Source organism: Neomoorella sulfitireducens (assembly GCF_024733845.1).
Classification (GTDB): Bacteria; Bacillota; DSM-521; order Neomoorellales; family Neomoorellaceae; genus Neomoorella; species Neomoorella sulfitireducens.
The window spans coordinates 230687-346029 of record NZ_JANRHG010000001.1; the positions used below are offsets into that span (position 1 = coordinate 230687).

The 115343-nt window shown below is 52.7% G+C and carries 104 protein-coding genes (2 of these 104 running past the window's edge); 21 read left to right on the forward strand and 83 right to left on the reverse strand.

The window, feature by feature from the left end:
• Positions 1-641, forward strand: partial view of a LytR/AlgR family response regulator transcription factor gene (locus tag NWF31_RS01090; RefSeq protein WP_258358652.1) — the 3' portion only. 121 nt of this gene lie to the left of the window's left edge; the window shows 641 of its 762 coding nt (coding positions 122-762); its start codon lies off the left edge, out of view; its stop codon occupies positions 639-641.
• A gap of 55 nt (positions 642-696) precedes the next feature.
• Here NWF31_RS01090 and NWF31_RS01095 read toward each other — a convergent pair whose 3' ends face one another.
• The 3 genes from NWF31_RS01095 to NWF31_RS01105 form a co-directional block, all read right to left on the reverse strand.
• Positions 697-1272, reverse strand: coding sequence for a CorA family divalent cation transporter (locus NWF31_RS01095; RefSeq protein WP_258358653.1), 576 nt, complete (start codon positions 1270-1272; stop codon positions 697-699).
• 121 nt (positions 1273-1393) lie between these two features.
• Positions 1394-2467 (reverse strand): ACR3 family arsenite efflux transporter, encoded by a 1074-nt coding sequence (arsB, locus tag NWF31_RS01100; RefSeq protein WP_258358654.1) that lies wholly within the window; start codon positions 2465-2467, stop codon positions 1394-1396.
• A gap of 100 nt (positions 2468-2567) precedes the next feature.
• The gene (locus tag NWF31_RS01105; RefSeq protein ID WP_258358655.1) at positions 2568-2957 is read right to left on the reverse strand and encodes an ArsR/SmtB family transcription factor; all 390 of its coding nucleotides are present in this window, start codon (positions 2955-2957) and stop codon (positions 2568-2570) included.
• Between the two features lie 258 nt (positions 2958-3215).
• Between NWF31_RS01105 and NWF31_RS01110 the strand changes: the two genes are divergently transcribed.
• The gene (locus NWF31_RS01110) at positions 3216-3410 is read left to right on the forward strand and encodes a hypothetical protein (RefSeq protein ID WP_258358656.1); all 195 of its coding nucleotides are present in this window, start codon (positions 3216-3218) and stop codon (positions 3408-3410) included.
• Here NWF31_RS01110 and NWF31_RS01115 read toward each other — a convergent pair.
• On the reverse strand, positions 3407-3814 hold the full coding sequence (locus NWF31_RS01115; RefSeq protein WP_258358657.1) for a PadR family transcriptional regulator: 408 nt from the start codon (positions 3812-3814) through the stop codon (positions 3407-3409). The genes NWF31_RS01110 and NWF31_RS01115 overlap by 4 nt on opposite strands.
• 154 nt (positions 3815-3968) lie before the next feature.
• On the opposite strand from NWF31_RS01115, the gene NWF31_RS01120 reads away from it, so the two are divergent.
• On the forward strand, positions 3969-4451 hold the full coding sequence (locus NWF31_RS01120; protein ID WP_258358658.1) for a permease: 483 nt from the start codon (positions 3969-3971) through the stop codon (positions 4449-4451).
• Positions 4448-4990, forward strand: a complete 543-nt coding sequence (locus NWF31_RS01125; RefSeq protein ID WP_258358659.1) for a permease — start codon at positions 4448-4450, stop codon at positions 4988-4990. The genes NWF31_RS01120 and NWF31_RS01125 overlap by 4 nt, the downstream gene beginning before the upstream one ends.
• Positions 4991-5028: 38 nt before the next feature.
• Here the strand turns inward: NWF31_RS01125 and NWF31_RS01130 are convergent, their stop codons facing one another.
• The 3 genes from NWF31_RS01130 to NWF31_RS01140 all read right to left on the reverse strand — a co-directional run bounded on the left by NWF31_RS01130 (position 5029) and on the right by NWF31_RS01140 (position 5869).
• The gene (locus tag NWF31_RS01130) at positions 5029-5154 is read right to left on the reverse strand and encodes a hypothetical protein (protein ID WP_258358660.1); all 126 of its coding nucleotides are present in this window, start codon (positions 5152-5154) and stop codon (positions 5029-5031) included.
• 82 nt (positions 5155-5236) lie between these two features.
• Entirely contained in the window at positions 5237-5656 is a 420-nt protein-coding gene (gene arsC / locus NWF31_RS01135) for an arsenate reductase (thioredoxin) (RefSeq protein ID WP_258358661.1), read from the reverse strand.
• Positions 5657-5740: 84 nt separating this feature from the next.
• Entirely contained in the window at positions 5741-5869 is a 129-nt protein-coding gene (locus tag NWF31_RS01140) for a hypothetical protein (RefSeq protein WP_258358662.1), read from the reverse strand.
• 196 nt (positions 5870-6065) lie between these two features.
• On the opposite strand from NWF31_RS01140, the gene NWF31_RS01145 reads away from it, so the two are divergent.
• On the forward strand, positions 6066-6428 hold the full coding sequence (locus NWF31_RS01145) for a PadR family transcriptional regulator (RefSeq protein WP_258358663.1): 363 nt from the start codon (positions 6066-6068) through the stop codon (positions 6426-6428).
• 90 nt (positions 6429-6518) lie between these two features.
• The gene (locus NWF31_RS01150) at positions 6519-7265 is read left to right on the forward strand and encodes a DUF2703 domain-containing protein (RefSeq protein ID WP_258358664.1); all 747 of its coding nucleotides are present in this window, start codon (positions 6519-6521) and stop codon (positions 7263-7265) included.
• A gap of 74 nt (positions 7266-7339) precedes the next feature.
• On the opposite strand, the gene NWF31_RS01155 is transcribed toward NWF31_RS01150, so the two are convergent.
• From NWF31_RS01155 to NWF31_RS01255, 21 genes are all read right to left on the reverse strand, one after another.
• On the reverse strand, positions 7340-7711 hold the full coding sequence (locus NWF31_RS01155; protein WP_258358665.1) for a putative zinc-binding protein: 372 nt from the start codon (positions 7709-7711) through the stop codon (positions 7340-7342).
• A 20-nt stretch (positions 7712-7731) separates the two neighbouring features.
• A complete protein-coding gene (locus NWF31_RS01160) occupies positions 7732-7977 on the reverse strand; it encodes a thioredoxin family protein (protein WP_258358666.1) in 246 nt (81 codons plus the stop codon).
• Between the two features lie 39 nt (positions 7978-8016).
• Complete coding sequence (locus tag NWF31_RS01165; protein WP_422880231.1) at positions 8017-9195, reverse strand: permease; 1179 nt, start codon at positions 9193-9195, stop codon at positions 8017-8019.
• Between the two features lie 359 nt (positions 9196-9554).
• On the reverse strand, positions 9555-11651 hold the full coding sequence (locus NWF31_RS01170; protein ID WP_258358668.1) for a heavy metal translocating P-type ATPase: 2097 nt from the start codon (positions 11649-11651) through the stop codon (positions 9555-9557).
• An 11-nt stretch (positions 11652-11662) separates the two neighbouring features.
• Entirely contained in the window at positions 11663-12010 is a 348-nt protein-coding gene (locus NWF31_RS01175) for an ArsR/SmtB family transcription factor (protein ID WP_277998703.1), read from the reverse strand.
• A gap of 69 nt (positions 12011-12079) precedes the next feature.
• A complete protein-coding gene (locus NWF31_RS01180) occupies positions 12080-12403 on the reverse strand; it encodes an ArsR/SmtB family transcription factor (protein WP_258358669.1) in 324 nt (107 codons plus the stop codon).
• 247 nt (positions 12404-12650) lie between these two features.
• A complete protein-coding gene (locus NWF31_RS01185; RefSeq protein WP_258358670.1) occupies positions 12651-13847 on the reverse strand; it encodes a DUF401 family protein in 1197 nt (398 codons plus the stop codon).
• Between the two features lie 192 nt (positions 13848-14039).
• Positions 14040-14240 carry a DUF6485 family protein gene (locus NWF31_RS01190; RefSeq protein ID WP_258358671.1) on the reverse strand — a complete coding sequence of 67 codons (201 nt, stop codon included), beginning with the start codon at positions 14238-14240 and terminating at the stop codon, positions 14040-14042.
• Between the two features lie 12 nt (positions 14241-14252).
• Positions 14253-14738, reverse strand: coding sequence for a flavin reductase family protein (locus NWF31_RS01195; RefSeq protein ID WP_258358672.1), 486 nt, complete (start codon positions 14736-14738; stop codon positions 14253-14255).
• Positions 14739-14785: 47 nt separating this feature from the next.
• Positions 14786-15535, reverse strand: a complete 750-nt coding sequence (locus NWF31_RS01200) for a pseudouridine synthase (protein ID WP_258358673.1) — start codon at positions 15533-15535, stop codon at positions 14786-14788.
• Positions 15536-15725: 190 nt separating this feature from the next.
• Positions 15726-17030: a stalk domain-containing protein gene (locus NWF31_RS01205; RefSeq protein ID WP_258358674.1), complete on the reverse strand. Its 1305-nt coding sequence runs from the start codon at positions 17028-17030 to the stop codon at positions 15726-15728.
• 58 nt (positions 17031-17088) lie between these two features.
• Positions 17089-18249: a tRNA pseudouridine(13) synthase TruD gene (gene truD / locus NWF31_RS01210; protein ID WP_258358675.1), complete on the reverse strand. Its 1161-nt coding sequence runs from the start codon at positions 18247-18249 to the stop codon at positions 17089-17091.
• Between the two features lie 354 nt (positions 18250-18603).
• Positions 18604-19542: a HAMP domain-containing protein gene (locus NWF31_RS01215; RefSeq protein WP_258358676.1), complete on the reverse strand. Its 939-nt coding sequence runs from the start codon at positions 19540-19542 to the stop codon at positions 18604-18606.
• Between the two features lie 446 nt (positions 19543-19988).
• Positions 19989-20969, reverse strand: coding sequence for a phosphoglycerate dehydrogenase (locus tag NWF31_RS01220; protein WP_258358677.1), 981 nt, complete (start codon positions 20967-20969; stop codon positions 19989-19991).
• A 26-nt stretch (positions 20970-20995) separates the two neighbouring features.
• Complete coding sequence (locus NWF31_RS01225; RefSeq protein WP_258358678.1) at positions 20996-22537, reverse strand: gluconokinase; 1542 nt, start codon at positions 22535-22537, stop codon at positions 20996-20998.
• Positions 22534-23814: a nickel-dependent lactate racemase family protein gene (locus NWF31_RS01230; protein ID WP_258358679.1), complete on the reverse strand. Its 1281-nt coding sequence runs from the start codon at positions 23812-23814 to the stop codon at positions 22534-22536. Before NWF31_RS01230 ends, NWF31_RS01225 begins: the two co-directional genes overlap by 4 nt.
• A 31-nt stretch (positions 23815-23845) precedes the next feature.
• Positions 23846-24664: an SDR family oxidoreductase gene (locus tag NWF31_RS01235; RefSeq protein WP_258358680.1), complete on the reverse strand. Its 819-nt coding sequence runs from the start codon at positions 24662-24664 to the stop codon at positions 23846-23848.
• A gap of 101 nt (positions 24665-24765) precedes the next feature.
• Positions 24766-25524: an SDR family NAD(P)-dependent oxidoreductase gene (locus NWF31_RS01240; RefSeq protein WP_258358681.1), complete on the reverse strand. Its 759-nt coding sequence runs from the start codon at positions 25522-25524 to the stop codon at positions 24766-24768.
• A gap of 63 nt (positions 25525-25587) precedes the next feature.
• Positions 25588-26871 carry a TRAP transporter large permease gene (locus tag NWF31_RS01245; RefSeq protein WP_258358682.1) on the reverse strand — a complete coding sequence of 428 codons (1284 nt, stop codon included), beginning with the start codon at positions 26869-26871 and terminating at the stop codon, positions 25588-25590.
• A 62-nt stretch (positions 26872-26933) separates the two neighbouring features.
• On the reverse strand, positions 26934-27437 hold the full coding sequence (locus NWF31_RS01250; protein ID WP_258358683.1) for a TRAP transporter small permease: 504 nt from the start codon (positions 27435-27437) through the stop codon (positions 26934-26936).
• Positions 27438-27602: 165 nt separating this feature from the next.
• A complete protein-coding gene (locus NWF31_RS01255; RefSeq protein WP_258358684.1) occupies positions 27603-28640 on the reverse strand; it encodes a C4-dicarboxylate TRAP transporter substrate-binding protein in 1038 nt (345 codons plus the stop codon).
• A 682-nt stretch (positions 28641-29322) separates the two neighbouring features.
• On the opposite strand from NWF31_RS01255, the gene NWF31_RS01260 reads away from it, so the two are divergent.
• From NWF31_RS01260 to NWF31_RS01275, 4 genes are all read left to right on the forward strand, one after another.
• The gene (locus NWF31_RS01260; RefSeq protein ID WP_258358685.1) at positions 29323-30198 is read left to right on the forward strand and encodes a MurR/RpiR family transcriptional regulator; all 876 of its coding nucleotides are present in this window, start codon (positions 29323-29325) and stop codon (positions 30196-30198) included.
• A 184-nt stretch (positions 30199-30382) separates the two neighbouring features.
• Positions 30383-30736 (forward strand): cupin domain-containing protein, encoded by a 354-nt coding sequence (locus NWF31_RS01265; RefSeq protein WP_258358686.1) that lies wholly within the window; start codon positions 30383-30385, stop codon positions 30734-30736.
• Positions 30737-31073: 337 nt separating this feature from the next.
• Positions 31074-31700: a DUF47 domain-containing protein gene (locus NWF31_RS01270; protein ID WP_258358687.1), complete on the forward strand. Its 627-nt coding sequence runs from the start codon at positions 31074-31076 to the stop codon at positions 31698-31700.
• A complete protein-coding gene (locus NWF31_RS01275; RefSeq protein ID WP_258358688.1) occupies positions 31693-32679 on the forward strand; it encodes an inorganic phosphate transporter in 987 nt (328 codons plus the stop codon). The genes NWF31_RS01270 and NWF31_RS01275 overlap by 8 nt, the downstream gene beginning before the upstream one ends.
• A 1-nt stretch (position 32680) precedes the next feature.
• Here NWF31_RS01275 and NWF31_RS01280 read toward each other — a convergent pair whose 3' ends face one another.
• Genes NWF31_RS01280 through NWF31_RS01295 form a run of 4 tightly spaced genes read right to left on the reverse strand, consistent with a single transcriptional unit; the run spans position 32681 to position 43742 of the window.
• Positions 32681-36577, reverse strand: coding sequence for a helicase-related protein (locus NWF31_RS01280; protein ID WP_258358689.1), 3897 nt, complete (start codon positions 36575-36577; stop codon positions 32681-32683).
• Between the two features lie 36 nt (positions 36578-36613).
• Positions 36614-39859: a DUF1156 domain-containing protein gene (locus NWF31_RS01285; RefSeq protein WP_258358690.1), complete on the reverse strand. Its 3246-nt coding sequence runs from the start codon at positions 39857-39859 to the stop codon at positions 36614-36616.
• 11 nt (positions 39860-39870) lie between these two features.
• Positions 39871-40485, reverse strand: coding sequence for a DUF7680 family protein (locus NWF31_RS01290; protein WP_258358691.1), 615 nt, complete (start codon positions 40483-40485; stop codon positions 39871-39873).
• Positions 40486-40490: 5 nt separating this feature from the next.
• On the reverse strand, positions 40491-43742 hold the full coding sequence (locus NWF31_RS01295; RefSeq protein ID WP_258358692.1) for an ATP-binding protein: 3252 nt from the start codon (positions 43740-43742) through the stop codon (positions 40491-40493).
• A 769-nt stretch (positions 43743-44511) separates the two neighbouring features.
• On the opposite strand from NWF31_RS01295, the gene mads3 reads away from it, so the two are divergent.
• The 4 genes from mads3 (at position 44512) to hepT (ending at position 47394) form a co-directional block, all read left to right on the forward strand.
• Positions 44512-45765 carry a methylation-associated defense system AAA family ATPase MAD3 gene (gene mads3 / locus NWF31_RS01300; RefSeq protein ID WP_258358693.1) on the forward strand — a complete coding sequence of 418 codons (1254 nt, stop codon included), beginning with the start codon at positions 44512-44514 and terminating at the stop codon, positions 45763-45765.
• Complete coding sequence (gene mads4, locus NWF31_RS01305; RefSeq protein ID WP_258358694.1) at positions 45762-46394, forward strand: methylation-associated defense system protein MAD4; 633 nt, start codon at positions 45762-45764, stop codon at positions 46392-46394. Before mads3 ends, mads4 begins: the two co-directional genes overlap by 4 nt.
• Positions 46395-46525: 131 nt before the next feature.
• Positions 46526-46975, forward strand: a complete 450-nt coding sequence (mntA, locus tag NWF31_RS01310; RefSeq protein WP_258358695.1) for a type VII toxin-antitoxin system MntA family adenylyltransferase antitoxin — start codon at positions 46526-46528, stop codon at positions 46973-46975.
• Positions 46972-47394 (forward strand): type VII toxin-antitoxin system HepT family RNase toxin, encoded by a 423-nt coding sequence (gene hepT, locus NWF31_RS01315; RefSeq protein WP_258358696.1) that lies wholly within the window; start codon positions 46972-46974, stop codon positions 47392-47394. Before mntA ends, hepT begins: the two co-directional genes overlap by 4 nt.
• Positions 47395-47465: 71 nt before the next feature.
• Here the strand turns inward: hepT and glmS are convergent, their stop codons facing one another.
• A complete protein-coding gene (gene glmS / locus NWF31_RS01320; RefSeq protein ID WP_258358697.1) occupies positions 47466-49286 on the reverse strand; it encodes a glutamine--fructose-6-phosphate transaminase (isomerizing) in 1821 nt (606 codons plus the stop codon).
• Positions 49287-49417: 131 nt separating this feature from the next.
• Between glmS and NWF31_RS01325 the strand changes: the two genes are divergently transcribed.
• Positions 49418-49612 (forward strand): hypothetical protein, encoded by a 195-nt coding sequence (locus NWF31_RS01325; RefSeq protein ID WP_258358698.1) that lies wholly within the window; start codon positions 49418-49420, stop codon positions 49610-49612.
• Between the two features lie 237 nt (positions 49613-49849).
• Here the strand turns inward: NWF31_RS01325 and glmM are convergent, their stop codons facing one another.
• From glmM to cdaA, 3 genes are all read right to left on the reverse strand, one after another.
• Positions 49850-51184 carry a phosphoglucosamine mutase gene (gene glmM, locus NWF31_RS01330; protein WP_258358699.1) on the reverse strand — a complete coding sequence of 445 codons (1335 nt, stop codon included), beginning with the start codon at positions 51182-51184 and terminating at the stop codon, positions 49850-49852.
• Between the two features lie 89 nt (positions 51185-51273).
• Positions 51274-52203 (reverse strand): CdaR family protein, encoded by a 930-nt coding sequence (locus tag NWF31_RS01335; protein ID WP_258358700.1) that lies wholly within the window; start codon positions 52201-52203, stop codon positions 51274-51276.
• Positions 52204-52205: 2 nt separating this feature from the next.
• A complete protein-coding gene (gene cdaA / locus NWF31_RS01340) occupies positions 52206-53039 on the reverse strand; it encodes a diadenylate cyclase CdaA (protein WP_340674332.1) in 834 nt (277 codons plus the stop codon).
• 155 nt (positions 53040-53194) lie between these two features.
• Here cdaA and NWF31_RS01345 point away from each other — a divergent pair, with 155 nt between their 5' ends.
• Positions 53195-53932 carry a DUF881 domain-containing protein gene (locus NWF31_RS01345; RefSeq protein WP_258358701.1) on the forward strand — a complete coding sequence of 246 codons (738 nt, stop codon included), beginning with the start codon at positions 53195-53197 and terminating at the stop codon, positions 53930-53932.
• Positions 53929-54657 (forward strand): DUF881 domain-containing protein, encoded by a 729-nt coding sequence (locus NWF31_RS01350; RefSeq protein ID WP_258358702.1) that lies wholly within the window; start codon positions 53929-53931, stop codon positions 54655-54657. Before NWF31_RS01345 ends, NWF31_RS01350 begins: the two co-directional genes overlap by 4 nt.
• 13 nt (positions 54658-54670) lie before the next feature.
• Here the strand turns inward: NWF31_RS01350 and cimA are convergent, their stop codons facing one another.
• The 11 genes from cimA to NWF31_RS01405 form a co-directional block, all read right to left on the reverse strand.
• Positions 54671-56260 (reverse strand): citramalate synthase, encoded by a 1590-nt coding sequence (gene cimA, locus NWF31_RS01355; RefSeq protein WP_258358703.1) that lies wholly within the window; start codon positions 56258-56260, stop codon positions 54671-54673.
• A gap of 3 nt (positions 56261-56263) precedes the next feature.
• Positions 56264-57337: a 3-isopropylmalate dehydrogenase gene (leuB, locus tag NWF31_RS01360; protein ID WP_258358704.1), complete on the reverse strand. Its 1074-nt coding sequence runs from the start codon at positions 57335-57337 to the stop codon at positions 56264-56266.
• Positions 57330-57830, reverse strand: a complete 501-nt coding sequence (locus tag NWF31_RS01365; RefSeq protein WP_258358705.1) for a 3-isopropylmalate dehydratase small subunit — start codon at positions 57828-57830, stop codon at positions 57330-57332. The genes leuB and NWF31_RS01365 overlap by 8 nt, the downstream gene beginning before the upstream one ends.
• On the reverse strand, positions 57827-59092 hold the full coding sequence (gene leuC, locus NWF31_RS01370) for a 3-isopropylmalate dehydratase large subunit (protein ID WP_258358706.1): 1266 nt from the start codon (positions 59090-59092) through the stop codon (positions 57827-57829). The genes NWF31_RS01365 and leuC overlap by 4 nt, the downstream gene beginning before the upstream one ends.
• A 133-nt stretch (positions 59093-59225) precedes the next feature.
• Positions 59226-60773 carry a 2-isopropylmalate synthase gene (locus NWF31_RS01375; protein ID WP_258358707.1) on the reverse strand — a complete coding sequence of 516 codons (1548 nt, stop codon included), beginning with the start codon at positions 60771-60773 and terminating at the stop codon, positions 59226-59228.
• 24 nt (positions 60774-60797) lie between these two features.
• The gene (gene ilvB / locus NWF31_RS01380) at positions 60798-62480 is read right to left on the reverse strand and encodes a biosynthetic-type acetolactate synthase large subunit (protein ID WP_258358708.1); all 1683 of its coding nucleotides are present in this window, start codon (positions 62478-62480) and stop codon (positions 60798-60800) included.
• The gene (ilvN, locus tag NWF31_RS01385) at positions 62464-62982 is read right to left on the reverse strand and encodes an acetolactate synthase small subunit (RefSeq protein ID WP_258358709.1); all 519 of its coding nucleotides are present in this window, start codon (positions 62980-62982) and stop codon (positions 62464-62466) included. The genes ilvB (NWF31_RS01380) and ilvN overlap by 17 nt, the downstream gene beginning before the upstream one ends.
• Positions 62982-64676, reverse strand: a complete 1695-nt coding sequence (ilvB, locus tag NWF31_RS01390) for a biosynthetic-type acetolactate synthase large subunit (RefSeq protein WP_258358977.1) — start codon at positions 64674-64676, stop codon at positions 62982-62984. Before ilvB (NWF31_RS01390) ends, ilvN begins: the two co-directional genes overlap by 1 nt.
• Before the next feature lie 25 nt (positions 64677-64701).
• On the reverse strand, positions 64702-66360 hold the full coding sequence (gene ilvD / locus NWF31_RS01395; RefSeq protein ID WP_258358710.1) for a dihydroxy-acid dehydratase: 1659 nt from the start codon (positions 66358-66360) through the stop codon (positions 64702-64704).
• Between the two features lie 17 nt (positions 66361-66377).
• Positions 66378-67259, reverse strand: coding sequence for a branched-chain-amino-acid transaminase (gene ilvE, locus NWF31_RS01400; protein WP_258358711.1), 882 nt, complete (start codon positions 67257-67259; stop codon positions 66378-66380).
• Between the two features lie 203 nt (positions 67260-67462).
• Positions 67463-68959: an Nramp family divalent metal transporter gene (locus NWF31_RS01405; protein ID WP_258358712.1), complete on the reverse strand. Its 1497-nt coding sequence runs from the start codon at positions 68957-68959 to the stop codon at positions 67463-67465.
• Between the two features lie 439 nt (positions 68960-69398).
• Between NWF31_RS01405 and NWF31_RS01410 the strand changes: the two genes are divergently transcribed.
• Positions 69399-69554: a hypothetical protein gene (locus tag NWF31_RS01410; protein WP_258358713.1), complete on the forward strand. Its 156-nt coding sequence runs from the start codon at positions 69399-69401 to the stop codon at positions 69552-69554.
• Positions 69555-69640: 86 nt separating this feature from the next.
• Here the strand turns inward: NWF31_RS01410 and NWF31_RS01415 are convergent, their stop codons facing one another.
• From NWF31_RS01415 to NWF31_RS01560, 30 genes are all read right to left on the reverse strand, one after another.
• Entirely contained in the window at positions 69641-69859 is a 219-nt protein-coding gene (locus NWF31_RS01415; RefSeq protein WP_258358714.1) for an FmdB family zinc ribbon protein, read from the reverse strand.
• A gap of 24 nt (positions 69860-69883) precedes the next feature.
• Positions 69884-71038, reverse strand: coding sequence for an HD-GYP domain-containing protein (locus NWF31_RS01420; protein WP_258358715.1), 1155 nt, complete (start codon positions 71036-71038; stop codon positions 69884-69886).
• A 475-nt stretch (positions 71039-71513) separates the two neighbouring features.
• Complete coding sequence (locus tag NWF31_RS01425) at positions 71514-73187, reverse strand: L-lactate permease (RefSeq protein ID WP_258358716.1); 1674 nt, start codon at positions 73185-73187, stop codon at positions 71514-71516.
• A gap of 399 nt (positions 73188-73586) precedes the next feature.
• Complete coding sequence (locus tag NWF31_RS01430; protein ID WP_258358717.1) at positions 73587-75086, reverse strand: aminotransferase class I/II-fold pyridoxal phosphate-dependent enzyme; 1500 nt, start codon at positions 75084-75086, stop codon at positions 73587-73589.
• 257 nt (positions 75087-75343) lie between these two features.
• Positions 75344-76483: a fructose-1,6-bisphosphate aldolase/phosphatase gene (gene fbp, locus NWF31_RS01435; RefSeq protein ID WP_258358718.1), complete on the reverse strand. Its 1140-nt coding sequence runs from the start codon at positions 76481-76483 to the stop codon at positions 75344-75346.
• 169 nt (positions 76484-76652) lie between these two features.
• Positions 76653-78143: a tripartite tricarboxylate transporter permease gene (locus NWF31_RS01440; protein WP_258358719.1), complete on the reverse strand. Its 1491-nt coding sequence runs from the start codon at positions 78141-78143 to the stop codon at positions 76653-76655.
• 13 nt (positions 78144-78156) lie between these two features.
• Positions 78157-78624 (reverse strand): tripartite tricarboxylate transporter TctB family protein, encoded by a 468-nt coding sequence (locus NWF31_RS01445; protein WP_258358720.1) that lies wholly within the window; start codon positions 78622-78624, stop codon positions 78157-78159.
• Positions 78625-78724: 100 nt separating this feature from the next.
• Positions 78725-79753, reverse strand: coding sequence for a tripartite tricarboxylate transporter substrate binding protein (locus NWF31_RS01450; RefSeq protein ID WP_258358721.1), 1029 nt, complete (start codon positions 79751-79753; stop codon positions 78725-78727).
• An 89-nt stretch (positions 79754-79842) separates the two neighbouring features.
• Positions 79843-80919, reverse strand: coding sequence for a zinc-dependent alcohol dehydrogenase (locus NWF31_RS01455; RefSeq protein WP_258358722.1), 1077 nt, complete (start codon positions 80917-80919; stop codon positions 79843-79845).
• Between the two features lie 28 nt (positions 80920-80947).
• Positions 80948-82216, reverse strand: a complete 1269-nt coding sequence (locus NWF31_RS01460; RefSeq protein ID WP_258358723.1) for a Tm-1-like ATP-binding domain-containing protein — start codon at positions 82214-82216, stop codon at positions 80948-80950.
• Between the two features lie 21 nt (positions 82217-82237).
• A complete protein-coding gene (locus NWF31_RS01465; RefSeq protein WP_258358724.1) occupies positions 82238-83155 on the reverse strand; it encodes a sugar phosphate isomerase/epimerase family protein in 918 nt (305 codons plus the stop codon).
• Between the two features lie 82 nt (positions 83156-83237).
• Positions 83238-83831, reverse strand: coding sequence for a class II aldolase/adducin family protein (locus NWF31_RS01470; protein ID WP_258358725.1), 594 nt, complete (start codon positions 83829-83831; stop codon positions 83238-83240).
• 84 nt (positions 83832-83915) lie between these two features.
• Positions 83916-84767: a creatininase family protein gene (locus NWF31_RS01475; RefSeq protein ID WP_062280323.1), complete on the reverse strand. Its 852-nt coding sequence runs from the start codon at positions 84765-84767 to the stop codon at positions 83916-83918.
• A gap of 19 nt (positions 84768-84786) precedes the next feature.
• The gene (locus NWF31_RS01480) at positions 84787-85788 is read right to left on the reverse strand and encodes a LacI family DNA-binding transcriptional regulator (RefSeq protein ID WP_258358726.1); all 1002 of its coding nucleotides are present in this window, start codon (positions 85786-85788) and stop codon (positions 84787-84789) included.
• Between the two features lie 364 nt (positions 85789-86152).
• Positions 86153-86848 carry a FadR/GntR family transcriptional regulator gene (locus tag NWF31_RS01485; protein WP_258358727.1) on the reverse strand — a complete coding sequence of 232 codons (696 nt, stop codon included), beginning with the start codon at positions 86846-86848 and terminating at the stop codon, positions 86153-86155.
• A 247-nt stretch (positions 86849-87095) separates the two neighbouring features.
• Positions 87096-88238: a M20 family metallopeptidase gene (locus NWF31_RS01490; RefSeq protein ID WP_258358728.1), complete on the reverse strand. Its 1143-nt coding sequence runs from the start codon at positions 88236-88238 to the stop codon at positions 87096-87098.
• A gap of 266 nt (positions 88239-88504) precedes the next feature.
• Positions 88505-89731, reverse strand: a complete 1227-nt coding sequence (locus NWF31_RS01495; RefSeq protein WP_258358729.1) for an MFS transporter — start codon at positions 89729-89731, stop codon at positions 88505-88507.
• A gap of 454 nt (positions 89732-90185) precedes the next feature.
• Positions 90186-91187: a tripartite tricarboxylate transporter substrate binding protein gene (locus tag NWF31_RS01500; protein ID WP_258358730.1), complete on the reverse strand. Its 1002-nt coding sequence runs from the start codon at positions 91185-91187 to the stop codon at positions 90186-90188.
• 113 nt (positions 91188-91300) lie between these two features.
• Positions 91301-92347 (reverse strand): tripartite tricarboxylate transporter substrate binding protein, encoded by a 1047-nt coding sequence (locus NWF31_RS01505; RefSeq protein WP_258358731.1) that lies wholly within the window; start codon positions 92345-92347, stop codon positions 91301-91303.
• Between the two features lie 162 nt (positions 92348-92509).
• Positions 92510-94015: a tripartite tricarboxylate transporter permease gene (locus tag NWF31_RS01510; protein WP_258358732.1), complete on the reverse strand. Its 1506-nt coding sequence runs from the start codon at positions 94013-94015 to the stop codon at positions 92510-92512.
• A gap of 36 nt (positions 94016-94051) precedes the next feature.
• The gene (locus NWF31_RS01515) at positions 94052-94501 is read right to left on the reverse strand and encodes a tripartite tricarboxylate transporter TctB family protein (protein WP_258358733.1); all 450 of its coding nucleotides are present in this window, start codon (positions 94499-94501) and stop codon (positions 94052-94054) included.
• Positions 94502-94526: 25 nt separating this feature from the next.
• A complete protein-coding gene (locus tag NWF31_RS01520) occupies positions 94527-95720 on the reverse strand; it encodes a homocitrate synthase/isopropylmalate synthase family protein (protein ID WP_258358734.1) in 1194 nt (397 codons plus the stop codon).
• 112 nt (positions 95721-95832) lie between these two features.
• Positions 95833-97032, reverse strand: a complete 1200-nt coding sequence (locus NWF31_RS01525) for a M20 family metallopeptidase (protein WP_258358735.1) — start codon at positions 97030-97032, stop codon at positions 95833-95835.
• A gap of 125 nt (positions 97033-97157) precedes the next feature.
• Positions 97158-98054: a creatininase family protein gene (locus NWF31_RS01530; RefSeq protein ID WP_258358736.1), complete on the reverse strand. Its 897-nt coding sequence runs from the start codon at positions 98052-98054 to the stop codon at positions 97158-97160.
• Between the two features lie 185 nt (positions 98055-98239).
• Complete coding sequence (locus NWF31_RS01535; protein ID WP_258358737.1) at positions 98240-98908, reverse strand: GntR family transcriptional regulator; 669 nt, start codon at positions 98906-98908, stop codon at positions 98240-98242.
• A gap of 386 nt (positions 98909-99294) precedes the next feature.
• The gene (locus NWF31_RS01540) at positions 99295-100599 is read right to left on the reverse strand and encodes a pyrimidine-nucleoside phosphorylase (RefSeq protein ID WP_258358738.1); all 1305 of its coding nucleotides are present in this window, start codon (positions 100597-100599) and stop codon (positions 99295-99297) included.
• Between the two features lie 244 nt (positions 100600-100843).
• Positions 100844-101428, reverse strand: a complete 585-nt coding sequence (locus NWF31_RS01545) for an indolepyruvate oxidoreductase subunit beta (RefSeq protein WP_258358739.1) — start codon at positions 101426-101428, stop codon at positions 100844-100846.
• Complete coding sequence (locus NWF31_RS01550) at positions 101421-103280, reverse strand: thiamine pyrophosphate-dependent enzyme (protein ID WP_258358740.1); 1860 nt, start codon at positions 103278-103280, stop codon at positions 101421-101423. The genes NWF31_RS01545 and NWF31_RS01550 overlap by 8 nt, the downstream gene beginning before the upstream one ends.
• Positions 103281-103443: 163 nt before the next feature.
• Positions 103444-104742 carry a phenylacetate--CoA ligase family protein gene (locus NWF31_RS01555; RefSeq protein ID WP_258358741.1) on the reverse strand — a complete coding sequence of 433 codons (1299 nt, stop codon included), beginning with the start codon at positions 104740-104742 and terminating at the stop codon, positions 103444-103446.
• Positions 104720-106234 (reverse strand): sodium:solute symporter family transporter, encoded by a 1515-nt coding sequence (locus NWF31_RS01560; RefSeq protein ID WP_258358742.1) that lies wholly within the window; start codon positions 106232-106234, stop codon positions 104720-104722. Before NWF31_RS01560 ends, NWF31_RS01555 begins: the two co-directional genes overlap by 23 nt.
• A gap of 346 nt (positions 106235-106580) precedes the next feature.
• Here NWF31_RS01560 and NWF31_RS01565 point away from each other — a divergent pair, with 346 nt between their 5' ends.
• The 3 genes from NWF31_RS01565 to NWF31_RS01570 all read left to right on the forward strand — a co-directional run bounded on the left by NWF31_RS01565 (position 106581) and on the right by NWF31_RS01570 (position 108634).
• The gene (locus tag NWF31_RS01565) at positions 106581-107135 is read left to right on the forward strand and encodes a Uma2 family endonuclease (protein ID WP_258358743.1); all 555 of its coding nucleotides are present in this window, start codon (positions 106581-106583) and stop codon (positions 107133-107135) included.
• A gap of 621 nt (positions 107136-107756) precedes the next feature.
• Complete coding sequence (locus NWF31_RS14870) at positions 107757-108056, forward strand: DUF6922 domain-containing protein (RefSeq protein ID WP_422880225.1); 300 nt, start codon at positions 107757-107759, stop codon at positions 108054-108056.
• Positions 108005-108634 carry a nucleotidyl transferase AbiEii/AbiGii toxin family protein gene (locus NWF31_RS01570; protein WP_258358744.1) on the forward strand — a complete coding sequence of 210 codons (630 nt, stop codon included), beginning with the start codon at positions 108005-108007 and terminating at the stop codon, positions 108632-108634. Before NWF31_RS14870 ends, NWF31_RS01570 begins: the two co-directional genes overlap by 52 nt.
• A gap of 111 nt (positions 108635-108745) precedes the next feature.
• On the opposite strand, the gene clcA is transcribed toward NWF31_RS01570, so the two are convergent.
• The 6 genes from clcA to NWF31_RS01600 all read right to left on the reverse strand — a co-directional run.
• Positions 108746-110353 carry a H(+)/Cl(-) exchange transporter ClcA gene (gene clcA / locus NWF31_RS01575; RefSeq protein ID WP_258358745.1) on the reverse strand — a complete coding sequence of 536 codons (1608 nt, stop codon included), beginning with the start codon at positions 110351-110353 and terminating at the stop codon, positions 108746-108748.
• Between the two features lie 165 nt (positions 110354-110518).
• Positions 110519-110812, reverse strand: coding sequence for a hypothetical protein (locus tag NWF31_RS01580; RefSeq protein WP_258358746.1), 294 nt, complete (start codon positions 110810-110812; stop codon positions 110519-110521).
• 288 nt (positions 110813-111100) lie between these two features.
• The gene (gene argH, locus NWF31_RS01585; RefSeq protein WP_258358747.1) at positions 111101-112477 is read right to left on the reverse strand and encodes an argininosuccinate lyase; all 1377 of its coding nucleotides are present in this window, start codon (positions 112475-112477) and stop codon (positions 111101-111103) included.
• Position 112478: 1 nt separating this feature from the next.
• The gene (locus NWF31_RS01590) at positions 112479-113687 is read right to left on the reverse strand and encodes an argininosuccinate synthase (protein ID WP_277998705.1); all 1209 of its coding nucleotides are present in this window, start codon (positions 113685-113687) and stop codon (positions 112479-112481) included.
• A 384-nt stretch (positions 113688-114071) separates the two neighbouring features.
• On the reverse strand, positions 114072-115016 hold the full coding sequence (gene argF, locus NWF31_RS01595) for an ornithine carbamoyltransferase (RefSeq protein WP_277998706.1): 945 nt from the start codon (positions 115014-115016) through the stop codon (positions 114072-114074).
• 42 nt (positions 115017-115058) lie between these two features.
• Positions 115059-115343, reverse strand: partial view of an acetylornithine transaminase gene (locus NWF31_RS01600; RefSeq protein ID WP_258358748.1) — the 3' end only. 924 nt of this gene lie beyond the right edge of the window; 285 of the gene's 1209 nt are visible here — the last part of the coding sequence; its start codon lies beyond the right edge, outside the window; it ends in the stop codon at positions 115059-115061.

Here is a 115343-nt window from a genome sequence, read left to right on the forward strand (position 1 = left end):
TGAACCTCGTCAGCGCCCTTGATTACACGGTGCTTTTCCTGGACATCAATATGCCCGGGATGAACGGCCTGGAACTCTCCCGGGCTATTCAAAAGCGGCCCAACCCGCCCTTAATTATTTTTGTCACGGCTTATGAAGAGTACGCCCTGCAGGCCTTTGAAGTCAATGCCGTCGACTACCTGTTAAAACCCTTTGATGAAAAGCGCCTGCGCCAGGCCATTGAGAGGGTCCGCCGCCTGGTGGAACAGCGCCAGCTGCAGCCGTCCGCTCCCGCAGCGGGAGCGGACGGCAACGGCAAGGGGCGTCTCAACCGCCTGCCGGTGGAAAAAGACGGTAAGACCATTCTCCTGGACCAAAACGACCTTATTTATGCCTGCACCCAGGGGGACAATGTATATTTAAAAACAGTAAATGAACAGTACCTTACGCGTTTTACCCTCAAAGAACTGGAAAACCGCCTGGATCCCCGCGTTTTCTTCCGCTGCCACCGCTGCTATATCGTCAACCTGACCAGGGTGCGGGAAATCGTTCCCTTCTTTAACGGCACCTATACCCTGATAATGGCCGATAAGCAGCAGAGCGAAGTGCCCGTTAGCCGCAACCAGGCCCGCAAGCTAAAAAGCCTCCTGGGGATTAATTGAAATATTTTAGCCGGCCACCGGCCGGCATTTTTGTTAGTTGCAAAGCATTCTCATGCTAGAATCCATATTTTCCTGCTAATAATACGGTTATTATTATGGCCAGGGCGCTGATGATCACACCGGCCAGGGTGTTCCTATTGGCCCTATTGTTCTCATGTATCTCCTGATGTAGTGAATCCAGCCTTTCCTCAAATCTGCTATATACTTCCTTCGTTTCCTGGCGGTACTGGTTCAGCCTCCCTTCCAGGGCGTTGATGCTCTCTTTCGTTTCCTGGCGATACTGGTTCAGCTTCCCTTCCAGGGCGTTGATGCTCTCTTTCGTTTCCTGGCGGTACTGATTTAACTTCCCTTCCAGGTCTTTTAGGCCCTCTTTCATTTCCTGGCGCAATTGATCTATTCTCTGATCGAGGCCCGCAATTTTCCCCTCTAAACTATCTTTTATGCCGTCAATACGCTGGGATAAATTATCTATCCGCAAGGAGAGGTTGTCCGTACGCTGGGCCAAATGATAATAACCGAATTCCGCTATCTTAGGTTCCACGCCTTCCGAAGCCGCGGCAATCTCTTTCCTAGCGCCTTCTATTATTTCTTTTTCGGACATGGCCATCACTTCCCCTCTCCTTTCTGCCAATATTTTAACACTTCCCGGAGAGGCCAACAAGTAAAACTTACCTGTCTATCCCCCTACGATGTAATATCAAAAGGGAGGCTTGCGGCCTCCCTTTTCCCGTTCAATTTCCCGCCTTTCCTGCTTACTTCCTGCCAGGTACCGCTTCATAGTACCGTCGCTGGAAGCCCAGGGCCACGTTAACCAAGCCGATCATCACCGGAACTTCAATAAGGGGACCGATGACCGCGGCGAAGGCCTGGCCGGAATTGATGCCGAAAACGGCCACGGCCACGGCGATTGCCAGCTCAAAGTTATTGCTGGCGGCGGTAAAGGAAAGGGTTGTCGTCTGTTCATAATTGACCCCCAAGCGCATGCTGAGGAAAAATGAAATTAAAAACATGAGGACAAAGTAGCAAATCAGGGGAATGGCTACCCTGACCACATCCATGGGCAGGGAAACGATATACTGGCCTTTTAAAGAAAACATGACTACTATGGTAAACAACAGGGCGATTAGCGCCAGGGGGCTGATTTTAGGAACAAAGGTTTTCTCGTACCATTCTTTGCCCCGGGCCGGCATGAGGGTAAAGCGGGTGATAACACCGGCCAGGAAGGGGATACCCAGGTAGATTGCCACGCTGGTAGCCACCTCGCCGATGGATACATGGACTTTCATCCCCTGGAAGCCCAGCCACGCCGGCAACAGGGTGATGAAGATATAGGCGTAAATCGAATAAAAGATAACCTGGAAGATGGAGTTCAGGGCCACCAGGGCGGCGGCGTACTCGGCATCGCCCCGGGCCAAGCTGTTCCAGACGATGACCATGGCGATGCAGCGCGCCAGGCCGATTAGTATGAGTCCGGCCATGTATTCGGGGTAATTGTGTAAAAAGATAACGGCCAGTACAAACATCAAGATGGGACCGATAATCCAGTTCTGGATAAGGGAGAGGGCCATAACTTTGCCGTTGCGGAACACCTTGCCCAGTTCCTCGTATTTCACCTTGGCCAGGGGTGGGTACATCATGACGATCAGGCCGATGGCGATGGGGATTGATGTTGTTCCCACCGACATTTTATTCAGGGCATCCGCCACCCCGGGTACGATATAACCAAGGGCCACACCGAAGGCCATGGCCAGGAAGATCCACAGGGTCAAAAAGCGGTCCAGCAGGGATAACCTGGCCACGGGTTGATTGTTGTTTGCTGTTGCCATTACACCGAAATCCTCCCTCTTTTCCCGTCGCTATGCTGCCGGTTACCTGGTTACTTTAGTAAGTACTATAAAGGCATTGCATCATCCCATAAAACGCGTTTTAATTGTTGCCGTCTTTGCTACCCCTCTTACGGGGCGCCCTGCAGGCAACCTTGGGGTTTTCCATGAGATGCTGCAGCTTTTCATAGTAGGGAGCAAATTCTTCTTTTTCCGCCAGGGGTATATCCAGGTAGGCCAGCCATTCCCGGAGAAACGCGGCCAGTTTTTCTCTATTGAGGTGATAAAATACCCACTGGCTTACTTTTTCCTCCCAGACCAGGTCAGCTTCCTTTAACACCCGCAGGTGCTGGGAGATGGCCGGCTGGGTGATGCCCAGGATCTCTTCCAGCTCGCAGACACAAAGTTCCTCTTCGGCCAGCAAGGCAATAATTCGCAATCGCAAATGCTGGCCCAGGGCTTTAAAGGCCTTTTCCCAATCCTTCAAATTCACCCCCTTCACCTCCTTAAATAAGTGATTAATTATATAATATTAAGCTTCGCTTGGTTTGTCAATATTTTAGATTACGTCTTAAGTTTTACTTGTGGTACAAGGCGAAATAGCCGCACCGTCCAGGATGGAACCGGCCGGCGATACGCGCTAAATGGCGAAAATCCCCTTGACATGGGTATGGACCGGTAGTATTATGTGATTAGCTTATATATGTTTTTAACATATATAAGCTAATTATAAAAGGAGGGAAAAAGGAAAATGTGTGGATGCCATACTCATGCTTGGGGACAGTTAGGAAGAGGCTGCTGCCACGGCCATCACCACGGAGGCTTCCACCGCCGCTTTTTAACCACCGCAGAGAAAAAAGCCCGCCTGGAGGAGTATTTTAAAGAGCTGCAGGCCGAAGTGAAAGCCGTGGAGGAAAAGCTTAAGGAACTGGGAGAAGGGGCTTAATTCCCCTTCTCCATGTCTTTGTCCTGGCCAAAAATAGCTTCGTAACGGCGAAGAAAGGTGTCCAGGGCGGCTTTATTGCGCCGGATGGTCACCGCCCAGTCATGGAGGTAATCTATCCCTTCCGGGGTTATCTCATAGCTCCGCCGGGCCGGTCCCGGGCCGCCAGTCGACCAGTGGGACCGCACCAGGCCTTCTTCCTCCAGGCGGCGTAAATTGCGGTAGACCGCCCCGGCATCGGGAACGCCTTCCCATAATCCCAGGCGGTTCATGCTTTCCATCAGTTCGTAACCGTGGGTAGGTCTTTCATATAGCAATAATAATAAACAGGGCTGCAAAAAGCCCTCCATCCGGGCGCCGCGACAATCGCAGCGGCCATGATGGCCGCCAGGACCGGGACCACACATGGAACCACTTCCTATCTGTTATTTACATATGTATGTTGTTAACATAATTTAAAGATAAAACATTAATTCCCTGCTGTCAACATTAGGGGTGGCAAGCTAAAAGATCTTACTACTCAGCAAATACAAACGGCGGAAAGCAGAAAGGAGCATAGCTGTGTTTACCATCTTTCTATATCTCCTGGCCCTGGGCGGCCTGGTGATTTCTTTCGCCAAAGACCCCCAAAAAACCAGGGTGGCCTTAATGAAAGGCTGGAAGGCCTTTACCAACATCTTGCCCGATTTTGCCGTCGTCCTGGCCCTGATAGGGATCATGCTGACTTACCTGTCACCTCATACCATTGCCGCCCTGGTGGGCAAAAACAGCGGCTTCCCGGGGATGTTGGCCAGTTCCATAGTCGGTTCCGTAACCCTCATCCCGGGTTTCGTCGCCTTTCCCCTGGCCAAATCTTTACTCGACCGGGGTGCCGGGATCATGCAGATGGCCGTCTTTATTTCGACCCTGATGATGGTGGGTGTGGTCACCGCTCCCCTGGAAAACAGGTATTTCGGTAAAAAAGAAACTATCCTGCGTAATTCTTTAAGCTACATCTTTTCCTTTATCGTAGCCATAATTATCGGGATGGTGGTGGGAGCATGAACTTGCTTAACTTAATTAAGACCTACCGTTACTTTTTATTAATCATCCTCTTTGATCTGGTAATAACTATCTTCCACCCCGACACCGGCCTGACAATTTTTAAATACACCGCCGGTAACTTCGCCGAGATGCTCGCCATAATCCCACCGATTTTTCTCCTCCTGGGCCTCTTAGATGTCTGGGTGCCGCGGGAAACAATTATCCGCTACCTGGGTGAAGGCTCGGGCTTAAAGGGCATTGTCTTAAGTATAGTGCTGGGGGCGGCCGCCGCCGGGCCCCTCTACGGTGCCTTCCCGGTAGCCGCCGTCATGGCGAAGAAAGGCACCAAATACAGCAACATTATTATTTTCCTCTGTTCCTGGTCAACTTTAAAAATCCCCATGTTTTTGTTCGAAATGTCGGCATTAGGAGTAAAGTTCGCCCTTACCCGCTGGCTGGTCAACGTCCCCGGGATACTGGCCATAGCCTATATTATCGACCGTCTCATAGGCGCGGAAGATAAGGCGGAATTCTACCGGCGCCAGACGGCTAATCCATAGTTTATCCCAGCATTCCCTGCAGGGCGTTGAAGCGTTCACTATTTTCCGCTTCCGCCAGGGGCGGGCAATCGTCCGGGGCATTTTCGCCGCTGGAGCATGGCCTGCCAGACTTCCGGCGGTTTGGGAAAGGTGGTAGCAGCGTTGTCCAGGTAAATGGCCACCATTTACACCCCCTGCCAGTCCTTTTTTCGGTCTTAACTCTCTTTGCCACTTCCACGAGCGTAATGGCTAAACCCTCGTGAAGTGCTAATAATCTTCCAGGAGCTTAGCCACCCTTTCCCGGATCTCGTCCCGTACGACTCGGAAAACGGCCATGATTTCTTCCTCGTTCCCCTCGGCTTTGGCCGGGTCGCGAAGGGGCCAGTGCTCGCGCCGGATAGTCGGCGGGGTCACGGGACACTTGTCACGAGCATCGCCGCAGAGGGTGACAATCAGTTCAGCCTTGCTTAAGATTTCCGGATCGATGGTGTCGGAGGTTTGCCGGGAAATATCGATGCCAACTTCTGCCATAACCGCTACGGCGCGAGGATTCAAGCCGGCCGGCTCGATGCCGGCGCTATACACTTCCACTTTATCCCCGCCCAGGGCCCGGGCGAAACCCTCGGCCATCTGACTGCGGCAAGAATTGCCGGTACAGAGAAAGAGAATTACAGGCTTCTTTTGCACAAGAACACTCCTTTCCTAATTTACGTTCCTGATTTCCCGCCGCCGTATTATCTATTTTCGATCAATAACTTCCAATTTGTGCTTCTATCTTCCCGGTTGCATCAACATTCCCGCCAGGCAGGGGATCTTTTTGGGTATCTTGGGGGCAATTTTCTGTAATACAAATTCCAGTGCTTCCCCGGCGTCTTTGTCCAGGCAGATGCGTTGCAGCATTAGCTACTCTTCCTCATCAAAGGCTATAAGAACTTTACCCATGCTATACCACCCCCCTGCCCTTAATTCTCTTATTAAACACGTTTTTATAACAATATCCCTTCTGAAAAATATCTTGACATCAACAAATGGCATACATATAATAAAACAGCAGGCATTGCCCCTCTATGTATAGTGGATAAAGGTAGGGTGGATTATGGATTATACCGATCGCGAGTACTGGAACGGCATCATCAAGATGTGCCTGTCGAGGTTTTTTATCCTGCGGGTTCTCTACACCCAACCCATGCACGGCTACGAGATAGCCCGCACCGTAGCCCAGGTCACCGGGGGCTGCTGCACGCCCACTGAAGGTACAATTTACCCGGTACTCAGGGAGTTCGAGGAGGGCGGCTACGTAACTTCTTCCATTGAGATAGCCGGGGGCCGGGAGCGCAAGGTTTATACCCTTACTCCAAAAGGATTGAAAGCCTTCCGCGTTGCCGTCGATGCCTGGCGGGAGGTTACCAATTATATTTTACAGGCAATAAAAGTACAGGAAAGCAACGAGCAATCGTAACGATTTGGCTTCAAACATAATTAAGAGTTGCCATTCTGGCTGGGTTTGCCTTTAATATTATCTTTGCATCATAAGGAGGCTATATTATTTATGATGGAAAAGAAAGGGTTGCTGGCCAGGGTCTTTAGCCGGCAGGGAAGCTCTTGTTGCTCTATCCGCATTGAGGAGATCCTTGAAGGTGAAAACCAAACCTCTAACAACGGTTGCTGCTGCGGCGTTTCTTCGCCGGGCAGTCCGGAAAAAACTGCAGGGCAAGAGATAGGAACATCGGCCGATACCCGGGATACCCAGCGTACCCTCGACATCGAGTTTCTCTACCTGGACCTGGATGCCTGCACCAGGTGCCGGGGTACGGGACGTAACCTGGAAGAAGCCCTCAACGAAGTAGCCGGGGTTTTACAGGCGACCGGGATTAAGGTCAACCTGAAAAAGATCCACGTCCAGACGGAAGAACAGGCCCTGGCCCTGGAATTTGTCAGCTCACCTACGATCCGCATCAACGGGCGGGACATCCAGCTGGATGTGAGGGAAAGCCTTTGCGAATCCTGCGGCGACCTTTGCGGCGAGGATGTGGACTGCCGCGTCTGGGTATACCAGGGTAAGGAATATACCGAAGCTCCCAAAGGGATGATCATTGAGGCCATCCTGAAACATGTATATGGCGGCGGTATGGACACCCCGGCAGAAAGGGAAGCACCGAAGGAGCTGCCTGATAATTTAAAGCGTTTCTTTGCGGCCAAACGCAAAAAAGAAGAAAACGCAGCCGGCAGTACGGGTAAACAGACAGCAAAAGATAGTTGCTGCGGCATCTCCCCGTTATCTAAGTGCTGCGATTGAAACAGCAACAAACCGCCCGTTAAGCAATAACATGAGCACAGGGCCACGGGAAAATATAACCCGTGGCCCTGCCACTAAGACTCCAGGGATTCTTTTACCGCCCGGACCACCTGGTCCAGCTCATCGCTCGTCCAGACAAATTCATGCTTTTTCTGAACACCAAGCCTGGTCACCATAACATAGTCCGTTACCGGAAAACCGGCATGATCTACCGTAGCTTTCGCGCAGCCTATGGGACAGCCGTCTATGGCGACAATCCTTTTGGCCACCTTGGTAGACTCAACAATGCTCTGCACATGGCCGCCCAGCCCGGCCAGGCAAAACAACTTGCCCACGCCTTCTTGATCCAGCTTTACCGCCGCCTGGTTGGCCAGCTGGCCAACGTTAGAACCTCCAGCGCAGGGGAAAAGCATAATTTCCGCCGGTTCGCAGGTACATTTCGCCATTACAAGTTCCTCTCCCGTGACTACAGATTTATTTCCTCCTGGATCCACTTCTTGATCTCTTCTTTGTCGGGTACCCGGCCGAACACTTTAACCTTGTCGTTGACTACCAGGCCCGGCGTCATCATAACGCCATAATCGGTTATCTTGTTGAGGTCCGTCACCTTTTCCACATCAGCGGCCACGCCCATTTCCGCCAGGGCGTTCATCACGTTTTGTTCCAGCGCTTTGCACCGGGCGCAACCCGTACCTAAAACTTTGATTTCCATGACCGTCCATCTCCTTTTTTAATTTTTACTTTTAAAATTTTAACCCACCAGGGCGCCGAATAGCATCCCCGTTAGGGTGGCTGCAATAACTACCAGGGAAACGTAGGCCAAGGTTTTCTTGAACCCCAGCACGCTGTTGATAACTAGCATACTGGGCAGGCTCAAGGCCGGGCCCGCCAGCAGGAGGGCTAAAGCCGGTCCCTGGCCCATACCGGACCCGATAAGTCCCTGGACTATCGGTACTTCCGTCAGGGTGGCGAAGTACATAAAAGCGCCGATAATAGCAGCAGTAAAGTTGGCCAGGAGGCCGTTGCCCCCTACCACCATGGCGATATATCTGGCGGGGATAATGCCGGTATCGACGTTGGGCCTGCCCATGAGGAACCCGGCCGCCAGCACGCCGCCGAAAAGGAGGGGCAGGATTTTAATGCTGAAATCCCACGTCGAGTCCACCCAGGCCGACAGTTCTTCCCGCTTGAACCAGGCCTTCAAAATAACGGCCAGGGCTAAGAGAAGCGCGATAACCAGGTACCATTTGACGCTGTATACTGCGTACCAGAAGCCCGCCTGTTCCGCCGGTTTGCCCCAGGCGGCAAAGATAAGAATCAGGACCAGGACCAGGAAATAAAGAACCGTCTGCCCGAGGGTGCGAGAGGGTTCTTCTCCTTCCGGCAGGAGCAGCCCTTTGACCCGCTCCTGCTCTTCACCCCTGAAGAGCAGGGCCATGATCAGGCCGATTATCACTGAAAACAGGACGGCACCCAGGGCCCTGGCCAGGCCGATCTGCCACCCCAGCACCCGGGCCGAGAGGATAATGGCCAGGACGTTTATCGCCGGCCCGGAATACAGGAAGGCTATGGCCGGCCCCAGCCCGGCGCCGCGTTTATATATGCCCATGAACAAGGGTAAGACGGTACAGGAGCAGACGGCGAGGATTGCTCCCGATACGGCGCCCACGCCATAGGCCGTAACTTTGGGGCTTTCCGGTCCCAGGTACTTCATGACCGCCTGGGAGGAAAGGAAATTGCTCATGGCCCCGGCGATGAAAAGGGCTGGTACCAGGCAGAACAGCACATGTTGCCTGGCGTATTCCTGCAGCATGTAGAAGGCTTCCAGGATGGCGCCCTGCATCCGGGGATGCTGGAAGGGCAGGAAATAGGCGGCAACAAACACAGCAACAATCAGTAACAATTTGGCCTGCTTGCTCACAGGAAACATCTCCTTAATTGTTAGGCAAATATAGTTTAGCAAAATCCAATCCCATCTTAACCCGGCCGGAACCCATGTATCTAAAGGGATTACCCTCTTAGTTATACGTAAAGCGGAACGCTTTATTATTACATTAGAATTTTGCTATATATAAGTTTAGAGACAGCAGCCTGTTTTGTCAAGGGGAAAAACCCTTTACCTGAAACTTTATTTATAATCGGCCGGGAACAATCTATCGGCAGGAATTTTACTGTACGGGTAAAATAGAATAACCGGGGTGAGGTTTATGGTAGAACATTTTATTGACGCCCTGGGCGAAATGTGCCCGGTGCCCAATATCTATATGGTTCGGGACTTTTTTTCTGCAGTTAAACCCGCTTGACACCGGCCGCTACTCCGTTGCCATATCTTAAAGTCCTGGTAGCATTAAAAACAGCCAGCAGGGTAACACCCACGTCAGCAAAGACAGCCTCCCAGATAGTGGCTACACCAAAAGCCCCAAGGCCAAGAAAAAAAGCCTTGATACCCAGGGCCAGGGCTACATTTTGTTTCATGATCCGGGACGTATACCGGCTGATTTCCACCGCCCTTACCAGTTTGGCGGGGGCGTCATCCACCAGCACCACATTGGCAGCTTCGATGGCGGCATCGCTCCCCAGGCCGCCCATGGCCACCCCTATGTCGGCCCGGGTAATAACCGGGGCGTCATTGATGCCGTCGCCCACAAAGGCAAGTTTGCAGCGCCGGTCCGGCAAAGCTGCCTGCAGTTCTTCCACCTTGGCCACTTTGCCTTCCGGCAGGAGTTCGGCAAAGTAGGCGTCGATACCCAGTTCTCCCGCCACCCGCCGGGCTACCGCCTCATCATCACCGGTAAGCAACACTATTTTCTTTATACCCAGATTTTTAAGCCCGGCAATGGTTTCGCCGGCATCGGGCTTCAACTCGTCGGCGATGACCAGATAGCCGGCAAAGACGCCGTCAATGGCCACGTAAATAACGGTGCCTGCCACGCTGCATACATCGTGGGCGATACCTTCGCGGTACATTAAACGATCGTTACCGGCCAGGACCCTTTTCCCATCGACCATGGCGCTAATGCCTTGGCCGGGAATTTCCCGGTATGCACCGACCCTTTGGGGGTCAATATTCTGCCCGTAAGCCGCGCGGATGGACTGGGCAATGGGATGGTCGGAGTAAACCTCGGCGGCGGCAGCAACTGCCAGGAGTTCATCTTCCTGAAAACCATTGGATGGAACCACCTGCGTAACCCTGAATACCCCCCTGGTGAGGGTGCCCGTTTTATCGAAGGCCACGGTATGCAGGCCGGTCAGGGCATCTAGAAAATTGGCGCCCTTGACCAGGATACCCTGGCGCGATGCTGCGCCGATGCCGCCGAAGTATCCCAGGGGTATGGAAATTACCAGGGCGCAGGGACAGGAGATGACGAGTAAAACCAGGGCCCGGTAGACCCATGTTGGGAAGTCGGCCCCGGGAAGCACCATGGGGGGAATGACCGCCAGGGCCGCGGCTCCAAGGACCACTGCCGGGGTGTAGTAACGGGAAAAGGTGGTAATAAATTGCTCCGTCGGGGCTTTACGGGTCGCGGCGTTTTCTACCATATCCAGGATGCGGGCCACCGAGGATTCTCCGAAGGGCCGCGTCACTTTAACGGTCAGGAGACCCTGACCGTTAATCATACCTGCCTGGATTTTTTCACCCTTTTCCACCTTGCGGGGTACGGCTTCCCCCGTCAGGACCGAGGTATCGACGAAGGAAACGCCCTCCACCACCTCGCCGTCCAGGGGTACTTTCTCGCCCGGCTTAACAACAATTACTTGCCCAACCTCTACTTCCTCCGGCCGTACCTTTTTTGTTTCCCCCTCCAGTCTCAAGTTGGCATAGGCCGGCCGTATATCCAGCAGGGCGGCGATAGAACGGCGGGATTGATTGACAGCCCGCTCCTGGAAATACTCGCCCACAGCATACAAGAGCATCACCGCAGCCGCCTCGGGTAGCTGGTGGATGGCAATAGCGCCAATAGTGGCAATGGTCATCAGGAAGTTCTCGTCAAAAACCCGGCCCCGGATCAAATTACGCACGGCTGTCGCGAGCACCCGCCAGCCTGCCAGGAAGTAGGAGGTCAAAAGAAGCATATACCCGGCCCACAGGTAAGGAGGGCGAGAAAACTGCATGTTAATAATAAATCCTATTACCAGGAGAAGGCCTGCAACTAAAATAATATAAAACCGGGGTCCCTGCCCCTGGCCGGTAGTATCTACAATATTAACGCCGGGTTCGATCCGGGTGACGATCTCCCGGGCCACCGGCAGCAGTTCCGGAGGCAGATCTAAGCTCTGGTTGGTGAAGTTAACGGTAACCTGTTCTAAACCTTTTACTTTACGCAGTTCCTGCTCAATCCTGGCAGCACAACCGGCGCAGCTCAGTCCTTCCAGGGTATATCGCATATCTTAGCCTCCTATCTCCCCTCGGCAAAGTGGGCCTGGGCCTCACGAATCATGTTTAAGATGTGCTCATCATCCAGCGAATAATAGACCATCTTACCGTCCCGGCGATACTTGACCAGGCGCAATGCTTTCAGCAGGCGCAGGTGGTGGGAGACGGCAGGCAAACTCATGTCCAGAAGCGCCGCCAGATCACACACACAAAGTTCCTGGTGGGCCAGCAGGTAGAGAATTTTGGTCCGGGTTTCGTCCCCGAGGACCTTAAATATTTCCGACAGGCCGGCTACATCCAGCACCCTATCCTTCAGGTGCTCATGGCGACCGGAAGGGCAAAAGGTATCACAGAGGTCTCTATTAGGCAAGGAAACCACTCCAAACGATTAAGCAATTGTTTAATTGTAGTATATTTATCTACTCCTTCATTGTCAAGCTCAGGAATTCCGCCCCTGCAGTTCCGCCATGGTGGTGGCTATTTCGCGGGTCAAAATACCGCCCACCAGGTCCAGAACCTCGAAGATTTCCGGGTGCTTAACCCGGTAGAGAACCTTTAAACCTTCTTTGCGGGTAATGACAATGTCCTCCTTGCGGAGCACGGCCAGGTGCTGGGAGATATTGGGCTGCTCCAGCTCCAGATTTTCTATAAACTCGCAGACGCACTTTTCCCCCTGGCGCAGTTGTTCCAGGATCCTGACCCGGGTCGGGTGGGCCAGGGCTTTAAAAAATTCCGCCTTCAGGCTGTAAAGTCTCTCAGCCAATGAATGTCCTCCTTATATGCGAATTATTGCATATAATAGTTTAGACTTAAAAAGCGAGATTGTCAAGGATCCCGTACAGGAATCTGCTTTATACACCGGCGGCCGGCAGGAGTATACCTGTATTCCAGCTGGACACGGTTATGACCAGGACTCCTTCGCCCCGGTCTGCCGCTGCCTAGATAAACTACCGGGCCGCCTGCTAAAGGGTTACCTCTTCACAGCGGATAACGGTGCTTATATGGCCGGTTCAGAAGACCAGGTATACTGCCAAGGCTACCGCCAGGAGGGCTACTTCCGGTACAACCATCATCTTGAGCACCTTGCGCAGGTCGGCCTTGAAGAAGTCCACGGTGAGGGCCAGGCAGAGGTGCATGGGGGTTAACATGTTCCCGGTAAAGCCGGCAATAAAGACGAATACCGCCAGGGGCAGGCTCATCTGGCCGTCCACGGTACTCATTACAATGGGAAAGACAATCCCGATACAGGCAACCATCAGGCCGGTCATCATACCCACCAGGAAGCTGATCAGGCCGAAAAGCAAAAACTCGGGTACGGGAAGCATGGCGAGTATTGAAGGCAGGCCTTCCACTGCCCGGGTATCTACCAGTACTTCTTTAAAAAGCATTACCCCCCAAACCAGCAGCAGGGTCTTTACGGCCACGGCCTTTTTGCAAAGGTGCCAGAATTTTACTGGCGTATAGCGGTGCCGTACCAGCAGGTAAAGGAGCACTACCCCCACCGCCAGGCCCACCTCAACGTGGAATAACAGCACCAGGGCCACCACCACCAGCACCGGCAGGATGCTGAGGATAAATTCCCGGGCGGGAGCTTGCTCCCCGGCCAGTGCCTCTTCCCTTCCTTCATCTCCCGCCTCTATCTTTATTCGCCGGAGGGCCGGTATACCCAACAAGATTACCAGGAGGCCATAGGGAGCCAGGACGGCAATCAGGCGGGGCAAAGGGATGCCGCTGAGGCGTGAGGCCAGCAGGACCCCGGGGTAAAGGGGCAGGAAGTACTCCCAGATATGACGGTAGTAATAATTGATAAAACTCTTTTCTTCGGCGGCTATATTGGTACGCGATGCCGCCCGCCCCACCAGAGGAGCGGAAAAAAGCGCGCCCCCTGCCGAAGGCATGAGACCGATAAAGGCCGGCAGCAGGGCTATCACCAGTCGCCGGTTGCGGATAAGGCCTCGCAGCCCCCGGAGCATCCTATCCAGGTAACCCTGTTGTCCCAGGAGGTGTTCAAAGAGCATGATCAAGGCCAGTATGACTTCTAGTTCCAGGGTAGCGGGGCTTATGGTAGCCTGCCAGGCCATCTCCAGGAAAGCCAGGGGACCGGTATGGTAAAGGGCGGCCAGGAGGAGCGAACCTCCGAGCAACACCGGCAACAGGGACACCCGCCGCCCCAGGAATACCATCATTATCACGAATACCAGTAACAACTTGAGCCCTTCCAAAAAAGTTCCCTTCCCTGTATATTTTAAGTTAAAACTTATAATAACCGCGCCGCGACAATAAATCAAGGGTAATACTCCCTGCCCGAAAATTTTACCGGTTGGCAGCAAAACAAAAGACAGGGCCGGAGCCCCATCTTTATTTTAATCCCGGCGTCACCTTTATCCGGCTCTGTACGGCTAGGCACGGCTATTACAGGCTATAAAGCGGGCAATACTGCGGTCATAAGTTTTTTCTATTTCCGGCGGGAAAAGACAGCCGGGCAACTCACCGTATTGGCGGTGATAGATTATACATTCGCAGCATTTACCCTTACGGCTGCAGGGTTCATAGGTACAGGTGCATCTCTCCTTATTTCCCTGCAGGTTGCAATGTGCCATTTTCTCCCTCCCTTACAGGTTCCAGTGAGCGATTTTATGTTCAAAATAAAGAAGGGGTTTTTTATCGCTACCGACCCCGGCTGCTACCACCTGACCGGCAACAATAATATGATCACCGCACGGATAGCGGCCGGCAACCTTGCATTCCAGGTTGGCCAGGGCATCTTTAACCCGGGGAGTGGCTACCACTGCTGCCGGTTCGGTTACAATGCCGAGTTCTTTAATCTTATCTACATTACGCCCTGTACGGCTACCGCAAAAGGTGGCAATATGCTCCTGGTCGTCGGCCAGGATGGTCAGGACAAATTCACCGGTGGCATCCAGTAACTCCAGCACATAACGTTTGGGGTGCAGGGCCACCATCACCTGGGGTGGGTTGGATGATTCCTGGGTAAACCAGGCCACCGTGGTCAGGTCATGCTTATCCCCATGTTTTACACCCACCAGGCCGCAGGGGCAGGCAATTTTGCCCAGGGCACGGGAAATATCGCTGCTCACTATGTTCAACTCCTTTCTGAAGAAAAAAGTTTCCTTAAGTTGATATTTTAACCATCGCTTCCCGGCCGGTCAATTCCCTGCAGCGCGGCGACTTCTGCCTCCGTTAATTCCCGGTACTCCCCGGGTTTTAACCGCCCGTCCAGCAGCAGCGGCCCCATGGACATGCGCTTTAGATAGGTTACTTCCTTGCCTACGGCGGCAAACATGCGCTTTACCTGGTGATATTTCCCTTCATATATGGTAAGTTCAACTTCTGATTGCAGTCCGGAGCGCAGGATCTTCAAGTCGCCGGGCCTGGTCCGGTATCCGTCTTCCAGGATCACCCCCCGGCGAAAGGCTTCTACATCCTCTTCCGTAACCCTACCCCTTATAACCGCATAATAAGTTTTGGGCACATGTTTTTTGGGGGACAGGAGACGATGGGCAAGCCGGCCATCGTTGGTAAGGAGGAGCAATCCCTCGGTATCTTTGTCCAACCGCCCTACGGGAAAAGGATGGAGGGCCCGGTAACGGGACGGCAGCAGGTCAACTACAACTTCCGCGGATTTATCTTCCGTGGCGGACAGGACGCCCCGGGGTTTATTGAGCATTAAATAAATGTACGGCCTATACTCCAGGGTAGTACCGTCCACCTCGATTCGATCCCTGGCGGGCAGAACGTGTAAACCCGGTTCTTCAGCCGGCTCGCCGTTTACCTGAACTCTTTTTTCTTTGATCAGTTTTTTAATTTCTTTACGCGAACCATATCCCATACGCGCTAATATTTTATCCAGGCGCTGCCGTTGTCCTGCCGCCATATATACCACCGCCGTATATTAAACGCGAGTTATCCCTCTTACCTTTTTTACCATATCTCCTCCCTCATTGCAAACCCGCCGGGTCTGGCGCCAACCGGACCCCCGGCCTTAAAATGCATCAAACCCCGCAGTCGCTATCTCCAGCGGGGTCGAGGCATTTTTCAATAGGTATCCTATGGCAATAGACCTGTTATAATAACGCCTTCAGCCAGTAATCCTGGATAATACTCTGGCCGTAAGTCGTTCCCGGAACTGCCCAGCGGGCGTTCAGTTCCACCCACTTCTGGGCGGAGCCACGCTGGACCAGGTTGAACCGCGGGTCGTAGAGGGTTTTGCCCGGCGGCAGGGGGGCTTTGGTGGCATAGGCATAGAGGTGCTGGATATGGGCTTCCACACCTATTTCAGGGGAAGCAAAGGTGGCACCGTGAAGGCCGGGCTGCAGGCTTACCCCGGACGGGTCGGCTCCGTTAAGGGATTCCTGTCCCGTTAAAGGCTGGCCTGTTGCCCAGAGGCCACAGTAGTTGTTTTGCATAGGTTTTACACTGCCGGTGAACTGGAAGTATCCCGTTTCTTTGATTGCCTGGGCGAAGGCCAGGTCACCCCGGACGCCGTATTCCGCCCCGATCCTGATATATAGCTCGGCCAGGTCGGGAATAGGAATCATTTCCCGGCCATATTCCCGCCTCATTTTCTCGGCGATGCGCGGCGTCTCCTTCGCTAGCCAGGATTTAAGCTGGTCGGCCGTCGCTACCGCTTTACCCATGATGGTCACGTCGGCCATTTTAATTATAGAACCGTCCGGCAGTTTGATTTCATGATCATATTTTGACAGGAGTTCCCTGAACTTCTGGAACTCCTGCATCTGGGCGGTGCTGAAGGCCTCTTCGCCCATGGCCGGAAGTTCGGCAGAATTCACAACCCTGCCGTCCAGCAGGCGCAAGTTGGAACGAAAAGCGGCCAGATCCTCAAGTAATTTATAGGCAGGCGACTTTATTTCCACCACACGGGTCGAATCTACCCAATTTACCTCACAGCCCAGGGCCTCTCCCACTACCCGGAGGGGAATGACGGTACGCCCGGCTGCGGTTATACGGGGCTTGCCGTAAGAAATAGGAATATGCAATGCCGCCCCGTTAATCACAATTTCTATATCCGTAGTATTTCTAGCAGTACGCCCTGGTACCGCATATGAGGAATTGCCCTTTGTCGTGATTATGACCTGCCTGGTATCCTGCCGCCATTCCACCAGCGCACCCAGGTTTTCGGCAACAACTCGCAAAGGGACATAAGTCCTTCCCCCATCTATATAAGCGCCCTGATCCCCCGGAGGAATTTTTACTTCCTTATAATCAACATAAATTTTTACCGGGGTCGCTGCCCCGGCTACAGCAGGCGCAGTTATCATTCCCAGAAGCCCCAGGCAAAGAACGGCCTTTGCCATCTTTTTTAAAAGCATCGCTTCTACAACCCCTTCCAGGGGTTGTATATTCGACAAAAAACTATTAATTTCCTCCGCTTAGATAAAAAATCCAGATGGTAAATCTAAACAAATATCAGGGTGCCATCAACCTCTTGACCAGCATTGTCCCGTAACTTCCCCGCGGAAGTTTAAAAAAAAGAACCATTTTCTGCCTGCCGGGATACAGGTCATCGGGTTCTGCAGGCTGTAAACGGAAATCCCCGGGAAAAACCACGGCATTCCTGGGGGTGGATTTAAAGAAGGCCTGCCGTACCTTGCGCAGGTTGAAATAACTCCCTTTTATACCCCTTTCCTCCATAATAGCTGCAAAAAGCCGTTCCGTACGGTCATCGGGAAACTCCACCCGCCCGGCAGCCAGGGGTAATACCAGGGAACGCAGGTAGGCCAGCTCTTTCCTTTCCAGGCGCCGGTAAAAAAGATAAGGCCCCGCCGTACCGGGAACGGCCGTAAGCTCAAGGCCCAGGTCCTTAAGGACACATCTCAACAATTCGTTAAAAAGAAAACCCTGGTAAGCAGAAAAATAAAGGGAGAGCTCTTCGCGAGGTATCATCTGCAGGGCTTCGATGTAGGCCTTAGGTTTTTCGGCCAGCAGGGAGAATATTTTATTTTCCATAGTAGTTTTGGCACGTTCCAGGCAGGTCGTCCAGTCGCCCCAGTGCTCGCGGAAAAAGAGCTTGCGTTCCCGGGCTTCTTTTTTTTCTTCCGGGTAGATGCCGGTAAGGTAAACCTGCAGGCTGCCGTTGTAGTGCTTCTTCAGCAGCCTTTCGGCCATGAAGCCCATCTGGCGGTCCATGCTGCCGAAACGCTGGTCGTCATAGTAATTGGGGTACCCGAATCCCCGCACCTCGTCAACCCTGCGGGTAATGCGGGATGCTTCTGTTTTATCCAGGGAGCGAAGGGTGATGGCAAATTCGTTTCCTTCTAACAAATCAGGCCCCATGGGGCGATCCATATAACCCATGTGCCGTAAAGAATAGTTCTCTTCTTCGGTAGTTAAATCGGCGGCATGCTTTACCGTGACATACTGGAAGGTATGGGCGTGCCTGTCCTTTAGCCCGCCGTAAGCAAAAAGGCGGTAGGGAAGGTTATGGGCCTTTGCCAGCCTTATTAGAAGATCAATGGTGTTCCATCCCTTCTTTTCCAGGAGGTACAGCCGGTAAGGTCCCTTTTCCCGCACTGGGAGGCGGGCCATTTCCCGGACCACAAAGTCCCCGGGGATTACCTTCAGTTTCATCGCTTTGCTCCTTATGCCTGTTTATCGCCTTCTTAAAATATGTACCACAATCCCCGCTCCATTGCAAATATGCCGGACCTGAAGCCAAAACGGAATACCAGGGTAAAACCCTGACTTTTTTATACCCAAAATCAAAGATTTACCCTGAAAGGATTCAAGGATTCTCCTGATAGTCATTGCTAATAATATCTTTCACAATAATACTGCCTGATAATAAGTGTAATAAGGTAGAATTAATCTGCAATTTTAGGGGGGGTTGACAATGGCCGTTTTAAGTGCGCCTGCCAACGAGGTCCTGCGCATGCAAGAGGATCTCTACCTACAATTATATGGGTGGAAAAGAAGGGCAGCCCTTCAATCTGGCTGATCTTCAATTAAAACCACCTCTCCCGTCAAGCCCAGTCTCTCTATAACCTTGTCCAAGGCATCATTGAGCACCGTATCCAGATTAAGAGAATGACTTGCCGCCGATGTTATCTCCCAAATTGTGGTGAGTTCCTGGTTGCGCCTTAAAAGCTGGCGGTTAAATTCCTCTTTTTCGTTATATAAACTGGCCAGGTTCTCTGTCATAGTATTAAAAGCCATGCTGAGCCGGCCGATTTCATCCCTGGCCCAGACCCTGGCCTTCTGATTGAGGTCCCCGCGGGCCACCGCCCCGGCCACCTTGACCAGTTCCAGGATAGGTTTCGTTAAAACCCTGGTGAGGAAATAAGCGGCAGCAATACCCAGGAGCGATACCAGATAGGTGACCAGGAGCATCTTCCAGGTAGTGGAAGCAAGCGCTTTTTTCACGCTGTGCTCCGCCATTCCTACCCGCGCTATCCCGGCCCGCCCGTCAAATATAGGAACGGCGATGTCATGGATAAGTCCCTCATCCGTATCCAGGGTCTCGATCTTAAATTTTTCTCCACCGGAAACGGAGTTGGCTTCGAGAAGGTCACGGGGAAAGCCTTCGCCAAAGGTATGGGCCAAAAGATTACCGCCCGGGTCTACAATAAAGGCATAACGGGCATCCTCATTGTTCTTCAGCGTATCTATTAAAAGCTGGTGAAGTGCGTAAACATTGTTCGTAAGGACCAGATCCAGGCTGCGGGCCGCAATATCCCCGGCAATAGAAACGCCTCGCTTTTCCAGCTGTTCACCCAGGGCAGCCCTCAAGCTAAAGCGCATTTGTACAGTCAAACTAATTCCCAGGAGTATAACAAGCCCCAGCACTATACCCATTATTTTTACACGTACGCTGGTAGCATCCGAAACCGCCTGGAATAGTCTCCAAAACCTCTGGTTTCTCATCTGCCCGGCCTCATCTTTCTTATCATCTCCCGTACCGGATCATAAGCCCGGTCATCCGGGACAAAAAACCGGTCAAAAAGTAAATTCGCCAGTGCTCTTCTCCCCTCCTCATCTTCGTGCATGGTGAGAAAGACATTCCTCAGGCGCTCTTTCGTATTTTCATCAAGCCTATAAGAGATTCGACTTTAAAGATTATTATCCTTCCGGCGCAGCACGGCCAGGTACTGGGATACATCCGGGCGCTCAAAACTTCCCGGCTGTTCACAAAAAAAAAGAGGCCTTATAGCCCCTTTTATCGACTGTCCTTTAATCCCCCGTAAGCCAAAAGCTGACCAATTCCCGAACCACGAAATCCCCGGAGCTGAACAAAAAAGTTCCGGGTCCTATGATATCTAATAAACTCCAGTTCTCCTATTAATGTACTGCATGTTAAATAATTCCAGCGGTCAAACCTCATAATTCAGTTCAAAATCAGCTTTCTCGCCTTTTAGTACTTTTATAATGTTAATTGCCGCCGCCAGGCCCATCTTTAGATTAGCCTCCCGGGTATAAGCTCCTAAATGGGGGGTTACCACTACATTGTCCAATCCTAGTAAACAGCTATTGGTTGGGGGTTCCTCGGAAAAAACATCTAAAGCTGCTGCCTTAATCTGTCCGGTTTTCAGGGCGCGATACAGCGCTTCCTCATCTACCAGTTCCCCCCGGGCGGTATTTATTAATATTGCATCCTTTTTCATTATACCAAGCTTCTTTTCGTCAATCAGGTGATAGGTCTCCGGTGTTAAAGGAGCATGCAGGCTAACAAAATCAGACTCCTTTAATAGATCATCCAGGCTTGTGTAGGTTATGCCCAGCCGGCCGGCAGCCTCATTATTTGGACAGGGATCATAAGCAAGAAGACGCATATTAAAACCGCGTGCCCGGTGCGCCACAGCAAGGCCGATGCGCCCTGTGCCGATTATACCCAGGGTCTTCTCCCAAACTTCATTTCCTACAACCCTATCCCATCGCTTCTGCCTGGTAATCCTATCCGCACAGGGAATACCCCTGGCCGCAGCCAGAAGGAGCCCCCACACAAGGTCGGCTACAGATTGGGTATTACTACCAGGTGCATTAGTTACTACAACCCCCCGGCTTCTGGCGGCAGAAATATCAATATTATCCACGCCGACGCCGTGCTTGGCTATCACTTTGAGCTTCGGTGCGGCCTCTATGACCTTAGCGGTAACAGGGTCCACACCAACCAGCAGCGCTAGAATTGATGGGTGACTAGTCATTATCTCTCGCAGTTCATCCTCTGTCAGGGGCCTGCCTTTGTCGTTCCAGACAAGCTCCAATCCCTGCTCTTCTAAAAGGTTTTTCGGCTCCGGCGTATAACGTGAAAAAGAAAGAGCTGTGATAAATACTTTTCCTTTTAGAGGAGTCAATTACTCCTTTCACCTCGCTTTTAACCTTATCGCGTATGACGTCTCTGGAAATTGCTGATGAGACTAAAACTCTCCTGTAGGTTCCAATAAATTTGCTGGTACAGGCTAAAAAGCTCACTATAAATTTCATGGGCTTGCCTGTCGGGGGTAAATTCCTGCCGTATTTTTACCATCCTATCTACAGCCTCTATCCCGTCCACAAAACCTAACCCCCACATAGACAGTAATGCAGCACCGCAGGATGGCGCCTCAAGAACTGCCGGCAGTTTAACCGGATACCCGAATATGTCGCTCATAATCTGGCACCACAGGGGGGAGCGGGTAAATCCACCGGTAACTCTAATCTCCGCCGGTTCCCCCACCAGTTCGGTAATGGCCTGGAAAACGCTGTACATGCGGTAAATAACGCCTTCCATCAGGGCGCGAACTAGGTGGGCTTTGCCGTGATGTAAGCCGAGGCCGAAAATTACTCCCCGCGCCTCTGGATTCCAGTAAGGGCTCCTTTCTCCCGTGAGAAAAGGCAGGCAAAGCAAACCTTCCGCACCGGGTCTTACCTTTCCCGCCAATTCGTTGAGCAGGTCGTAGGCCTCAATTCCCTTTGCTTCAGCTTCCCTCATTTCCGTCTCCCCGAGATTATCCCGGAACCAGCGGTAGACAATGCCGCCGTTATTAATGGCGCCCCCTACCATCCAGTGCCGGTCGTCCATCAAATAACACCAGGTCCGCCCCCGGGGATCGGTAAGGGGTCTGTCCGCTATTACGCGGATGGCCCCGCTGGTCCCTACCATGGCCACCATCTGGCCCGGTGCCCTGGCACCGGAGCCCAGGTTGGAAAGTACCCCGTCGGCGGCACCGATGACCACCGGTAAACCGTCGGGAACACCCAATCGGTCCGCCTTCTCCCCGTCCAGCCTCCCGGCTATGGCAGTAACGGAAACGACCTCGCTTAATTTTTCCCGTCCGATACCGGCCAGCTCCAGGCACTGTTCATCCCACCGGAGGGTATGAATATTAAACAGGCCTGTTCCCGAGGCTAGAGAATTATCTATTAGGAACTGCCCGAACCACCGGTAAATAATATACTCTTTCAAAGAAATAAACCTGGCCGTACGGCGGAATATTTCAGGTCGTTCATCCTTAAACCACAAGATCTTCGCCAGGGGATACATGGGATGGACACGACAGCCTGTACGCCTGTATATTTCCATACCACCGTCGCCGCCGGCCAACACTTCGGCCTGGCGGACGCTGCGGTTATCGGCCCAGATGAGGGCGTTACTGAGGAGTTCCCCTCCCGTTCCAAGGGCGATGATGCTGTGAAACACCGAATCCAGGCCCATGCCGGCAATGCTGTTTTTATTAACGCCCGACTGCAATATACATCGCTGCACCACCCTGCAGGCAGCCTCAAAAACCTTCTCCGGGTCCTGCTCGGCCCAACCCGGTTGAGGTTGCAGCAAGGGGTATTCCTCCGCCGCCACACTGTGCAACTGCCCGTCCAGATCGAAAAGGGCGGCGCGACAGCCGGTAGTCCCTATATCCAGGCCAATAAAATAAGGACCTTTCACTGGATGTTACCTCCTGCCACAACCGGTAAAATTTCCCCGCCGTGTCTGAAACATATGACCTTTGCCCGGCGCCCCAGCAGACCATAGGCCATTTCTAAAGCCTCCCGCGGTGTCGGCGCCCATTTAAAGCCTATTTTCTGAGCCACTTCAGGCCCGATCCCCGGGGAAACCAGGATACATGAAGCCTTCTTTTGAATGACTTCGCCCACATGAACCAGGTGAGCGGCCACCGTCAGGTCGGTAAGTACACCCTGCTTCACCAGCCTTTCTACCTCGCGCAGCGGGCGGTAACCCACCTTTTCGATGGAGGGGTGCTGGGAAGCAACTCCTTCCGGGCATGGTGTCACCAGGATTATGACGCCGCCCTCCCTGACGGCCAGATCGGAGGCATAGATACCCTTGGCCGCCTGCCACATCTCCACATCAGCAGGGTAAGAATCCGTCAGGACTATATCGGCCGGTTCCGGTATCTCCACGCCGAAAACTTCAAGGGAAACCCGGCACCCGGCGCGGTGGGCGTGTACAAGGTCCCCGCAGAAGGCGCCTACAATCCTGCCCTGCCTGTCCTGGACGACGTTCAAAATGGCATCCAGACCGGCCTGCCTGGCTACCGTTTCGATTTCCTGTCGTACAGGGTTGTCCGGTTTACCCATTATCTCCCAGCCCTGGTACCGGGCGCTCAACCAGTGGGTCTGTTCCGTCGTCCGGCCGCCGCAAACGGCAGGCTGGATTATCTTGCCTCCGCCGCTGAAGCCGGCAACGCGATGGGGTACAATATGACCGATACCCAGGATGAAATCAGCCTGCAGCACTTCTTTGTTGAGCCAGATTTCCGTCCCGCCGGGGGTTTTCCCGGTAAACTCCAGGCTCGAAGCGTCGCGCCAGTTGTGGCTGATAACTCTAAACCTGCGCAACACATCTTCCCCTAACTTCTTTTCACACTCCGCCTGTGTCATGGGCCGGTGGGTGCCCAGGCCTATCAATATAGTTATACTATCCTCGGCGACCCCGGTCGTTTTTAATTCCTCAATGACCAGGGGCAGGATTTTGGCCACCGGAGTAAGGCGGGTATTGTCATCCACGATAATAAGTATCTTTTTCCTTCCCCGGGCCATTTCCGCAATCCGCCGGGTACCGATGGGATTGAGGAGCGCCCTGGCTATAATATCTTCTTCTCTTTCCTGCGTGGTAAACTCCCGGGGTTCAAACAGCCCGAGGAAATTATCTCCTTCGATATCAACTCCCGGTAGACCATCGTACAAGAATTCGACCCGCATCCTGCTTTTTCTCTCCCCATGCTTTAGTGCACTACACTCCTGAATAGGCCTGAAAACCTCCGTCGATGGGTATTACCGCCCCGTTAATGAAGGAAGCTGCCTCAGAACAAAGAAATAATACCGCCCCGCACAGGTCATCCGGCAGCCCGTATCTACCCATGGGTGTCATATTTAATACGCTTCGACCCCTTGGCGTAGATGCCCCCGTTTCGGCATCGATCAAAAGATACCTGTTCTGGTCGGTCAGTAAAAATCCCGGCGCAATGGCGTTGACTCTAATCTCCCTGGAGTATTCCTGGTTAAAATGAACGGCCAGCCACTGGGTAAAATTACTGACCGCCGCCTTGGCGGCACTGTAGGCTATGGTTTTCGTAAGGGGGGTATAGGCCGCCATGGAAGATATGTTTATCACAATGCCCTTTTTCTTTTCAACTATGACTTTACCGAAAACCTGGGTGGGCAATACAGTGCCGAGGAAATTGAGATTGAAAACTTTTTGTATATCCTCGGTGCTTAAATCAAAAAAGGACCGGTCGGGCCCGGTTGTGGCCCGGGGATGGTTCCCCCCCGCACCGTTAACAAGAATATCCACCGTAGCAAATTCCCGTAAGATTATCTCCCTGGCTTTCTCCAAAGATCCCTTGTCTAAAACATCGGCTTCCAGGCCTATGGCCGCCCCACCTGAAGCAACGATTTCGGCAGCTACCTTTTCCGCCCCGTCCTTCTTCAAGTCTAAAACCGCCACCCTGGCTCCTTGAGCTGCCAGCGCCTTTGCTATGCAGGAACACAAAATACCTGCCCCACCAGTTACCACTGCCACTCTATCCCTAATGTCAACCTTGATGTCCATACTACAACCTCCTGTGTTACGGCCCAGAAATATATCGGCAACGCGAAAAACAAAAACGGCGCCTTTTCGCGTTTTGACAACCTCTTTTTATCCGCCGCCTGCTATAAACTCGAACCACCATCAATACTGACAAGACTTCCGGTCATATACGCCGCTTCATCGCAGCAGGCAAACAATATAGCCCAGGCTATCTCTTCTTCTTTGCCCAGGCGTCCCATGGGCTGCCGGGAGATAAACTCAGCCCTCATAGCTTCAGGGTCAGGTGCCTTCCTAATCTTTTCCTCAATGGCGGGCGTATAGGTGGTCCCGGGGCAAACGGCATTCACCCGGATATTATCTCGTATATAATCGATGGCCATTGCTTTGGTGAGCCCCACCAGAGCCCCCTTGGAAGCGCTGTAGGCAGCCCTGTCCCTTACTCCTTTAAGGGCCGCCACCGAAGCTACGTTGACAATCGCACCGCCCCCGGCCTTTTTCATTTCCTGCACGGCATATTTGGCGACGAAGAAGGCTCCCTTGACGTTTACCCTGAAAGTTTTATCGAAATCTTCCTCGGTTGTGTTATCCACCGTGCCCGGCAGGACAATGCCGGCATTGTTGACCAGTATGTCGATCCTGCCAAAGGCTTTTACCGTTTCTTTGACCATTCTTTCGGCATCGGAAACTAAAGAGACGTCACCCCGGATAAAGATTCCTTCGGCGCCGGCTTCTTTAACCAGCTTTAACGTCTCTTCCCCGCCCGCGAGGGAAAGGTCGGCTATCGCCACCCTCGCTCCCTTGCGGGCGAAAAGCAACGCCGTTGCCCGTCCGATGCCCAATCCCGCTCCGGTTACTAGCACAGCTTTCCCGTCGAAACGCATGCTGATCCCTCCTAGATATTTGGTATCAAAATAATGTGCGACCGCCTTTTCACCGAAACCGTCCTATTTCCCGAATATCAAATCAGGCAACCACAGTACTGTTTGCGGCAACCAGATTATCAGGACATTCACGACAGCAATTGCCAGGATAAACAAAATGGCGTCCCTGATGAACTCCTCAACGGAAACATCGAGAATAGTACACACGGCATACATAGCCGAACCTACAGGCGGGGTAACATTACCAATAGTTATCGCCAGGACAAAGATAATGCCGAAATGCACCGGATCCAGGCCCAGCTTCAACGCCACCGGCAGGAAGATTGGCGTGAGCATAAGTATGAGCACCGCGCCATCGACAAACATCCCCGCCACCAGCAAAACGGCTATGATTACAAGCAAGATCACTGTGGGGCTACTGGATATCCCCAGCATAAAATTGGAAATAACCTCCGGCAACCTTTCCCAAACGATGCCGTAACTGAATATCGCGGACAGGGCGATCAGAAACATTACGCCGCCGGTGTCCACCACGCTGCCTTCCAGCGCCCTCTTGAAGTTTTGCCACGTCAGCTCCCTGTAGGCAAGCAGTCCAACTGCTATGGCATAAACGGCGGCAAAACTTCCCACCTCGGAAGGGGTGAATATGCCGAAACGCAAACATACCAGTAACATGACCGGGAAAAGAAGCGCCCAGATACCGCTTAAGCTAGCTTTAAAGATTTCCCCGGCCGAAGCCCGCTTTTCCCTTTCGGGCAGGTAGCCTCGTTTCTTGGCGAAGTAGGACACCGCCATCATAAGCGTCACTGTCATCATTAGGCCCGGTATTATCCCCGCGGCAAAAAGCCTGCCAATAGAGATGTTACCCACAGTGCCGTACAGTATCACCCCTATTCCCGGGGGGATCATGATAGTGATCAGAGAGGCATTGGCGATAATGGCGCTAATAAAACCTTTACCATAGCCCCTCTTAATCATTTCCGGGCCGAGCATGCGTGCCTGCATGGAGGCATCGGCTATACAGGAACCGGTTACCCCGCCGAGGAGCAGTTCCAGGACCACTACGACCTGGGCCAGACCGCCGCGCATGTGGCCGGTGAGAACCGAGGCGAGCTTGAGGAGCCTATCGGTTATACCCGTCTCGTTCATAAGATTGCCCGCCGCTATAAACATGGGAATGGCCAGAAGCGCGAAGTTCTGCGTTTGCGTTACTGTAAGTTGTACGGGAATGGTTAAAGGTAACTCCAGGTGTTGCGGAAAGAATAAGGCCCCCGCAATGCCTATGGCAAATGCTACCGGCATTCCCGTAAACAGTAAGGTCATAAAGGCAATAATCACCAGCAGCATCTCATCAAATCCTCCTAGTTAAATCCATAATCTTCTAATTAAAACAGGGGGTTATCTGCACTCTAGTACCCTGCCTCCTCCGACCGTTGCCGCAGGGCGTTTGCTCCTCCTGCCAGTTCACGCCTGATTTTTAGTACTGTAGTTATTAGCAGGAGGATAGCGCCTACGGGCAAGCTCAGTGTTACCCAGGTATAGCTAAAACCGGGAATGCCCTGGAAGGTCCTCGCCCTGGTGGTATAAGAAAGCCAGGAACCGAAAACGATTAGATAAGCCAGGAAGATGACTATAATGAAGTAATGAATCATCCTTATATACCACTTGGCTTTTTCTGGGAGCCACTTAATAAACGCGTCCACGATTATCAGCTTATCGTTTCGCCAGGCAATATCAGCACTAAAGAAACAACACCACGCGAACAGGAACGTCGCCATATCTACTGCCCAGTTGATGGGATGTCCCAGGGTCCTCATGAACCCGGCAACGCATACTAAAACTACCATCACGAACAGGGTTACCTGAGCGATTACCCCTTCAATCCGGCAGATAAATTCATAAGCTTTCTTCATGACCGGATCTACCACCTATTATGTTTTTTTATTGAAAGTAAAACACCAACCACCGGGGCGATAAGCTATTCCCCTCAAACCGGGGAGAGAACACTTTAACTTACTCCGGCCTCCTCCCGTTCACGGAATGAGGCCGGAGTAACCGCGGGGGGTATTCAGTTTACATTACTTTTTTCCCAGTTCGCCGTAAATCTTGTCTCTTACCTCAGTAAGCTTCAATGCCTCGTATGCCTTCTCGCCGGCTTTTTGGAAAGCTTCCATATCAACATCTTCTATTATAGTCAGGCCCTTTGCCTTTACCTGTTCCTTGGCCTCTTTTTCGTACTTCTCCATGATCTGTTTGGAGACTTCCATACCGGCTTTATCACATTCTTCTACCAGGACTTTCTGATACTCGGGAGGCAGGCTGTTGAAGAACTTCGAGCTTATCACTTCAAAATTAATGAGCATGATATGTTTGGTCTCGCTCATGTACTTGGCAACCTCATAGAGCTGCCCGCCGTTCACGTTCATGTAAACAAGCTCCGCCCCATCAATAACCTTCTGCTGAATACCGGGATACACCTCACCGAACGGAAGGGCTACAGGAGTTGCACCCAGGGCGCGGACCGACTCCTGCCATATAGGCGCACCGGGGGTCCTGATGCGCAGGCCCTTTAAATCCTCCGGGGTTTTGATGGGTTTATTCGTTAAAAAGTGCCTGTACCCCTGTACCCAGTTAAAGGACAGGACTTTCAAGCCGTATTCCTTGTCCAGTTTTTCCATCCAGGCCTTAACCGTGGGGAGTTCCTTGAGCTTCGCCACTTCATCAAGGCTTTGTACAAAATAAGGAGCGTTCATTACGGCTATTTCGGGCACGTAATTGCCCAGGCGCGCCGAGTCGGTATTTTGACCAACGTTGGCGCCCTGCCTAATCTGCTCGATAATATCCTCTTCAAGGCCGAGCTGGGAACTGTGATAGACCTCAATCTTGAGGCCACCGTTAGTTTTTTCCTCAACGTTTTTAGCCCATTTCAAAAAAGCTTCATGATACGGCTCCGAAGGACCCAGGACGTGGTTGAATTTTAATACATACTGTTTTTTCGCCTCTTCCTGTTTAGCCGTTCCCCCCTGACCCGATTGCGCCTTGGAGCAGCCTCCTGCCAGGAACAAGACCATTACCGCGACCAGCATCATGCCGGCTATCTTTTTCACGTCCCTCATAAGAAACCTCCTTACTTACCTAATACTATTTAATTTTTCAGTAAAACCATCAGATTCGGGCAATCCTCCCCGGTTTACCTCGCCGTTGACAGTTCACCTCTCACCTCCTTAATTTATTCCTGCCTTCAGGTTCATCGGTACCTGCCATCACCCCCTCTCGACTTCCTTTGGGGCTACGATAATCGCCCTCATCTTCAAAAAATAATTAACGCTGTTTTAAGCTGCAATATTTTATTGTGTCTGAGGAATTCATTAAAAAGAATAATGCAAACAGAGCCCAGATTTTAATTATACCTGTCCTTAAAACCTTGCTTGTTTATCTATTAGACGTGCCCTTAAAAATTCCTGCTCACTCATTAAAAAAATTTCATCTTTAATGTTTGGGTTCCGGAACTAATTTTATCCTGTTTTCCCCTGCATCCATGCGGCCGCATTACCAGTACACTTTTTAGATTACCGTCCCCGGACTGATTTAATTTACCATCCTGTTTGTCCTGCCCCGATCTTTAACAGCCTCCCACTTTCCCCAAAATAGCTTGTTTTTTTACTTGCACCGGTGTATAATTTTATTGGTTTACAATAATTAACTCCTGAATAAAAATTATTTTCATCTCGTAGAAGTGCAAACTAAAATTTATAACTATATATAAACGGAAAACTCTTCCGGGGGGGACTAAACGAAATGAACAATCCCGTTCTCTACGTTACTCCAGATTTTGAGGGAATCCTTGTAAAGCTCCGCAGTATCCAACCGTCCTTACGTTCGGCTGAAGCACGGGTGGCAGAATGGATTCTTGATAAGCCGCATGAAATTATACATTTATCTATTACTGAGTTAGCCGAAAAATGCAATGTCGCAGAAGCTACAATCGTGCGCCTGTGCAAAAAGCTCGGCTACAGCGGTTTTCAAGAAGTCAAGATATCACTGGCCCGCGACCTGGTTGAACCTATAAAAAGCATCCATGAAGAAGTTTTGCCCACCGATGATTTTCGAACTATGGCCACGAAGGTATTTCACAGCGCCATGCAAAGCTTATCCGACACCCTCAAGATTCTCGATTATACCGAATTGGAACGTGCCATTCGCACTATTGCCAAAGCCCGCAAAACCGATTTTTATGGAGTAGCCGGTTCAAGTTTTGTTGCCCTTGATGCCCACCATAAAATGTTTAAAAGCGGGTTGTTGAGCGCCTCTTATAATGATCCTCACATGCAGATTATTTCAGCCAGCTTTTTAACCAATCAGGATGTGGCCGTGGGGATTTCTCATTCCGGCAGCACCAAAGATACCATCGAGTCCTTAAAGGTCGCAAAAAAAGCCGGAGCTACTACCATTTGTATCACCAGTTTCATGAAATCACCTATTACTAAAGTCGCCGACATAAAACTTGTTGTCGCCGCCCGAGAAACAACATTCCGCAGCGAAGCCATGGCTGCCCGAATTGCCCAACTTTGCCTTATTGATCTTATAATTGTTGGCGTATCTATGCTAAGACAGCAAGAAAGCCTGGTAGCTATAGATAAAATGCGTCGCGGCATTGCCTTAAAGCGTTATTGAGGCATTCCTGCAATACTGTTTCTATAGGACCATTTCCTATAACCTCAGGGCTGAAATCTCCCTGATTTCAAGTACCTAGAAAGAAGGCAAACCCGGTCTTGCACACCAGCATTCTCTCAGATAAAATAAAGTAACAAAGCGGAATAAAATTAAAATTACTCTTGCAAAAGGGGGTCCATGTCCCGTGATAAGAAGGGCACAGGAAATAAGAGAGGAAACATTTACAGGCTTCAGGGGCGGCCAGGGAGAAGTCAAGATAGCCCATATCCTCGAAGCAAATAAAAATGAGTTCAACGATAAAGGACGGCTTTTTGCCCGCTTTACCCTTGCACCCGGGGCTTCAATCGGGTGGCACCAGCACAACGGCGATTTTGAAACTTATTACATACTCAGCGGCCAGGGCACAGTAAACGACAACGGAACGGAAACCACAGTCAAGGCCGGTGATATGGTTTTAACAAGAAACGGTGAATATCACTCGATAATTAATACCGGTGAAGAAGACCTGGTGTTTATAGCCTTGATTTTGTTTGCATGATTGCCAGCTGGCGTCCCGGCTCAACCGGCTCATGTCGGCGAAAAAGTCTTAGAGCAGGGCGTTTAAGAGCCGGCAGGTTACCCACCTTCGCCGGTTAGAGTGCATGATCGTAACCATAGCCAGCCTCGGGTTACGTACCTGGCACCGCAGGTAATTGCAGGTGGCAGGTGCTTTTGTTTTCTATTTAGTGAGGCATTCATGGGGTATTTAACACAAATTTAACAAAAAATATAAAGGAGAACTGTAAAAACAGGCGAATTAATAATTTTAGGTGCGTTTGTTTCTTCTATAAACAGGATATTTTGGCAGTAATAACAAATAAACTGGAGGATACCAGATGTTCGGGTTTAAATCAGCTGATGAGCAATTTTTTAAGCTTTTTGAAGAAGCAGCGGAAATTATTTACCAGGGTGCCATTCTACTTAAAAACATGATGGACAAATACGAATCCATTGAAAAACGCTTGGATGAACTGGTAGTCCTGGAGCAAAAGGGAGATAAGGTTACCGACACGATTATTGACAACCTGAACAAGACTTTTATCACTCCTTTTGATCGTGAAGATATTTATAGTATAGCCCGGGAGCTTAATGAAATTATGGATTCCGTGTGCAGCACCGTTGAAAAAATGGTTATTTACGAAGCAGGCAAGCCTGGCGATAAGTTCAAGGAAATGGTAAATGTTTTCGTCAGGGCAACGGAAAATGTGAAGTCGCTGGTATACTGTATACGCAAAATTAAGGATAACACCGGTGCCATTATGGAGCTTTACCACGAAATTGCGAAAGATGAGTCCCTGGGGGATAGGATTTATCGTCTTGGAGTAGCCGACTTGTTTAAAAAGGGCAATAACGCCATTGAGGTCATCAAGTGGAAAGAAGTATTCGAACAGCTGGAAACATCACTGGACAGGTGTGAAAAAGTTGCCAAACTAATCCGGGGAGTAGTTGTTAAATATGCTTGAACCATTAGTAATAGTGGTGATTATCCTTGCCCTGCTCTTTGATTTTATCAACGGTTTTCATGATACGGCCAATGCCATCGCCACCTCTGTTTCTACGCGGGTATTGTCACCGATCGTGGCTATTTTAATGGCAGCGGTACTGAATTTCTTCGGTGCCCTGGCTAATACCGAAGTTGCTCATACCATCGGCCAGGGTATTGTTAATCCCCAGTTTATTAACAATGAGACTATAATCGCCGGGCTGCTGGGGGCTATCATCTGGAACCTGTTTACCTGGTACTTAGGGCTTCCCAGCAGCTCATCTCATGCCCTTATCGGTGGTGTAGTCGGTTCGGTTATTGCCAGCAAAGGATTTGCCGTCCTGAATGTCAAGGGCCTGATTGAAAAAATATTCATCCCCCTTATCACATCGCCGGTCATCGGCTTTATCATCGCCTATATAGTAATGGAGTTTATTTTATTACTAGTCGGCAACATGGCCCCCAGGAAGGTCAACAAGTATTTTTCCTTTCTCCAGATTCTTTCGGCTGCTTTTATGGCTTTCAGCCACGGTTCCAATGACGCCCAGAAATCAATGGGCATTATTACCGCCGCGTTACTGGCTTCTGGAATCATTCCATATTTCCATGTGCCTTTCCCGGTAGTTATCGCCTGTGCCCTGGCTATGGCCCTCGGCACCTCCATGGGAGGATGGCGGATTATCAAGACAGTAGGCACGCGGATAATCAAGCTGGAACCCATCCATGGTTTCGCCACGGAATCTTCTGCGGCCATGGTTATTATCGGCGCTTCCCTCCTGGGAAAACCGGTAAGCACCACCCACGTGCTATCGGCCGCAATTATGGGCGTCGGCTCAACCAAACGCGTTTCCGCGGTGCGGTGGACGGTAGCGGTAAATATCGTAAAGGCCTGGTTGCTGACGGCGCCCGCATCCGCCCTGGTAGCTGCCATGGTGTTCATGTTGATTAATAGGATATAAGCTAACGTATTTTCCGCCGCCTGGCCTCGACTTCACGTTGGAGGCGGGACAGCATGTCAGCTACCCGCAACTCGCGCTTCATGCCGCTGGCCAGGCGGCTGGCGGCGTCTACGGCCGCCCGGATCAGGATACGCGGCGCAAGAAAGCTGGCCGTATCGCCCACGAGCGGCACCCGGCAGTCGAAAAGCAGGTCGCCGGCGACGGATCTCAAGGGTTCCGCCGGTACGACAATAGTTACCCTCTCACGCTTGACGCATTGAGATTCGATGTCGCGCAGGGCGGTCGAGAAAAGGACATCTTCCCTGTCATGACCGGCCTTGACTTCCAGCAGGTCCCGGATAACTAATAATGCAAGCATCTCCTGGGCCCGGGCGGCGCGGATGTTTTCCCCTTCAATCCGCCCCGCCGCCAAATAGTGTCCGAACTCTTCCCGGGCCATCTGCGTGAGCTTTTCCCGCAGCGGTTCTACCTCCTCAGTCCCCAGGGTTTCCCCTTCCGCGAGCTGCAGGTTTTCCACATCCCTCCATGACAGGACAAGACGGACCACGCGGCTGCCTCCTGCTTCCCGGCAGGCCGCCGCAAAGCCCACCACTTCAACACCATCCATCCCGGAAACGAGCACGGCCAGCCGCCTTACACACCGGGGAAGCTCGAAACTGTTCATGTGTTCTAAAACGCGCTCAAAAACGGGGTCGCCATACGAGGCAAAATGCAAACGCCTGCCATCTCCGGCCAACCCTTGCTCGTAAAGCTCCCGGGAAACGGTTAAGACTGCTCCTTCCGGCACGCCCTCAATTCCCGTCAGGGCCAGCACCGGCTTGCCATTTTCACTTTCGACGGTACACCCCCGACGGCGCAGGTACGACGAACCCTGCAGGGCCTCCCAGATGGCCGCCAGGTTTACCGGCACCGGCCGCCGGTCGGCCACCCTCTCCAGCCGCATGTAAATCTCATAAAGTTCCTGCGGGTTGATTTCCATGCTCTCCGTGCGCCGGCGCTGTTCCTTAAGCTTCTCGAGGACGCGCGCCTCCAGCTCCTTCTCGGTTAGCGTGCCCTCGGCCAGCTGGCGAAAATCATCCGGTTCCACCGGCAGCAGGGAAACCTGCTGGGTACCGACAATGAGATTGGCCTCAGCCAGGCGTGATAGCAGCCGCCCGTATACGATCTCCTCGGCGCTGCCTGTATAACAGAGATTAAGGACATAAACCTCCAGATGCTTCTGGCCGATACGGTCAATCCGCCCGATCCGCTGCTCGATTTTCATGGGGTTCCAACCCAGGTCAAAGTTAACGAGGAAGTCGGCGGTCTGCAGGTTCAGGCCTTCTGCCGCGGCGTCAGTACATACCAGGACGTCGATCTCGCCCTGCAGGAACAGCTCTTTCACCTTTTCGCGGTCTACGGCCACCATGCTGCCTGTATTCGGATCGTAATACTCGCCCCCGCGCCCGGAATAGGTACCGACGCGCATGCCGGGGTCGGCCTGGCGCAGGCGGGTAACGATGTCCACGAGGGTATCGTAAAAACGGGTAAAGATTACGGTCTGGCGAATACGGCCGGTGCGCCGGTCGCGGCGCTGTTCGAGCCTTTTCATAAGTTCCTGCATCTTCGAAGGAAGTTCGGTCAAATCGGCCAAAAGGTTGAGCATTACCTGCAGCCGTTCCCGCTCCCATTCCAGATCGGCCCTTTTGCGACCTTTAAGAAGCACCTCTGGTACTTCAAGGTCGTCTTCCTCTTCACTTTCATAGACCGTCTCTTCCGAAGCGACGGATTCAGCTTTGCCTGCTTCCATCTCGCTCTGGTGCCGCAGGGTAGCTTCAACCCTGGCCAGGCGGCGCTGGAGCGTCTGGCGCAGGGCGTAGAGGCTGGAAGCGAAGCGCAGCCGCAAAAAGCTCAACAGAAAGCTCAACATCTGCTGCGCCTGGCGGTCGCCGTGGGCCTTGATCTGCTCGTTCAATCCATTGCAGTATTTTTCCAGCTCATCATAAATACGCTGTTCCAGTGGCGTAAATTCGATCCGGGGCAAGGAGAGGATATGGCGCCGGGGAAGGTTTTGCTGCAGCCGGCCGCGGTCGCGGTAGATCTCCAGCAACGGCCGGGTGTGGCGGAGCATCACCCGGGAAAGGGGAGAGACGCTGAATAACAGGCGCAGCATCAACAGGCGGTCCCTGCCCCGGGGAACACGGCCGTACTCCAGCCAACGGTGCAAAGCTATCTGGATGCGCCCGTCAATGACGCTCTCCTCGATAAAACGCCAGAGCATGGGGTCCTGCCAGCGTACCGCCTTTACTGCCCGCCGCAGGAAGTCCCATTCCAGTTCTCCCGGTTCCCGGCCGTCCAGCAGGCGGCCCATGATATCATAATACTGCAGGGTCAGGGACGGGTCGTACTGGAAGGCGCCCACCCGATTGGTCAGGGCCAGGAGGTCGCATACTTCCACCGGATGGATCTGCATAGGAGTGGCCGTGGCCAGCCACAGGGCGCGTGCCCTGGGGCGCAGGTAATCCCTGGCAGCTTTATAGAGATTACCATAGTCCGGGTGTACCCCGCAGCCGGCCGCAGGATTATGCCGCCGCAGGGCATGGGCTTCATCCACCAGGGCGATGTCGAAGGGCGCCGCCAGGGCAAGGGCCTCTGCCCGCTCACGACGATAAAAGAGCCCCGTGGATATGATCACCAGGTCCGGTTCGTAAAGGGATCTTGCCGGCCGCGTTTCTTCCACCGGGAAGATATATTCGTGGGCGGTTTCCGGCGTGGTGCGCGCCAAGCCGAAGGAAAGCAGCATCTTCGCCGCCATCTGGCGGTGCCACTGCCGGGTAAGGCTCGCCGGCGCGGCAATGAGGATGCGTTTCACCAGGCCCGCCAGGTACAGGGAACGAAAGGCCAGCCCCGCCTCGATGGTCTTCCCCAGGCCAACCTCGTCACCCAAAATGTAGGAATAGGGCCAGGTTTCAACCAGCCGGCGCACCACGATGGCCTGGTGGGGCCACGGCTCTACAGGTGCGGTCTCCATGCCCACAAAGCGGCCGCCCGGCATCTTCGGCGCGTCGCGCAAGACGGCGAAGCGCAGCCGCTCCATGGCCGCAGGCGGTGGTACCGTTCCCGCCGCAGCCCTGGTACCGTCCACCTCTACCGGGAAGTCAATCCCTTCCGCGAAGCGGATCAAGCGGCGCCGCACGGCTTCCGGCAGGGTCAGCACCGGCAGGTGGGGGACATTACCTTGCCACAGGTTTTCAAAGGCCTCTACAGCTTCGTCGACCCGCCGGCGGTCCGTATCGCCCCACCAATCGCAGTGGACGTCAATATTTTCTGCGTTCAGGATCAGGGCCGTCTTTGATTCATTCAGCGTCCCGGTCCCGTACATCCGGTTGCCAAACTCGTCGTAAAGGACAAACCACTTTTCGTGGACATAGCCGTCGTCAACGGCATCCAGGGCCAGGGGTTCACCGGTTTCTTTATGCACGCGGAAGGCCACCCGCACCTCAAGATAGCCGTGGGCCACCATCCAGGCAAGCAGCATTACGCCGTTGCGCACCCCTTCCGGCCAGGAAGCCTCTCCCTCAAGCTCGCCGTTTAACCTTGCCGCCAGCCGCTCCCTGTCCCCGGCCAGGATGGCCCGCACGTCTTCGGGGTCCAGGTAGGCGCCGACAATGAGGCGCATTTTTCCCTGGTGGCCGACAAAAGCCGAAAACCCCATCGAGGCGGCGGCCAGGGACGACGATCGAAAATAACCGGCCACCCGGTCGTAGCGCACCGCCAGGCTCAGGGCGGGCACATAGAAATCGTGCAGCATGTCGAGGGGGCGGCCGTCAATAAGGGTAGAAGACGTCCGGTAGGACAGGAGCCAGGATCGGGACCGCAGGCCCTTACCTTGCGAAGGGTTTTCCATGAGCTCGGGCATCAGCTATCTCCCCACACTTACTGGTATCCGGATGTTCTACTGCAAGCCGAAGAGAATGGCCTCCGCTTCCCGGCGCAGCTTTTCGTCGGCCGCCTGCGCCGCCCAGACGGAAAGGAGATCGCGGAGCACCTGCTCCCGTCCCCCGGCATGCTGGGCCAGATAGGCGCGGGCGAGGGGCACATCGCCTTCCCGGTAAGCGAGGAGCAAACCGTGGAGAAGGTCCCACTCGGTCTGCGGGTTTTCAAGCCGCTTCCTGTCGCGCTCCTCCGGCCGGGCCAGGCGCAGCTTCGAGCCCCGGCGGATGAGGGGCGCGTGGTAGCCGCCGTCCCCGGCAGCGGCGCGCCCGGTACGGCCGCCGCGGCTTTCGTCGTTGATGCCGATCATGCGGCCGCTGACGGTATACCCGCCCGCCCTGGCCTCCAGGCTGATATTGAGGGAACGAGAGAGGTTCAGGGCCTCATCATAGGGAAATTCGGCCAGGCTGAATATGCCGTAGAGGGTGAGGGCCATGGCGGCTTCCGGGTTCAGGTCTTCCACCCGCAGGCGTCCCCCTGTCAAGCGAGTGATCTGGTACTGGGCAACGACGGCGCTGGCCTCGTTCATGGCGCGGGTGGGGCTGACCGGCTCGTCGCCGTCCAGCACCGGCCAGTGCTGGGAAAGCACATGCAGGGCGCGGCCGTAACCGGCCACCATCTCGTCCACCGGGTTGAGGTGAAGGGGGGCGAACTCTTCCAGGGCCCGGCGCACGGCCTCGCGCACCAGCCGGGCCACCCCGGTGCCGCCGAAGCCGCTCCAGGTGGCGGGTTTACCGTCCTTTACCTCCCGCTTGCGGCAGGTCAGGAAGATAGAGCTGGCCGCGGCAGCCATGCCTTTCTGATGGATGGACTCTGCCGCCTCCGACTCCACCGGCAGCGAAGACGTGATCGTCCAGCCGCTCTCTATTAACGAGCGTGTCAAAGCCTCCCAGGCCTCCTGGGTCTTGTGGGTGAACATAATCGTCATGATGCCGTCATCTTTGAGGACCCGGCGGCACTCGGCGAAGATCTCGCCCATCAGGCGCTCGTACTCCCTGGCCGCCCCGGCGGCCGACCCGTCCCGGGCGGGATTGGCCACGGCCTCGTCCGTCTTGTTGGTAAGCCGCCGCCGGAACAGCTCTGGGTACAAGTCGTGGAGGGTGCGTCGCTGCCAGACGTAGAAGTAGTCGGACAGCTCCGCGTACTGGACGTTGTTGTAGTAGGGGGGGTCGATGCAGATGAGGTCCACGGAAGCATCCGGCAGGTCCAGGCTGGCGGCCGTGCCGCAGCGGATGGTCACCGGCGGGGCGGCGCCGTTAAGGCGATCATGCAGCGGCGCCACCAGCTCGGCGATGCCGGCGTAGGCGTCCAAAACCTGGGCCAGGGCCCAGGCCGCTCCGGAATTGGGGCCGGTAAAGATCATTTCGCCGAATGTCCACTTTATTGAAAAGTCATGGCGCCCAAAGGTACCTTTTACTATACCACGGGTGTATTCCCAGCGTGTTTGCTTGCTGTTATAATCAAGCCCTTTATCGACCATAAATTGAAGGTACGTGACTACGGCGCGGCCGCGTTCCTGGCCGAGTTCCTTTAAGATTTCAGGTTTGAGGCGGTTGAGCTCCCCGACCAGGATGAGGTGCCCCAGGAGCTGGCGCGGGGTGAACATATCGCACCAGCGCGTCATGCCGTATATAACAGGACGCATGTCGTTGCCCGGAGGAAAACTTTCCGTAGGAATAAGCCCCTGCTGCTCCCACTCAGGCCAGCGTTCGGCGAGGCGCTTTTCGGCCTTGGCCAGGGCCGCCAGGTCCCGCTCGTTGGGCGGCCGGAAGAAGCGCACCTTCTCGGTCTTAATTTCCCCGGCCCTCTCGCCGCTGGCATAGCGCTGCGGCCTGCCGTATTTATCCAGCTTGGGCTGGTAGCGCACGGCCGCGACGCAGTAAAGGCGGTCCTGCCATTTGCCGTGGGGCGATTCTCCCCGCGCCTGGGCTTTAATCTCGTCGGCGGGAATGGCCTGGCGGCAGTGGACGCATAAGCCGACGCCGTCCTTCACCGTCGCGAAGTCCGGGTCCTCGCCGTTGGGCCCCCGGTTGCCCCTGACGCGGTAGATCTCAAAGCGGACCTTCCCGCCCCTTTTGCGGCCGTCGGGGACGATCCGCACGCCCCACTTATCGCCTTCCTTAGAGAGCCAGCAGGTGTTCAACAGCGGCGCCTCGCCGCCGCAGTGGGGACAGGTGACCTGGCGGCAATAAAGTAGTCCTATTTGATCCTGTTCATTCCCATCAAACTGGGAAACGACTTCCGGGCACTTACTGCAATGTCGCCTTAGATGCTCCAATTCTTCCCTGGGAAGCGGCGAAAAAGGCGTCACATCAGACATCTGCTGTTCGACGTGCGTAACCAAACGGTTGCCCCATTTCTCCAGGTCTTTGATCAAGTCAAACCCAAACCTTGCCGGGTAGTCAAGAGTAGCGTATAGTATTACAACAGCAACAGGGTTTAATTCGTTGGCAATAACTCTATGCCCGAGGCGCATGGCCTCAAACGGGATAGAACCACCTCCTGCCGTGGGATCAAGCACTGTCAACGGTTCATTCACTGGAGCTGGATGGTGCGCATAAGCTCGACCATATGCGTACAAATCTTCATCGTCCCATTTAATGACAGATCCTAAAATGCTCTTTACACGTTCCGACTTGGCAAACTCGATTCGCTCATTCACATGGGCCGGATCCGCAGCTACCCGCTGGACCGGGAGGTGATCGCCTTTTTCAGGCCAGGGCTGCGGCAGCGGCTGCGACTCCCGAACCCAACGTTCGATCACCGGATGGCTGCGAAGGCTCGGGTCGGCGTTGCAGAGCTTTTGAATAATCTCCCGGTTTTTAGCACGTCGTTCCTGCTCCTTTTCCATTGCCCGTATGATCGCTTCATCGACCGGCAGCCACTCGACCCCAGTCCTGTCGGTTTCCACGCGGCTTAAGATTTGCCCGGTAAGGATCCACGGCTCGCCGTTCACTATTGCCTGCACTTTCTCGATGCCGAGCTGGCGCAGGAACCAGTCCGGGTCCGTCCCGGCGGGCAGGAGGGAGGCGAGGATGGCGGCCCGGCTCGGCACAAGGGGCCGCCGCGCCCACCAGACGTGGAGAAAATAAAGAGGCGGGAGGGCGGAACTGGCGCCGCGTTCCCTCTGGGTCTCGGCGCCGACCTGGTGGCAGGGAAAACCTGCTTCGATGAGACGGACGTCAGTCCTGGCTTTACCGTTCTGCATTACCATCATCCCTACCTGCGCAGCTTCTCAAGAAGTTGCAGGATCGCCTTGTCGCCGGGCTGGCCGCCCAGCATGATGCGCATGCCGGCCAGCGCCCAGCGGTTAGCCGCCTCGCCGTACTGGGTTCCCCGCGTCAGCCAGTAGGCGGCTTCCTCGCGACTGAAACGCGCCACGCGCCAGGCCATGAGCTCGACGCGGTCCATTTCCTTTACCCTTTCCTGGAGTTTAAAAATAAGGGCCAGCTTTACGCCTGCTTCCTCATCCAAAGGGAGGTTACCCCGGAAGGAAATGCGGCCATTGCCAAGGAACCGCTGCAGCTCCAGGGGGATCCCGGCCGCGTCGCAGACGCCGCCGATAATGGTGCGGATTACGGGCAAACAGCGGCGCAGGGGCTGGCCGTACAGGCATCCCCGCTCTTTGAGGGCTGTTTTGCCCGCAGCCCCGCCGTTTTTCTGCCGGTCCTCCCCGGGGTTCAAGCGCTCCTTGACCACCAGTACGGGAATGGGTTTATCTTTAAATTCGGTTACCCGCAAGATCCAGGGGGCCTGCAGCAAAAGAGGCCGGATGCGATGCTGGAAATCCCGTTCCAGCTCCAGGGGATCGGTCGGCTTTTGCTTTTTCGTCATATTAATCACTCGCTACCTTTATCTGCCGAACTAACTTTCTTTAACTCTTTGATAAAGGGGCAATCGTCGTCAGGATTTTCGATTTCCAGGAAGGCCTCTGTACGTTCTCCTTTGGTGACAACACCCGCCAGCACCTCAAAAAGCTCCCCCAGGGCATTCACCGATCCCGGGGTGACATCGGTGAGCTCTATGCGCATGAGCCCCCCCTCCGGAAGCTTAAGATCCAATAACTCCAACATTTTAATAGTCGTCCTGGCGCCCCGGTTATAGATGCTGCCCAGCCGCCCCAGCAAGGGCAAAATTTTTTCCGTGCCTTCCCGGCCCTCCAGGGTAAGGGTTTGGCCGCTAGCTTTAAGCCACCCCCGTTCAGCCGCTTTTGCCGGCGTGATCAGCACATCACCATCCTGGGGGGTATAAAGGACGGCAGCGGGCCCCTGGATGAGTTCGGGCTTTTCTTGCTGGTCCGGCGTGCCGCGAAAGGCCAGCAGGCGGCCCTTCTTAACCAGGTTCACCACAGCCTCCTGGAAGTCTCGTTCCGGGATTTCCCCGTATTTTTCGGTCAGGTTTTCGGCAACTTCCTCTATCTTGACCGCCCCGCTGCCGCTTACCGTGTAGAAAACGTCATCACCCATCTTGTCAGGATCAGGCCGGCGGGCGGCTATCCAGCCGCGCTGGTTTGCCCCCTGGACGGTAATGAGACCATAGCCTTCGGCAGCCAGGTTGACCCCCATGGGTATGCCGTTCTCCTGGTGGTAAAATTCAGCCGGCTTCAGGCTGTCTGCCGCGCCCATGCGGTAAACGCACCATACGCCCTTCTGCACCCCGGCGCGGATAATTTGCTCGAAAACGGCCGCATTCTCCAGTACCGGCCAGTTGCGCACGCAGGCGAAGTTATCCCGCAGTTTGGCCAGGGTTATGGTATCACCGTGGTCAAAGAAGAGCTTGCTTAAATTTATAAGGTCCGCATGGGTGGTATTGCTGGCGGTGAGAATCTCGCCATCTTTGATTAAGATTTCGCGGATTTGCTCTATGAAAGGCAGGCCACCCTCGCCGCCAGCCGTCTTGAGGTCGCGGCGGATAATATGCCCTCCTGCTCCCGGGTAGTAGAAGCGGGTATAGATACCGGCAACGGTGGTGACCAAGCCCTGCTCCCGCTCACTGAAACGTTTTTGGAAATCTTCTTCCGCCAGCCGGCGGGGGTTGAGCCCGTAGCTCTGGGGCCTGTCGCTCAAGAGGCGCATGGCCAGGACCTGGCGGGCGATAGTTTCGATACGCTGGCGTGCTTCTTGTGCCTGGGCACCTCGATTTGCGAATAACTCTCCCTCATCACTCATTCCTTGAACAGTGACGGTTTCGGGAACCAGGAGAAAAATGAGGTTCTGCTGTAGCCGGGGTGTATTAACCCCCCTGGTAGTTACCATAGCCTCAACATCAATGGTTTCGGCACCAGGGGCGACGACCCCCAGCACGGGCCTGCCTTTGCCGTCGGGCAAATGTTCCGGCAGCGCGACGTCGTGTTCTATATGGAACAAGCCTGAACCGCCGGTGATGATCTTGCGCGCCGTAGCTTCAAGGAGCTCCTGGACCTGTCCTGCGGTGATGGTATTGCGGATCCTGGCAAGGATGTTGTTAATCGTCGGCTCGGGGCTGGCAAAATATTTCCCTTGCTCGTAGCGAAGGTAAAAGGCGCTTTCGTTTATCTCTTCTAAGGCCATGCGTACCTGGGGCGGCGTCAGGCCGGGAAAGGATACGGCGAACAGGGCCTCGGCCTCGGTGAGGCCGAAGATTTTGGAGTCCAGGCCCTCTTCGCGCCCCACCAGGCTGTGAAGAAAGACCGTCTTCCAGGTGTACTCGTAAAGGGGATGGCCCTCCGGGTGCGGGTTGCGCCGGTCGGCAAGCTCGGCATTGCTACGGCCGCCCTCGAGGGTACCCGTATCGACGCCGCCCACGTCCGCATTAAGGACGAAAAGCAGGTCGGAGCTACCGGTACGGCCGAGGATCTCATTGACCACCCTGTCCGAGCGCAGGTCAAGGTGACAGGCGTGGATCATGGGAACGGCCTGCTGTTTTTGCCACAGGCTGCGAACGGCCAGGGCCAATACCCGTAGAACGCCGCGCGTGCCCTGGAAGTTCTCGGCGCTGGCCAGCTTGTTATTCAGGAAATCTATCAAGGTAGGATGGAAGGGATAGTTGGCAGTCATCCGGCCCAAAAAATCATCGCTGGTAGCCTCCTGGGGAAGCATGGCAGCGTTGCGGCGGTACATGGCAATATATTCTTTCGCCATTTCCCTGGCAGCTTCGCTGTCTATGGATAAAAAAAGCCGCTTGGCCAGTACGGAAGCGATCTCGGCGGCATGCACCGGCGTAACCTGGACGGCGTCGCGGGCCACTACGCTGGCTACGCCCTTGACGGCTTTTTCGCCAATCCCCAGGGCATCATCTTCACTGACCTCTTCGCCGCGCACCTGGCTAACGAGCTTAGCTAAATGCTCCGTCTGGCGGGCAAAGGCATCGGTGGCGCTGGCCAGGGTAAGAATAACCGCGATGCCGGGATGATTGCGGGCATAGCCGTGCAGCCCCATTAGAAAGGCTGCAAGCTGGTTGGCCCCGTCGGGCCGGGCCGCTTCCAGGCGGGCCGCGTACTGGGCCAGCTCATCCAGCATGATAATGGCCTTCCGCCCTCCCAGCACCCTCGCAAAATACGTCTTGCCGGGTGCGGCATAGGAGCCGGTCTCTTCTTCCACCTGGCGGTAGAGCTCCTCGCCACCGATTTGATAGGCAATCTCTCCCCATAGGGTGTAGGGCACCAGGTCATTACCTTTCGGTTTATGTACCGGGATCTCGTCCCCGGCCACGCCGACGACGGCCAGTGAACCGGGCGCCGGGAGGAATTGCGGGTCGAGAAAATCTCGAACGACGTCGCGCAGCGCCGTACCTTTATAGGCAATGTGGGTGCAGGCGATCAGGGTATGGGTCTTACCGCCGCCAAAAGCCGTTTCCAGCCGGTGGATAGCCGGAACCGTCATGTCACCAGCGATACGGCCGAAAACTTCCGCCAGGGTCAGGCGCAAGCCCTGTGTCGGGTAGGTGGCCTCGCGGAAAAAAAGTTCCGCGTCGGTGTAAATATTATCTATGACGCCCCGGCCGCTGCGGTAATACTCGATGATGGGACTCAAAGACGCTGTAAAAACCTCGGGGTTAAATGTGCCGGCCAGGATCTCGGGACGCGGCCGGCATGTATCCAGTACCGATAGCAAAGCCAATACCCCCTGTCCGCATCTTCTAGAATCCGGCATGAAGCCACCCTTTTTCCGGCCATCACTGGCCACGCCGGGTACGGTTCTAAAAAAGCCCTGAATTATGGATATTACCATTACAACCAATTCTTATGACCAATTCGGCATAAAAACGCCAAATTCCTGCCGCGAAGACGTCAAGGTTAATTCGCGCCTGCAAAAAATTCCCTCGCGGGACAATTTACGCGCTTCATTCATTTAAAACCTGGCATCAGTTGCGATTGTAAGGGTGCCAGGGTAATCTGCCAATATATTGAAAACATGGTCTCTTTGGTGATATTATAACTACAAAACGACGGCCGTTGCTGCAAGAAAGATAAAAAAATTATATAGAGCGAGTTGGAATCCATGCGCTGTTCATAAGTTCTAGTTTGTAGGGATTTCGTTATAAGATTGGCTGAAAGAAAAAGCATTGTATGATATACTAAAGGCCAGGAGGGTATTTTCTGGAATAGAATTTCGGCAAATTGACTTTCGAGGAATTGCCGGCCTGATGCGACGAGGACACCTGTGGAGTACGAAGCTGCCGGCGTCAGGGAATATTGGCTCTTATGGCTATTAGGTTAGGAAAGGAAATTCTATCAGTTAATCTCTAAAAGGTCTTAAAGTGTTTCTTGTTTTTAGGCAGTGGTTATAATATTAACCACGGTAAAATTTATATGGAAGTTTATGGTTATTGCACCCAAAATTCCAGATAAATGTAAATTTATAACATTAGTGAGGGTACCTTATGATAACTTTGATTGAAGTATTAAATTTCCGCTGCTTGAGGTATATCAAGCAACCTCTCGGCCCTTTTCACGTTTTAATCGGCCCTAACGCCAGCGGGAAAACTACGTTCCTGGACGTAATCTCCTTTCTGGGCAGCCTTGTTTCGGAAGGCCTGGATGCGGCAGTGGGCGAAAGAACGAAAAATTTTCAAGACATGGTCTGGATGCGAAACAGGAATAGTCTCGAACTGGCCATCGAGGCCAGAATTCCTTCAGATCGACAGGCACAACTAGGCAAACAGCCATATGACTCCGTACGTTATGAAGTTAAGGTGGGGAATGAGCATGGCGAAACGGAAATACTTGCTGAAAAGGTTTTGTTAAAAAAGGCAACGCCAATTCCTTATAAAGAAAGGACTTTGTTTCCTGATTATATTGAGCCGCCGCAAACAATTCTAACACCTAAAGGAAAAAAATACGGCCGTACCGTTGTTAACAAAGTTTATGGGGGAAATGATAATTACTATTCTGAAGTCTACTCTGAACCCGGCAAGGGATGGTCGCCTGCATTTAAGCTGGGTACACGTAAATCAGCCCTGGGAAACCTGCCTGAGGATGAATCCAAGTTTCCTGTAGCGACCTGGTTAAAAGGCTTATTGACAGAAGGTGTGCAACAGTTTATCCTGAACAGTATGCTTTTGCGTAAAGCCAGTCCTCCCGGGCAGGTGCGTGGATTCAAACCGGATGGTTCCAACCTGCCCTGGGTGGTGACCAATCTGCGGGAGAAAGCACCTGAAAAGTTTAAAGACTGGATCGCCCACCTGCAGACGGCGCTCCCGGACCTGGAAGACATTCAGACCATAGTGAGGGAAGACGACAAACATTGCTACCTGGTGCTGGTTTATCGTGGCGGTTTAAACGTACCGTCATGGATGGCGTCGGATGGAACGCTGCGCCTCCTGGCGCTCACACTACCGGCTTACCTGCCTGATTTTAAGGGCATTTACTTGATTGAAGAACCGGAAAATGGCATTCACCCCAGGGCAGTGGAAACCATGTTCCAGTCCCTGTCTTCCGTTTACAATGCTCAAATCCTTCTGGCCACCCATTCTCCGGTTATTTTAAGCCTGGCTGAACCAGAGAAAATTCTTTGCTTCGCCAGGACCGCCGAAGGCGCCACCGATATCGTCCTGGGCAGCGAACACCCGGCGTTGAAACATTGGCAGGGAGAAACCAACCTGGGTGTCCTTTTTGCCGGGGGTGTGCTTGGATGATCAAGGACCTGGTGGTCCTCGTGGCCGATAAAAACATGGAGTACACAATTAAGGGGTTGCTGACACGCCCACAGGCACTAGGGATACCTCAACTAACCTTTGATTGTTTCGTTCATCCAGAAAATGACCCGGGGTGCCTCTTGCGGGGACATGATTTTTTACGTTCTATAGCGAGTAACTATACTCATGCACTAGTAATGCTTGATCATAAGGGCTGCGGCCGGGAACGTCTATCTAGAAAACAACTGGAAAAACAGATTGAAGAACGTCTGAGGCAATCCGGCTGGGGTGACCGGGCCGTAGCCATTGTTATCTCTCCGGAACTGGAAATATGGGTCTGGAGTAATTCTCCCCACGTTGACCGGATAATCGGTTGGGCTGGCAGAGAAACGGATTTGAGGTCCTGGTTAATCCAGGAGGGTTTTTCAGAAGATCGTAAGGGAAAACCAAATCGACCGAAAGAGGCCTTTGAACGGGCTTTGAAACTAACTGGAAAGGCCCGTTCTTCTTCATTGTATTATCAGTTAGCCATATCTGTAAGCCTGGAAAGCTGCATAAATCCGGCATTTGTAAAGTTGAAAGCTACCTTGAAGAAATGGTTTTCACAGAATGAGCATCAGACCTCTTAGGATATCGAGGTTAGTTAATTTTCAGCTAACTCGATTGGACGCGGCGGTGTCGCTGCCTTGATGAAGCTTTCCGGTGCATGATCTTCTGTAAAATAAGAAACCTTGTACCTGATAATTGGGGTGAGATATTGTTGGTCAGATTGAGCCGCAAATTAGAAAAAATAACCCTTTCTCCCAAGCAATTAAAAAACATGGCCGATTTCGCGGGCCGGCAGGAAGATATCCTGGCCCTGTTTTTATATGGCTCCTACGGTACGGAGTGGCAAACGGCACTATCGGATGTTGATCTGGGTGTACTGCCGATGCCGGAAACCTCGTGGGACTATAGGCGCGAATTGGAGTTGTTGGCTGAGTTTTGCCAGATCGGGCGAAGCGACGATATTAACCTGGTGAACCTGCGTCGCGTTCCGGTGACCCTGCAAATGCGGGTATTAGAAACAGGGCGTCTCCTGTATGTTAAAGAAGAAATACTCCTGGCCGATTTCAAGGAAAGGGTCATTCGCCATTATTGTGATTTTGAACCCGACCTGAAGAACCTGTACCGGGATTTTGATGCCGGCCTGCGGGAGGAATTCCTGTGACGGTTGATAGGGAAAAAATCCGCCAGAAGTTGCAGTTTATGCGACAAGAATTGAGGGAGCTAAAGAAGTTCCAGGGTATGGATTTAAGCCAGTTCCAATCAAATAGCCTGTACGAAGCCGCCGCCACAAGAATGCTGCAGGTAACCATTGAAGCTATGCTGGATATTTGTGCTCATATTATCTCCAGAGAAGGTTGGGGATTACCTAAGTCCTACGTCGAAACAGTTGAGCTGGCGGCCCGCAACGGCTTAATACCGCAGCAACTGGAAGATACCTGTAAAGCCATGGCCCGCTTCCGCAATCGAGTAGTCCATCTCTATGACGAAGTTGATGCTGCTGAAATCTGGAATATCATTCAAAACCATCTCGAAGATTTTAGACCAATTATGGCAGCAGTAATACGGAGATATTTAAGTTAAGCGGGGGATTCTGCGTAATACTAAAAAATTTAAACGGGCGGGTCCTTTCCAGGGACCCGCCCGCATTTTGTCTACTCCACCGTTACGCTCTTGGCGAGATTACGCGGCTTATCGACGTCACAACCGCGGGCGACGGCGGCATAGTAAGCCAGGAGCTGTAGGGGCACTACCGTGACGATTGGCGCCAGCAGCGACGGTACGGCCGGCAGGTAAAGGACCTGGTCAACTTCTTTTTCGATAGCTGTGTTGCCTTCCTGGGTCAGGGCCAGGACCCAGGCGCCCCGGGCCTTGACTTCCTTGATGTTGCTGATCATTTTCTCCACAAGCTCTGCCTGGGTGGCCAGGGCGATGACGGGAGTTCCTTCTTCAATGAGGGCTATGGTGCCATGTTTGAGCTCTCCCGCCGCATAAGCTTCAGCATGGATATAGGAAATCTCTTTGAGCTTCAAGGCGCCTTCCAGGGAAACGGCATAATCCATACCGCGGCCGATGAAAAATACGTGCTCGTGGGCGGCCACCCGGGCGGCCAGTTCTTGCACCCGCGCTTCGGTTTTTATTACTCTTGCTACATAATCCGGTATAACTTTAAGCTGGCCGGCTAGTTCAACCGCCCAGGGGGCTTTACCCCGCTTTTCTGCTAGGTACAGGGTGAATAAATACTCGGCGAGCACCTGGGTAAGGTAAGCCTTGGTGGAAGCTACGGCTATCTCCGGGCCGGCCCAGGTGTAAATAACGTGGTCGGCTTCCCTGGCTACCGAACTGCCGACGACGTTGGTAATGGCCAGGATCTGCGCCCCCGCTTTTTTAGCCTCCCGCAGGCTGGCCAGGGTATCCGCCGTTTCTCCCGACTGGCTGATAACCAGGCCCAGGGTTTTTTCATCGAGAATGGGGTCGCGGTAACGAAATTCGGAAGCAATGTCGTCTTCCACCGGCAGGCGCAGCAGCTTCTCCATGAGGTACTTGCCGACCATGCCGGCGTAGTGGGCGGTGCCGCAGGCGATAACGGCTATCTTTTCGATGGAAGCCGCCATTTCTGGCATTAGATTTACGCCTTCCAGCTTTACCCTGCCGTCAGGCTGCAGGCGGCCGCTCAGGGTATCCCGTAACGCCCGGGGCTGCTCGTGAATTTCTTTGAGCATAAAGTGGGCATAGCCGCCTTTTTCGGCCGCCTGGAAGTCCCAGCCAACGTGGTATACCTCTTTGGCCTTAGGCTTACCTTGCGCATCAAAAACCTTGACGCCTTCGGGTCTGATATGCACAATTTCCCCATTTTCTAAAATATAGGTGTCCCGCGTATAGGGCAACAAGGCCGGAATATCGGAAGCCAGGTAGGTTTCCCCCTGGGCCAGCCCTACAATTAAAGGGCTGTCCTGGCGTACCCCGACCAGCTCCCGGGGATGGTAGGCGCTGGCCACGACCAGGGCATAGGAACCGCGTAAACTCGGCAGCATCCTGAAGACCGCCTCCAGCAGGTCGCCCTCATAAAACTGTTCCACCAGGTGGGCCAGGACTTCTGTATCCGTCTCGGATACAAAACGGTGCCCGGCGGCCGCAAGCTGCTCCCGCAGTTCCTGGTAGTTTTCGATAATGCCGTTGTGGACCACGGCAAACTTGCCCGTACAGTCCAGGTGGGGATGGGCGTTAACGTCGGAGGGTTGCCCGTGGGTGGCCCAGCGGGTGTGGCCGATCCCCACCCGGCCGCCATTGAGATTGCCGTTAAGGCGGCTCTTCAGGACATGGAGCTTACCGGCGCTCTTTTCTACTAACAGCCTGCCGCCATTCAATACCGCTATGCCGGCGGAATCATAGCCCCGGTACTCCAGCTTTTCCAGTCCCTCAACCAATATGGGGACGGCCGGGCGCGGGCCCAGATAACCAACGATACCGCACATATAAAGCTCACTCTCCCTTATTTTTTTACCAGGGAGAGATAAGGGGTTACCCGGCGCCCTTTGTCCCCGGGATTACTCCCGGGTTTTGTAGCGCCTTTGACGGTCGTAACCGGACCGGGGGGCACCCGCCGATGCTTCGATTAACCCCCGCCTCGTCAACCTTCCGGTACCCGCCTGCCCGGATGGCCCTCCAGGTCTGCCCGGGCATAAACGGCGAGCCGGCCGGTCCCGGCGCTTGCCTTTGTACTGTTCCTTTATCTCTCCCCTTGATCTTGCTGAATAACCCGGACTCCTGCGACCCGGGTAAAATCACCTCCTTTCCCTGAAATGGATTTCCTTATGCCCCGGTGCCATCAGGCAGCAACGGCGAGATTATCTGATTAAAACAACCTGGTCTTTTCGTGGCCGGTGGCTGCCGGGTAAAAGCGGCGGCAAGCCGGCAGTTCCCTGGCTCCTATTAAGTGTTACTTAAGTGAGCCCGCCGGACCCCTTTAGCTTTCCCTCCGCTTTCACACCGTTTTCTGAACAAATGTGTCATAAAGCAATACTTAATGGTGCCGGAATCACAGCCCGATGACAGCCTGCCTAAGGCCGGTCATAATAGCCTCAAGCTCTTCCCTGTCCGGGCCTTCTACCATAATACGGATAATGGGTTCCGTTCCCGATGGCCTGACCAGGACCCTTCCCCGGCCCGCCAGCTGTTCCCGGGCCGCCGCTACTGCTGCCAGGAGGGCAGGGCTGGCCATGGCACCCTCTTTATCCGCCACCGTTACGTTGACCAGCAGCTGGGGCAGGTGCGGCATTGCTGCCGCCAGCTCCGACAGGGGCCGGCCGGTGGCAACCATGACCTGGAGCAACTGCACCCCGGTAAGGATGCCGTCGCCGGTGGTGTTGTGCTCCAGCAGGATGATGTGGCCCGACTGCTCACCGCCCAGGAAGGCCCCGGTACGCAACATCTCCTCTAACACGTAACGGTCGCCGACGCGGGTCTGGTGCACCCGCAGGCCCGCTGCTGTCAGGGCCTGGTGGAGGCCGAAGTTGCTCATCACCGTCACTACTACCTGGCCGCCGGGCAGGCCCCCCTGCTCCTGGCGGGCGAGGGCCAGGATGGTCATGATGGCATCGCCGTCGACCACCTGTCCCTTTTCATCCACGGCAATGACCCGGTCGGCATCACCGTCAAAGGCCAGGCCCACATCAGCCCCCCGGGCGACTACCTCGTCCCGGAGTACCTCCGGGTGGGTGGAACCACATCCGACGTTTATATTAGTCCCATCGGGGGTATTATGCAAGGGGTAAATTTCAGCTCCCAGGCGCCGGAAAACCGCCGGTGCCACCCGGCAGGCAGCGCCATAGGCACAGTCAAGCACCACCTGCATACCGGCCAGGCCCCGGGTGGCGGTGCTGCACACGAAAGCAACATAGCGCTCGGCAGCCTCCTCCGTATCCAGCACCCGTCCCAGTTCCAAGCCTACAGGTCTGGGCAGGTTATCTTCCGCTTCCAGCACCAGCCGCTCAATTTCTTCTTCTACGGGATCGGGTAGCTTGTAGCCGCTGGCGCTGAAAAATTTAATGCCGTTATCGGCCACGGGGTTGTGGGAAGCCGAGATGACGACGCCGGCATCGGCTTCCAGGTTTCGGGTCAACCAGGCCACAGCCGGGGTCGGTACCACCCCTACCTTCAGGACGTCACCCCCGACGGAACAGATACCGGCCACCAGGGCTGCTTCCAGCATATCGCCGGAAATACGCGTATCCCGTCCTACCACCACCCTGGCCCGTCCTGCCTGCCCTGCCAGTACGGCGGCACCGGCCCTTCCCAGGCGAAAGGCTAATTCCGGGGTAAGGCCGGCATTGGCCACGCCGCGGACGCCGTCTGTACCGAATAATTTGCCCATCACATCACCTTCAAACTGTATACTGCATCATATGTTCCTGTTGTTAGATTGCTACTTCAAGGTGTACGCCGGTATCGGCCGTCATATGATTAGGGGTTTGCCTTTTTAATCTCAATTACCACCCGGACCCGCGGGAAATTGCCGACCTGGACACCGGCGGGTATTTCCAGGTTCGTCTCCACCGTAATATTCTTCGTAGCCCCGGCTATGTTAATGGGAGCCGTATTAATATAATCGAAGGAAGCTAAATGGTTATAGGGAGCAAAAACCTCTACAACTTCCGGCTGGAGGATTATCCGGTCAATGGTATAACCTTCGGCCACTTCACCTGCCAGCTGGGGACGCACCGGCAGGATTTTACTGGGCATGTCCTGGACTACAGGTATAAAGGTTTCTATTACCTGCGGGCTGACGGTTAACCATTCCTGTAAGGGCTGTCCCTCCTGGTCGGCCAGCTTTACCGGCAGCTGGGCCAGGAAATTACCGCTGGCCTGGTCGATTTTGGCCTCTACATAAACCCTGCCTATACTTTTCAGGATAGCGGCAGAGCCGGAAACAACTACCTGGGAGGGCTTGAGGACCGGTTCCAGGGCCCGGTAGCCGCTGGCCGGTGTCCCCAGGAGATTCACCTGTACCGGCAACTGTACCTCTTCGATTTTATCGATTTTGATTGTTACCTGGCCGGGGTTGACATGAACCACATTTACCCCTTCCGGCACTTCGACCCGGACGGGTAACAGGTTATCGCCGACTTTGGCATCCCGCAGGTTAACATAGGCATGGACATCCCTGGACAGCAGGTTGCTTATCGTAGCCTTGCGCCCCTCCACCCGTACCTGGACTTCTTCCGGCCGGTCGGCAACTACCAAACCCTCCCCCAGGTTTTCTGTTTCCAGCGGGACCAGCACCACCTTTTGTCCGGTAGGATTCTGCTCCCCGGTAACGTATATCCACAGAATTACGGCCAGCGCGACTGCCAGCAAACGATAAATCCAATCCTGGCGGAAATGCTCCAGCATTTTTAAGACCTCCAGGGCCAGAAGAAGGTATTATGGTTATCCTGAGGTAATAATAAACTCTGCAATAGTTCCTTCAGGTTTTTCTCGTCCAGGAAGCGGGTCAGCTTACCCCCTTCGGCCACGGAAATGGCCCCCGTTTCTTCCGACACCACCAGGATCACGGCATCAGATATCTCACTGATCCCGAGGGCCGCCCGGTGCCTGGTCCCAAGCTGTTTGCTTAAATAGGGGCTTTCGGAAAGGGGCAGGAAACAGCCGGCAGCTACCACCCGGTCCCCCCGGATGATGGCCGCCCCGTCGTGGAATGGTGTCAGGGGTACGAAAATATTAATCAACAGCTCGGCGGAAACGACGCCGTCCACCCGGATACCCGTTTCAATATAGTCATTGAGGCCTGTTTCCCGTTCGATAACTACCAGGGCACCGGTACGGTTTTTCGAGAGTACCTGGGCGGCCCTGACCAGCTCATTGATTAGTTTTTCCATGTCTTCGGCACCCAGGACGGTTAAGGGCCGGGCAAAAAACTTCCCCCGGCCCAGCTGCTCCAGGGCCCGCCGCAGTTCCGGCTGGAAGACTACCGGCAGGGCCACGACAATCACCAGACGCAGCTGGCTTAAGATCCAGTTGATGGTGGTCAGGTGCAGGCGCTCGGCAATGACCGAGGCTACCACCAGCACTACCAGTCCCTTGATGAGCTGAACGGCGCGTGTACCCCTGATGAGCATAATAAATTTATAAATGACAAAAGCAACGATGCTGATATCAAGGGTTATCCGCAAAATATCGAATATGTTTAATGACAGCAAGTAGCGCCACAGGGCCGCCAAACCATTCACCCCGAATTTTCCCGCGGGCTTTAGTTAGTATATGGAGGTCCTGTCACTTCATTCGACAGTCATAAGGTGAATCCCTTCTTTTTCAAGTTGCCCGTTTTTACTAGTTGTCACCGGCCGGTACTTCATATAAAATAGCGCTAAAGGAGGAGTCTACCTTGCGTAAAATTTATTCTTCCCTGCTCCTCATCAGCCTTTTATCCGGGCTCCTGGTAGCGTGGCAGTGGCGTTCCCATCTGGCCACTGCAGCCCTGGAACAGGAGGACCCCGCACTTATTGATATTATTCATTCCCTAGAAGAAGAAGACGCCTCTTTGGAAAATACCATCGCCGAACTGCGCGACCAGATTGAAGCCCTCCAGAAAGACAGGTCCCAGGGTAAGGGACGCCTGACACAGCTGCAGCAGGAAATTGAAAAGCTGAAACTGGCTGCCGGCCTAACTCCCGTTACCGGGCCGGGCATCGTCGTCACCCTGGACGATAATATCGCCGGCGCCCAGGCCGCCAAAAACAGCTCGCCAACAACGTATAAGCCGGAAGACTATATAATTCACGATAAAAACGTCCTTTACCTGGTCAATGAAATAAAGGCTGCCGGCGCCGAGGCCATTGCCGTCAACGGCCAGCGAATTGTCTCCAGTACGGACATTCGCTGCGTAGGTACCGTCATCCTGGTGAATTCTACCCGCCTGGCCCCACCCTACGAGATCGAGGCCATCGGCAATCCCGATGTCCTGGAGGCGGCTGTGCAAAGGTCAGTTGATTTCTCTTTCTTAAAAAGCCGTGACTTCCCGGTCAAGGTGACCAGATCCTTAAGCCTCACCCTGCCGGCGTACAAAGGCGGTTTCACCCAGAACCATGTCCGCCTGGTTAAGTCAGGGGGGCAGCAGCAATGACTAAGAAAAAGGGTTGGCCCATTTCACTGACCATTGTCTTTTTAATCCTGGGGTTACTGCTTTCCCTCCAGTTCCGCACCCAGCGGCTCCTGGCCAGCTCCCTGGAAGCCCAGAAAACCGAAGACCTGGTGGCCATGTGGAAGGATTTAACCAGCAAGCGCAACAAGCTCCAGGACGAAATTGCCCAGCTACAGGAGCAGCTCTTTACCCTGAAAGCCGCTTCCGGCGAGGATAGCGCTGCCGAAACGGCCCTGGAAAAGGAGCTGGACCGCCTGCAGGTAATTACCGGCATCATTCCCGTAAAAGGGCCGGGAATTACGATTACCATCACCGGCGATGCCCCCCTCCTCTATGAAGACCTGGTGGACATTGTCAACGAGCTCTGGGCCTCAGGAGCCGAAGCTATAGCCATAAACGAACATCGCATCGGTATATCTACTGCCATTGCCGATACAGAAGAGGGTGCGCGGGTCTACATCACCGTCAACGGCGAAAAGCTCCTCTACCCTATTGTTATTAAAGCCATTGGCGACCCCCACACCCTGGAAAAGGGTTTAACCTTTACCGGCGGTCTAATAGAAAACCTCAATAAATTGTTCAACATCTACCCCGACATTAAAAAAGAGCAGGACCTGCAGTTGCCGGGAACCTCCCTGCCCCGCTGGCAGTACGCTAAATCCCCGCCCCCTGATACGCAAACGTCACAACAAAGCCAGGCAAAATGAAAGCCTGGCTTTTTTACGTGGCTGCCGCCTTTTTATTCAGGTCCTGGGACTGCTTTAAAAGGGCGTATTCCATACTGTCCAGCAGGGCTTCCCAGCTGGCTTCAATAATATTGGTAGAGACGCCGACGGTATTCCAGGAGCTAGTACCATCCCTGGATTCAATTAAAACCCGGACCCCGGCGCTGGTAGCATCCTTTTCATCCAGTACCCGCACCTTGTAGTCAGTGAGGCGCATGCGGCCGATGGCGGGGAATACTTCCTCCAGGGCCTTGCGCAGGGCGTTGTCCATGGCGTTGACGGGACCGTTGCCTTCCGCCGCTGTATGGACTACCTGGTCGCCCACCTTAAGCTTCACGATGGCTTCCGAGGTGGCTTCCTGTCCCGGCCGTTTTTCCACCAGGGTCTTGACGTACTCTACTTCAAAGGGTTGCCGGTACTCGCCCGTCGTCTTCCGTAAAAATAACTCCAGGGAAGCGTCGGCACCTTCAAACTGGTAGCCCCGGCGCTCCATTTCTTTAATACCGTCTATAAGGACCTGCTCCTTTTCGGGAGAAAGGGCCAGGCCCATTTCTTCGGCCTTGCAGCGCAGGTTACTTGCCCCGGCCTGGTCCGACATTAATATGCGCCGCTCATTGCCCACCAGCCGGGGGGGGATGTGTTCGTAGGTTTGGGAAGCCTTCAAGACGGCGCTGACATGGATGCCGCCCTTATGGGCGAAGGCGCTATAGCCGACGAAGGGCTGGTTGCCGGGCGGTACCACATTGGCAATCTCGCTGACGTAGCGGGAAACTTCTGTAAGCAGGCTCAACTGCCCCGGAGGTAAACACCGGTAGCCCTTTTTTAGTTCCAGGTTGGGCAGCACCGAACATAAATTGGCATTACCGCAGCGCTCGCCGAAACCGTTGATGGTCCCCTGTACCTGGCGGCAGCCGGCAGCAACTGCGGCCAGGGTGTTGGCTACCGCCAGATCGCCGTCGTTATGGGCGTGAATCCCCAGGGGCACCTGGATGTCCTGGCGTACCCGGGTTACGATAGCTGCAACTTCTTCGGGAAGGCAGCCACCGTTGGTGTCGCACAGGACTACCCAGCTGGCCCCGGCAGACGCCGCGGCCTTTAAAGTAGCCAAGGCATAATCGGGATTGGCTTTAAAACCGTCGAAGAAGTGCTCGGCATCATAGATTACTTCCAGACCCGCCGCCGCCAGGAAGGCGACGCTTTCGGCAATCATGGCCAGGTTTTCTTCCAGGGTGGTCTCCAGGGCCGCCGTTACATGGAGGTCCCAGGACTTACCGAAGATAGCCGCTGCCTTTGCCCCGGCCTCCTTGATGGCCAGCAGGTTGGCGTCATCCCGGGCATTCCCGCCGGGCTTGCGGGTGCGGCCAAAGGCTACGAGCCTGGCCTGCCGCCATCGGAGCTCCCTGGCCCGCTGGAAAAACTCCAAATCTTTGGGGTTGGCCCAGGGCCAGCCGCCTTCGATATAGTCCACGCCCAGGTGGTCCAGCCGGGCGGCGATCTTTATTTTATCTTCTACCGACAGGCTGATGCCCTCGCCCTGGCTGCCGTCCCTCAGGGTGGTGTCGTATACGTAAATTTTTTCGGCCATTAGCTATCCCTCTTGCAGCTCCCGCCGCACCAGGGCACCCATCTCCGCCGTTCCCACCAGGGAGGTACCCGGTACGTAAATATCGGCAGTACGGTAACCTTTAGCCAGCACCCGTCCGACGGCCGCCTCCACAGCAGCCGCCGCCCCATCCATCTTAAAGGAGTACTTGAGCATCATGGCCGCCGAGAGGATTGTGGCCAGGGGATTGGCCTTTTGTTGCCCGGCAATATCCGGGGCCGAACCGTGAACCGGTTCATAAAGGGCTACCTGGCCGCCAATGCTGGCTGAAGGCAGCATACCTATGGAACCCGTAAGGACGGAAGCCTGGTCGCTTAAGATATCGCCAAAGGTATTTTCGGTCACAATGACATCAAATTGGGTCGGCCGGCGGACCAGCTGCATGGCACAGTTATCGACATACATGTGTTCCACGGTTACCTCGGGAAACTCGCTTTTCAAGCTTTCCACCGTGTCCCGCCACAGCCGCGAACTGGTGAGGACGTTGGCCTTATCGACGCTGGTTAAGTGACGGCGACGGCTGCGGGCTATGGTGAAGGCCAGGCGAACAATGCGCTCTATTTCCGCCCTGGTATAGAGCATGGTATCGTAGGCTACCTCGCCTGTATCCGTTTTTTCCCGCTTTTTCGGGCCGAAGTAGAGGCCGCCCGTGAGCTCCCGGATAATAAGCAGGTCGGTGCCGGCAATTATTTCCCTTTTTAAAGGGGAAGCCTCCGCCAGGGGCTCAAAGAGATAGGCCGGCCTTAAATTGGCATAAAGGCCGAGCTCCTTGCGCAGGGGCAGGAGGGCGGCCGTTTCCGGGCGTTCCTCCGGCGGCAGGGCATCCCATTTAGGACCGCCCACCGCTCCCAGGAGGACGGCATCGCTCCGGCGGCAGAGGTCTAAAGTTTCCGGCGGCAAAGCCTGGCCCCGGGCGTCAATGGCCGCTCCCCCTACCAGGGCTTCGGTAAACCGGAACTCTATCCCCGCCTGGCGGCCGATTACCTCCAGGACCTTTACGGCCTCGGGTACAATTTCGGGACCGATGCCGTCGCCGGGTAAAACGGTAATTCTATACATTGACCTTCACCCTCCCTGCCACGTAGGACATCAGCCCCCCGGCGGCGATAAGTTCCTGCATAAAGGGCGGGAAGGGAGCCACCGGATAGGTTTCCCCTTTCGTCAGGTTCACTATTTCGCCCTTCTCGGCGTCGATTTTTACCTCATCCCCGGCCTCTATCCCCGCCGCCGCGGCCGGGGACTCAAAGATGGGAAGACCAATGTTGATGGCATTGCGGTAGAAGATGCGGGCAAAGGAGGCAGCGATGACCGCCGCCACCCCGGCGGCCTTGATGGCCACCGGCGCATGCTCCCGGGAACTGCCGCAGCCGAAGTTTTTCCCGGCGACGATTATCTCTCCTGTTTTTACCCTCCCGGCAAAGGTGGGGTCGGCGTCTTCCATGCAGTGGCGGGCAAGTTCTCCGGGGTCGCTGGTATTTAAATAGCGCGCCGGGATGATGGCGTCGGTGTCGATATCATTGCCGAAGGTGTGGCATTTACCCTGGATGATCATTTTATTACCTCCTCGGGGGCGGCGATTCTCCCTTTGACGGCGCTGGCGGCGGCTACGGCCGGTCCGGCGAGATAGACTTCGCTTTCCGGGTGACCCATGCGGCCGACGAAGTTGCGGTTGGTGGTGGCTACGGCCCGCTCGCCTCTGGCCAGGATCCCCATGTGCCCGCCCAGGCAGGGGCCGCAGGTAGGCGTGGAGACGGCGGCGCCGGCTGCGATAAAGGTGGCTATCAGCCCTTCGGCCAGGGCGTCGGCGTAAATCTTCTGGGTGCCGGGGATGATGATGAGCCTTACTTCGGGATGGACTTTCTGCCCTTTCAGAATGTGCGCCGCCACCCGCAGGTCTTCCATACGGCCGTTGGTGCAGCTACCGATGACTACCTGGTCGATTTTGATCTCACCTATTTCTTTGACGCTCCTGGCGTTCTCCGGCAGGTGGGGCAGGGCTACCTGGGGCTCGATTTTCCCGGCATCGATGTCTATTTCCCGGGCATACCTGGCGTCCGGGTCGCTCTGGTAGATGCGGTAGTCCCTTTGCAGCCGTCCCCGGAGGTAGTCTATGGTCTTTTCATCCACCGGGAAGATGCCGTTCTTGCCGCCGGCTTCGATGGCCATGTTGGCCATGGTGAAGCGGCCGTCCATGGAGAGCTCGCTTATGGCTTCCCCGGTAAATTCCATGGCCATGTAGCGGGCGCCGTCGACGCCGATCTGGCCGATGGTGAAGAGGATGAGGTCTTTGCCGCCCACCCAGGGCTGGAGCCTGCCGTGGTAGCGGAAGAGGATGGTTTCGGGTACTTTAAACCACAGCTCGCCGGTGGCCATGGCGGCGGCCAGGTCGGTGGAGCCGACGCCGGTGGCAAAGGCCCCCAGGGCCCCGTAGGTGCAGGTGTGGGAGTCGGCGCCGATGACCAGGTCCCCGGGGCCGACCAGCCCTGCTTCGGGCAGCAGGCAGTGCTCGATGCCCATGCGGCCGATTTCAAAGTAGTTGGTGAGCCCCTGCTCCCGGGCGAAGTCGCGCAGGATTTTCGCCTGCTCGGCGGACTTGATGTCTTTGGCGGGCGTGAAGTGGTCGGGTACCAGCACCACCTTCTCCGGGTCGAAGACTTTCTTGAGGCCGAGTTTCTTGAATTCCTGGATGGCCAGGGGGGCGGTGATGTCGTTCCCCAGGGCCATGTCTACCCTGGCGTTAATGAGCTGGCCCGGTTCGACCGTATCTAAGCCGGCGTGGGCGGCCAGGATCTTTTCGGTGATGGTCATGCCCATGGAGTTCCCTTCTTCCTGCTAAAGTAACTCTTTTTTGGCTGGCTATGTTTGCGCTCGCTCCGTGGTCCTCGCTGCAAACAAATGCCAGCCCCAAACAGTTTTGGTTCGCTCTACCTCTGTTTCGTCCCCTGCTTCACGCTTCCAAAACCTGCAAGTTCTCTTCCCCAATTTCGTAAACGACTTTATTAATCGCGTTCAGGTAGGCGCGGGCGCTGGCTTCCAGGACGTCGGTGCTGATGCCCCGGCCGATGAAGACCCGGCCGGCATACTCGACTTTAACGGTGACCTCGCCCACGGCGTCTTTGCCGCCAGTCACGGCGTTGAGGGCGTAGGATTTAAGACAAACAGGAATGCGCGTTATCTTGTCGATGGCCTTGAAGGCGGCGTCCACAGGGCCCTCGCCGCAGGCCGCTTCTTCCATTAATTCCTCGCCCACCCGCAGGCCGATGGTAGCCGTGGGGACCACCCGGTTGCCCGTGGAGATGTGGATGTGCTCCAGGACAAATTTTTCGGGGATCTGTTTGATCTCGTGCTCGACGATGGCCTCCAGGTCGCGGTCGGTAATATCTTTCTTACGGTCGGCCAGTTCTTTGAAACGGGCAAAGGCTTTATCGAGTTCCGCTTCATTGAGCTTAAAGCCCAGTTCTTCCAGGCGGGTACGCAGGGCGTGGCGGCCGGAGTGCTTACCCAGGACGATATTGTTCTGTACCAGGCCGATCATGGCCGGGTTCATAATCTCGTAGGTGGTACGTTCCTTCAGGACGCCGTCCTGGTGGATGCCGGCTTCATGGGCAAAGGCGTTCTTGCCCACAATAGCCTTGTTGTACTGGACGGGCATGCCGGTCAAACTGCTCACCAGCCTGCTGGTGCGGTAAATCTCCTCGGTAACGATGCCCGTGTGGCAGCCGTAATAGTCGCGGCGGGTATAGAGGGCCATGACCAGTTCCTCCAGGGCCGTATTGCCGGCCCGCTCGCCGATGCCGTTGATGGCTCCTTCTACCTGGAGGGCGCCATTCTCAATGGCCGCCAGGGAATTGGCCACCGCCAGGCCCAGGTCGTTGTGGCAGTGGACGCTGATTTGCACCCGGTCAATACCCGGTACCCGCCGGCGAATCTCGGCAATAAGATGACCGAACTCGGCCGGGGTGGCATAGCCGACGGTGTCCGGGATATTGAGGACGGTGGCCCCGGACTCAATGGCTGCCGCCAGCACCTGGCACATGAAGTCGATATCGCTCCGGGAAGCGTCTTCCGGAGAAAACTCCACGTCCCGGCAGTAGCTTTTGGCCCTGGCCACCCCTTTGCGGACTGCTGCCAGGACCTCTTCCCGTGTCATGCGCAGTTTATATTTTAAATGAATGTCCGAGGTAGCAATAAAGACATGAATGCGTGGCCTTTTGGCTTCCTGCAGCGCTTCCCAGGCCCGGTCGATATCCCGTTCGCTGATCCGCGCCAGGCCGGCAATAACCGGCCCTTCCACCTCCCTGGCTATGGCGCGTACGGCTTCAAAGTCACCGGGGGAGGCTATGGGAAAACCGGCTTCAATAACGTCAACCCCCAGGCGGGCCAGCTGGCGGGCGATTTTCAGCTTCTCCTCGACATTCAGGCTTACCCCGGGCGACTGCTCCCCATCGCGCAGGGTGGTATCAAAAATATAAATCCTCTTGCTGGTATCACTCATTTACATCAACCTTCCTTGGCCAGTTTATTCCGGCAGGAGCATCTCGTTTAAGGCGGCTCCATTGAGGACCATGGGGTAAACCATTTCTTCTTCGCTGATCAAGCACTCGATGAGGGTGATACCGTCTTCCTGCATGGCCCGGGCCAGCGCCGGTACCACTTCTTCCTGTTTAGCAATACGCAGGCCGGTAGCCCCGTAGCACTCGGCCAGGCGAACGAAGTCGGGATTGCCGGTGAATTTTATTGCCGTATAGCGACCCTCGTAGTAAAAATGCTGCAACTGGCGCACCATGGCCAGGCTCTGGTTGTTGAAAAGCAAAACTTTTAAGGAAATCCCCTGCTCAATAGCCGTTCCTAGCTCGGCCATACTCATCTGCAAGCTGCCGTCGCCGGTAATGAGCCACACCTGCCGGTCGGGCCGGGCCAGGGCGGCGCCAATGGCCGCCGGCAGGCCGTAACCCATGGTGCCCAGGCCGCAGGAGGAAATAAAGGTGCGGGGCTCGGTATAGCCGTAAAAGAGGGCCGCCCACATCTGGTGCTGGCCGACGTCGGTGGCGATAATAGCCCGGCCGCGGGTCATTTCCCCCAGCCGCTCGATTACCCACTGGGGCCGCACCTCACCACCCCGGCCGTAGGTGAGGGGATAATTATTACGTAAGATCTTAATGCGCTCCAGCCACTCCGGGTGCTCTGCCGGCTCTACCAGGGCCAGTAGTTCCTTCAGGACACAGCTGATATCGCCTACCAGGGGCAGGTCAACCCGCACGTTTTTACCGATTTCCGCCGGGTCTATATCTACATGGGCTATTCTAGCCCGGGGAGCAAATTTTTCTATTGCACCCGTCACCCGGTCATCAAAACGAACCCCCAGGCCCACCAGCAGGTCGCACTCCATTACGGCGTGGTTGGCGCAGGGTTTGCCGTGCAGGCCGACCATCCCCAGGGAGAGGGGGGTGTCTTCTGGAAAAGCTCCCAGGCCGGTAAGGGAGGTGGCTACCGGCGCCTGGATTTTCTCCGCCAGCTCCTGCAGGTATCCCTCCGCCCCGGAAGCGATCACCCCGCCGCCGGCAAATAAAAGCGGCCGCCGGGACTCTTTAAGGAGCCTGGCAAGGGCGCGGAGCTGGCCTGGATGGCCATGGTAAGTTGGTTTATACCCCCGCAATTCGACCTTTTCCGGGATTGGCGCCTGGCAGGGGGCCAGGGCTACGTCTTTAGGAATATCTACCAGTACCGGCCCGGGACGGCCCGTGCTGGCTATATAAAAGGCTTCTTTAACAATGCGCGGCAGTTCTTCGACGTCCTTGACCAGGTAATTATGCTTGGTAATGGGAATGGTGATCCCGGTAATATCTGTTTCCTGGAAGGCATCGCTGCCGACCATGCTTGTGGGCACCTGGCCGGTAAAGATGACCACCGGTACGGAATCCATATACGCCGTAGCAATGCCCGTTACCAGGTTGGTGGCCCCGGGGCCGGAGGTGGCAAAGCAGACGCCCGTCCGGCCGCTGGTGCGGGCATACCCGCTGGCGGCGTGGACGGCGTTCTGCTCCTGGCGCACCAGGATATGGTGAATGGAAGTCTGCGCCAGCTCATGGTACAGGGGCAGGACGGCACCTCCGGGATAGCCGAAAACGAGTTCCACACCTTCGGCCTGCAAGACCTCCATTACGGCCCGGGCGCCTGTACGCACCTTAGTCTCCTGTCCCATCGCCGCTGGCCTCCATTCCTTTGGTTTTCGCCCCCCGCAACATGGCAATTTTACCCGTACGCACTACTTCCCGGATGCCAAAGGGGCGCAGGGAATTCTCCAGGGCATCAATCTTGTCGGCGTCGCCGGTAGCTTCAATGATCAAGCTGTTACGGGCAATATCGACAATCCGCGCCCGGAAAATATCAACTATCTGCATTATCTCGCCCCGGACTGCCGGATCGGCATTGACCTTTATGAGCATCAACTCCCGTCCCACATGGGGGTCATCGGTGATGTCACTGAGTTTAATGACATCGATGAGCTTGTTGAGTTGCTTGCAGACCTGCTCGATAATCTGTTCATCGCCGTCCACCACGATGGTCATGCGGGAAATAGTTGGATTCTCCGTACGGCCTACAGCCAGGCTGTCGATATTATAACCCCGGCGGCTGAAGAGGCCTGCCACCCGGGTTAAAACCCCGGGGCGATTTTCCACCAGAACCGAAAGGGTACGTTTCACTACTGCCTACCTCCCGTCACCATCTTGTTCAGGGTACCACCCGGGGGCACCATGGGAAAGACGTTTTCTTCCCTGTCGATTAAGGCTTCCACCAGGTAAGGGCCATCCGTTGCCAGGGCCTCCTCCAGGGCCGGTACGACCTCCTCCCGGGTCGTTACCCGCCGGGCCGGCAGCCGGTAAGCTTCTGCTACCTTGACAAAATCCGGGTTGCCGCCCATTTCGGAATAAGCGTAGCGCCGTTCAAAGAAGAACTCCTGCCACTGGCGTACCATTCCCAGATAACCGTTATTAAGGAGAATAATTTTCACCGGTATGCGATAATGGCTTAATGTAGCCAATTCCTGGATATTCATCTGGAAGCTGCCGTCCCCGGTGATGGCCACTACAGTTTCTCCCGGCCTGGCTATAGCAGCTCCCATGGCTGCCGGGACGCCAAACCCCATAGTTCCCAGGCCGCAGGAGGAAAGGAAGGAACGCGGCCGTTCCACGGGATAATACTGCACCGCCCACATCTGGTGCTGGCCGACATCAGTTGCAATAACCGCCCGGCCTTCAGTTAAACGATATAATTCCTCAATTACATATTGGGGTTTAAGGCCGCACTCATCATAGCGCAGGGGATGTTCATCCTGCCAGACCTTGATTTTCTGCCGCCAGGCCGGGTGTTCCTTTTTCTCAGGAAGCCTGGCCAGTATAGCCTGGAGGGCCTGGCGGGCATCGGCCACAATGGGAATATGGGCCGGTACGACCTTGCCGATTTCGGCGGCATCAATATCGATATGAATAATTTTCGCCCGCGGGGCAAAGGCCTCGATTTTACCCGTCACTCTATCGTCAAAGCGGACCCCGACGCCGATAATCAAATCCGTCTCGCAAACGGCATAGTTGGCGGCGACAGTGCCATGCATCCCTACCATGCCGATAAAGAGGGGATGGGTTTCCGGGAAGGCTCCTTTACCCATCATGCTCATGATGACGGGAATATCCTGTTCTTCGGCCAGCTGCCGTACCTCTTCATGGGCTCCGGAGGTAATAACCCCGCCGCCGATAAAGAGCAGGGGCTTTTCGGCGGCGAGAATGGCGGCTGCGGCCTGGGCTACCTGCAGGGCATGGGGCTCCACCCGGCTGCGGTAACCGGGCAGGCGCAACTTCGGGGGGTAGTGGAAGGCTGCCCGCTGGGTAGTAATATCTTTGGGAATATCGACAAGGACCGGGCCGGGCCGGCCGGTCGTCGCCACATAGAAGGCCTCATGGATGGTCGCCGCCAGATCCCTGATATTTTTTACCAGGTAGTTGGCCTTGGTAATGGGCAGGGTAATACCGGTAATATCGGCTTCCTGGAAGGAATCATGACCGATCATAGCTACGCCTACCTGGCCGGTAATGGCGACAATGGGAATGGAATCCATATAGGCGTCGGCTATTCCCGTTACCAGGTTGGTAGCCCCCGGCCCGGACGTGGCTATACAGACGCCGGGCCTGCCGGTGGCGCGGGCATAGCCTTCGGCAGCATGGGCGGCCGCCTGCTCATGACGGGTCAAAATATGGCGGATGCCGGATGCTGCCAGTTCATGATAGAGGGGCAAAACCGCCCCCCCGGGTATGCCAAATACGGTATCCACGCCCTCCGCCTGAAGGGCTCTAATGATTATTTCGGAACCGGTTATTTTTTTCGTTTCAGCGCGATCCCCAATGGTTGAAGCACTCCTTTACGCTTTTTTACTCCAATACCGCACCCTTAGCACCGGAGCCTACCATCCGGGCATAGCGGGCCAGGTAACCGCCGGTAATTTTGGGCGGCAGCGCCTGCCACCCGGCCCGGCGGCGGGCAATCTCCTCGGCCGGCACTTTTAATTCTAACTTACCGGCCTCAATATCAATGGCAATGATATCGCCTTCTTCCACCAGGGCAATGGGACCTCCCACCGCCGCCTCGGGCGAGACGTGGCCTATTGATGCGCCGCGACTGGCGCCGGAAAAGCGGCCGTCGGTAATCAAGGCTACGGAACTGTCCAGGCCCATCCCGGCCAGGGCGGCTGTGGGGCTAAGCATTTCCTGCATACCCGGGCCACCCCTGGGCCCTTCATAGCGTATAACGACGACATCGCCGGGCTTAATCCTTTGCTCCATTATGGCTGCAAAGGCTTCTTCCTCACCGTTAAAAACGCGGGCCGGCCCTTCATGCTGCATCATTTCCGGGAGAACGGCACCCTTTTTAACCACCGCTCCTTCGGGGGCGAGGTTGCCGTACAGGACGGCCAGGCCGCCTTCCGGGCTGTAGGGTTCCTCTACGGAGCGGATGACATCCCGCCGCCTTACCTCCCGGCTGCTGATGTTTTCCGCCACTTTTTTACCGGTTACCGTCAGGGCGCCGCCGTCGATCAGGCCATGGCGGGAAAGCTCTTTCATCACCGCCGGGATGCCGCCGGCTTCATCCAGGTCCTGGATGTGCTGGCTCCCGGCCGGGCTCAGTTTACAGATCTGGGGTGTGCGCTTGCTCATGGCGTCAAAGGTGTGCAGGTCCAGTTCAACGCCCGCTTCCCTGGCAATCGCCGGCAGGTGGAGGCAGGTGTTGGTAGAACCCCCCAGGGCCATGTCAACCGCCACAGCATTGTGAAAAGCAGCCGCCGTCATTATATCCCTGGGTTTAATGTCTTTTTCCAGCAATTCCATAACTTTTATCCCGGCCTGTTTCGCCAGGCGCACCCGGGCCGCGCTTACGGCCGGGATGGTACCGTTGCCAGGCAGGGCCATCCCCAGTGCTTCCGTCATGCAGTTCATGGTATTGGCCGTAAACATCCCCGCGCAGGAACCGCACCCCGGGCAGGCGCACTCCTCCAGCTCGGCCAGTTCGGTTTCTTCCATCTTACCGGCCTGGGTGGCGCCGACGGCCTCAAACATGGTGCTCAGGGATATATCCTTGCCCCGGTAACGCCCGGCCAGCATGGGCCCGCCGCTGACGAAAATAGCCGGGATATTTAAACGGGCAGCGGCCATGAGCATGCCCGGGATAATTTTGTCGCAATTGGGGATAAATACCAGGGCATCAAAGGGGTGGGCGATGGCCATCACTTCAATCATATCGGCAATGAGCTCCCTGCTGGCCAGGGAATACTTCATGCCCACATGGTTCATGGCCAGGCCGTCGCAGACGCCGATGGTGGGAAATTCCAGGGGCGTCCCCCCGGCCAGGCGCACCCCAGCTTTAACCGCCCCGGCCAGGGTGTTTAAGTGTATATGACCGGGAATAAGTTCGTTATAGGCGTTAACAATACCGATGAGCGGGCGCTCAATTTCGGCGCCGGTCAGGCCCATGGCCTTCAGGAGCGACCGGTGGGGAGCCCTGGCCAGTCCTTTTTTCATTACATCACTGCGCATAGTTACTCCCCTCACCCTTATGAGATAAAGATTTCCGGGCCGTCTGTTTTTGTTAGTTCCCTGAACCTGGCGATGAGATCCCTGGTGATGGGGCCCGGCTGGCCTTCCCCGATGCTACGACCGTCTACCTTTACAACCGGGATGACCTCTGCCGCCGTGCCTGTAAGGAAACATTCATCGGCAGTATAAACATCGTGGCGGGTAAAGACCTTTTCAGATACGGGTATGCCGGCCTCAATGGCCAGCTCCATTACGGCATTACGGGTAATGCCTTCCAGCAGGCCCACATAAGGAGGCGGGGTAATCAGCTGGCCGTTTTTAACGATAAAAATATTGTCGCCGGTAGCTTCGGCTACATAGCCTTCTTTATTGAGAAAAAGCCCTTCCGGGGCTCCCGCCCGCGCAGCTTCTATCTTGGCCATGACATTATTCAGGTAGTTCAGGGATTTAATCCGCGGGTCCAGGGCGTCGGGAGCATTCCGCCGCGTGCCCACGGTGACCAGCTCAAGCCCTTTTTCATATAATTCTGCCGGGTAAAGTTCAATGGCCGCAGCAATGCAAAATACCGAGGGCCGGGGACACTTGCGGGGGTCAAGTCCCAGATCCCCTTTGCCCCGGGTAACCACCAGGCGGATGTAGGCATCCCTTAAATTGTTGCGCCGGCATGTCTCCAGGACTACTTGCGTCATTTCCTCCCTGGTCAGGCCTGGATCCAGGTTAATCGACCGGGCAGATTCGTAAAGGCGGTCTATATGGGCCTTCAAGCGGAAAACCCGCCCGTAATAGGCACGGATTCCTTCAAAGACACCATCCCCGTATAGCAGGCCGTGATCGAAAACAGACAGTTTCGCTTCTTCTTCGTCCACATACTGGCCGTCTAGATAGATAATGAGCCCCACGCTTCTTCCCCCTTGTTTAACCGTCCGGTAATATTTCAGGCCGGGCGCGGCTAAAACCGCGGAATATGTTTACGTTTCAGTATAAATAACTGCAAATTAAGTGTCAAGGACTTTTCATTGCCGGGTAAAATAAAACCGGCCCCGCCGGTTGTTTAAAAATACCCGGGGCCGGTTTATTTAGCAATTTTGCCCGGCAACAGGCCTTAGAATTTCAGCCCGAAGAACTGGGTGCCGAAACCGATGAAAGTGAAGGTGCCATAGAACAGGATTAGAACTACCAGCACCAGCTTCGCCCAGAGCGGGGTTTTGAGCTCTTTCGGGTAAATCCGGTCCAGGAACAGGAGCTGGATACCGGCTACCGTAAAGGCCAGGTTGGCGGCATTGGCCATGAAAGCCACCAGGAAGAGGGGCGAGCCCTGGAAGAAGAGCCAGATGGACCAGATGGTGAACAGGACGAGGATACCGTAGTAAATGCGGCGGATGTCATTCTTGGAGAACTTTTCCCGCGCCCAGGAGCTGGTATTCCATAAAAGGTCAGTTACCTGGCGCACGAAGGTCTCGCTGTTGGACAACTGGGAGCCGTATAACACCCAGAAACCGATCAGCAGGACCCAGATCCAGCCGAACCCGCCGAGCAAATTACCAACAGCATTGGCCTGGTGGGCGGCAGCATCCCAACCAGACAATTTAGTACCGCCGGGGACCAGGGCATAGGCCAGTAAAACGCACAAGAACATGCCGATAAAAGCCCCTAAAGCCCAGATGCCGATCTGGTCCACCAGGGAATACCGCCACCAATCTTTAAACCGCTCTATGGTGGTCTTGTTATAGGGCGGGATTTTACCGGTCGCAGCTACATGAACCTCTTTACCGCCGATGAGGGAGGGGATGTAACCCACTGCCGCGCCCATGCCGTAGCCCTTATCACGGGCCCAGTTGGTGACCCCCATGTTCAGGATACCGCCGGCGCCGGCATACCCGGCCAGGCCGGCCAGCAGGAACCAGTTGACATCACCCGCGGGCAGCTTGCCGAACTGGAAGAACCCGGCAGCAACCTCTACCCACTTGCTGAAGGGAGCAAACATAATTACCAGGATTAATAAGCTCGCGAAAATAAATGCTACTACCCACTTATTGATCTTTTCCAGCAAGGATTCGATTTTACCGCCAAACATAAGGATAGTAACTACCGATAAGAATAGAATTATCCCGGCCGTCATAACTGCCGGCTTGTCGGCCGTCTGGGGCATCCGCCTCAGGAACATGGCCGCCAGGGCTGTAGCCGAACCGGAAGCCCAACCCGGGCCGATGGAAATAAAGGAAATGAAAATCCAGATCGGCGCCCACAGCTTGGCACCCGGCATGAGCCTGGAAAACCCGACCATAATCGGCTCCCCGGTATAAAGGGTGTAACGAAGACAGGTCATGTTGAAGACTGCCTGGGTAATGATACCGATGGTGACAATCCAGAGGACGAAGGGGCCGTACTGGAGTACGCTGGCCGGTCCCATCAGCCACTCACCGCTACCGATGGAAAGGGAAAGGACAATAAAGCCCGGGCCTATAATTTTCCAAATATTGGACCAGTTAAATGGCAGGGGAGCCGGCATCTCTTTCGCCTGTTCATACGGCGGCCCGTAAACCTGGGGCATCTCGTGAACAACTTCGTCCACCCTGGTGCCAGGAACGTTTGTTGCCATATTAAACCTCCTTTAGGCGTTTATTTTGATAAAAGCCCTCATTTTGACCGGTTACATCTCCTGCATATCCGGTAAATATAATGGGGTGTACAACATATTGTTCTCATTTAAATAATGTATTTTCTTATAATTATTTTCTAACTGCTTTTTACCATCACCCTTTCATGTTTATTTTAATTAATCTAATGCTATTTTTTCCTCACCTCCTTCGCTACAAAATATGCTTTCTCCGGGCAATTAATTACTTTTTAGAACGTGTCCTGTTGTTTTGACGGTTAGACCGGAGATTATAATATCTATTCGCTATCGATATAAAATTTCCTGCCTCAATGAACAAAATTTTTTTTCTATTTCAACATTGTGATAACTATAACATTAAACCAAAGTATAATTAAATACTTTCTGCAGCAAAATAAGTTAAAAAAGAAAGGAGTTGTATATGGCCAGATTAGAGGAACTAGATCTTGCCCCGTTAAATGAGGATCAAATCAAACGCCTGCAAGAAACAGAAAAACTAATCAACGCCGCCGGTAATCAGGATATTTATTTACTGGCTTTGAAAAAGAAAAATAGCCGGCAGGGAATTTACCCCTAAAACCGGCTGTTTCCTCCTGGTTTCATTAGCCATAACCCGGGCAAGCCCCGGGTTAAAAGTTTATCCTGGCCCGGACTTCCTACTGCTTAATGACAACCGCTGCAGCTACTGCAACTGCCGCCGCTGCAGCTGCTGCCGGAAGCAACGGCCCCCGCCTCCCCCTTGCGGGTATACAGAAAACCGGTAAACCGCTGGCTAACCCGACCGCCGCACTCCGGGCAGCGGACTTTATCTTTATCCTTAATGGCTACAAATTGACTGAATAGATGCCCGCATTCTTCACATTTAAAATCATAGGTCGGCATGGCTTCATCTCCTTCCCTTAATGATTATAACACCCGGTAACCCTCCCTGTCACCCTCTGCTATCCGTGGCTGCCCGGGGGGATGGGTAGGAAGATATTCCTCCGGCAGGACCCGGCTGACATAATATTCCATTTTTGCCACCAGGTCTATAGTCACTTGGTCGCCGTAAGGTTCCCCGGAAGGCCGGTAAAGAAGGCGTACCCGGGGCCGGTGTGAATGCCCCCGGGCTGTGCCCGTAACTACGCCGACATCACCACTGTTGAGCTGCACCAGAGTCCCCACAGGGTAGGCAGCCACATTGGCCAGGAAGGCTTTAACGATCTCGAAATCAAGGGTAAAATTCCCCGACCCGGACAGCATTTCATAGGCTTCATGGGGGGGATAGGCACGGCGGTAGACCCGGTCGGCTGTGAGGGCATCATAAACATCGGCCACGCCGGTAATCATGGCAAATTCGTGGATTTCCTTGCCTTTTAACCCCTGGGGATAGCCGCTGCCGTTATAGCGCTCGTGGTGTTCCAGGGCCACCCGGGCTGAAACCATGCTGACTTCTTTTTGTATCCGGAGTATGTCAAAACCGTACTGGGCATGGCGGCAGACCAGTTCGTATTCTTCCATGGTCAGTTTTCCGGGTTTATTCAATATATACAGGGGTATGCAGGTCTTACCGATATCATGGAGCAGGGCTCCTATACCAAGGTGCAGCAGGGCCTCACGACTGTAGCGCAACGTTAAACCGGTAACCAGGGCTAAAATACAGACATTAACCGAATGGGCAAAGGTATAATCGTCCAGGGCACGGATGTCTGTAAGGTTAACCATCAGCTCTTTGCGATCTAACAGGTCCTCTAGCAGGCTGATGACTACCTTCTTGATGAGGGCAGAATCTACTAGTAGGGGCACATGCCCCTTTGCGTGATCTTGATAATTTCCAAAGAGTTCCCTAACTGTTTTTACGGCTGCCAGCCGGGTCTGCTCACTGACTGTATCTTCTACTTCCAGCTCTCCCAGGAGATTATCGCGTATATATACCGCCGGCACACCCATTTCTTTTAAGCGAATTATGAAGCCGGGCTTTAAAACTACCCCTTTATTCAGCAATACCTGCCCTTCGGCGCTGTAAATAGCCCGGGCTACGACCATACCCGGTTTTAAACTATCTACCGATAGCTTACGCAAACCTGTACTCCCCTTTTCCCGCCACGCCGCTATTTTAACCGGCTCTTTTTCCCTAAAAACCTGTAGTATTTAATATCGACCCAAGGAATCCTCGCTTAAGCATAAAAACTTCCGGGCTGTGAACATTTATAAATTGCTTAGTAATTTTAAGGCCGGGGTACACAATGTCCCTTTTGGTAGCGGAACTTCAACCACAGTTTTCCAGGAAAAATTAACCACCCTTTACCAGGGTGGCTGCGTTTTATTGCAGATGCTGGTTATGGGGGAAAATGTTATAACCGGGGTCTTTTTTCTGGCGGTAGAGGTAATAACCCAGAGCCACTACTACTCCGCCAAGGATCAATATTCCATAAATCATTTCTTTCACTCCCCTTTTTCACCCAAGCTACCAAGTATTATTAGGCATCTACTCCAGATTATATTACAATATAAATTATAAGAAAAGGGGCGGTAACCCGCCCCTTCATACCTTTCTCTACTGGAGGCCCAGGACATATATTGCAATCATTCCGTATATGCCCACAGCAGCAAGGTAATAAATAGTCGGTAAGAAGGTACGACGCAGGATAAGACCTTCCTTGCCAATCATACCTACTACAGCGGCGGCGGCAACGGCATTGTGAACACAAATCATGTTGCCGGCAGCACCACCAACAGCTTGAATAGCTACTACCAGGCGCTGGGAAACACCGATGAAGTCGGCAACAGACCACTGGAACAAGGCGAACGTCATATTGCTAATTGTATTAGACCCGGCGATCATAGCGCCCATGGCCCCGATGACGGCAGCAAAGGCCGGCCAGGCACCTCCGACAGCGTCGGCTACAGCACGCGCCATGAGAATCGGCATGCTTTCAAGTCCGCTATTATTGAGGTTTGACATGATAAAGATACGAACCATGGGGACGGTAAAGATAAGGGCCGTTGAAGCGTTGACTAACTGGCTGCTTGACTCTTTTAAAGCGGTCTTAATCTCTTCACCCTTCATCCGATACAGGAGCCAGGTAATAATGGCTACAAAAGAAATCACTGCACCGGGCGAATAAACCCACTCCCATTTGTGGCTGATAGAGGTTCCCAGTATATTAAGATGATTTATGGTAATCTTGGTTAAGGCACCTTTCAAACCGGGGTTCATCCGGGTAAGCAACAAAAAGAGTCCGACCAAAACATAGGGAATCCAGGCTTTAATTAAGGACATGTTTACCCTCACCTGGCCCGGGTCCCCACTCACGGTTCCCATCCATCCCGGTTCCCACTCTTTCTCTGACGGGAAGTCCCAAACCTTCTTCGGTTGGAGAAAACCTTTACTGGCAGCAAAGCTGGTTATTCCAACAGCCAGCAAACCGCTAATCATGGAAGGGAATTCCGGGCCAACAAAATTGGCCAGCAAAACGTAGGGAATAGCGAAGACAATCCCGGCAAAGAGGGCAAAGGGCCAGACTTCAAGTCCTTCTTTCCAGGATTTGTTTTTCCCGAAAAAGCGAGTTAGCATCATGCAGATTATCAGGGGCATCACAAAACCGATTATGGCATGGAAGATACCGGCCCGCGCCCCAATGCTAGCTAGATATTGGGGCCAGGTTAAACCCAGGGATTTAGCGTGCGCTTCAACAACGGCCGCCCCGGTTAAACCTGTGTTTACACCAACCAGCACCGGCGTACCGACGGCGCCAAAAGTAACCGGCATGCTCTGGGTAATCATACCAACCATCACGGCTGCGAAAGCTGGAAAGCCAAGGGCTAACAGGAGGGGACCTACAATGGCTGCCGGAGTCCCGAAGCCGGAGGCACCCTCAATAAAGGAGCCGAATAAGAAACCCACGATGATGGCCTGGATACGCCGATCCGGGCTGATTTTCATAAAACCGGCGCGGATGGTAGCGATAGCCCCACTATGTTTTAGGGTAGCCAGTAATAGAAGGGCTCCAAAAATAATCCACAACAGGGTAGCGGCGATCCATAATCCCTGGATTGTAGCAGCCAGGACTGTAGTTAAACTCATCTTCCATATAACAATACCAACAATAAAGACTACCACATAGCCAACCGGCATGGCCTGCCGGGCGCCCCATCCAAGTCCAACCAAAAGAAACATTGCGATTAATATCGGTAAGAAGGCTAAAAATGCGAGAAGGTACGTATTCATAGTTAACCCCCTAATTCAACATAATCATCCTTACCGAATAAATGTCCTGCCCACTTCGATCTCCTTTTTTAACCAATTTTCCATAAAAATATGAACTATTTTATTCTTTTTTGCTAAAAAATAACATTCCTCTTATAAGTTTTGTTATTGGGATATTTTTACTAAATTCATCTTTAGTACACCCTTTTCACCCCCATTTTCGTCTCATGTCGATGACCTAATGTCCTGGTGGTTGGACCATCATTCCATAAGATAAGATTCAACATTAAATCCAAAAATCCTTCTTGATATAACAATTTTCTCGCAATTGTTTTTGTATGCACATTCACAATTGTTTGCCGTTACCTGGAAAAAAATAAGCCGCAAGCCAAATGCCCGCGACTTATTTTTTTCCTCATTTCAAGCTAATTCTGCCCGACCAGCCTTTTCATGCTCCATAATGCTCACCGTATCTTTGAGGATGCGAATAAATTTCAGTTCCGGGTCTTCCGGACCCTGGAGGTCGGCATGCTCTTTTTTTAACAGGTTAACATAATCTATTATCTCCCGCGTAATAACCTCCCCCGGGCAGACAAGGGGAATCCCCGGCGGGTAAGCTGTAATGGCTTCGGCGCTGATTTCCCCTTCGGCGTACTCCAGCTCTATGCTGTGTGTCTGGCTGTAGAAGGCCGCCCGGGGTAACACGGCCATCCGCGGTATGGCGGGCAGGGGCGGGCAAAAACGAATTACGTTTTTTAAAGAACGTTTCCTGGCAATATCCTGGAAGGCAGCAACCAATCGGCCGGCCATCTCCCAATCATCACCAATGGAAACTAGCAACAGGACGTTGTAGAGATCGGACAGTTCGACCTGGATCTTGTATTCCCGGCGCAGGATGGCTTCCATCTCATATCCGGATAAACCCAGCTCCTGGACGTTGACGGTAATTTTTGTCGTGTCCAGATCGATACAGCCGGGTAGGGTAGCTACTTCCTCGCCCATAATTTTCAGGCCTTCGATATGCGCAAGTTCCCGGCGTATCCACCAGCTTATTTCCAGGGTACGCTCCAAAAGCTCCCTTCCCCGGAGGGCCATTTGTTTCCGGGCTACATCCAGGGAGGCCAACAAAATATACGAAGGGCTGGTGGTCTGGCAGAGGTTAAGGACGGCCTTTATATGCTTGGCGTCCAATCTCTTGCCCTGTAACAGGAGAAAAGAACTCTGAGTCATAGAACCTGCTAATTTATGAGCGCTCACGGCCGCCATATCCGCCCCCGCCGCCATGGCCGACAGGGGCAGTGCCGGGTGAAAGGGTAAATGGGCACCATGGGCCTCATCCACCAGCACGGGCACGTTAAATTCGTGGGCTACGGCTACTATTTCCTTCAGGGGTGGTACAGTACCGTAATAGTTGGGACTGATGACAAAAACCGCCCTGGCATCCGGATGTTCTTTTAACGCCCTCTCTACCTTCTCGGGCGTTACTCCCATGGATATGCCGAAATCCCCGTTAATCTCCGGTTCAATATAAACAGGGTAGGCACCGCTCAAAATAAGGCCACCCAGGGCAGAGCGATGGGCATTGCGAGGAATAATAATTTTCTCTCCCGGCTGGCAAACGGACATGATCATTGCCTGGATACCGGAAGTAGTACCGTTCACCAAAAAAAAGGCATAATCTGCCCCGTAGGCATCAGCTACCAGGGCTTCCGCATCCCGGATAACATCGCGGGGATTGCAGATATTATCCAAGCCGGGCACACAGGTAAGGTCCATGGCCAGGACCCGCTCGCCGACATATTCTTTAAATTCAGCCAGGGCCCGGCCCTGCTTGTGGCCGGGAACGTGAAAGGGAATAACCCCTTCTTCAATATACTTCTTGATAGCTGTAAAAACCGGTGTCCTGGTCTGGTCCAGCATGGCCAACGCCCCCCATCATGCACTGCAACAGAAAATATTACACCACAAAAGGTGCCGGAATGCAAGCATAATCTTTCTTTATTATTTTTATGGACCTTAACTATGCCGGGTTACTACCAAAAATAAAAGGAGCCACCATTGGGTGACTCCCCTGTTGCATATTTCTTTTTGCCCGCTATGCGGCTCTTACCTCCTGCTCTTATGCTTCACCACTGACTACTTATCATCCGTAGCAGGTTGCCCCCGGCTTCCTTTTTCTATTTCGCGACCAGTTCAGCAGCGATCCTTTTCCTCTCCGCGTCCCCTTCAACTTTAACAAAGCGACCCTTCAATTTAGCCATTACTTCCGGCATTGTTGTGTATTCCATATCCTCCAGGGGCAGGCGATGGGGCTCAAAGGGTCCCAGGGAGCGCAGGTAATTGGCTATTTCGTTGGCGGTCTGCCGGGCCTTATCAAAGGCCACATCGGCGAAAAGATCCTGGGGCCCTACCAGGCGGCCGTTAGCAACCTGGAAGCCCATGGCCACAACCCGCGGCGGCCCGTCAAAGCGTGTCGGCGCCGATTGGTTCAGGCCAACGGGCATCAAGGGACCTATATGCGAACCACGCATCCAGCCGGCCACCAGGTGGGGATTGGCAAAGGGTTCCAGGGCCTCGCCCACAGCCGGCAGGCCGCTCTGGCAGCGAACAATGCACACCGGGTCGTCTTTGCCGACATACCGCCCGGCCATGAGGTTCAAGCGCTGGGTGCTGGACACGGCGGCTATTTCGCCTGTAGTTTTAGAATAAACGGCCTTGATGCAATAACGCCCCGGGGCACCGATGAAGACCAGGAGATCGTATAGTTCTTCGGGCAAAGAAAATTCCACTCGCTCGTTTTTGATCAGGTCGTAGACCTCAAAGCGGAAGCCCTGGTGCATCTTGGGGTCGATAACCAGGCCGATGGTATTAAAGGGATCGGCAAACATTTTATAGAGGGGGAAGTTCCACGCGCCGGGTTCGGTCTTATCGGCAGCGAAGACGATGACCGGCTCGCTCTTGCGCTCCTCGAACTCCATTTCCGCCACGCCGGGACCCATGCCTTTAACATTGCCGGAAAAGGCATCGGAAAGGAGGTCCTGGCCGGCACCGTAAAGTTTCAATTCCCTGGCCACCTCGGTACATTGCAGGAAAACATTCCAGGCCAGGTGGTGAATTTCCGGGCAATCGACGCCATACTTATGGGTCATGATGAGGTCAATATCATCGCCGACATGGGCCACCCGGTAATCTATTAACAGCTTGCTGGCCGCAAGGCAGCGTTCAGCCGTCTCCAAAAGGCGCGGGTGAACGCTGGAGTGGCCTACATAGCCTCCAATATCAGCTTTGATGACGCTTAATGTAATCTTTTCACCCAAGGCACACGTCCCCCTTTTTATGTTATAAAACATTTTATGTTATACTATATGTAGTTTTGCTAGAATTAGAATAGCACAATTGCCTTTTAAAGTAAACAATTAGAGCAAAAAAAATACCCCTGTACGGGGTAAAAATGTTGTCGTTCTACCTGCGTTACTAACGCAAACTTCAGGCCGCTCGCCTGGCAGCAATTTTATCTTTAACAGTAGGGCCAAATAGCATTACCAGGGTTAAGAAAATAAATACGGCACTAATTGGGTGGGTAAAGAAAGCGGTGTAAGTTCCTTCGGCAATTATTGCCCGCCGCATTTCTGTCTCCAGGGTCGGCCCCAGGACGATGGCCAGGATAACCGGCGTCGTTGGAAAATCATAACGTTCTAAAAAGTAACCTATGACCCCGAACACCGCCATTACATAGACATCAAAAAGGTTGTTACGCACCGCAAAGGAGCCAACGATAGTTAATACCATTATAGCCGGCAGCAAAATAGTTTTGGGGACCTGCAAAATTTTAACAAAAAGGCGAATGCCAAACCACTGAACAATTAAGGTCAGGATATTGGCAATGAACAAGGCGGCAAATATGCCATAAACAACATCGGCATTGTTCTGGAAGAGCAAGGGGCCTGGCTGCAATCCATGAATAAGCAGGGCTCCCAGCAAAATTGCCGTGCCCGGATCGCCGGGAATACCCAGGGTAAGCATGGGAATGAGTGCGCCTCCGGTAACGCCGTTATTGGCCGCTTCCGGTGCCGCCACCCCTTCCAGGATACCCGTTCCCCACTTTTCCGGATGCTTGGACATGCGCTTATTGGTTTCATAAGAGAGAAAGGCAGCGATAGGACCACCTGTCCCCGGAATGGAACCTATTCCTGTTCCCATAAGGGCACCGCGTACCATAATGCCGAAGCAGCTTTTTATTTCCTGCCAGCTGGGCAGCTGGTTGGTTATACCCTTTTCCTCAATTTTTATACCTGTTTCGCCTTGACTTCGAGGTAAGTCTTTGATTATCTGGGGTATGGCAAACAAACCGATCATGGCTGCCAGCAAATCTATACCTGCTTGTAAAGGTTCATAACCGAGGGTAAAACGATGAACCCCCATTACCGGATCCAGGCCGATTTCCATAGCCATCAACCCGATAATCCCGGCAATTAAACCTTTAATGACTGAACCCGAGGAGACACTGATTATCGTAGATAAGCCGAACAGAACCAGGGCAAAAATTTCTACCGAGCCAAATTGCAACGCAACTTTGGCGATCAAAGGTGCCACCAGGATTAATAAAAGTAGACTAACTAACCCGGCAAAAATAGAAGCGATGACAGCCATACCCAGGGCTTTACCGGCCATTCCCTTTTGCTTTAAAGGATACCCATCAATTACCGTCGCCGCCGCCGAGGGCGTGCCAGGGATGCCCAGGAGGATGGCCGATACCGACCCCCCGGTCATACCGCCAATGAAAACGCCAACCAATAATGAGATTCCGGTAACCGGATCAAAGGCAAAAGTAACCGGTAAAAGCAGGATCAAGCCGGTGGAAAAAGTAAGTCCAGGCATGGAGCCAAAAGTTATGCCAACAATGACGCCTACCAGGTTTGCCACCAGGGCCGACAGTTGCGTAGCTTCCCCTATACCGGTTAAAATGCTAGACAGCAAAAAGGTTCACCCCTTAAAAAATGCTCCCCATGGGAAGGGCCATTTTTAACAAAACCCGAAAAACAAAATCAACTCCAAATGCCAGGACTAAGGTTATCAGGGCTATTTCCATGATGTTGCGCAGGCGAAAACTTACAAATAGAAAAAAGGGCATCATTACCAGAGTACCCCAGCGGAGACCGATTAGATCTACCATCCACACGTAAACAAAAAACATGGCCAGGGTGCCCAAACCTATCCAATCAATATCCTTTTTAGCATCAGCATCGACCTGCTTTTCGTCTGCCGGCTGCCGCAAACTTCCTACCAGCATAACCAGGCTTAATATTACCAGTCCTGTAACCAGGAGCCATGGAAAAAACCGCGGCCCTGGGGTGCCAGGTATCGATGTGGGTGGTATTTGGAGGGTAAGGTAGCCCCATATAGCTGCTAACAGCAAAAAACAGAAGGCTACCTGGCGATCTTCTCTTCCTCTGGACATTTTTTCACCCCTAGAGGTAAAACATACAACTATAACTTTTAGTAACGGGGCGGTTTTCACCACCCCGTTACCACTTTCCTGCCTTGACTTATTTGTTAACTTATTGCTTCTTCATGCCGATTTGTTCCATCAAAGCTGCCAGTTCTTTGTCCTGCTGGGCGATGAACGCGTCGAACTCGGAAGCCCCGCGGAACTCTATATTGGCACCCATTTGCGCGGCAAAGTCCTTAAATTCCTGGCTTTCAGCAACCTTTTTAAAGGCTGCTTCCAATTTGGCAATTACCGGTTGCGGCGTGCCTGCCGGTACGGCAATTCCCCGCCACAGGGAGAGAGTCAGATCAATGCCCTTTTCTTTAAAAGTGGGCACGTCGGGCAGGGAGGCCAGGCGCTCCTCACCGGTGACGGCCAGGATGCGTACCTGCCCGGCTTTAACCTGGGACATAATCTCTGCCGGTAACTGGGAACTGGCTTCAATCTTACCCCCCAGCAGGCTGGAAACGGCCAGGCCCTGTCCAAAGGGAACATGGGTAAACTTAGCGCCGGTTTTGTTTTCCAGGGCTACTGCTGTTAGGTGGGTAAAGGTCCCAAGCCCGGAATTGCCTATTCTTACTTTACCAGGATTATTTTTAGCGTACTCGATGAACTCGTTGATATCCTTCCAGGGCGCATCGGCCTTAACGGCAATGCTCACCGGTTCTGTTGTCAGTTCAGCTACGCCGGCAAAAGCCTTGTAATCAAACTGCATATTGCCCTGGTGGTAAGCTGTGTTGATGGAATTAGAATTCCAAACAATATTGTAGCCATCGGGTTTCTGGTCTTTAACATATGAATAACCTACTGCCCCGCCGGCCCCGGTACGGTTGACAACAGCGATGGGCTGGCCCAGCTCTTTACCGGCCAGGTCGGCCACCTTGCGCGCCAGCAGATCGGCACCACTGCCGGCACCAAAAAGGACTGTCATTTCTATCGGTTTCGTTGGAAACTCCACTGTGGTACCCTGTTTTGCGCCATCATTTTTCGAGCCGCTATCGGCCTGTTTGCTCCCGCCGCAACCTGCCAGGGACAGGGCCAGTACCAAAAGCAACGACACCAGGACCAGAGCGACACCCTTTAACCTCCACTTCTTCATATTAACCCTCCTTAATAGATTTTATTAATGCGGCGGTATTCCCGCCGGCATTAACCTTCAGGAAAAGCTATCCTGCTTCACACAAAGCGTTAGGGATTGATGACTACCTTCATGGCGCCGTCCTTGCGGTTGACGAAGTAATCCAGCCCTTTATGGAACTCTTCCAGGGGGAAGGCATGGGTCATTATAGGTTTGGCATCTATTTTACCCTGGGCCATCAGGGAGAGGGCGCGCTTGCAGTTCTGGTTGCCTTCGCCGCGTACCGTCAGGAGGCTGATCTGGTTCATGACCACATAGTCCAGGTTGGCCGTTACCGGTTCTTTGTAGAAGGAAACCAGGACCATAACGCCGCCTTTTTTTGTTGATTTGATGCCGTATTCAAAGGCCTGGGAGTTGCCGCCGCACTCGAAGACCCTTTCGGCACCTTTACCGCCGGTGAGGGCCATGACTTCTGCTACGGGGTCGTCAACCTCGCGGATATTGATGGTATGAGTTGCCCCGAGCTGGCGGCCCTTGGCCAGGCGGTCTTCCCTGGTTCCCATGAGGATGATCTTTTCCGCCCCTAAGGCGCGGGCTCCCTGGACTACGGACAGGCCGATGGGACCCGGGCCGATTACCAGGACCGTATCGCCGGCAATGTAACCGCCGCTTTTATCAATGGCGTAGAGGGCGCAGCCGGCGGTGGTCACATAGGTGGCCTCGTTGAAGGAAATATTATCGGGAATTTTATAAACAGAGTTCACGTGCTGGACGGCATACTCGGCAAAACCGCCGTCTACCGTCATACCGGCGGCCCGGTGACCTTTATCCAGGCGGCCGTAGTTCAAACAGGCGGTATACTTGCCGTCAATGCAGTTCTCGCAGCGGCCGCAGCCTTTATGGGCCTCAATGGCCACCCGGTCGCCCACCTTGAACTCGTCCACCGTTTCCCCCAGGGCCACTACCGTACCGGCCCACTCGTGGCCGAAGGTAAACTCGCCATAGGGCGGCATTTTGGGCATCCCTTTGGTAATAATTTTCACATCGGTACCGCAGATGCCGCAGGAGGCCACCCGGACCAGCACTTCTCCCGGGCCGGGTTTGGGTACCGGCTTTTCCACCAGGCGCACGTCATTGGGACCAAAAAGAACCAGAGCTTTCATTTTTTCGGGAATTTGATGTTCCATTTATATAAATAACCTCCTTAAAATTGGTTCAACACAGTCCCTGTTCTGCAGCAGAATTTTCTTTACCTGCCAGCCATATTTCCATCAACTGGTGCATAACAGCAGCCGTGCTGGCAGCAAAGACCGGGTCGTTGATATTGGCGTCCAATTTCATTAACTTTACCCGGGGGTCCAGATTGGCCTCCAGGGCCGCCACCAGGGCGGCATCGGCTTCCGGGTCATGGAGGGGGCCGCCAGCGCGGCCGTTTTCCGACCAGCCTTTCAGGGGCACCATAACGGCCACCGGGCCGCGGGCCACATTCAACCTGGCGGCCAGCACTTCGCCCACCCGGGTTAATTCTTCTTTAGTAGCCCGGACGTTGGTGTTATAGGGGTTATGGTAATGGGTCGGGCGTTCCCGGTAGGCGGGCGGTATGCTCTCCGCCGGGCCAAAGCAGAAGTAATCCAGTCCCCCGAGGGAGATCACCATGGGTATGCCCTTTTCACCCGCCGCCTTCAGGCGCGGCCGCATAGGAGTGTAAATGTCACCCGCTTCTCCAAAAACCTCGGCAAGCAACTCATGGGTAGTTAGATCCAGGACGCCCTGGATTAACCCGGCTTCGATTAATTCTTCCATGGCCGAACCGCAGGCCCCGGAAGCATGGAAGGCGATCACCTCGTAGCCCAGATCTACCAGCCTCTCCCGGGCGGCCACGACAGCGGCATTGGTATTGCCGAAGGCAGTGGTGGCAATTACCGGCCGGTCACCGGCCCGCAGGGGCTCACCGTGGGTCGCCATGCCCATGACCGCCCCGGCGGCGTTGCTTAATATGGTCCGGCTCACGGTATTAGGACCTCCAAGGAGGTCGGCCACCGAAAACATCATGATGATGTCCTTGTACTCGATATAGGGGCGGATGTTACCGGAAGCCACCGTAGAGACAATAACCTTGGGCAGTCCGATGGGCAGGGCTCGCATGGCGATGGCCGCTATAGCCGTACCCTGGTTGCCGCCTATACCCAGGACGCCGGCCAGCTCGCCCCGGCCATAGAGGCCGGTTAAAACCCGGGCTGCTCCCAGCCCCATGGTCTGCATCATGGCATCACGACGTAAGGAAGGGAGGTCTTTAAAATCCACCCCGCCCAGCCGGCAAATTTCCTCGCGGGGGTAGGTAGCCCGAAAACCGTGGGGGAGATAAGTGCTCACATCCAGCACCGGAGCCTCCCATCCCTGTGAGTTGATGAATTCCTGCAAAAAACGGGTTTCAGCTTCTTTGGTATCGACAGTGGCAACAATGGCGATGGCCTTGTGCGGCACGCTTGTCTCCTCCTGGTTGTTTTAAGCCAGGGCCCACGCTTCTTTAATGACCCTCTTGGCATTGGCCAGAATCAATTCCGAAGTCTCGCCGGGTAACAGGGGCCGAACTTCGGCGCTTAAGACCGGCCGCTTTTCCGGGCCGATGAGGCCCATATCGGTCAGCAGGCGGAAATAGGCGCTGACATCTTTGGTATCAATTTCGCCGTCTTCCACACCAAAACGCGGCTGCAGATCGCCGTACAGGGGGTGACGGCGGTCGTTCATAACACAGTTACCAATATGAAAAGCCATCAAGTAATCCTTTACCAGGGGCAGGGCTTCCTCGGGTTTTTCCCTCAACAAGGGAAAGTGAGAGAGGTCCGCCAGGAGCCCGAATTTAGGATAACTGGATCGCAGTTCTCTGGCAATATCAAAAGCATCCCTGAAATGGCCGATTAAGGATTCTTTGTCAATATCCCGGTCAAAAATCTTTAAAGTAATGGCCGGGTCGCCCATCTCCCTGGCATATTCACAAATTTGCGCCAGGGAATCTACCAGCAGTTTCTTGGCCTCTTCCCGCCGTTCCGGGCCAGGGTCTTTGCCGGCCGGGATACGCACAGCAACGGCGCCCAGGTCGGAAGCTTCTTTAAGGCAATTGAAAACCTGCTTGATGGCCCGTTTTCTTTCCCCGGAATCAAAGGAGTTAAGGTTTAATTTCTGGGAAAAGATGGCCGGCTGGCAGGCATAGCAAACCTCCATGTGGGCGATCTTTAACAACTGTGCTGCTTCGGTGCGCTGTTTAATATCCTTGATCCAGCCTACTTCAACCGCGGTAAAGAAGTCGTCTTCGGCAATGCGGCGCAGGGTTTCTACCACCGGGCCGGTACCGTTTACTACCTCGGGAAAGGCTTTGAAATGGACGATGCCCACCTTCATAAATTCATAAATTGACGCCCTCACTGCTTAACCTCCCCTTAATTTACGCCATTTTCCCCACTCGACGGAAGTGTAGATTAATTCTGGCTAACTCCGAGAAAAAAATTTAACCCAACTGTGATAACAGGAACGCAACCTTAGCATTATCTTCTAATACATCTGCCAGGTAAAAAGCATGACGAATATCGTTACCCACCGTAACAAAACCATGGCGTTTGAGGACTACGGCTTTGAGGGTCGGGTCCTCAAAGGCTTTAATGATCATTTCCGCAAGTTCTACTGATCCCGGTGTGGCATATTCGACAACGCCTACTTTGTTGAGACCCGCTTCCGCGGCCGCTGTAACAACCGGCAGTTCGCCTTTGGCCGACACATAAGCCGTAGCATATGCCGAATGGCCGTGAACAACGGCCTGCACTTCCGGGCGAGCCTTTAGAATACCAAGGTGAAAACGGATTTCCTTGGAGGGCTTGCCCTCACCCGCCAGGATATTCCCCTCTAAATCAACTAAAAGGAAGTCTTCAGGGCCTACATCACCAAAGGATTTGCCACTAGCTTTAATAAGGACTTGTTCCGGGTGACCCGGGACACGGGCGCTGGTGTTACCGCTGGTAGCCGAGGTAAGGCCGCGGGCAAAGATTTGCCGGCTGACATCTACCATTTCATGGCGCAACCTGGTAACTGCATCTAAATCGATCATTTTACCTTCCTCCCAGCCTTGCTCGTGGGTACAAGCCCGGCTTTAAAGCCGGGCTTGTACCTTGAGTCAAGGTGATTACGCGCGTTATGCCCTCTCGGGGAAATCGCGGTTTTCTACTTTGAAGGGGAACTTCTTGACTTCCTCAATGAAGGCAGCCAGGTGTTCGGCTTCCTTCTCAAAGAGTTTCAAACCTTTCTCGGGGGTACCGCGGAAAGGATTACCGATGGTGGCATGATCGGAGTATTCATGGTGTTCCATGGGAACGATGATGTTTTCGGAACCCCGGAACTTTACGGTAGCAGTACCGTCGATCTTGGAGAACTCGGGGCCCATCCACCGCGGCGCGTGGGCACGGTCATTAACCGCCCGGCTCATATCTACCAGTTCGATGTTATAAGCCATTACCTGGGCCGTTTCCATTTCGCCGGCGTGCCAACCTGGAGTCTCCTCAGGAGGTCCTTCGAGAATACCTTTAACTACTTCGCATTCCCTCTCAGTGGGCGTCTTGTACCAGGCCACAAAGGCACCGGTATGGTAACGGAGTTTCCGCAGGAGTTCGTCAATGGGTTTGGTGTTGGAACCGTGATGGGATACAAAGACAATCTTGTTGGCACCGTGGAAGATCAAGCTGCGGGCAATATCATGGAGTACACGACGGAAAGTCTCGGCAGCAAGGGTGATGGTGCCGCAGCCTTCCCCGACTTCGCCCATGTGATGGGGTGAGTAGCCAAAGGGCAGCAGCGGTGTGTGGGGAACATTGGCCAGTTTGGCGGCCCGCTCGGTTACGGAAATGGTAGTAATGCTGTCCGTTCCCAGGGGTACATGGGCACCGTGTTTTTCACAGCTCCCGACCGGTACGAGAACGGTGTCGGTTTCTTTGAACCATTCCTGGGCGTCAACAAAGGAACATTCCAAGAGGTTGTAACGTTTGGCCATTTAAGCAAACCTCCTGCCATTATTTTAATATAGATGATTCTCTGACCTCGAGGTGAGTTGCCAGGGTGGTAACCGGCGGCACCTTCCGGCCGGCAAGGAGCTCGGCCAGCACCTTCATGGCAGTCACTCCCAGGTCATAGACCGGAACAGCTACGGTTGATAATGCTGGCGTAATAAAGGAAGCGAAGGGGGTATTATCAAAACCTACAACTGCCACATCTTGTGGTATTCTTATCCCCTGCTCTTGCAAGGCTTTAATTACGCCGATGGCCATAAGATCATTATGGGCAAAAATAGCGGTTATATTCCGGGGACCGCTTATAGGCAGGCGTCCTACGGCCTGATAACCGCTATTAAATTCAAAATCGCCTTCAATGATCCAGCCGGGTTCAATCTCTATGCCTCCAGCCGCCATGGCGCGGCGGTAACCTTCCAGGCGATCCCTGGCTGTAGTCGAAATCGCAGGGCCTGTTACCGTGGCAATCCTCCGGTGCCCGAGATGCAGTAAATGCTCAACAGCCTCCCGGGCAGCCTGCACGTTGTCTACCTGTACCGCCGGCAAGCCGGTTTTATGCCGTCCAATAACTACCGTCGCCAATGGCTCATGTTCAAAAAAATGTTCGCGACTGGCATCTTCTACGGCACCACCGCCGGTAAAAATTACCCCATCGACCCGTTTCTCCCGTAAAACACGGAGATAAGCTTTTGTTCGCTCCCGGGAACGGTCGGTATTGCAAAGAATAACTGTATAACCCTTCTCATGGGCCACATCCTCTACCCCGCGAACAATGCCAGGGTAATAGGGGTTGGCGATGTCTGGTAATATCAGGCCAATGGTTTTTGTTTCATTTAGCTGGAGGCTGCGGGCCATGGCATTGGGGTAAAAGCCAAGTTCATTGATGGCAGCCAGGACACGCTCCCGCGTTTCGGGGCTGATAGGGTGCTGGCTGTTGTTAAGGACGCGGGAAACAGTTGTCACGGAAACGCCGGCGTGCCTGGCTACATCTTTTATAGTTACCACTAGCTTTCACCCCTCTTCGGAAAACGTTTTCCTTGGTTATAAATTAGCATGGTTTAACCCCCTATGTCAATATCTAATATTAAAACGTGAAATTTTTCTTATGGTAAACGTTTCCCTTTATTTGTTTTATGTTGTGGTAACGTTTTCTCTTTGTTTTTCTCATGTAAGACAATAATAAATTTGGCTATATATTTTGTCGCAATCTGCCGCCTTAGTAACTTAACCGCTTTTTATTGGCCATTCAAGTACCGGCAGAAAATACACCTCATGCCATTGACTTATGCCCAAAAAAAAATATCCCCGCAGAATGAATTAAACTACGGGGAACTTCAGGCATTATCCCTTATTAGGTGTTTTTATATTTTTATTTCAATTGCCGGGCTACAAAACGCAGGTGCTTGGACATAGCCCGGCGGGCCGGTTCTGCGGCTCCGGAAATAATAGCCTTTACAATTTCATTGTGCTGTTCAAAAAGAAGACGAGCATTATCCGGATCGGAGTAAAGACGGCTACGCTTGTTGGCCAGGGTCTGGGCAAGGGTGTCGGCAATGGTATACATTAAGCGAGAAAGGATGGGATTATGGGACATGGCGGCAATGGTCAGATGAAATTTGACATCCGTATCTTCCTGTAGATACCCCCGGGTCATCTCTTCGCCCATCTGGCGGGTTATCTCTACCAGCTGCTCTTTCTCCTCGGAAGTTGCCCGCCGCGCCGCCAGGTAAACTATCTCTCGTTCCAGGATTTGCCTGGCTTCCAGTAAATATGTGGCCTGTTGTTCTTCCAGCAGCAAAGCCATAACCAGGGGCTGGACAATATCGCAGTTTTGCACCTTGCGGACAAAAGTCCCTTCGCCGGGCTTTACCTCCAGGACGCCCATGGTAGTAAGGGCACGGATGGCCTCCCGGACGGATGCCCGGCTGACGCCCAGTTTCTCCGACAGCTCCCGTTCCGAGTAAAAGCGTTCCCCGGGCATCAGCTTACCTTCGCTAAGGGATTTTTTTACCTGCTCGACGATTTCTTCATAGATCTTTTTCGTTTTGATCGGCTGCAGTTCCATCGGCCCTACCTCGAAGTTCTTTTTAGATTATTATTGCATTATTTATAGCTAATGGCAATGGGGGTGTGTTTGCAAATACAAAAATTATCCGAGCTTTTGCTCTGCACCCGTTTGTCTCTGTTACGGTAACGTATAAGCTAGAAAACACCCTTCGTTTTATCGTTTTTAACAGTAGCATCCGTGTTTTTATATCTTAACCTTTGGGTCCTTTATAGCCCTAACTCCTGAAGCTCATTCATTTTCTTGTTCAATCAGTGGTAATCTTAAGTAGAGTCAAAGCTAAGAGCGCCGTTCTTTCCGTGAACGTATCAATGTCAAGATACTCCGTGTCACTGTGGAACCCACCCCCAACAGGCCCCATTCCGTCTATAGTTGGGACCCCCAAAGCCGCAGTCAAATTACCGTCAGAAAACCCTCCTGTAAATGTAGCTTTAAGTTCAAGACCTAGTTCTAAACCTGCCTGTCGTGCAATCTCCAATAGTCCTTCGCTTACTTGATTGCAAACCATGGGAGGGCGATAGAAAATTTCACATAGTTCGCTTTGAGTTCCAAAAACGTGCATTTCCCTCACTATAGAATTTAATTCTTCTTTAGCTTTTAGGTACTCATCATTCGTTCGGAAACGAACGTCAATTTCTGCCTTTGCAAAATCAGCAACGATATTAGCTGCAACACCACCCATAATTGTTCCCACGTTGACAGTTATATCATTTGCGTGGTTATTTAGTTTATGGAATCTAATAATCTTATGAGCTAATTCTTCCACCGCACTCCTTCCCGCCTCAGGATCCACCCCTGCATGAGCTGCCTTCCCCTTAATTTTAAGAACATACCTAGCTGCTCCTTTTCTTGCTATCACTAGAGCTCCATTTGGTCTTGCCGGTTCTAAAACAAATACTGCTTTACTAATCTTTGCGATACTCTCTATTAGGCTACGAGAAGTAGGTGAACCGATCTCTTCATCCACATTTAATAATATCGTAAAATTGGATAGCATTTCCGGTTTTAAGGCATAAATAGCACGTAAAGCATAAACAATAGAAACGAGCCCCGATTTCATATCAGCTACTCCTGGCCCATAAGCTCTATTGCCCTGAATTTTAAATGGCCGTTTCCCTACAGTCCCAACCGGAAACACAGTATCAATGTGCCCAAGTAACAATACAGAAGCAGAACATTTGCCTTTTTTTTTCATAACAAGATTATTTCCGTTAGGACTAGGATAGATTTCAGATTCAAAACCTATCTGGTATAGTTCATTAGCTAATATTCCCCCGATTCGGTTAATGCCTTCAACAAATCCAGTTCCACTATCGATATTAACCAGCTTTTCCAATAGCAAAAGCATCTGATCAAGTTGTTTATTCAAATAAAGTGTAATCCCTTCCATATAGTACCTCCTGCAGTCCGTAAAAGTAAGGATAATAACCACGTACACCTTAACTCGGCAAACAAATCTTCATTCAGAAAAGTATTATGTCTCCAGGCCAAGCCAAATTCCTGGGTATCCCCTTTTTACAACGAAAGACACCATCTTTAACGATTAGAAGCCCAGAAAAAGGTTCTCAATTTATTACCTTATATATTGCCTTTCTGATCTCTTCGATTTAGACACTATGAGACTTTACCCCCACGGTTCGCTGTGATGCCATGACTTTATCTTTGAACTTTTCCAGGGGGAACTGGATATGCTTTATACTTTTCTTGATTTCTTATAAAAAATAAATAGGTAGCGGTTACTATTACTATTGTTCCAGCAACCATAAAAACAGCCGCAATTCCTGCTTTGGCGGCTAATATACCTCCCAGCATGGGGCCCGCAAAATTTCCAATAGCAGTTGCACTAGCCGATAATCCTAACACACTACCTCTATTTTGCTGGTTTGTGGTTTTAGCAATAACCGCATTTATGCTCGGGACAATACCCCCAACAAAAACACCTGCGACTAGCCGTAACCCCCCTAATAAAATTACATCATGTAAAAGCGCTTGCGGTAAAGTTGTAACACCTAACCCCAATAAACATATTACTAATATTGTGGTACCACCGTAGACATCGCCTAGTTTTCCAAGCATAGGCGCCATTATAACGCTAGCAACAGCAGTAGCTCCGTATATAAGTGAGACGACCAGGTTCAGATCTTTCCCCCTATAGATATCCTGCACGAAAAGTGGTATAAAAGCATCAGCACTTTGGATACTGAACTGCGCTATAATGATAATAATTAAAAAACGTATTACGGTAGAATTCCCCTTTAATATACCTATACCAATATTATTTTTAGTTTTTTTATCAGCATTAGTTGGCAAAGAAAATTCTTCTTGTACACCGAATATTAATAACGGTGTTAATATAAGAATCACAATACCTGCAACTATGAAACTCCCCCGGTAACCAACAAAATCTGCGATGATACCACCTACGGCTGGACCAAAAATTGTGCCGGCCATAAAACCTGTTTGTATCATACCAACAGCATAACCCATATGTTCATCAGGAGTTGTAGTTGCAACCATTGCTATGGCTGCGGCATTAAACCCGGAAATAGCACCCATAAGAAAACGTAAAACTAAAAATTGATAAACATTTCCTACCGCAGCTAAAAAAAGATTAAATATCCCCATAAATATAACGCAACGCAATACCATATATTTTCTTCCGTATCTATCTGCTAGAATACCCCAAACTGGTGAAACCAAAGCTTGAGCTACAAAGTTTACCGAAGTAAGAACTCCAGTCCAAAAAGCAAGTTCTTCTGCTCCACTTACACCTAATTCCGGTAAGTATAATGATATAAATGGCCTAATTAGGGTCATCATTCCTCTAATAAGAAATTCGGAAAAAGCTAATATAATTACATTTCTTTTCCAGTTTACTTTCAACCCTTTTCTTACCTCGATTCATAAATACCTTATTTATAGAATACAGCGGAGCTCCCCATCTTTACTAACTTCTAAACGGGTAGCTCCGCCACACGGTTAAAGTTTTTAAACCATTAATTCTTGCATCCGTGTGCCCACGAATTAACCAGTATTTCTTTCTGACTGTTCTATCAGGTCTACGAGGTGAGGGGAAACAGCAGCATTATTCGTTAGATCAGCAACAGCTTGGACATTATATCCCTGGATAATTACTTAAAGAGCCCAATATTATCCGGGAAACAGGAGCCATAAAGTTGTATATCTTGCTGCTGTTCCTCCTCTACCTTAGCACATTCTTGGAGCTATAAAGTTCCGCCATAACCCGTTTGATGGCTTCGAGGCTTTTTTGAGGAATTCTGAACTCCGCTTTGGAAGTTTATACGTTATTTATTCACAGGTTGCCAAAGAACTAACTTTAGTTAGATATTACACCCATTCTTGTATAAATTTCTTTATACATATTGTTAAGTTCATCCCAATATTTACTTAACTCTTCACTTGTAAGGTAAAAATCACTTACAATGTTATCGTTAAGGTATTTTTTCCATTTTTCCGTCTTGGTAGCTTTAAGAATAGCTTCTTCCCAGTACTTCACCACTTCTTGCGATATACCTTTGGGAGCCATAATACCACGATGCCCCTTGAATACAACATCAATACCTAACTCTTTCATAGTTGGAACATCTGGAAACGCTGACAAACGCTGTTCACTAGCCGAAGCCAGCACTCGCATTTTTCCGGCCCGAACTTGTTCTAAAATTTCACTTGGATTTGCAGAAATAAAATCGACATCTCCTGATAAAAGAGCAACAACCATCTGGCCGCCCTCTTTAAACGGAACTAGGTTAAATTCAACACCAGCCTTTTCTTCAATAAGTTTGCTAATTACTGTATCGTTGGCTCCAAGCACACCAGATCCTTGCTTAACTTTTTTGGGGTTTTTCTTGGCATCCTCTATTAAATCACGAAAAGTTTGATAGGGAGAATCTTTTCTTACAACAACTACATAATCTTCCGCAATTACCGATGCAATTGGAGTAAAATTCTTATATGTTATATCTAATTTATTTCGTATTGGCGTCGTTATGGTACTTGGCTGACAAGTAACTAGATAGTAGGGGTCTCCTTCTTTAGTATTTACATAAGCCATAGCATTGGCTCCACTTCCACCAGCTTTAATAACTACATTTACAGGTTGAGGAACGATTTTTTCAGTTGTTAAAACCTCTGCCAGCGTCATGGCAAAAAGATTAACTCCATCTCCAGGGTTAGTATGAACTACCAGCTCTATTGGTTTAGTAGGATATTTCGGTGCAGTCTCTTGTTTTGAAGTTTCTTGTTTTGATGAACAGCCGCCTAATAAAGTAATAGTAGAAAGTAGTATTGCTACTAGTATAAATAATGTTCTTTTTTTCATGTACTTATCCTCCCATTAAATAATTTATGTTCAAACCTTTCTTTAAGGTCGTGTAGATTATGGATGGATTTTCTAAATCTACACGACCTTCTTTACTAGCTACAACGCTTATCCTAATTTGCTAACCTGGTTTCGTATGTCTTTAGAACCTGTTCATAAATAGGCGCTTGTTCATCCAAATAAGCTTTAAAATCTTTAGCGGGTAGATAAGCACTTATAAGCCCATTATTCTTGAGATATTCCTTCCATTTATTGGTATCCGTTACTTGTTTCAAAACTTTCTCCAAATAAGCTACTATTTCAGGTGAAACATCTTTGGGCATTGCTACTCCTCGGAATAGACCGAAAGTAGCATCGATACCCTGCTCTTTTAATGTAGGGACATCAGGAAAAGAAGGCAACCTTTCCTCTGTAGCTACTGCAATAACACGCAACTTTCCAGCCTCTACCTGTCCAACAATCTCACTAGGATTCATAATTACGAAATCAGCATTTCCACCTAAAAGCGTTATTACAGCCTCAGCGCCCCCACCTCTATGTGGCAGGAGATTAAATACCACTCCAGTTTTTTGTTCAATGATATAACTCAAGAAATATTCAGTGGCTCCCGCAAGACCTCCTGCTTGAGTTACAGCTTTTGGTGCAACCTTCGCGGCATCTATCAAGTCTTTCATTGTTTTATATTTAGAATCAGCTTTAACAGCTACAACCAGGGGGTCGATGGCCATCCTTGCTACAGGAGTAAAATCTTTATAACTTAAAGGTAAATTGTTCTTTATAGGGCTTGTTAATAAATTTGCCTGGGCTGTCATCAATATATAGGGATCACCGGCTCTTTGCATTACAAAGTTATACATATTAGCTCCGCTACCGCCTGGTTTGTTCAAAACCATCATGGGTTGGGGCATTAGCTTTTCGCTATTAATAGCTTCGGCAATTGTGCGAGCATAAATGTCCGCCCCGTCACCCGGGTTGGTATGAACGACAAACTCAACTGTTTTCTCAGGATACTTTAATTGCGGTTGTTCCTGTTGTTTAGTAGTGGATCCTCCTTGCACCTGATTGGCTTCCTTGCCCTTTGTGCCGCAACCCGTTACTACGAGGCCAATGAAGGCTACCATCAATATAATGCTAAACCCTGAGTAAAAAATTCTTTTCATAGCTAACCCTCCTTGTCTTATTACTTTCTGCAGTCTTACGGTTTGAACTCCCCTTATTGTACAAAACAAAATTCTTGACTATATTTTCTTACGCTTTATGCTCTTACATTAATACACCCCCTTGTTAATTTATCAATGTCTGCTCTGGTGCGTTTGTCTTTTTTATTGATTGTTACTGTATTTCAACCTGTTAAAACTGAACCTGATTAAAGGCCATAGGTAAATAATTATAAGAATAATCAGGAGTACTAGGCTTACAGGCCGTTGTACAAATATAGACAAACTTCCATGAGACATAATTAAAGATTGTCCAAAGGTCGTTTCAACCAGAGGACCCAATACAAGTCCTAATACTACAGGTGCCTCCGGGATGCCGACTTTTTTAAAGAAATAACCAACTACACCAAATACCAATAGCACCCAGATATCAAATACATTATTATTAATTGAATACGCACCAATAATTGTGACGAGAAAAATAATTACATTAAGAACTGCGGGCGGTAATTTTAACAGACGGATAAAATAAACGGAAAGTGTTATCCCCATTATAATCGCAATTATATTTCCAATATACATACTGGCTATTACACCCCAGGGTATTTCTGGATGTTCGGAAAATAACAGGGGGCCCGGTCGTAATCCGTGCATTAGAAGACCACCCAGGAGAACTGCTGTAGCAGAAGAACCCGGAATACCTAGCGATAACAAAGGTACCATAGCTCCTCCTACTGCAGCATTATTTGCTGTTTCAACTGCAGCTATCCCTTCAATAGCCCCTTTACCCCATTTTTCCGGTCTTTTCGATTGTAGCTTTGCAAGACTGTAACTAAGAAATGAAGCAATAGTAGGACCTACACCGGGTAGGGCACCCAAAACAAATCCAATACCAGTCCCTTGGAAAGCAGGGGACATCGAAATTTTTAACTCTTCTTTTGTAGGCCACTGGATACGCATTTTCTTTTCAGTTTTTCCGCTAAAAGGTTTCAAACCTTTTTCTATATTTATCAGAACCTCGGCTATAGCAAAAATACCCATCGCTACTGCAGCAAAAGGAATGCCATCACCTAAATTATAGCTACCAAAGGTATAGCGTTGTGCGCCTGTTATCGGTTCACTACCTATTGTACCTAACATTAAACCGAAGCAACCTGCAATAAGTGCCTTAACAGGCGAACCCGTACCCACAAAGGCTATAGCAGAGAGTCCCAACATCATTAGGATAAAATATTCCGGAGGCCCAAAAGCAAGCGCTGCTTTGCTAAGTAATGGAGCAGCCACTGTAAGCCCGAAAACACTTATTGTTCCTCCTAAAAAAGATGACATATTGGCCATCTGGATCGCCTTGGAGGCTTGACCTTGAAGCGCCAGCTGGTATCCCTCAAGCGCCGTCATTACGGCTGAACTTTCTCCCGGAATGTTCAACAGAATGCTCGTGTATGACCCACCGAACATAGCTCCGTAATAAATTCCGGTCAGCATTACCATTGATAACACAGGATCACTTTTGTAAGTAAGTGGTAACAATATTGCAATTGCCGCTGTGGGCCCCAACCCGGGTAATGCACCAACGATCAAGCCAAAACCGACTCCAAGTAAAACGAATAGTAAATATATTGGGGTAAGAACCTGTTGGAAGCCCATTGCTAAATTTAGTAATATATCCATTTGTCGCTTCTCCTCTTTCCCTCCGTCAGATTATAATTAAAACCAGATGCCCTCCGGCAACTGCATTTTAAAGGCTACTGCAAAAAGAAACCAGAATGTAACAGGTAAAATAATTGCAACTATCGCGCTCCGCTTCATTCCCCATTTTTCCACCATTTGTAAGATAGTATAAGTCAAAATCATAGTGGATAATATAAATCCTATAATATCCATTAAATAAGTGGAAATGATTAGGAACAATACCACCATTATCAAACGCCTTTTGCCATCGGCCAATATAAAAGAATCAGTCTCTGTATTTTTCAACCCATCAGGCGACAGTAGCAAAAAACAAGCGAGGATAAACATAATGATACTCAGCAATAATGGCATCAATCCCGGTCCTGGTCCAAATCCTACCCAGAGGCCAAGAGATAATGCTTCTCTTCCATAATAAATTGACAAAGCTATAAGTCCACTATATAAAGAAATTTTTCCACGCCTCATAGTCTCCCACCCCCTTCATAAATTATTAACCAGCAGCTTGTGAAACAGATTTATAGATATTCATAAATTCTTCATCAGTTAAACTCCTTTTTTTCGTCAAAGCCGTTTCTTTTACCAAAGCAACCATACGATTTATCTCCTCTGGGGTGGCGTCCAGACCCAATCTTTCAAGAACGAATTCTACTGAATGAGCACCGCTCTTTTTGCTTAACACCACATCTCTTACTTGACCCACAATTTCGGGAGGATAGGGTTCAACAGCCGGCGGGTATTTCTTCAATTGCGTGACCACAATGCCGCTGTCCCGCTTAAAAATTGCGTCCCCTACAACCGGTTTCTGTGGTGAAACAGGTACGCCACTAAACCTTTCTACCAATTTGGACAAACGCTTTAATGCTTGTAAATTAATTCCTAGATCGATACCATAAATAAATTTTGCTGCCATTGCTATTTCGGCTAAATCACAATTTCCACTTCGCTCACCGAGTCCGTTTACAGAAACATGTACCCATCTCGCACCTGCTTTTAATCCCGCCAAACTACAAGCAGTTGCCAATCCAAAATCATTATGGCAATGTACATGTACTGGTACCGGTACCCATTCTTGTACCTTTTGCACTATATAGAAGATTGTTTCAGGACTTGAAAGGCCGAGGGTGTCAGGAATTACAATTTCGTCTGCTTTGCCCAAAGATACTGCAGTTTGATAAATCTTTTTCAAAAACTCCATTCTTGTTCTGGTAGCATCCACAGCAAAAAAAGCTGTATAAAGACCTTTCTCTTTTGCTATTAGCAAGCTTTCAATTGCCTTATCAAGTACGCTTTCTTCAGAAAACCCAAAAGCCTTTAGCTTTTCTTCGCTTGTAGCGATTTCACACACAATTGCTTTAACTCCTAATTCAGCATTCACAACAACATCGGAAGGAACACAACGAGAAAAACCCCACACTTCAGCTTTAAGATTTAGTGAGGCAATTATTTCAACAGCTTTGCGATCCTCCCTCGACACTACCGGTAGCCCAGCCTCGATTCGCCCTACACCAACTTCATCTAAAAGCAAGGCTATCTCTACTTTTTGATTCGTATCAAAATTTACATTTACAGTTTGTTCTCCATCACGCAGAGTCGTATCATAAATTTTGGGTGCAAAATCCGGCCGAAGCATTCTTTCGCCCATTATTTCAGGTAAAAAGTTATAAAAACTACTTTTGTATTCCAAATTTATTTCTCCTTTCAGGTCAACAACCTTTAGGAATATAGTATTAATAGACAGGCCATGTTATAACTGTGTTTGTAAATCCATTAGTAAAAGCAAGAACTTAAAGGCAACTTTATTCTCCTTCAGCTACAATGCGTGCTACTGTTAATGCAGTAACCTTCGTAGCTATATCAAGGTTTTCAATACTACAAAATTCGTCTGGTTGATGGGCAGTCTCTAGCCGTGCCGGGCCAAAGAAAATCGACGGGATCCCCAGGTTGGCAAAGTACATTATACATCCTGCCGAGCCAGGTCCTGCTCCATTATCAGCCTTTTGTCCGGTAATTTCTTCAAAAGCTCTGTTGGCTTCCTTCACAATCCTGCAATCCGATGGAAACTCAATAACTTCACGAGCCCCAAACTCCATTAATTCCAGTTTTACTTTTAGTTCTGGATCTTCATCCCGTAGCTTATCAAGAATAGCCTCAAGTTCAGCAGTTACGCCTGCGATGGTTTGCCCCGGTACAAGTCGAACATCAAGCGTAGCTTGGCATCGAGCAGGCATAGAATTGGGCTTTGTACCACCCTGAATAGTTGTAAAGGTTTTAGTGCTGTCAGGAATAATTGGGTGGGGTTTAAAAGATAAGCGCGCATCATCAATAGCTTTAATAACTTTCGCCATCTTGGAAATGGCGTTGATTCCTAATTGTGGAGTGTTGGAATGTGCCACTTTCCCTTCTACGGTTAGAGTATAAAAGGCTCTTCCGCGAAATATATGCTGTATTCTTAAATTAGAGGCATCTGCATTAATCCCAAAATCAGCTTTTGGAAGCAAACCATTTTCATACATCCATTTAGCACCTTCTAGATCACCCTTTTCTCCATCTGCCGAGGCTATAAAAATAATTTTGCCTTTTAATGGTATTTTGGAATCAATAATTGTTTTACAAGCACCAATTAACTGGGCAATACCACTTTTAGCATCAGCAGCTCCATTTCCAAAAATTTTTCCGTCTTTAATCTCTCCTCCATAAGGGTCCATAGTCCACAAGTTCTTATTTTCTTCCCCAATACTCGCGCAGTCTGCATGAGCATACAAAACAACTGTCGGCCCTGGTGAATCAGGGTTGAGGGTGGCAATTACATTCGGCTTTTCAGGTCGTTTGGCTACGATCTCCGTTTTAAACCCTAGTTCACGCATTTCTGTTTCAATTCTTTTTATAATCGCAACTATTTCACCCGGAGGTGTCTCTGAAGGTATAGCAATTAATTCTTTAAGTAGCATAATAGGGTATTCTTTATCATAAGCCGCCAGCAGTTTATCCTTAAGCATTAATGCCCTCCTCCTTGCTCCAACAATTTTATACGCTTAATCCCGGTTTTAATATGATACTTTTATTGGGCCCTCCCGTTTTTTCGGAAGGGCCCTCATATAATAATTATTTGACTACGAGCTATTTACTCCCAGGAAACCATGCCTTGTGACCAGTCACGGTTAAAGGGTTCAATTTTCATCTTTTTAATTTCATTAACCATATCTACAAAGATTTCAATCAGTTTGCCATACAATTTTTCGCCTTTCTCTACTGAAGCATTAAAAGGACTGCCTGCGTGGCCAGGTCCAGGTTCAGTAAACTCATAGAAGTTGAAAGGCGACCTGATTAATGAACCATGATTTAACTTTGAATAATGGCGGAAATGCATCTGGGAAGGTATGCCGTCGCCCATAGAGAAGCAATCCGGTAGCCACTCGGGATTGTGGGGAATACCTTCTACGTACTTGGACTTATCAACAAGTTCTTCATCATATAGCAAGGCGCATGAGGTTTCAGCTTCGGCAGCATGCTTCCAGGGGAATTTCTCAGGTGGATCATCAAAAATTTGGTTAAGCTCTTTAATTAAAGCAAATATCTCGGATTCAACCCGAAGGGTTGCCACAAAAGCGCCCGTTTCCATCCTAACCCGGCGCATAGCTACATCAAGAGGCCATAAGTTACCGGTATGTCCGGTCAATATCACTACTTTATTCCAACCGTTATGAATTAGGCTGCGCATAATGTCATAACACATATTTATATAAGTTGTATAGCGCAATGTTGCCGAACCTTTGGGTGTACCTGCAGGCCACATATGGTAAGGAGTATATCCAATATAAATCTGAGGGAAATAGGGAACATCGCAAGCTTTAGCAACTCGATCTGTAACCAGTTCGGTAGAAAGGCAATCCATGGAAATTGGAACATAGGGTCCATGCTGCTCTATGCTTCCCAAAGGAAGAAGGATAAGATCGGTCTTTTTCAGCCATTCAGCTACCTCTCCGGGGTTGCAATGATAAAGATTGTTTATGTTCTTCATTTAATTAAACTCCTCCTAAATTTAATATTCATTTACATTTATCTACATATTATATTTTTTGTAGATATTATCTTAAATAATAATCCCTCCCCGACCAATTATTTCTAAATTTTATCCTTATTGTTCTCTTATATCACCCCTTCCGCATACATTATCTTTTTCTATAATGCCTTGCAATACACTAATTATTTATGATAATTTTTTAGATAACTCAGGTATCTAAATGATGATTGCAGGCGCTGTTCCTTGATAAGACGCTCAGCTTCAACTTCGTCCCCTTTTTCTAGTGCTTCTACCATAAGCTCATGTTCTTTATTAGATTGCATCATTCTAAACGGTGCCAAACGGAAAATGGCTCTTAGTCTTTCAGTTTGGTTCCATAATTCGGCAATAATCCGGCACAAGGTTTCATTCTGCGATTTTTTATAAATCGTCATGTGAAATTCTTTGTTTAGACGCCCATATAATTGAAAATCATCTTTATGGGCACATTCAGTCATTTTGTTAACAAGTTCTTTTAATAACGTAATATCATCATCAGTAATATTTTTTATAGCTAGTTTAAACGCCAAAGGTTCTAATTCATTTCTGACGATAAGACCCTCTTCAATTTCCCTTACGGATATATCACTTACTACTACTCCGGTATGAGGTATTATCTTTACCAGTCGTTCAGTTTCCAGCCTACGTAAAGCCTCGCGTACGGGAATATCGCTGACCTTTAAATTTTCCGCTATATTTCTTATAACTAATTTCGAATTCGGCTCTAATTCTCCAGATAAAATCGCTTCTTTTATAGTAAAGTAAACATATTCTGCTTTAGTCAAGGTGTATCCTGTATTATTAAAATCCATTTGCAAAGCCTCTCTTATCGTATTTGATATATTATATATAATCTATTTGACATTACAATTAAATTTCCTGCTCACCTTTGAAATTTTTTTTAAAAAACCATTGTCATCATGTATTCTATATTATATATTCGATATTCAAATGGATTTTCCTTCTTCAGTGAAAAACTTTCTTCTAGTTTAGAAAACACGGAAGCACATTTAGAGCATCCAGGTTCGATAGTTCTTGAAACTTCTTCTAACTGCCAATAAAGTTTATTTCATTGTATAACCTGGTACTTCTGCCTTATTTATGGACATGGTCTAGGGGCTTGAACATCGCCCTGATTATCCTTTTGTAACAACTAGATAAAGATTAGTCTTATCAGGTGGGGAAATATAGGTAAACCTCAGCTTATTATTTCATAAACCAATTGTCCATTAGATGGCCGCTCTGGTGCCAGGGTATAAGCCGACAGGAATCTATCCCGGGCCGCCTCCAGGTTGGTGCGGTCGTTGACGTGGAAGACGGCCAGGGGTTCGCCGGCGTTAACATAATCTCCCCGGCGCTTTTTAAGTTCAATACCTGCTGCCGGGTCAATGACGCTTTCCTTGGTAACCCGCCCGGCACCCAGGAGCATGGCCGCCTCGCCTACCAGGCGCGCCTGGACGGCACTGATGTAACCGCCGGCAGGGGAGGTTACAGTTATCTGTTCCCTGGCTGCAGGCAGGAGTTCCGGCCTGTCCGTCACTTCAGGGTCGCCGCCCTGGGCACCGATAAACTGCCGGAATTTGGCCAGCGCCCCGCCGCCGTCCATGAGACCCTCAAGGCGCCGGCGTGCCTCTCCATCACTCCCGGCAGCCCCGGCCAGCAATAGCATCTGGCTGCCCAGGGTGAGACAGATCTCCCGCAGTTCTTGCGGCCCGCCGCCGCGTAAGACGGCGATGGCTTCCTTTACTTCCAGGGCGTTGCCCACCATCATCCCTAAGGGTTCGTCCATATTAGTAATAACCGCCACCGTACGCCGGCCTATCTCCTGGCCCAGGGCTACCATGACCTGCGCCAGTTCCCGGGCCGATGCCAGGTCGGGCATAAAGGCGCCGCTGCCAACCTTAACATCGAGAACTATGGCGTCGGCCCCGGCGGCGATCTTCTTGCTCATGACGCTGCCAGCAATGAGGGGGATGCTTTCCACCGTCGCCGTTACATCCCGCAGGGCGTAGAGCTTGCCGTCGGCAGGGGCCAGCTCTCCCGTCTGGGCGGTGATGGCCAGCCCGATTTCCTTCACCTGCCGGACCATTTCCTCCCTTGAAAGCTGCACCCGGAAGCCGGGGATAGATTCCAGCTTGTCAATGGTGCCGCCGGTATGCCCCAGGCCGCGACCGGCCATCTTAACTACCGGCACCCCGGCGGCCGCCACCAGGGGCGCGAGGACCAGGGTAGTAGTGTCGGCCACGCCGCCGGTGCTGTGCTTGTCGACCTTAACGCCGGGAACGGCGCTCCAGTCCATCTGCTCGCCGGAGGCTACCATGGCGCGGGTCAAGGCGGCGGTTTCCTCCCGGGTCATACCCCGAAAGTAGACGGCCATGAGAAAGGCGGCCATCTGGTAATCGGGAATCGCCCCGGTGGTATAGTCGCGAATCAATAATTCAATTTCCGCCGGCTCCAGGGCCTCGCCGTCCCTTTTGCGGCGGATCAAATCCGGCATGTTCATTTATGTACACAACCCCCCATAATCTTTAATACACGGAAGATCCTCAATATTGATTTTCTTTTTGCCCGTCCCCATCATATCATATCCGGCCCGCAGGAAAAAGATTATACCGGCCGCCGGCAGGCATCTGGAACTGCCCCACGCTAGGGCCGGTAACAGGCGCGCCCGGATAGGCCGGGCAGTTTTGCAGTTGTTAGACGCAATGGGAAAAGGGATAACAAAAAAGCCTGGTAAGTTCCAGGCTCTATAATCCTTCCTCCCACCCCAGGTAGAAGGCTTTTTTGTTTACTTCTATAAACCTTTCCGGTACGGATCCCGCCAGGGCTTCTTCCCAGGCCTCCCGGCTGATAGGCAACCGTCGCGCCAGGGCTCCCATGAGGACCATATTGACGGCTTTGACGTTACCGGCCCGGCGGGCAAGGTCCAGGGCGTCGATGACCAGCAAATTCTGCACCAGTGTTTCCATTTCAGCTACCAGGTTTTCCGGGTAAATCGCTGCCCCGGTAAGGACAGGCAGGGGGGGGAGCTCTTGATTATTCACGATAATCTGCCCCCCGTCCTTCAGGTAATGGAGCCAGCGCCGGGCCTCCAGCTTTTCAAAGGCGACCAGGAAGTCGGCTGTACCGGGAGCCATCACGGGTGAACATACCCGGGGACCAAAGCGTACCTGGGTCACCACGCTGCCGCCCCTCTGGGCCATGCCGTGGATGTCGGAAACCTTGACCTCGCCCCCCAGGGAGGTAGCCGCCCGCGATAGGACGCGGCCGGCCAGGATGGTCCCCTGGCCGCCGACGCCAACCAGCAGGACGTTAATAACGCCGTTATTCATCTTTTTCACCCGCTTTCCTGATAGCTTCTGCCGGGCAAACCTGGCTACACAGCCCGCATCCGGTACACTGGATAGAATCAATGACCGCCTGCCCACCATTAAAAGACAGGGCCGGGCAGCCCAGTTCCAGGCAGTAACGGCAGCCCAGGCAGTTATCCGGGTCGACGGTATATGCAGCTTCTTTTTCTTTCTTCAGGAGGGCGCAGGGACGGCGGGCGATAATTACCGAGGGCTCCGGAGCTCCTGTTTCCTCCCGTATAACTCTCTCTACCGCCTCCAGGTCGTAGCTGTCGACTACCTGTACCCGCTGCACCCCCAGGGCCCTGGCGATTTGTTCCAGGTTGGCTTTAGGTGCCGGCCGGCGGGCAGCAGTGTAACCTGTACCGGGATGGTGCTGGTGTCCTGTCATGGCCGTGGTGCCGTTGTCCAGGATTATCAGGGTTCCGGTGCTTCCATTGTAGACCATGTCCAGGAGGCCGGTAATACCCGAGTGGAGGAAGGTAGAATCACCGATAACGCCCACCACCCGGCGGGCAAAGTCTGTGCCACGCGCTTTTTCCATGCCCATGGCCACCCCCAGGCTGGCGCCCATGCAGATACAGGTATCCATGGCCTGCAGGGGTGGAGTGGCCCCCAGGGTGTAGCAACCGATGTCCCCGGCCACTACCAGCCCGAGTTTCTTCAGTACGTAAAAGATGCCGCGGTGGGGGCATCCGGGGCACATGAGGGGCGGCCGTCCGGGGAGATTACGGGCCTGCACAGCTGTGGTGACCTCAGGTACTGCAGGGCCCGCTCCCTTTCCGGCCGCTGCCGGCGCCCCTGTTAAGCCAATGGCGCCGGTGCCGGGCGCAGGTAAAAATTCCCGGGCAACCAGCTCCGGGGCCGCGGCGGCGACCTGCGCGCCTACCGTGCGGGCGACGATGGCGCTGCTTAACTCATCCACCCGCGGTACCAGTTCCTTGCCGGTTACTTTAAGGCCCAGGGCGCGGATTTGATCTTCCAGGAAAGGTTCCAATTCTTCTACTATATAACAGGTTTCAACCGCGTTAACAAAATCGCGGATCAACTTCTCCGGCAAAGGATAAGTCAACCCCAGCTTCAGCACCGAAACCCCGGGCAGGGCTTCTTTTACGTACTGGTAGGCAATACCGCCGGTAATAACCCCCACACGCCGGCCGGCCCATTCCACCCGGTTTAAAGGGGTACTTTCCGCATAGTCCATGAGTTTACGCCGCCGCTCTTCCACCACCAGGTGGCGGGCTTTGCCGAAGGCGGGCAGCATGACGTATTTGGCCGGCTGTTTGACATAGCTTTTAAGCGGCACTTCCCGGCGCTCGCCAAGCTCAACTAGGCTGTACGAATGGGCTATGCGCGTCGTCAGGCGCAGAATTACCGGTGTATCAAATTCCTCGCTTAAATCAAAAGCCAGCATGGTCATATCCTTGACCTCCTGGCTGTCGGCCGGTTCCAGGCAGGGTATCTGGGCCATCCGGGCGTAAAAGCGGTTGTCCTGCTCGTTCTGGGAACTAAAAAGGCCGGGATCATCGGCCGACACCAGCACCAGGCCGGCATTGACGCCGGTGTAGGCCAGGGTCATCAGGGGATCGGCGGCGACGTTAACGCCCACATGTTTCATTGCCGCCAGGGCCCTGGCACCGCCGATGGCCGCGCCAATAGCCACTTCAAGGGCCACCTTCTCATTTGGGGACCACTCTGCATATACTTCCGGATACCCGGCCAGGGCCTCGATTATTTCTGTACTGGGCGTGCCCGGGTAGGCCGCGGCCACCCGCAGGCCCGCTTCCCAGGCGCCCCTGGCCAGGGCATGATTGCCGATTAACAGTTCCCGCACAGTTTCACCTCTCCCACAGCAAGCCCATGGTAAGTAATATGGGCCACAATACCTTTATTTTAACTTAATAACCGCTATAAGTCACTACCCGGTTCTTTATATAAACCACCGGCGCACCGGGATAAAATAAAACCCGCTTGCACGGGTTTTGTAGCCATATTTTTTATTGCGACCGCAGGTCGATCACCCGCCGGGCCTTGCCCTCGCTGCGGGGGATGCTATGAGGCTCTACCAGGCGCACCCGCGCCTTTAACTGCAGCACCGTGTGCAGGCGGTCGGCCACCTTTTCTTCCAGTTCCTCCAGCTCCCGGTAGCGGTCGCTGAAAAACTCAGGGTCTACTTCCACCTGGATTTCCAGCTCATCCAGGTAGTTGCGCCGGCTGATGATAAGCTGGTAGTGGGGGGCAACCCCTTCAATTTCCATCAGGACGCTCTCAACCTGGGAGGGAAAGACGTTGACCCCCCGGATAATGAGCATATCATCGGTACGGCCGGTGATCTTGGCCAGGCGCGCCGTGGTACGGCCGCAGCGGCAGGGCTCAAAGTTCAGGGAAGAGATATCCCGGGTGCGGTAGCGCAGTACCGGCAGGGCTTCTTTGGTCAAAGTCGTGATGACAACCTCGCCCTTGACCCCCGGGGGACAGGGTTCCCCGGTCACCGGGTCCAGTATTTCTACCAGGAAATGGTCTTCGGCGACATGCTGGCCGTCCTGGTACTCGCATTCGCCGGAGACGCCTGGGCCCATGACTTCCGACAAGCCGTAATTATCCGTGGCCAGCATCCCCCAGCGCCGCTCGATCTCTTTGAGCATCTCCCGGCTGGATGCCTCGCCGCCAAATAACCCCAGGCGCACGGGTAGTTCCCGCGGGTCTATACCCTCTTCGCCCGCTACCTCGGCCAGGTGCAGGACGTAGGAGGGCGTGCCCACCAGGACGGTGGTGCCAAAGTCGCGGATTAACATGATTTGGCGCCTGGAGTTGCCGGATGCCGCCGGTACCACCGTGGCCCCCACCCGCTCCAGGCCATAGTGCAAACCGAAACCGCCGGTGAAAAGGCCGTAGCCGAAGACAACCTGGACGACATCTTCAGCCGTGACGCCGGCCATGGTAGCCAGGCGGGCCACAAGCTCCGTCCAGGTTTCCAGGTCGCGGCGGGTATAGCCCACGACAATAGGTTTACCGGTCGTGCCGGAGGAGGCATGGAGGCGGACCACTTCCTTCAGGGGCACGGCGAAAAGGCCGTAGGGGTAATTCTGACGAAAATCCTCCTTGGTGGTCATGGGCAGCAGGCGGATATCGGCCAGGGTGCGGATATCCGACGGCCGGATACCTTTTGTTTCCATAGCTTGGCGGTAAAAGGGAACCCGCTCGTAGACCCGGGCTACCGTCTCCTGCAACCGGGCCAGCTGCAGGGCTTCCATATCCGCCCGGCTTCGACATTCATTTGCCAAATCCCAGATCATCAGTCACCAGTCCTTTAGTTGTTTCTGTCCTCACCCTGCCGGGGCCGAAGACCCTGGCCAGGTGCTCCCGGGAAAAAGCCGGGGTAACCATGCTCACCAGGGGTACAACCCCAAGGGGAACAATCATCGCCAGGGAGCCAATGGTAGGGATAATACTGCCGTCAAGGTGGTAGTAAAAAGATAAACCCAGGGATATGATAAGCCCGCTCAACAGTCCCGCCCAGGCCCCGGCTTTGGTGGTGCGGGGCCAGTACAGCCCGTAAAGGTAAGGAGCCAGGAAGGCGCCGGCTACCGTGCCCCAGGACAGGGACATGAGGACCAGGATAATGGTGGGCTTTAAGGCGATATAAACTGACAGTCCGATAAAGAAGACACACAAGAAGCGCAAAAGTGCCATTACCGTGCGCCGCGACACGCCCGGCGCAGCTCCCTGGACCAGGTCGATGGCCACGGCCGAACTTGATACCAGCACCAGGGAGGCCAAGGTGGACATAGAGGCCGCCAGCACCAGCAGGAGCAGGAGCAGGCCCACCCAGGACGGCAGGTACTGGTTGATAATCTGGGGCATTATCAGGTCCGGGTTGGGTTTGCCGTTAAGCAAGGGCATTTGGTTGTTGAAAAAAAGGCGGCCAAAAGCTCCCGTGAAATAGGCGCCGGTGGCAATAATCAGGGCAAATAGGGTGGAAACCACCGTCGCCGGCCAGATGGATCGCTCATCCTTGATGGCGTAGAATTTCTGCACCATCTGGGGCAGGCCCCAGGGACCCAGGCTGGTAAGCAGTACCAGGGATAAAAGGGCAAACCAGTTTGGCCCTGCCGGGGAAACCAGGCCGGGGTTGATGGCAGCCAGGCGGCTGGCCCCGTTTACCAGGCCGCCCACCGGCGGTGCGGTAAGGATGTAATATATAAGGATAAAGACGCCGCCGATCATGATCAAGCCCTGGAGGAAATCCGTCAGGGTGACGGCGATATAGCCGCCCAGGACCAGGTAAACGGCCGTAAAGGCGGCCATGATGATTAGGGCCGTGGTAAAATCTATCTGGAAGACCTGCTCAAAAAAATAGCTCAAGCCCATATACACCGAGGCAGAATAAGGAACCAGGAAAATGAAGATTATCAACGCCCCTACCGTGCGCAGGGCCGGGCTGTCATAGCGCGCCGCCAGGAACTCGGGCATGGTCATGGCATTCAAGCGCACCGTCATCTCCCGGGTCGGCCGGGCCAGCACCTTCCAGGCCAGGAAACTGCCGATAAAAGCGTTACCGATGACGATCCATAAAGCCGCCAGGCCGAAACCCCAGCCCACCTTGCCGGCGTAGCCGATAAAAATAACGGCGGAGAAATAGGTCGTCCCGTAGGCAAAGGCCGATATCCAGGGGCCTACGGTCCGGTTGCCCAGAAAAAACCCGCCGACATCCCGCGATTTCTTCAAGCTGTAAAAGCCGATGATGATAAGTACCACAAAATATAAGCCTAAAATAAAAAACTTCATCCTGCCTTCCTCCCGTCCTGCCATGAAGTTAGACGCTTTAACATATTCTACATGGAAGTGCGGAATCCTGCCGGGCCTTGATTACCATCCTGTATTTGCTTTTAGCATCTTAATTTCAACATGCTGGCGGCCAAATTCTCCTGCTAAAACATTTAAGCTAAAGCCAGACAAGAAAAAACGCCTTGTCCTGGCTGCGATGATATTATTCGCCGATAAACTTTCACATCCTCGTAAAAATGATATAATTATTGTAAATGGAAAATTGAAAGAGAGCGTGTTACACCAACGGTTTTTCCGGAAACTGCAAGGAGATACTATAATAATACCTGCGGGAGGTGACACTTTCATGGCCCTGGCCGGACCGCATCTTAAGTTTACTTACGAGGATTATTGCCTTTTACCGGAGGACAAAAGGGCGGAATTAATCGAGGGGGATTTTTTCGTGGTACCATCACCGAACGTATTTCACCAACGGGTAGCTGCCAATATTGTTGATGTCTTACGTCGTTTCGTCATCGCAAACAAATTAGGTGAAGTCCTTTTTGCCCCCTTGGATGTAGTGCTCTCGCCCCATGATGTAGTGCAACCGGATGTAATGTTTATTTCAAATGAGCGTCAAGATATCGTTACTGATGCTAATATACAGGGCCCTCCCGACCTGGTGGTGGAAATCCTTTCTCCCGCTACCGGAGAACGTGACCGGACGATAAAGAAAAAACTTTATGCCCGTCACGGTGTGCGCGAACTCTGGCTTGTTAACATTGCCGCTCAAGCAATCGAGGTCTTCGATCTTGAAGGTACCGGGGTAGAGGCACCTGTTTTATATACCCGTTCGGGAAAAACCCCGCTGCAATCCAACGTTTTACCCGGGCTGATGGTAGAACTGGACAATATTTTTTGAGGCAGCGTTCCGTAAAAACGCCATTGAGTAGGAGTGGGCGGTTAGCCCCCGTTCCCTCACCATGAAAAAATGCAAGACCATTTAAATAATTTTTTGTTAGGCAGTGAAGGAGTATCCCTAACCATACCAGGTAGCTTGCATTGGTAATCTTCCATAGCCCGCGGCAGTTTCAGTCAAGGTTCTTTTCCCTTGACGGGTTCTGCCGCAGGCTATATCATTGTTAACCGCAAGCTACCTTGTCCGACCGCCCTGCGCCCGCCCCATATACTCTATCACCCCTTGGCAGCCTGGGATTTCCCTGTGTTGCCAGCTCATCCGAACGGTTTAGCCTCGTATGGAGTTCTTGTTCATCGGGCCGTGGCTTTGCGTCCGGCTTCCTCCGGATCCCACCTCGCGATGGGCACCCTTGCCTTTGGCTATCAGGCTGGTGCTGCCTCGCCTGCAGTGGATTTTCACCACCAAGTTAACACCCATGCCGGGCGCACATGGAGAACCCAAATGATAAAAAGCTACTGGTAAACTTTCACATCCCCGTAAAAAATGGTATAATTACCATGGTGAAAAAGTTGCAGGAGAGCTAAAAGCTTATCCTCAAGCTGGGGAAATGGCAGGAGATAGCCGTTGAGGTTACCGGCTTTTCTAAAAAAGTATTTTTGGGATGTGTCTTTTGACAGCCTGGATAGCCGGAATGAGTCATATTTTATCCTCGAGCGGTTGCTGGAATATGGGGATACCAGGGCCATCCGTTGGGTTATGAAACAGTACCGGGATGAAGAGCTCCTGGAAGTAATCAAGACGAGCCCTAGATTGTCCGCTAAAACCGGCAATTTCTGGCGCTGTTACTACCATTTGCAGGAGGACGACCTCAGGTGTTTACGTCCGCCCTCCCACCGCAGGGACAGGAGGCACTGGAATTATTAAGCTCTACCGGCTTGCTGCAAAATTTTTACCTGGCCGGCGGTACGGCCCTGGCCCTGCACCTGGGTCATCGCCTTTCGGAAGCCCTGGATTTCTTTTCCCCCGGTACGGTGGATACTTTCATACTTAAGCAGAGACTCCAGGACCTGGGCAATTTTCAATTGCTGGAAGAAAAGTGGGGCACCCTGCACGGGATTTTCCAGGAAACTAAAGTCAGTTTTCTGTATTACCGGTATCCCCTCATCTTTCCACCTGCGACGTTCAGGGGTTGCCCGGTAGCCTCCCCCGGAGATATTGCCCCAATGAAAATAGAAGCCATCGCCTCGCGGGGCAGCAGGAAGGACTTTTATGACCTGTATTTTATTACCCGGGAAATTGCCGGCCTGCCCCGGTGCCTGGAATTCTACAAGCGCAAGTTCGCAGGGACCGGCTTTAACCTGTATCACGTGCTGAAAAGCCTGACCTATTTTCGTGATGCTGAAAGGGAAAAAGAACCGGTGCTCCTGCGCCGGGTAAGCTGGAACAAGGTGAAGGAATATTTTGAGGAGGTAGTACCACCTCTATTGATGGCTATAAGCTAAATCCCCTGCAGGATATAAATCTCCAGGTGTGTGAAAGACGGTGGTTTTATTAATCACATTTACTGTAAATAAGGGCGCCGTCTTCAGTACCCGCTTAGTGAAATATGAAATTTATACCTTAAGACTATATCGGGTTTCTTTTGCCAGCGCCTCGTTTATTGCCGCCGCTCTATTTTCAGGTACAATTACTGTTAAGTGATCCCCTTCCAAAAGCCTGGTATTGCCGCGGGGAATGATTTCCCTTGCTCCCCTGCGTATGGTAACCAGTAAACAATCACCCGGCAAGTCCAGGTCCTGGACCCGGCGCCCGCAGGCCGGCGCCATGCTCTCAACAACAGCCTCGACAACTACCATCTCGTCTTTAGTATAGGGGTTATAAGCACTTTCACTCTTCTCCCTGGCCAGCTCCCGTTCCAGTAGCATTTCATAAATAGGTAAACACCCCAGGGCCTCCGCCACTATATAGGCGATCATACAAGTAAAAAGAAGCGGTAAAATATGCTGGTAACTACCTGACATTTCTATTATGAGCACTATACCGGTTAGGGGGGAACGCACAATGGCTACGAAACAGGCAGCCATGCCAATTACCGCAAAAGACGGCCCCAGTCCCTGAAAACCGGGAACAAGTAGCCCGCTAACCTGGCCAACCATGGAACCCAATAAAGCCCCCAGAACCAGGAGCGGCATAAAGATGCCACCGGGAACTCCAGCGCTGTAACTCAACATAGTCAAAAGGAATTTAACGGCAAAGATAAGGGCGATAATACCAACTGGGATCCGTCCCCCGAGAACTTCTTCTGCCAGCTGGTGCCCCCCGCCTAAAACCTGGGGTAAGAAATAGCCCAGAAGACCCGCCAGTGATGTTGCCAGGGATACTTTTAACCAGCGAGGAACATTCTTCAATCTATCTACCGCGTCAAGGCTACCTTGCAGGGTCCGGTTAAAAACAGCACCAAAAACTCCTGTTAATGTTCCCAAAACCAAAAATGCCGGCAAGGTATTCAAAGGTAAAGGCAATAATTCCTTAAGGCGAAAGGTAGGAAGCGGTCCTAAAATCCTCTGGGAAATTAGATCGGCAGTAATACTGGCCGCCAGGGCGCCGCCCAGGATATAAGGAGAAAAATTGCGCCGTAATTCTTCCAGGACAAAAATTACTCCCGCCAGGGGGGCGTTAAAAGTCGCTGCCAGCCCTGCCCCGGCACCACAGGCAATTAAGTGCAGCTCTTCTGTTTTGGAACTGCTAAGGCTTTTACTTACCGCCCGGCCGGCGGCTGCGCCCATCTGGACCGTCGGTCCCTCACGGCCCAAGGATAACCCGGCTCCGATAGCCAGGGCTCCGGCTATAAATTTTACCAGGATAACCCGCCACCAGATGAGCTCCCGCCGGTTAATAAGCACGGCTTCCACGTGGGGAATACCGCTGCCGGCAGTTTCCGGGGCAAAACTGGTCAACCAGCCGGCCAGGGCCCCGGCCAGGGCACCAAGGCAGGGCAAGACCAACCAGCCCCAGCCGGGAATACTCCTTGCCCATGTTAAAAGTTCATTGCGCCATAAATCGCCTTCCGTCAGGACAAGGCGAAAAGCTACGCCAACCACCCCGGCGCCTGTACCCGCTAAAGCTCCCTTAAACAAAAATCGCAAATAATAATCATACCGCTTTAATAAGAGGATATCATATAGCGAATGTTTTTTAAGTAAAAGAGCTTCATCCCGCACTTCATTTTCTTCCTCCGGACAGATGTATTGCTATGACACTTTTACATTGTACCACTCCCTGCTTTTCTTGTTAAACTCTTTCTCTTTCCTTATCGTTTTTTCTCCGCCCCTTAGACCTTTTTTATTTAAACCTGCGGGAGCTCGCACCTAATTTTTAAGACCTCTTTATACCTTAAAGCGCCCCGTCTGCTCTTGCAGCCGCCTTGCCACTTCAAGCACCTGCTGGGCGTTGACCGCTATCTCCTGGGTTGAGGCCGACAGTTCTTCAGCCGCTGCCGCAATTTCCTCGGCAGAAGCCGATGTCTCTTCGGCCACCGCGCTTATGCTCTGCGCCCGGTCCAGTACTACTTCCTTCGCCTTCATCGTATTATCTACTTCGCGATAAGTCGCTTCTATCATGGGCGCGATCGCTGTTACTGACCCCAGGATATCGTTAAAGGCCTTGATGGTATCCTCCACACTCTCCAGCTGGCCGGATGCCTGCCTGGCTACTTCTTCTGAGGTAAATACTTGATAGATATATAAAATTGCTTGAGGAGGGTACGCCGGAAGCGGTCTCTGATTATAATTATTTTGGGCATAGTAATCCTACTGGGCTTGGCAAGCTTTCACCCTGCAGAGGATTTCCGCACCGCTTAGGATGGCTTTTAGATTTCCTGGGGGCCATAGCCGATGGCGACTTTACCCGTCCGGTATCTGAGAAATTCCTGCGCGCAAAGGACGAGATAGGAGACCTCGCTTATTTTATCACATTCCCGCCAGGATCTTCCTGGCACGTTCCAGGGCCTGTTTTACTGCGGCCGGGGCGGGGCCGCCGGGGAGGTCGCGGCCATGCACGCAGGCTTCTAACGTGATGTGGTCAAAAATGTCTTCTGAGAAATAAGGCGAAAAGGACTGCCACTCGGCCAGGGAGAGGTCCACGAAGGACTTGCCCTGTTCCAGGCAGTGGAGGACCAGCGCCCCCACCACGGCGTGGGCTTCGCGGAAGGGCAAACCTTTACGCACCAGGTACTCGGCCACATCAGTGGCGGCGGCGAAGCCCCGGGCCGCATCCTCCCGCATGCGTTCAATCCTGAATTTAGCCGTGGCCAGCATGGGGGTGAAGACCATGAGACACCCCTTCACCGTATCCAGGGCGTCAAAGAGGGCTTCCTTATCCTCCTGCAGGTCCTTGTTGTAGGCCAGGGGTAACCCCTTCAGGACCGTTAACATGCCCATCAGGTGGCCGTACACCCGGCCCGTTTTCCCCCGCACCAGTTCGGCCACGTCGGGGTTTTTCTTCTGGGGCATCATGCTGGAGCCGGTGCTGTAGGCGTCGTCCAGTTCGATAAAACCGAATTCCTCGCTGGCCCACAGGATGATCTCTTCCGCCAGGCGGCTTAAATGCATCATGATGAGGGAAGCCGCCGCCAGGAATTCCACCGCAAAATCGCGGTCGGCCACCGCGTCCAGGGAGTTGGCGCTGATCCGTTTAAAGCCCAGTTCCCCGGCCACCATTTCCCGGTCAATGGGAAGGGTCGTACCGGCCAGGGCCCCGGCGCCCAGGGGCATGACGTCCACCCGCTCCAGGCACCCGTCTAAACGCCCCTGATCACGGCAGAACATTTCAAAGTAGGCCAGGAGGTGGTGGGCCAGGGTAACGGGCTGGGCCTTCTGCAGGTGGGTATACCCGGGCATGACGGTGTGCATATGCTTGGCCGCCATGTCAACCAGGACTTTCTGGAGGCCGGCCAGGAGCTTTTTGACTTCCGGGATTTCCTCCTTTAAATAAAGGCGCAGGTCGAGGGCCACCTGGTCATTGCGGCTGCGGGCCGTATGTAGCTTTTTCCCGGCCGCGCCGATGCGCTCCGTAAGCAGCTTTTCGATGTTCATGTGGATGTCCTCGGCGCCGGTATCGAATTCCACCCGCCCGGCCTCGATGTCGGCGCGGATTTCCTCCAGGCCTTTAATGATGACCTCGCCTTCCTCCCGGGTGATGAGCCCTACCGCTGCCAGCATCCGGGCGTGGGCGATGGAGCCGGCGATGTCCTGGCGGTAAAGGCGCCGGTCGAAGCTGATGGAGGAATGGAAGTCTTCCACCAGCCGGTCGGTCGTCCTGGTAAAGCGTCCGCCCCAGAGCTTCATCTTACCTCAAACCCGCCTTCTTTTCCATCAAGGCCCTCACTTTCAAAGGCAGGCCGAAGAGGTTGATAAAGCCGGTGGCGTCTTTGTGGTCGTAATCGCCGCCGGCGCCGAAGGTCACCAGGTCCTCGCTGTAGATTGAGTAGGGCGATTTAACCCCTGCGGGAGTGCAGTTGCCCTTGTAGAGCTTCAGGCGCACGCTGCCGGTGACCGTTTCCTGGGTGCTGTCCACAAAGGCGTCCAGGGCCTTTTTGAGGGGCGAGAACCAGTTGCCGTCATATACCAGCTCGGCGTATTTGGCGGCCACCATTTCCTTAAAATGCATGGTCATGCGGTCCAGGGTGAGGGCTTCCAGTTCCCGGTGGGCCAGGTAAAGGACGGTACCGCCGGGGGTTTCATAGACACCCCTGGATTTCATGCCCACCAGGCGGTTTTCCACCATATCGGCAATGCCGACGCCGTTGGCCGCCGCCAGGTCGTTCAATTTTTCCACCAGGGCCACGGCGTCCAGCCTCTCCCCGTCCACGGCCACGGGGATGCCCTTTTCAAAGTCAATGGTCACATAGGTGGGGTTATCCGGGGCCTGTTCCGGGGGAGTAATAATTAAGTAAAGATCCTCCTGGGGTTCGTTCCAGGGGTTCTCCAGGTCGGCGCCTTCGTGACTCAAGTGCCAGAGGTTGCGGTCCATACTGTAGGGCCGGTCCTTGGTGACCGGTACGGGGATACCCCGGGCGGCGGCATAGTCAATGGCCTCTTCCCGGGAGCGGATGTTCCAGAGGCGCCAGGGAGCGATGACCTTCAAATCGGGGTTTAACGCCTTGACCCCCAGCTCAAAGCGGACCTGGTCATTGCCCTTGCCGGTGGCGCCGTGGGCCACGGCGGTAGCGCCTTCCTTCTCCGCCACCTCTACCAGGCATTTGGCAATGAGGGGCCGGGCGAAGGAAGTGCCCAGGAGGTATTTGCCTTCATAAATGGCCCCGGCCTTTAATGTCGGCCAGATATACTCTTCAACGAACTCCTTTTTCTTATCGAGAATGTAAATCTTACTCGCCCCGCTCTTAATGGCCTTTTCCTCCAGGGGCGCCAGTTCCTCTCCCTGGCCGACATCGACGGCCACGGCGATAACTTCGTAGCCGTAGGTTTCTTTTAGCCAGGGAATAATAATGGAAGTATCCAGCCCGCCGGAATAGGCGAGGACTACCTTTTCCGCCATAATATAAACCCTTCCTCCTGCGATAATAGACTTCTATCAATAAATTGTTTTTACAGTAGATTGCCTTTGAGGGGGGGCAGGTTCCCTTCAGGCGCTGGTTGCGCCTTATACTTGTACGAACTCGGCCGACTTCGGGCGCGGCCTTAACTCGCCCTTCGGGCTTGAAACCTGGCGGCCGCGCTTATCCTCAGCCGGCCTCGTTCTTTGAACTAAGCGCAAATGCGCCCTCCGGGAACCTGCCTCCCCCTGAACATTTACCCTCATTTTTATAGTTCGCTGGTGGCAGTGTGCCGCCATGAATGGCTCCTGTGAAAATAAGGTTCTGCCAGAAATAGTATTTGTACAGGGATATATCAATAGCTTTGCCCGGCCAAGGGGTACAGGTTAGCCCATGAGGGCCGCCATAATGGCCTTGTGGGCATGGAGGCGGTTTTCGGCCTCGTCAAAGACGGCCGACTGCGGCCCGTCAATCACCTCGTCGGTGATCTCCTCACCCCGGTGGGCCGGCAGGCAGTGCATGACCATGGCGTCGGGCTTGGCCATCTTCAATATCTCGCTGTTAAGCTGGTATTTCCGGAAGGCCTGGCGCCGCTTTTCCGCCTCTTCTTCCTGGCCCATGCTGGCCCAGACGTCGGTGTAAAGGACGTCGGCGCCTTCGACGGCTTCCCGGATATTGTTGGTTACGGCTATCTGGCAGCCGTTATAAGCGGCTATACGCCGGGCTTCTTCTACCACCTGGGGCAGGGGCTCATAACCGGTAGGACAGGCGATGGTCACGTTGAGCCCCACCTTGGCCCCGCCGTACATGAGGGAATGAGCCACGTTGTTGCCGTCGCCGATAAAGGTAAGATTTAAACCTTTAATACTACCTTTCCACTCGCGGATGGTCATGATATCCGCCAGGGCCTGGGTGGGGTGCAGCAGGTCCGTCAGTCCGTTAATAACGGGGATGGTGGCGTGGGCCGCCAGTTCTTCTACATCCTGGTGGGCAAAGGTACGGATCATTATACCGTCCAGGTAGCGGGAAAGGACCCGGGCCGTATCGGCAATAGTCTCGCCTCGCCCCAGCTGGAGATCGTCCTTGGTCAGGAAAAGGGCATAGCCGCCCAGCTGGTACATGCCTACTTCAAAGGCCACCCGGGTACGGGTGGAACGCTTGGTAAAAATCATGCCCAGGGTCTTGCCGGCAAGGAGGGGATGGGACTCTCCTCTTTTCAATTTGGCCTTGAGTTCATCGGCCAGGTCCAGGAGGTAAAGGATTTCTTCGGTGGTAAAATCCTTCAGGGAGATAAAGTCGCGGCCTTTAAGGCCCTTTGCCAGGTCGTTCATTAAACCAGCTCTCCTTTCGCCTTTTGCAATATTTGCCTTTACTTAATTCGTTCCTTGACCCAGAACTTCCTTTAACGCTTCCTTGAGAATAGCTAAAGCCCTGTCGATTTCATCTTTACTAATGGTAAGGGGTGGGAGAAAACGCAGGACGTGGCCGTGGAGGGAATTGATCAATAAACCCCGTTCCATGCAGGCGGCCACCACCGCGTCAACCGGGCCGTCCATCTCTAGCCCCAGGAGCAGCCCGCGGCCCCTAACCTCTATTAATTGGGGAAACTCCCGCACCAGCTTATCCAGTTCCCGGTAGAAATACTCTCCCACATCGCG

Excerpts from the sequence above, each read along its gene's own strand:
- arsB (WP_258358654.1), bottom strand. The coding sequence starts at position 2,467 with ATGGCAACAGCAAACAACAATCAACCCGTGGCCAGGTTATCCCTGCTG.
- NWF31_RS01110 (WP_258358656.1), top strand. The coding sequence starts at position 3,216 with ATGTGTGGATGCCATACTCATGCTTGGGGACAGTTAGGAAGAGGCTGC.
- NWF31_RS01115 (WP_258358657.1), bottom strand. The coding sequence starts at position 3,814 with ATGTGTGGTCCCGGTCCTGGCGGCCATCATGGCCGCTGCGATTGTCGC.
- NWF31_RS01125 (WP_258358659.1), top strand. The coding sequence starts at position 4,448 with ATGAACTTGCTTAACTTAATTAAGACCTACCGTTACTTTTTATTAATC.
- NWF31_RS01130 (WP_258358660.1), bottom strand. The coding sequence starts at position 5,154 with ATGGTGGCCATTTACCTGGACAACGCTGCTACCACCTTTCCCAAACCG.
- NWF31_RS01140 (WP_258358662.1), bottom strand. The coding sequence starts at position 5,869 with ATGCTGCAACGCATCTGCCTGGACAAAGACGCCGGGGAAGCACTGGAA.
- NWF31_RS01145 (WP_258358663.1), top strand. The coding sequence starts at position 6,066 with ATGGATTATACCGATCGCGAGTACTGGAACGGCATCATCAAGATGTGC.
- NWF31_RS01150 (WP_258358664.1), top strand. The coding sequence starts at position 6,519 with ATGATGGAAAAGAAAGGGTTGCTGGCCAGGGTCTTTAGCCGGCAGGGA.
- NWF31_RS01155 (WP_258358665.1), bottom strand. The coding sequence starts at position 7,711 with ATGGCGAAATGTACCTGCGAACCGGCGGAAATTATGCTTTTCCCCTGC.
- NWF31_RS01160 (WP_258358666.1), bottom strand. The coding sequence starts at position 7,977 with ATGGAAATCAAAGTTTTAGGTACGGGTTGCGCCCGGTGCAAAGCGCTG.
- NWF31_RS01165 (WP_422880231.1), bottom strand. The coding sequence starts at position 9,195 with ATGTTTCCTGTGAGCAAGCAGGCCAAATTGTTACTGATTGTTGCTGTG.
- NWF31_RS01170 (WP_258358668.1), bottom strand. The coding sequence starts at position 11,651 with ATGCGATATACCCTGGAAGGACTGAGCTGCGCCGGTTGTGCTGCCAGG.
- NWF31_RS01190 (WP_258358671.1), bottom strand. The coding sequence starts at position 14,240 with ATGGCACATTGCAACCTGCAGGGAAATAAGGAGAGATGCACCTGTACC.
- NWF31_RS01200 (WP_258358673.1), bottom strand. The coding sequence starts at position 15,535 with ATGGCGGCAGGACAACGGCAGCGCCTGGATAAAATATTAGCGCGTATG.
- truD (WP_258358675.1), bottom strand. The coding sequence starts at position 18,249 with ATGAAACTGAAGGTAATCCCCGGGGACTTTGTGGTCCGGGAAATGGCC.
- NWF31_RS01215 (WP_258358676.1), bottom strand. The coding sequence starts at position 19,542 with ATGAGAAACCAGAGGTTTTGGAGACTATTCCAGGCGGTTTCGGATGCT.
- NWF31_RS01230 (WP_258358679.1), bottom strand. The coding sequence starts at position 23,814 with ATGCGGGTCGAATTCTTGTACGATGGTCTACCGGGAGTTGATATCGAA.
- NWF31_RS01235 (WP_258358680.1), bottom strand. The coding sequence starts at position 24,664 with ATGGACATCAAGGTTGACATTAGGGATAGAGTGGCAGTGGTAACTGGT.
- NWF31_RS01240 (WP_258358681.1), bottom strand. The coding sequence starts at position 25,524 with ATGCGTTTCGACGGGAAAGCTGTGCTAGTAACCGGAGCGGGATTGGGC.
- NWF31_RS01245 (WP_258358682.1), bottom strand. The coding sequence starts at position 26,871 with ATGCTGCTGGTGATTATTGCCTTTATGACCTTACTGTTTACGGGAATG.
- NWF31_RS01250 (WP_258358683.1), bottom strand. The coding sequence starts at position 27,437 with ATGAAGAAAGCTTATGAATTTATCTGCCGGATTGAAGGGGTAATCGCT.
- NWF31_RS01255 (WP_258358684.1), bottom strand. The coding sequence starts at position 28,640 with ATGAGGGACGTGAAAAAGATAGCCGGCATGATGCTGGTCGCGGTAATG.
- NWF31_RS01260 (WP_258358685.1), top strand. The coding sequence starts at position 29,323 with ATGAACAATCCCGTTCTCTACGTTACTCCAGATTTTGAGGGAATCCTT.
- NWF31_RS01270 (WP_258358687.1), top strand. The coding sequence starts at position 31,074 with ATGTTCGGGTTTAAATCAGCTGATGAGCAATTTTTTAAGCTTTTTGAA.
- NWF31_RS01275 (WP_258358688.1), top strand. The coding sequence starts at position 31,693 with ATGCTTGAACCATTAGTAATAGTGGTGATTATCCTTGCCCTGCTCTTT.
- NWF31_RS01280 (WP_258358689.1), bottom strand. The coding sequence starts at position 36,577 with ATGCCCGAGCTCATGGAAAACCCTTCGCAAGGTAAGGGCCTGCGGTCC.
- NWF31_RS01285 (WP_258358690.1), bottom strand. The coding sequence starts at position 39,859 with ATGCAGAACGGTAAAGCCAGGACTGACGTCCGTCTCATCGAAGCAGGT.
- NWF31_RS01290 (WP_258358691.1), bottom strand. The coding sequence starts at position 40,485 with ATGACGAAAAAGCAAAAGCCGACCGATCCCCTGGAGCTGGAACGGGAT.
- mads3 (WP_258358693.1), top strand. The coding sequence starts at position 44,512 with ATGATAACTTTGATTGAAGTATTAAATTTCCGCTGCTTGAGGTATATC.
- mads4 (WP_258358694.1), top strand. The coding sequence starts at position 45,762 with ATGATCAAGGACCTGGTGGTCCTCGTGGCCGATAAAAACATGGAGTAC.
- glmS (WP_258358697.1), bottom strand. The coding sequence starts at position 49,286 with ATGTGCGGTATCGTTGGTTATCTGGGCCCGCGCCCGGCCGTCCCCATA.
- NWF31_RS01325 (WP_258358698.1), top strand. The coding sequence starts at position 49,418 with ATGCTTCGATTAACCCCCGCCTCGTCAACCTTCCGGTACCCGCCTGCC.
- glmM (WP_258358699.1), bottom strand. The coding sequence starts at position 51,184 with ATGGGCAAATTATTCGGTACAGACGGCGTCCGCGGCGTGGCCAATGCC.
- NWF31_RS01335 (WP_258358700.1), bottom strand. The coding sequence starts at position 52,203 with ATGCTGGAGCATTTCCGCCAGGATTGGATTTATCGTTTGCTGGCAGTC.
- NWF31_RS01350 (WP_258358702.1), top strand. The coding sequence starts at position 53,929 with ATGACTAAGAAAAAGGGTTGGCCCATTTCACTGACCATTGTCTTTTTA.
- cimA (WP_258358703.1), bottom strand. The coding sequence starts at position 56,260 with ATGGCCGAAAAAATTTACGTATACGACACCACCCTGAGGGACGGCAGC.
- leuB (WP_258358704.1), bottom strand. The coding sequence starts at position 57,337 with ATGTATAGAATTACCGTTTTACCCGGCGACGGCATCGGTCCCGAAATT.
- NWF31_RS01365 (WP_258358705.1), bottom strand. The coding sequence starts at position 57,830 with ATGATCATCCAGGGTAAATGCCACACCTTCGGCAATGATATCGACACC.
- leuC (WP_258358706.1), bottom strand. The coding sequence starts at position 59,092 with ATGGGCATGACCATCACCGAAAAGATCCTGGCCGCCCACGCCGGCTTA.
- NWF31_RS01375 (WP_258358707.1), bottom strand. The coding sequence starts at position 60,773 with ATGAGTGATACCAGCAAGAGGATTTATATTTTTGATACCACCCTGCGC.
- ilvB (WP_258358708.1), bottom strand. The coding sequence starts at position 62,480 with ATGGGACAGGAGACTAAGGTGCGTACAGGCGCCCGGGCCGTAATGGAG.
- ilvD (WP_258358710.1), bottom strand. The coding sequence starts at position 66,360 with ATGCGCAGTGATGTAATGAAAAAAGGACTGGCCAGGGCTCCCCACCGG.
- NWF31_RS01405 (WP_258358712.1), bottom strand. The coding sequence starts at position 68,959 with ATGGCAACAAACGTTCCTGGCACCAGGGTGGACGAAGTTGTTCACGAG.
- NWF31_RS01410 (WP_258358713.1), top strand. The coding sequence starts at position 69,399 with ATGGCCAGATTAGAGGAACTAGATCTTGCCCCGTTAAATGAGGATCAA.
- NWF31_RS01415 (WP_258358714.1), bottom strand. The coding sequence starts at position 69,859 with ATGCCGACCTATGATTTTAAATGTGAAGAATGCGGGCATCTATTCAGT.
- NWF31_RS01425 (WP_258358716.1), bottom strand. The coding sequence starts at position 73,187 with ATGAATACGTACCTTCTCGCATTTTTAGCCTTCTTACCGATATTAATC.
- NWF31_RS01430 (WP_258358717.1), bottom strand. The coding sequence starts at position 75,086 with ATGCTGGACCAGACCAGGACACCGGTTTTTACAGCTATCAAGAAGTAT.
- NWF31_RS01445 (WP_258358720.1), bottom strand. The coding sequence starts at position 78,624 with ATGTCCAGAGGAAGAGAAGATCGCCAGGTAGCCTTCTGTTTTTTGCTG.
- NWF31_RS01450 (WP_258358721.1), bottom strand. The coding sequence starts at position 79,753 with ATGAAGAAGTGGAGGTTAAAGGGTGTCGCTCTGGTCCTGGTGTCGTTG.
- NWF31_RS01455 (WP_258358722.1), bottom strand. The coding sequence starts at position 80,919 with ATGGAACATCAAATTCCCGAAAAAATGAAAGCTCTGGTTCTTTTTGGT.
- NWF31_RS01470 (WP_258358725.1), bottom strand. The coding sequence starts at position 83,831 with ATGATCGATTTAGATGCAGTTACCAGGTTGCGCCATGAAATGGTAGAT.
- NWF31_RS01475 (WP_062280323.1), bottom strand. The coding sequence starts at position 84,767 with ATGGCCAAACGTTACAACCTCTTGGAATGTTCCTTTGTTGACGCCCAG.
- NWF31_RS01485 (WP_258358727.1), bottom strand. The coding sequence starts at position 86,848 with ATGGAACTGCAGCCGATCAAAACGAAAAAGATCTATGAAGAAATCGTC.
- NWF31_RS01490 (WP_258358728.1), bottom strand. The coding sequence starts at position 88,238 with ATGGAAGGGATTACACTTTATTTGAATAAACAACTTGATCAGATGCTT.
- NWF31_RS01500 (WP_258358730.1), bottom strand. The coding sequence starts at position 91,187 with ATGAAAAAAAGAACATTATTTATACTAGTAGCAATACTACTTTCTACT.
- NWF31_RS01505 (WP_258358731.1), bottom strand. The coding sequence starts at position 92,347 with ATGAAAAGAATTTTTTACTCAGGGTTTAGCATTATATTGATGGTAGCC.
- NWF31_RS01510 (WP_258358732.1), bottom strand. The coding sequence starts at position 94,015 with ATGGATATATTACTAAATTTAGCAATGGGCTTCCAACAGGTTCTTACC.
- NWF31_RS01515 (WP_258358733.1), bottom strand. The coding sequence starts at position 94,501 with ATGAGGCGTGGAAAAATTTCTTTATATAGTGGACTTATAGCTTTGTCA.
- NWF31_RS01525 (WP_258358735.1), bottom strand. The coding sequence starts at position 97,032 with ATGCTTAAGGATAAACTGCTGGCGGCTTATGATAAAGAATACCCTATT.
- NWF31_RS01530 (WP_258358736.1), bottom strand. The coding sequence starts at position 98,054 with ATGAAGAACATAAACAATCTTTATCATTGCAACCCCGGAGAGGTAGCT.
- NWF31_RS01535 (WP_258358737.1), bottom strand. The coding sequence starts at position 98,908 with ATGGATTTTAATAATACAGGATACACCTTGACTAAAGCAGAATATGTT.
- NWF31_RS01540 (WP_258358738.1), bottom strand. The coding sequence starts at position 100,599 with ATGAACATGCCGGATTTGATCCGCCGCAAAAGGGACGGCGAGGCCCTG.
- NWF31_RS01545 (WP_258358739.1), bottom strand. The coding sequence starts at position 101,428 with ATGAATAACGGCGTTATTAACGTCCTGCTGGTTGGCGTCGGCGGCCAG.
- NWF31_RS01555 (WP_258358741.1), bottom strand. The coding sequence starts at position 104,742 with ATGATCTGGGATTTGGCAAATGAATGTCGAAGCCGGGCGGATATGGAA.
- NWF31_RS01560 (WP_258358742.1), bottom strand. The coding sequence starts at position 106,234 with ATGAAGTTTTTTATTTTAGGCTTATATTTTGTGGTACTTATCATCATC.
- NWF31_RS01565 (WP_258358743.1), top strand. The coding sequence starts at position 106,581 with ATGGCCCTGGCCGGACCGCATCTTAAGTTTACTTACGAGGATTATTGC.
- argH (WP_258358747.1), bottom strand. The coding sequence starts at position 112,477 with ATGAAGCTCTGGGGCGGACGCTTTACCAGGACGACCGACCGGCTGGTG.
- NWF31_RS01590 (WP_277998705.1), bottom strand. The coding sequence starts at position 113,687 with ATGGCGGAAAAGGTAGTCCTCGCCTATTCCGGCGGGCTGGATACTTCC.
- argF (WP_277998706.1), bottom strand. The coding sequence starts at position 115,016 with ATGAACGACCTGGCAAAGGGCCTTAAAGGCCGCGACTTTATCTCCCTG.